The sequence below is a fragment of the Streptomyces sp. NPDC002698 genome (assembly GCF_042888945.1).
GTDB lineage: Bacteria > Actinomycetota > Actinomycetes > Streptomycetales > Streptomycetaceae > Streptomyces.
Genome location: NZ_JBIAQM010000010.1, coordinates 1 through 115343, shown reverse-complemented (window position 1 = coordinate 115343; position 115343 = coordinate 1). Strand labels below are relative to the sequence as shown.

Annotated in this window: 94 protein-coding genes, 1 other RNA gene, 2 pseudogenes and 1 riboswitch (1 of these 98 running past the window's edge); of the genes and pseudogenes, 55 read left to right on the top strand and 42 right to left on the bottom strand. The window is 72.8% G+C overall.

All coding sequences use genetic code 11. From position 1 onward, the window contains the following. Positions 1-2070 carry the 3' portion of an NAD(+) synthase gene (locus ACFYW9_RS16840; RefSeq protein WP_389150347.1) on the top strand. Its footprint begins 57 nt before the window's first position, so 2070 of the gene's 2127 nt are visible here — the last part of the coding sequence; its start codon lies off the left edge, out of view; its stop codon occupies positions 2068-2070. Between the two features lie 111 nt (positions 2071-2181). Here the strand turns inward: ACFYW9_RS16840 and ACFYW9_RS16835 are convergent, their stop codons facing one another. The 4 genes from ACFYW9_RS16835 to ACFYW9_RS16820 all read right to left on the bottom strand — a co-directional run bounded on the left by ACFYW9_RS16835 (position 2182) and on the right by ACFYW9_RS16820 (position 7194). Further along, positions 2182-3402: an MFS transporter gene (locus ACFYW9_RS16835; RefSeq protein WP_389150344.1), complete on the bottom strand. Its 1221-nt coding sequence runs from the start codon at positions 3400-3402 to the stop codon at positions 2182-2184. Between the two features lie 205 nt (positions 3403-3607). Beyond that, on the bottom strand, positions 3608-4645 hold the full coding sequence (locus tag ACFYW9_RS16830; protein WP_389150341.1) for an endonuclease/exonuclease/phosphatase family protein: 1038 nt from the start codon (positions 4643-4645) through the stop codon (positions 3608-3610). A 199-nt stretch (positions 4646-4844) separates the two neighbouring features. Next, on the bottom strand, positions 4845-5465 hold the full coding sequence (locus ACFYW9_RS16825; RefSeq protein ID WP_389150338.1) for a TetR/AcrR family transcriptional regulator: 621 nt from the start codon (positions 5463-5465) through the stop codon (positions 4845-4847). 127 nt (positions 5466-5592) lie between these two features. Further along, positions 5593-7194 carry an MFS transporter gene (locus ACFYW9_RS16820; RefSeq protein WP_389150335.1) on the bottom strand — a complete coding sequence of 534 codons (1602 nt, stop codon included), beginning with the start codon at positions 7192-7194 and terminating at the stop codon, positions 5593-5595. Positions 7195-7444: 250 nt separating this feature from the next. Here ACFYW9_RS16820 and panB point away from each other — a divergent pair, with 250 nt between their 5' ends. The 3 genes from panB to ACFYW9_RS16805 all read left to right on the top strand — a co-directional run bounded on the left by panB (position 7445) and on the right by ACFYW9_RS16805 (position 10514). Next, the gene (gene panB / locus ACFYW9_RS16815) at positions 7445-8332 is read left to right on the top strand and encodes a 3-methyl-2-oxobutanoate hydroxymethyltransferase (protein WP_329299320.1); all 888 of its coding nucleotides are present in this window, start codon (positions 7445-7447) and stop codon (positions 8330-8332) included. A gap of 326 nt (positions 8333-8658) precedes the next feature. Continuing rightward, complete coding sequence (locus tag ACFYW9_RS16810) at positions 8659-9693, top strand: ATP-binding cassette domain-containing protein (RefSeq protein ID WP_389150330.1); 1035 nt, start codon at positions 8659-8661, stop codon at positions 9691-9693. Beyond that, on the top strand, positions 9690-10514 hold the full coding sequence (locus ACFYW9_RS16805) for an ABC transporter permease (RefSeq protein ID WP_389150327.1): 825 nt from the start codon (positions 9690-9692) through the stop codon (positions 10512-10514). The genes ACFYW9_RS16810 and ACFYW9_RS16805 overlap by 4 nt, the downstream gene beginning before the upstream one ends. A gap of 63 nt (positions 10515-10577) precedes the next feature. Here the strand turns inward: ACFYW9_RS16805 and ACFYW9_RS16800 are convergent, their stop codons facing one another. Together ACFYW9_RS16800 and ACFYW9_RS16795 are read right to left on the bottom strand one after the other, a co-directional pair. Then, positions 10578-13910: a BTAD domain-containing putative transcriptional regulator gene (locus tag ACFYW9_RS16800; RefSeq protein ID WP_389150324.1), complete on the bottom strand. Its 3333-nt coding sequence runs from the start codon at positions 13908-13910 to the stop codon at positions 10578-10580. 14 nt (positions 13911-13924) lie between these two features. After that, positions 13925-14587: a DUF6578 domain-containing protein gene (locus ACFYW9_RS16795; protein WP_389150321.1), complete on the bottom strand. Its 663-nt coding sequence runs from the start codon at positions 14585-14587 to the stop codon at positions 13925-13927. 114 nt (positions 14588-14701) lie between these two features. Between ACFYW9_RS16795 and ACFYW9_RS16790 the strand changes: the two genes are divergently transcribed. Continuing rightward, positions 14702-15502 (top strand): site-2 protease family protein, encoded by an 801-nt coding sequence (locus tag ACFYW9_RS16790; RefSeq protein ID WP_389150318.1) that lies wholly within the window; start codon positions 14702-14704, stop codon positions 15500-15502. A gap of 52 nt (positions 15503-15554) precedes the next feature. Here the strand turns inward: ACFYW9_RS16790 and ACFYW9_RS16785 are convergent, their stop codons facing one another. The 3 genes from ACFYW9_RS16785 to ACFYW9_RS16775 form a co-directional block, all read right to left on the bottom strand. After that, on the bottom strand, positions 15555-15716 hold the full coding sequence (locus ACFYW9_RS16785; RefSeq protein ID WP_167455616.1) for a hypothetical protein: 162 nt from the start codon (positions 15714-15716) through the stop codon (positions 15555-15557). Between the two features lie 104 nt (positions 15717-15820). Then, complete coding sequence (gene npdG, locus ACFYW9_RS16780) at positions 15821-16525, bottom strand: NADPH-dependent F420 reductase (protein ID WP_328668737.1); 705 nt, start codon at positions 16523-16525, stop codon at positions 15821-15823. A gap of 68 nt (positions 16526-16593) precedes the next feature. Further along, positions 16594-17769, bottom strand: coding sequence for an exo-alpha-sialidase (locus tag ACFYW9_RS16775; RefSeq protein WP_389150314.1), 1176 nt, complete (start codon positions 17767-17769; stop codon positions 16594-16596). A gap of 116 nt (positions 17770-17885) precedes the next feature. Between ACFYW9_RS16775 and ACFYW9_RS16770 the strand changes: the two genes are divergently transcribed. Both ACFYW9_RS16770 and ACFYW9_RS16765 read left to right on the top strand, forming a co-directional pair. After that, positions 17886-18488, top strand: coding sequence for a hypothetical protein (locus tag ACFYW9_RS16770; RefSeq protein WP_351864970.1), 603 nt, complete (start codon positions 17886-17888; stop codon positions 18486-18488). A 198-nt stretch (positions 18489-18686) separates the two neighbouring features. Next, positions 18687-20003, top strand: a complete 1317-nt coding sequence (locus ACFYW9_RS16765; protein WP_389150312.1) for an MFS transporter — start codon at positions 18687-18689, stop codon at positions 20001-20003. Positions 20004-20104: 101 nt separating this feature from the next. Here ACFYW9_RS16765 and ACFYW9_RS16760 read toward each other — a convergent pair whose 3' ends face one another. Beyond that, positions 20105-20341: a hypothetical protein gene (locus ACFYW9_RS16760; RefSeq protein ID WP_351864964.1), complete on the bottom strand. Its 237-nt coding sequence runs from the start codon at positions 20339-20341 to the stop codon at positions 20105-20107. Between the two features lie 58 nt (positions 20342-20399). Between ACFYW9_RS16760 and map the strand changes: the two genes are divergently transcribed. Together map and ACFYW9_RS16750 are read left to right on the top strand one after the other, a co-directional pair. After that, the gene (gene map / locus ACFYW9_RS16755) at positions 20400-21257 is read left to right on the top strand and encodes a type I methionyl aminopeptidase (RefSeq protein ID WP_351864961.1); all 858 of its coding nucleotides are present in this window, start codon (positions 20400-20402) and stop codon (positions 21255-21257) included. A 196-nt stretch (positions 21258-21453) separates the two neighbouring features. Then, entirely contained in the window at positions 21454-22158 is a 705-nt protein-coding gene (locus ACFYW9_RS16750) for a heme oxygenase (biliverdin-producing) (RefSeq protein ID WP_389150308.1), read from the top strand. Positions 22159-22200: 42 nt separating this feature from the next. Here the strand turns inward: ACFYW9_RS16750 and ACFYW9_RS16745 are convergent, their stop codons facing one another. From ACFYW9_RS16745 to ACFYW9_RS16735, 3 genes are all read right to left on the bottom strand, one after another. After that, a complete protein-coding gene (locus ACFYW9_RS16745) occupies positions 22201-22845 on the bottom strand; it encodes a PhzF family phenazine biosynthesis protein (protein WP_351864955.1) in 645 nt (214 codons plus the stop codon). 152 nt (positions 22846-22997) lie between these two features. Next, entirely contained in the window at positions 22998-24503 is a 1506-nt protein-coding gene (locus tag ACFYW9_RS16740; protein ID WP_389150303.1) for an HtaA domain-containing protein, read from the bottom strand. Between the two features lie 152 nt (positions 24504-24655). Then, on the bottom strand, positions 24656-26068 hold the full coding sequence (locus ACFYW9_RS16735) for an HtaA domain-containing protein (RefSeq protein WP_389150300.1): 1413 nt from the start codon (positions 26066-26068) through the stop codon (positions 24656-24658). Positions 26069-26186: 118 nt separating this feature from the next. Here ACFYW9_RS16735 and ACFYW9_RS16730 point away from each other — a divergent pair, with 118 nt between their 5' ends. From ACFYW9_RS16730 to ACFYW9_RS16700, 7 genes are all read left to right on the top strand, one after another. Beyond that, positions 26187-27185 (top strand): hemin ABC transporter substrate-binding protein, encoded by a 999-nt coding sequence (locus tag ACFYW9_RS16730; protein WP_389150297.1) that lies wholly within the window; start codon positions 26187-26189, stop codon positions 27183-27185. Then, complete coding sequence (locus ACFYW9_RS16725) at positions 27182-28294, top strand: FecCD family ABC transporter permease (RefSeq protein ID WP_389150294.1); 1113 nt, start codon at positions 27182-27184, stop codon at positions 28292-28294. The genes ACFYW9_RS16730 and ACFYW9_RS16725 overlap by 4 nt, the downstream gene beginning before the upstream one ends. 110 nt (positions 28295-28404) lie before the next feature. Further along, positions 28405-29247 (top strand): heme ABC transporter ATP-binding protein, encoded by an 843-nt coding sequence (locus tag ACFYW9_RS16720; RefSeq protein ID WP_389150629.1) that lies wholly within the window; start codon positions 28405-28407, stop codon positions 29245-29247. Between the two features lie 178 nt (positions 29248-29425). After that, positions 29426-30574, top strand: a complete 1149-nt coding sequence (gene efeO / locus ACFYW9_RS16715; RefSeq protein WP_389150291.1) for an iron uptake system protein EfeO — start codon at positions 29426-29428, stop codon at positions 30572-30574. Positions 30575-30584: 10 nt separating this feature from the next. Further along, positions 30585-31913, top strand: a complete 1329-nt coding sequence (gene efeB / locus ACFYW9_RS16710) for an iron uptake transporter deferrochelatase/peroxidase subunit (RefSeq protein WP_389150288.1) — start codon at positions 30585-30587, stop codon at positions 31911-31913. Between the two features lie 2 nt (positions 31914-31915). After that, positions 31916-32791 (top strand): iron uptake transporter permease EfeU, encoded by an 876-nt coding sequence (efeU, locus tag ACFYW9_RS16705; protein ID WP_351865192.1) that lies wholly within the window; start codon positions 31916-31918, stop codon positions 32789-32791. Then, positions 32748-33770, top strand: a complete 1023-nt coding sequence (locus ACFYW9_RS16700) for a hypothetical protein (protein WP_389150285.1) — start codon at positions 32748-32750, stop codon at positions 33768-33770. The genes efeU and ACFYW9_RS16700 overlap by 44 nt, the downstream gene beginning before the upstream one ends. A 29-nt stretch (positions 33771-33799) precedes the next feature. On the opposite strand, the gene ACFYW9_RS16695 is transcribed toward ACFYW9_RS16700, so the two are convergent. Then, a complete protein-coding gene (locus ACFYW9_RS16695; RefSeq protein WP_389150282.1) occupies positions 33800-34534 on the bottom strand; it encodes a bifunctional DNA primase/polymerase in 735 nt (244 codons plus the stop codon). Positions 34535-34927: 393 nt separating this feature from the next. On the opposite strand from ACFYW9_RS16695, the gene ddaH reads away from it, so the two are divergent. Then, the gene (gene ddaH, locus ACFYW9_RS16690; RefSeq protein WP_389150277.1) at positions 34928-35749 is read left to right on the top strand and encodes a dimethylargininase; all 822 of its coding nucleotides are present in this window, start codon (positions 34928-34930) and stop codon (positions 35747-35749) included. A gap of 1 nt (position 35750) precedes the next feature. Here the strand turns inward: ddaH and ACFYW9_RS16685 are convergent, their stop codons facing one another. The 3 genes from ACFYW9_RS16685 to ACFYW9_RS16675 form a co-directional block, all read right to left on the bottom strand. Beyond that, positions 35751-36746, bottom strand: coding sequence for a small ribosomal subunit Rsm22 family protein (locus ACFYW9_RS16685; protein ID WP_389150274.1), 996 nt, complete (start codon positions 36744-36746; stop codon positions 35751-35753). A gap of 87 nt (positions 36747-36833) precedes the next feature. After that, the gene (locus ACFYW9_RS16680) at positions 36834-38015 is read right to left on the bottom strand and encodes a serine hydrolase domain-containing protein (RefSeq protein WP_389150271.1); all 1182 of its coding nucleotides are present in this window, start codon (positions 38013-38015) and stop codon (positions 36834-36836) included. Next, the gene (locus tag ACFYW9_RS16675; protein WP_389150268.1) at positions 37961-39349 is read right to left on the bottom strand and encodes a multidrug effflux MFS transporter; all 1389 of its coding nucleotides are present in this window, start codon (positions 39347-39349) and stop codon (positions 37961-37963) included. Before ACFYW9_RS16675 ends, ACFYW9_RS16680 begins: the two co-directional genes overlap by 55 nt. 80 nt (positions 39350-39429) lie before the next feature. On the opposite strand from ACFYW9_RS16675, the gene ACFYW9_RS16670 reads away from it, so the two are divergent. Then, the gene (locus ACFYW9_RS16670) at positions 39430-40440 is read left to right on the top strand and encodes a Gfo/Idh/MocA family protein (RefSeq protein ID WP_389150265.1); all 1011 of its coding nucleotides are present in this window, start codon (positions 39430-39432) and stop codon (positions 40438-40440) included. Positions 40441-40729: 289 nt separating this feature from the next. Here the strand turns inward: ACFYW9_RS16670 and ACFYW9_RS16665 are convergent, their stop codons facing one another. After that, the gene (locus tag ACFYW9_RS16665) at positions 40730-41911 is read right to left on the bottom strand and encodes a D-alanyl-D-alanine carboxypeptidase family protein (protein WP_389150262.1); all 1182 of its coding nucleotides are present in this window, start codon (positions 41909-41911) and stop codon (positions 40730-40732) included. A gap of 357 nt (positions 41912-42268) precedes the next feature. On the opposite strand from ACFYW9_RS16665, the gene ACFYW9_RS16660 reads away from it, so the two are divergent. Together ACFYW9_RS16660 and ACFYW9_RS16655 are read left to right on the top strand one after the other, a co-directional pair. Next, positions 42269-43726 (top strand): ABC transporter permease, encoded by a 1458-nt coding sequence (locus ACFYW9_RS16660; RefSeq protein WP_389150259.1) that lies wholly within the window; start codon positions 42269-42271, stop codon positions 43724-43726. 92 nt (positions 43727-43818) lie between these two features. Beyond that, a pseudogene (locus ACFYW9_RS16655) lies at positions 43819-44505 on the top strand (ABC transporter ATP-binding protein); the annotation flags it as partial. A 380-nt stretch (positions 44506-44885) separates the two neighbouring features. On the opposite strand, the gene ACFYW9_RS16650 reads toward ACFYW9_RS16655, so the two are convergent. Continuing rightward, positions 44886-45212 carry a nuclear transport factor 2 family protein gene (locus tag ACFYW9_RS16650; RefSeq protein WP_328453077.1) on the bottom strand — a complete coding sequence of 109 codons (327 nt, stop codon included), beginning with the start codon at positions 45210-45212 and terminating at the stop codon, positions 44886-44888. Positions 45213-45344: 132 nt separating this feature from the next. On the opposite strand from ACFYW9_RS16650, the gene ACFYW9_RS16645 reads away from it, so the two are divergent. The 12 genes from ACFYW9_RS16645 to ACFYW9_RS16590 all read left to right on the top strand — a co-directional run bounded on the left by ACFYW9_RS16645 (position 45345) and on the right by ACFYW9_RS16590 (position 64630). Beyond that, on the top strand, positions 45345-45890 hold the full coding sequence (locus tag ACFYW9_RS16645) for a DoxX family protein (protein ID WP_389150255.1): 546 nt from the start codon (positions 45345-45347) through the stop codon (positions 45888-45890). Positions 45891-45975: 85 nt separating this feature from the next. Continuing rightward, positions 45976-46404: a MazG-like family protein gene (locus ACFYW9_RS16640; RefSeq protein WP_389150625.1), complete on the top strand. Its 429-nt coding sequence runs from the start codon at positions 45976-45978 to the stop codon at positions 46402-46404. A 367-nt stretch (positions 46405-46771) separates the two neighbouring features. After that, positions 46772-47845 carry a hypothetical protein gene (locus tag ACFYW9_RS16635; protein WP_389150252.1) on the top strand — a complete coding sequence of 358 codons (1074 nt, stop codon included), beginning with the start codon at positions 46772-46774 and terminating at the stop codon, positions 47843-47845. A 1-nt stretch (position 47846) separates the two neighbouring features. Then, entirely contained in the window at positions 47847-49889 is a 2043-nt protein-coding gene (locus tag ACFYW9_RS16630) for a caspase family protein (RefSeq protein WP_389150249.1), read from the top strand. Positions 49890-49923: 34 nt separating this feature from the next. Further along, positions 49924-51036, top strand: coding sequence for an AAA family ATPase (locus tag ACFYW9_RS16625; protein ID WP_389150246.1), 1113 nt, complete (start codon positions 49924-49926; stop codon positions 51034-51036). 4 nt (positions 51037-51040) lie between these two features. After that, a complete protein-coding gene (locus ACFYW9_RS16620; RefSeq protein WP_389150243.1) occupies positions 51041-53836 on the top strand; it encodes an SAV_2336 N-terminal domain-related protein in 2796 nt (931 codons plus the stop codon). Position 53837: 1 nt separating this feature from the next. Continuing rightward, positions 53838-54770 carry a hypothetical protein gene (locus tag ACFYW9_RS16615; RefSeq protein ID WP_389150240.1) on the top strand — a complete coding sequence of 311 codons (933 nt, stop codon included), beginning with the start codon at positions 53838-53840 and terminating at the stop codon, positions 54768-54770. A 3-nt stretch (positions 54771-54773) separates the two neighbouring features. Further along, positions 54774-56792: a PQQ-binding-like beta-propeller repeat protein gene (locus ACFYW9_RS16610; RefSeq protein WP_389150237.1), complete on the top strand. Its 2019-nt coding sequence runs from the start codon at positions 54774-54776 to the stop codon at positions 56790-56792. A gap of 240 nt (positions 56793-57032) precedes the next feature. Continuing rightward, complete coding sequence (locus tag ACFYW9_RS16605; RefSeq protein ID WP_389150234.1) at positions 57033-59117, top strand: hypothetical protein; 2085 nt, start codon at positions 57033-57035, stop codon at positions 59115-59117. Continuing rightward, a complete protein-coding gene (locus ACFYW9_RS16600; RefSeq protein ID WP_389150231.1) occupies positions 59110-60228 on the top strand; it encodes a hypothetical protein in 1119 nt (372 codons plus the stop codon). Before ACFYW9_RS16605 ends, ACFYW9_RS16600 begins: the two co-directional genes overlap by 8 nt. Next, entirely contained in the window at positions 60225-63104 is a 2880-nt protein-coding gene (locus tag ACFYW9_RS16595; protein WP_389150228.1) for a hypothetical protein, read from the top strand. The genes ACFYW9_RS16600 and ACFYW9_RS16595 overlap by 4 nt, the downstream gene beginning before the upstream one ends. Continuing rightward, positions 63101-64630, top strand: a complete 1530-nt coding sequence (locus ACFYW9_RS16590; protein WP_389150225.1) for a VWA domain-containing protein — start codon at positions 63101-63103, stop codon at positions 64628-64630. Before ACFYW9_RS16595 ends, ACFYW9_RS16590 begins: the two co-directional genes overlap by 4 nt. A gap of 104 nt (positions 64631-64734) precedes the next feature. Here the strand turns inward: ACFYW9_RS16590 and rnpB are convergent. The 4 genes and pseudogenes from rnpB to ACFYW9_RS16570 all read right to left on the bottom strand — a co-directional run bounded on the left by rnpB (position 64735) and on the right by ACFYW9_RS16570 (position 68570). Beyond that, an RNA gene (gene rnpB / locus ACFYW9_RS16585) (RNase P RNA component class A) lies at positions 64735-65148 on the bottom strand. Between the two features lie 70 nt (positions 65149-65218). Beyond that, positions 65219-65983 (bottom strand): annotated as a pseudogene (locus ACFYW9_RS16580) (DMT family transporter); the annotation flags it as partial. Between the two features lie 135 nt (positions 65984-66118). Beyond that, positions 66119-67033 carry an AraC family ligand binding domain-containing protein gene (locus ACFYW9_RS16575; protein WP_389150222.1) on the bottom strand — a complete coding sequence of 305 codons (915 nt, stop codon included), beginning with the start codon at positions 67031-67033 and terminating at the stop codon, positions 66119-66121. Between the two features lie 103 nt (positions 67034-67136). Continuing rightward, positions 67137-68570: an RNB domain-containing ribonuclease gene (locus ACFYW9_RS16570; RefSeq protein ID WP_389150219.1), complete on the bottom strand. Its 1434-nt coding sequence runs from the start codon at positions 68568-68570 to the stop codon at positions 67137-67139. Between the two features lie 341 nt (positions 68571-68911). On the opposite strand from ACFYW9_RS16570, the gene yaaA reads away from it, so the two are divergent. Together yaaA and eda are read left to right on the top strand one after the other, a co-directional pair. Next, complete coding sequence (gene yaaA / locus ACFYW9_RS16565; protein WP_351864884.1) at positions 68912-69712, top strand: peroxide stress protein YaaA; 801 nt, start codon at positions 68912-68914, stop codon at positions 69710-69712. Positions 69713-69827: 115 nt separating this feature from the next. Beyond that, the gene (eda, locus tag ACFYW9_RS16560) at positions 69828-70472 is read left to right on the top strand and encodes a bifunctional 4-hydroxy-2-oxoglutarate aldolase/2-dehydro-3-deoxy-phosphogluconate aldolase (protein ID WP_389150215.1); all 645 of its coding nucleotides are present in this window, start codon (positions 69828-69830) and stop codon (positions 70470-70472) included. 146 nt (positions 70473-70618) lie between these two features. Here the strand turns inward: eda and ACFYW9_RS16555 are convergent, their stop codons facing one another. Continuing rightward, the gene (locus ACFYW9_RS16555) at positions 70619-71635 is read right to left on the bottom strand and encodes an NAD(P)-dependent alcohol dehydrogenase (protein ID WP_389150212.1); all 1017 of its coding nucleotides are present in this window, start codon (positions 71633-71635) and stop codon (positions 70619-70621) included. Positions 71636-71765: 130 nt separating this feature from the next. Between ACFYW9_RS16555 and ACFYW9_RS16550 the strand changes: the two genes are divergently transcribed. Beyond that, positions 71766-72566 (top strand): helix-turn-helix domain-containing protein, encoded by an 801-nt coding sequence (locus ACFYW9_RS16550; protein ID WP_389150209.1) that lies wholly within the window; start codon positions 71766-71768, stop codon positions 72564-72566. A gap of 62 nt (positions 72567-72628) precedes the next feature. On the opposite strand, the gene ACFYW9_RS16545 is transcribed toward ACFYW9_RS16550, so the two are convergent. Genes ACFYW9_RS16545 through ACFYW9_RS16535 form a run of 3 tightly spaced genes read right to left on the bottom strand, consistent with a single transcriptional unit; the run spans position 72629 to position 75912 of the window. Further along, positions 72629-74308, bottom strand: a complete 1680-nt coding sequence (locus ACFYW9_RS16545) for a bifunctional RNase H/acid phosphatase (RefSeq protein WP_389150206.1) — start codon at positions 74306-74308, stop codon at positions 72629-72631. A 12-nt stretch (positions 74309-74320) separates the two neighbouring features. Beyond that, complete coding sequence (locus ACFYW9_RS16540) at positions 74321-75064, bottom strand: C4-type zinc ribbon domain-containing protein (protein ID WP_351865183.1); 744 nt, start codon at positions 75062-75064, stop codon at positions 74321-74323. After that, a complete protein-coding gene (locus tag ACFYW9_RS16535; RefSeq protein ID WP_351864868.1) occupies positions 75061-75912 on the bottom strand; it encodes a Nif3-like dinuclear metal center hexameric protein in 852 nt (283 codons plus the stop codon). The genes ACFYW9_RS16540 and ACFYW9_RS16535 overlap by 4 nt, the downstream gene beginning before the upstream one ends. A gap of 277 nt (positions 75913-76189) precedes the next feature. On the opposite strand from ACFYW9_RS16535, the gene ACFYW9_RS16530 reads away from it, so the two are divergent. Both ACFYW9_RS16530 and ACFYW9_RS16525 read left to right on the top strand, forming a co-directional pair. Further along, positions 76190-78652: a hypothetical protein gene (locus ACFYW9_RS16530; RefSeq protein ID WP_389150203.1), complete on the top strand. Its 2463-nt coding sequence runs from the start codon at positions 76190-76192 to the stop codon at positions 78650-78652. Between the two features lie 48 nt (positions 78653-78700). After that, positions 78701-78871 (top strand): hypothetical protein, encoded by a 171-nt coding sequence (locus ACFYW9_RS16525; protein WP_389150200.1) that lies wholly within the window; start codon positions 78701-78703, stop codon positions 78869-78871. A 104-nt stretch (positions 78872-78975) separates the two neighbouring features. Here ACFYW9_RS16525 and ACFYW9_RS16520 read toward each other — a convergent pair whose 3' ends face one another. The 3 genes from ACFYW9_RS16520 to ACFYW9_RS16510 are packed head-to-tail and all read right to left on the bottom strand — an operon-like array spanning position 78976 to position 81944. Further along, entirely contained in the window at positions 78976-79926 is a 951-nt protein-coding gene (locus ACFYW9_RS16520; protein ID WP_351864861.1) for a 3-oxoacyl-ACP reductase, read from the bottom strand. A 49-nt stretch (positions 79927-79975) separates the two neighbouring features. Continuing rightward, positions 79976-81052 carry a Zn-dependent alcohol dehydrogenase gene (locus ACFYW9_RS16515; RefSeq protein WP_351864859.1) on the bottom strand — a complete coding sequence of 359 codons (1077 nt, stop codon included), beginning with the start codon at positions 81050-81052 and terminating at the stop codon, positions 79976-79978. A gap of 34 nt (positions 81053-81086) precedes the next feature. Beyond that, on the bottom strand, positions 81087-81944 hold the full coding sequence (locus tag ACFYW9_RS16510) for a MaoC/PaaZ C-terminal domain-containing protein (RefSeq protein WP_389150196.1): 858 nt from the start codon (positions 81942-81944) through the stop codon (positions 81087-81089). Between the two features lie 374 nt (positions 81945-82318). Here ACFYW9_RS16510 and ACFYW9_RS16505 point away from each other — a divergent pair, with 374 nt between their 5' ends. From ACFYW9_RS16505 to ACFYW9_RS16490, 4 genes are all read left to right on the top strand, one after another. Next, complete coding sequence (locus ACFYW9_RS16505) at positions 82319-83200, top strand: ATP-binding cassette domain-containing protein (RefSeq protein WP_389150622.1); 882 nt, start codon at positions 82319-82321, stop codon at positions 83198-83200. Continuing rightward, the gene (locus tag ACFYW9_RS16500; protein WP_389150193.1) at positions 83200-83919 is read left to right on the top strand and encodes an ABC transporter permease; all 720 of its coding nucleotides are present in this window, start codon (positions 83200-83202) and stop codon (positions 83917-83919) included. The genes ACFYW9_RS16505 and ACFYW9_RS16500 overlap by 1 nt, the downstream gene beginning before the upstream one ends. A 14-nt stretch (positions 83920-83933) precedes the next feature. After that, a complete protein-coding gene (locus ACFYW9_RS16495) occupies positions 83934-85184 on the top strand; it encodes a sensor histidine kinase (RefSeq protein ID WP_389150190.1) in 1251 nt (416 codons plus the stop codon). A 242-nt stretch (positions 85185-85426) separates the two neighbouring features. Further along, complete coding sequence (locus ACFYW9_RS16490; RefSeq protein ID WP_328674454.1) at positions 85427-86059, top strand: response regulator transcription factor; 633 nt, start codon at positions 85427-85429, stop codon at positions 86057-86059. A gap of 110 nt (positions 86060-86169) precedes the next feature. On the opposite strand, the gene ACFYW9_RS16485 is transcribed toward ACFYW9_RS16490, so the two are convergent. The 5 genes from ACFYW9_RS16485 to ACFYW9_RS16465 all read right to left on the bottom strand — a co-directional run bounded on the left by ACFYW9_RS16485 (position 86170) and on the right by ACFYW9_RS16465 (position 92718). After that, positions 86170-87048, bottom strand: a complete 879-nt coding sequence (locus tag ACFYW9_RS16485) for a hypothetical protein (protein WP_389150187.1) — start codon at positions 87046-87048, stop codon at positions 86170-86172. Continuing rightward, positions 87045-87587 (bottom strand): SigE family RNA polymerase sigma factor, encoded by a 543-nt coding sequence (locus ACFYW9_RS16480; RefSeq protein ID WP_389150184.1) that lies wholly within the window; start codon positions 87585-87587, stop codon positions 87045-87047. The genes ACFYW9_RS16485 and ACFYW9_RS16480 overlap by 4 nt, the downstream gene beginning before the upstream one ends. 50 nt (positions 87588-87637) lie before the next feature. Then, on the bottom strand, positions 87638-89065 hold the full coding sequence (locus ACFYW9_RS16475) for an MFS transporter (RefSeq protein ID WP_389150181.1): 1428 nt from the start codon (positions 89063-89065) through the stop codon (positions 87638-87640). A gap of 113 nt (positions 89066-89178) precedes the next feature. Beyond that, positions 89179-90369, bottom strand: a complete 1191-nt coding sequence (locus tag ACFYW9_RS16470) for a lipid-transfer protein (RefSeq protein WP_351864840.1) — start codon at positions 90367-90369, stop codon at positions 89179-89181. Between the two features lie 9 nt (positions 90370-90378). After that, on the bottom strand, positions 90379-92718 hold the full coding sequence (locus ACFYW9_RS16465; protein ID WP_389150177.1) for an acyl-CoA dehydrogenase: 2340 nt from the start codon (positions 92716-92718) through the stop codon (positions 90379-90381). A 289-nt stretch (positions 92719-93007) separates the two neighbouring features. Between ACFYW9_RS16465 and ACFYW9_RS16460 the strand changes: the two genes are divergently transcribed. From ACFYW9_RS16460 to ACFYW9_RS16435, 6 genes are all read left to right on the top strand, one after another. Then, positions 93008-94753 carry an MFS transporter gene (locus tag ACFYW9_RS16460; RefSeq protein ID WP_389150174.1) on the top strand — a complete coding sequence of 582 codons (1746 nt, stop codon included), beginning with the start codon at positions 93008-93010 and terminating at the stop codon, positions 94751-94753. A 142-nt stretch (positions 94754-94895) separates the two neighbouring features. Next, positions 94896-95546, top strand: coding sequence for a class I SAM-dependent methyltransferase (locus ACFYW9_RS16455; protein WP_387306810.1), 651 nt, complete (start codon positions 94896-94898; stop codon positions 95544-95546). A 22-nt stretch (positions 95547-95568) separates the two neighbouring features. Continuing rightward, complete coding sequence (locus ACFYW9_RS16450; RefSeq protein WP_389150169.1) at positions 95569-96549, top strand: N-acetylmuramoyl-L-alanine amidase; 981 nt, start codon at positions 95569-95571, stop codon at positions 96547-96549. A 205-nt stretch (positions 96550-96754) separates the two neighbouring features. Further along, on the top strand, positions 96755-97522 hold the full coding sequence (locus ACFYW9_RS16445) for a hypothetical protein (RefSeq protein ID WP_389150166.1): 768 nt from the start codon (positions 96755-96757) through the stop codon (positions 97520-97522). Positions 97523-97636: 114 nt separating this feature from the next. Further along, complete coding sequence (locus ACFYW9_RS16440; RefSeq protein WP_389150163.1) at positions 97637-98647, top strand: LLM class F420-dependent oxidoreductase; 1011 nt, start codon at positions 97637-97639, stop codon at positions 98645-98647. 92 nt (positions 98648-98739) lie between these two features. Then, positions 98740-99033, top strand: a complete 294-nt coding sequence (locus ACFYW9_RS16435; protein WP_326788091.1) for a hypothetical protein — start codon at positions 98740-98742, stop codon at positions 99031-99033. A 69-nt stretch (positions 99034-99102) separates the two neighbouring features. Here the strand turns inward: ACFYW9_RS16435 and ACFYW9_RS16430 are convergent, their stop codons facing one another. The 3 genes from ACFYW9_RS16430 to ACFYW9_RS16420 are packed head-to-tail and all read right to left on the bottom strand — an operon-like array spanning position 99103 to position 102385. Then, complete coding sequence (locus ACFYW9_RS16430) at positions 99103-100185, bottom strand: prenyltransferase/squalene oxidase repeat-containing protein (RefSeq protein WP_351864820.1); 1083 nt, start codon at positions 100183-100185, stop codon at positions 99103-99105. Further along, entirely contained in the window at positions 100182-100949 is a 768-nt protein-coding gene (locus ACFYW9_RS16425) for a class I SAM-dependent methyltransferase (RefSeq protein ID WP_351864817.1), read from the bottom strand. Before ACFYW9_RS16425 ends, ACFYW9_RS16430 begins: the two co-directional genes overlap by 4 nt. Beyond that, a complete protein-coding gene (locus ACFYW9_RS16420; protein ID WP_389150158.1) occupies positions 100943-102385 on the bottom strand; it encodes a glycosyltransferase family 4 protein in 1443 nt (480 codons plus the stop codon). Before ACFYW9_RS16420 ends, ACFYW9_RS16425 begins: the two co-directional genes overlap by 7 nt. A 340-nt stretch (positions 102386-102725) precedes the next feature. On the opposite strand from ACFYW9_RS16420, the gene ACFYW9_RS16415 reads away from it, so the two are divergent. Next, positions 102726-103325 carry a TetR family transcriptional regulator gene (locus ACFYW9_RS16415; RefSeq protein WP_389150618.1) on the top strand — a complete coding sequence of 200 codons (600 nt, stop codon included), beginning with the start codon at positions 102726-102728 and terminating at the stop codon, positions 103323-103325. A gap of 104 nt (positions 103326-103429) precedes the next feature. On the opposite strand, the gene ACFYW9_RS16410 is transcribed toward ACFYW9_RS16415, so the two are convergent. From ACFYW9_RS16410 to ACFYW9_RS16400, 3 genes are all read right to left on the bottom strand, one after another. Beyond that, entirely contained in the window at positions 103430-104293 is an 864-nt protein-coding gene (locus tag ACFYW9_RS16410) for a tetratricopeptide repeat protein (RefSeq protein WP_389150155.1), read from the bottom strand. Positions 104294-104371: 78 nt separating this feature from the next. Then, positions 104372-104605, bottom strand: coding sequence for a ferredoxin (locus ACFYW9_RS16405; RefSeq protein ID WP_326788086.1), 234 nt, complete (start codon positions 104603-104605; stop codon positions 104372-104374). Positions 104606-104607: 2 nt separating this feature from the next. Next, complete coding sequence (locus ACFYW9_RS16400) at positions 104608-106065, bottom strand: aldehyde dehydrogenase (protein ID WP_389150151.1); 1458 nt, start codon at positions 106063-106065, stop codon at positions 104608-104610. A gap of 193 nt (positions 106066-106258) precedes the next feature. Between ACFYW9_RS16400 and ACFYW9_RS16395 the strand changes: the two genes are divergently transcribed. Beyond that, positions 106259-107317: an MBL fold metallo-hydrolase gene (locus ACFYW9_RS16395; protein ID WP_389150148.1), complete on the top strand. Its 1059-nt coding sequence runs from the start codon at positions 106259-106261 to the stop codon at positions 107315-107317. Between the two features lie 120 nt (positions 107318-107437). On the opposite strand, the gene ACFYW9_RS16390 is transcribed toward ACFYW9_RS16395, so the two are convergent. Next, positions 107438-108100: a phosphotransferase gene (locus tag ACFYW9_RS16390; protein ID WP_389150145.1), complete on the bottom strand. Its 663-nt coding sequence runs from the start codon at positions 108098-108100 to the stop codon at positions 107438-107440. A 113-nt stretch (positions 108101-108213) separates the two neighbouring features. After that, positions 108214-108277: riboswitch (cobalamin riboswitch) on the top strand. Positions 108278-108411: 134 nt separating this feature from the next. On the opposite strand from ACFYW9_RS16390, the gene ACFYW9_RS16385 reads away from it, so the two are divergent. The 6 genes from ACFYW9_RS16385 to ACFYW9_RS16360 all read left to right on the top strand — a co-directional run bounded on the left by ACFYW9_RS16385 (position 108412) and on the right by ACFYW9_RS16360 (position 115048). After that, positions 108412-109650, top strand: a complete 1239-nt coding sequence (locus tag ACFYW9_RS16385; RefSeq protein WP_389150142.1) for a prenyltransferase/squalene oxidase repeat-containing protein — start codon at positions 108412-108414, stop codon at positions 109648-109650. Beyond that, complete coding sequence (locus tag ACFYW9_RS16380) at positions 109647-110309, top strand: SCO2322 family protein (RefSeq protein WP_351864795.1); 663 nt, start codon at positions 109647-109649, stop codon at positions 110307-110309. The genes ACFYW9_RS16385 and ACFYW9_RS16380 overlap by 4 nt, the downstream gene beginning before the upstream one ends. A 9-nt stretch (positions 110310-110318) precedes the next feature. Further along, the gene (locus tag ACFYW9_RS16375; RefSeq protein WP_389150139.1) at positions 110319-111689 is read left to right on the top strand and encodes an energy-coupling factor transporter transmembrane component T; all 1371 of its coding nucleotides are present in this window, start codon (positions 110319-110321) and stop codon (positions 111687-111689) included. Further along, positions 111686-113410: an ABC transporter ATP-binding protein gene (locus ACFYW9_RS16370; protein ID WP_389150136.1), complete on the top strand. Its 1725-nt coding sequence runs from the start codon at positions 111686-111688 to the stop codon at positions 113408-113410. The genes ACFYW9_RS16375 and ACFYW9_RS16370 overlap by 4 nt, the downstream gene beginning before the upstream one ends. Further along, entirely contained in the window at positions 113407-114249 is an 843-nt protein-coding gene (locus ACFYW9_RS16365; RefSeq protein ID WP_389150133.1) for an ECF transporter S component, read from the top strand. Before ACFYW9_RS16370 ends, ACFYW9_RS16365 begins: the two co-directional genes overlap by 4 nt. 379 nt (positions 114250-114628) lie before the next feature. Further along, positions 114629-115048, top strand: a complete 420-nt coding sequence (locus tag ACFYW9_RS16360) for a transglycosylase SLT domain-containing protein (RefSeq protein WP_326788077.1) — start codon at positions 114629-114631, stop codon at positions 115046-115048. Positions 115049-115343: the final 295 nt, after the last annotated feature.

Sequence of the window (115343 nt, the reverse complement as noted above, 5' to 3'; positions counted from 1 at the left end):
CACGGCTTCGCGCGCGTCGCCGCCTGCACGGGCCACACCGTCATCGCGGACCCGCACGCCAACGCCGAGGCCGTGCTGCGGCAGGCGCGCAGGTGCGACGGGGAGGGCGTCGCCGTCGCCGTCTTCCCGGAGATGGGGCTGTGCGGCTACTCGATCGAGGACCTGCTGCTCCAGGACGCGCTGCTCGACCAGGTGGAGACGGCGCTCCAGGAGGTGGTGACCGGGTCGGCGGAGCTCCTGCCGGTCCTGGTCGTGGGCGCCCCGCTGCGGCACCGCAACCGGGTCTACAACTGCGCGGTGGTGGTGCACCGCGGCCGGGTCCTCGGGGTCGTGCCCAAGTCGTACCCGCCGAACTACCGGGAGTTCTACGAGCGCCGGCAGATCGCCTCCGGCGACGACGAGCGCGGTGGCGCGATCCGGGTCGGCGGGGAGTCCGTGCCGTTCGGCGTGGACCTGCTGTTCGCCGCCGAGGACGTACCGGGCCTGGTGCTGCACGCGGAGATCTGCGAGGACATGTGGGTGCCGGTGCCGCCGAGCGCCGAGGCGGCCCTGGCGGGCGCCACCGTCCTCGCCAACCTCTCCGGCAGCCCGATCACCGTGGGCCGGGCCGAGGACCGCAAGCTGATGTGCCGTTCGGCGTCCTCACGCTGCATCGCCGCGTACGTCTACGCGGCGGCCGGACTGGGCGAGTCGACCACCGACCTGTCCTGGGACGGCCAGACCATGATCTACGAGAACGGGGCGCTGCTGGCCGAGTCCGACCGCTTCCCGCTCGACGACCAGTCCGCCGTGGCGGACGTCGACCTCGACCTGCTGCGGCAGGAGCGGAGCCGGACGGGCAGCTTCGACGACAACCGGCGTACCCACACCACCCGCACCGCCGATTTCCGGACGGTGTCGTTCCTGCTCGACCCACCGGCCGGCGACCTGGGACTGCGGCGCCGTATCGAGCGCTTCCCGTTCGTGCCCGCGGACCCCGACCGGCTCGCCCAGGACTGCTACGAGGCGTACAACATCCAGGTCGCGGGACTCCAGCAGCGGCTCGCGGCGATCGGTGGCCCGAAGGTGGTCATCGGGGTGTCCGGCGGTCTCGACTCCACCCACGCGCTGATCGTCGCGGCCCGCGCGATGGACCGGGCCGGCCGCCCGCGCAGCGACATCCTCGCCTTCACCCTGCCGGGCTTCGCCACCAGCGACCACACCAAGGGCAACGCGCACGAGCTGATGCGCTCCCTCGGCGTCACCGCGGCCGAGCTGGACATCACGCCGACCGCCCGGCTGATGCTGAAGGAGATGGACCACCCCTTCGCGTCCGGCGAGCCGGTGTACGACGTCACCTTCGAGAACGTGCAGGCGGGTCTGCGCACCGACTACCTCTTCCGGCTCGCCAACCAGCGCGGCGGCATCGTGCTCGGCACCGGTGACCTGTCGGAGCTGGCGCTCGGATGGTCCACGTACGGCGTGGGCGACCAGATGAGCCACTACAACGTCAACTCGGGTGTGCCGAAGACGCTGATCCAGCATCTGATCCGCTGGGTCATCGGCAGCCACCAGTTCGGCGAGGACACCGACCGTACGCTCGCCGCGATCCTCGACACGGAGATCAGCCCGGAGCTGGTGCCGGGCGAGGAGATGCAGTCCACCGAGTCGAAGATCGGCCCGTACGCGCTGCACGACTTCACCCTCTTCCACGTACTGCGCTACGGCTTCCGGCCGTCGAAGATCGCCTTCCTGGCCTGGCACGCGTGGCACGACCCGGACGGCGGTGCCTGGCCGCCCGGCTTCCCCGAGGCCGAGCGGATCGCGTACGACCTGCCGGAGATCCGGCGCTGGCTCGAGGTGTTCTGCCGCCGCTTCTTCGGGTTCGCGCAGTTCAAGCGCTCGGCCATGCCCAACGGGCCGAAGGTCTCGGCCGGCGGTTCGCTCTCGCCGCGCGGCGACTGGCGGGCGCCGTCCGACAGTTCGGCCCGCACCTGGCTGCGCGACCTGGCCCGCTTCGACCTCCCGGAGACGACCGGGCGGACGGACGGGCGGACGGAAGGGGCCACGGACACGCGGGCTGACGGCTGACGGCTGGCGGCAGACGGCTGGCGGCAGACAACTGGCGCCCGGCAATAGACAACTGACGGCCGGCAGCAGACAACTGGCGGCAGGCGGACAAGCAACAGACGGACAGGCGGCTCAGCCGTGCAGGGCGCCCGGCCGGTCGGGGACGTGGGTAACGACCACCCGCTCGTGCCCGGCCACCGGGACCGCGCGGCGGCGGTCCACCGCGAGGCCCGCGGCGGCCACCGCGAGGCCCAGCACCGCGAGTCCCGCTCCGGCGAGGGCCGGAGAGGTCGCGCCGAAGCCCGCCGCCAAGGCGAGCCCGCCGATCCAGGCGCCACCCGCGTTGGCCAGGTTGAACGCGGCCTGGTTGGCGGAGGACGCGAGGGACGGCGCGGCGGCGGCCTTCTCCATGACCATCAGATGGAGGGGCGAGCCGGTGACGAAGGCGGCCGTGCCGAGCAGCACCACCGCCACCGCCGCGCTCCACTCGGTACGCATCAGCACCGGGAAGACGGCCAGCACGGCCACCAGCGAGGCCAGGCCGCCGAACAGGGTGCGGCGCATCGCGTGGTCCGCGAGCCGCCCGCCGAGCAGGTTTCCGGCCGTGGCGCCGACCCCGAACAGCGCCAGCAGCAGCGTGACACTGCCGTCGGCGTATCCGGCGGCGTCGGTGAGCATGGGCGTGATGTAGCTGTACGCGGAGAACAGGGCCGCGAAGCCGGTGACCGTCGTGCCGAGGGCGAGCCAGACGGGCAGCGGGCGCAGGGCGGCGAGTTCGCCGCGCAGGCCGCCGCCGGGGGTGTGGCCGGGAGTCCGCGGGATCAGCAGGTACAGCGAGGCGATGGCGGCCACGCCGATCGCGCTCACCCCGAGGAAGGTGGCCCGCCAGCCCAGGTGCTGCCCCACGAGGGTGGCGACCGGAACGCCGGCGATGTTCGCGACGGTCAGGCCGAGGAACATCAGCGACACGGAGCGGGCCTTGCGCTCGGGCGCGACCAGGCCGGTGGCCACGACGGCGCCGACGCCGAAGAACGCGCCGTGCGGCAGGCCGCTGAGGAAGCGGGCGGCGAGCAGCCAGTTCTCGCCGGGGGCGAGGGCGGAGAGCGCGTTGCCCGCGACGAAGAGGCCCATCAGGGCGATGAGGACCGTGCGGCGGGACATCCGGGAGGTGGCCGCGGCGAGCAGCGGGGCGCCGATGACGACGCCGAGCGCGTAGGCGGAGACCAGATGTCCGGCGGCCGGGATGGATATGCCCAGGTCGCCCGCTACGTCGGGCAGCAGACCCATCATGGCGAACTCGGTGGTGCCGATGCCAAAAGCGCCCACGGCGAGGGCGAGCAGGGCCAGAGGCATGAGAGGCCTTTCGGAGGAACTGGGGCGAGCGGGACTCCGTACGGGCCGCGCGGCGGTCTGCGGGAGGCCGCGCGGGTACGGTCGCGTCCGCGCACGGCGATGTGCGCGGGACGCGGTCGGCGGAACACCGGCTATTAAGTTTAGCTGGTGAACAAAGTCTGCCGAGCCCAGTGTTCCAGGAGGTTGAAAGGCGGTTCCGGGCGGGTTAAGAGGCCGTGGCGTCCATCTTCACGCGGGCCGCGACCGGGAGGTGGTCGCTGCCGGTCGACGGCAGGGTCCAGGAGGTCACCGGCTCGACGCCCTTGACCATGATCTGGTCGATCCGGGCCATCGGGAACGAGGCCGGCCAGCTGAACCCGAAGCCGCTGCCCGCCGCGCCCTGCGTGGACCGCATCTGAGCGGTGACCGCGTTCAACGCCCGGTCGTTCATCGTGCCGTTGAGGTCGCCGAGCAGGACGACCCGCCGCAGGGGATCGTCGGCGATGGCCTCGCCCAGCGCGTTCGCGCTCTTGTCGCGCTGGTGGGCGGTGAACCCGGCCTTCATCTTCACCCGCACCGAGGGCAGATGGGCCACGTACACCGCGACCGGGCCGGCCGGCGCCGTCACGGTCGCCCGCATGGCGCGCGTCCAGCCCAGCTTGATGTCCACCGGCCGGACGTCACCGAGCGGGTACTTGCTCCACAGTCCGACGGTGCCCTGCACCGAGTGGTACTTGTACGTCGGCGCGAGCGCCTTCTCGTACACCGGCACCGCCGAGGCCGTCAGCTCCTCCAGGGCGAGCACGTCGGCGCCGGAGGCGGCCACGTCCTGGGCCGTGCCGGACGGGTCCGGGTTGTCGGCGTTGACGTTGTGGGTGGCGACGGTCAGATCGCCGCCCGCGCCGGTCTTGTCGGTGAGCAGTCCGCCGAAGAGGTTCAACCAGACCGCGCCGGTCAGCAGCACGGCGATCAGGGCACTGGCGGACCTGCGCACGAAGGCGAGGACCAGCAGGACCGGGATGAACACCCCGAGCCACGGCAGGAACGTCTCGGTGAGACTGCCGAGGTTGCCGATCCGGTTCGGGATCCGCGCGTGCGTCAGCATCACCAGGGCGAGCAGCAGCGCGAGGGCGGCGAGGATCAGTCCGCGCCGCCAGATGCCGCGGTCGCCGCGCCAGCCGTCGAGCAGGCGCCGGAGCCGGGAATCTCTGCGCTCCGGCCCCCGGCCGTCGCTGCCCGTCTCCGTCATATACGCCTGCGCCATACCGTCGCCTCACAAATGCCGTGCGCACCGTCTGCCCCTCGACTACGACCCTAGGGGATGTCCGGTGTGGTTCTCGCCGTCCAGGACGGCCGTACAGGCAAGGGGACGTACAACTTCGCGCTCGGAGTTCCGCATCCTGGCACAAGGTGCGGCCTCTGTGACGAAACACGCACATTCGCCCCGTCAGAAACAGCTCGTGTCACGGGCGGGCGGGGCGCAGGCCCTCCAGCAGCGTGTCGACGATCTGTTCGGCGAGGCCCTCCGGAAGTTCGGTGTCCGGTCGCATGACGGAGCGGACGAGCATGGGGCCGACGAACATGTCGTTGAGCAGCTCGACGTCGACGTCGTCGCGGAGTTCGCCGTTCTCCTGTCCGCGGCGCAGCACCTCGTAGCCCAGCCGGCGTCGCGGCGCTATGACCGTGGCGTCGTACGCGGCCCACAGTTTGGGGCTGCTCTTCATCTGCGCGTACACGTTGTGCAGGATCGCCGAGGAGCGGCTGACGAGACCGCGCCGGCGCAGCGATTCCAGCAGGACGACGAGGTCGTCGCGCATGGAGACGCCGGGGAGTTCGGGGTCGGCGGGCTCGGCGCCGCGCAGGACGTCGACGAAGAGTTCTTCCCTGCCGCTCCAGCGGCGGTAGATCGTCGCCTTGCCGACGCCGGCGGTGCGCGCCAGCCGCTCGATGGAGATGTCGGCGAGCGGGACACCGTCCTCCAGGAGCTTCATCACGCCCTCGACGATGGCCCGTTCCACCGCCTCGCTGCGGGGCCGTCCCCGGCCGGGGCACACCTGCCTGTCTCGGCTGTCCGCGAGGCTCACGTCGAACTCCGTTCCCATCGTCGACCAGGTGTCATTCTCCCCCGTTCACAGCGGTGACGGCACACCGCGCGACGCGCCCCGCCGTGGGCACCCCGGTCGGGGGTGCCCACGGTCGCGTACGCGCGTGTCAGTCCTGTCCGAGGCCGGCCGTCACCAGCTCGGCCTCCTCCTCGCCCTCCCGCTCGGCCGCCGGACGGCCGGGCAGGAACAGCGCGACGACCACCGCGCCGATGACCGCGACACCCGCGCCGCACAGGGCGGTGACGTGCATCGCGTGCAGGAAGGCGTCGTTCGCCGGGGTGACGAGGGCCTTGCCCTGGGGGCCGAGCCTGGCGGCGACACCGAGGGTGGCCTCGATGGACTCGCCCGCGGTGTGCCGCAGGGGGGCCGGGACGAGGGAGAGCTTGTCCTCGATGCCGTTGCGGTAGGCGGTGGAGAGCACGGAGCCGAGGACCGCGATGCCGAGGGCGCCGCCGACCTGGCGGAAGGTGTTGCTCAGCGCGGACGCGGAGCCGGCCTTCTCACGCGGCAGCGCCTGCATGATGACGACGCTGGTCGGGGTCATGATGTGCGCCATGCCGGTGCCCATGAGGAAGAAGATGACCTCGAGGAGCCAGATCGGGGTGTCCGCCTCCAGGGTGGCGAACGCGGCCAGCATCGCGGCGATCAGCACCAGGCCCGCCGTGCAGGTGGCGCGGTTGCCGAAGCGGTCGACGACCAGCCGGGCGCGCGGCGCGAAGACGAGCTGGGCCACGGCCAGCGGCAGCATCAGCAGGCCGGTCTGCAGCGGCGAGTAGCCCCGCACGCTCTGGGTGTAGAAGACCGAGAAGAAGGTCACGCCCATCAGCGCGAAGAAGACCAGCGCGATGGCCGACATCGCCGCCGAGAAGACCTTGTTCCGGAAGTACGTGACGTCGATGGACGGGTGGTCGCTGCGCTTCTCGAACAGCACGAAGCCGATGAGGACGGCGAGTCCGGCGCCGATCGTCGCGAGGACCTGCGGGTCGGTGAAGTCGGCGAGCTGGCCGCCCTTGATGATGCCGTAGACGAGCAGGACGAGGCCGATGATCGAGAGGACCACGCCGACCGGGTCCAGGCGGCCCGGGTTCGGGTCGCGGGAGTCGGGGACCAGCCAGATCATCAGGCCGATCGCGAGCACCACGATGGGCACGTTGATCAGGAAGACCGAGCCCCACCAGAAGTGGTCGAGGAGCACGCCGCCGGTGATCGGGCCGATCGCGATGGCGAGGCCGACGCCGCCGGCCCAGATGCCGATGGCCTTGGGCTGCTCGTCGCGCTCGAAGACGTTCATGAGGATGGCGAGGGTCGCGGGCATCACGAAGGCGGCGCCGAGGCCCATGAGCGCGCGGAACGCGATGAGCTGGACGGGCGAGCCGGACTCGGCGGCCAGCGCGGAACCGATGCCGAAGACGGCGAGACCGGCGAGCAGCACCTTCTTGCGGCCGAGCCGGTCGCCGAGGAGGCCCGCGGTGAACAGGAGACCGGCGAAGACGAGCGTGTAGGCGTTGATGGCCCACTCCAGCTCGCCCTGGGTGGCTCCGAGCCCGGTGGGCGCGGGGGTCGAGATCGTCTTGATCGCGACGTTCAGGATGGAGTTGTCGAGCACCACGATCAGCAGGCTCAGCATGAGCGCGCCGAGGATCGCCCAGCGGCGCCGGTGCACCGCCTCGGGAACTCGTCGTTCGAGCGGAGGAGCGGAAGTTGTCATGACGACCACCCTAGAGGCATTTCGATACGGCACCGTCTCGTATCGGAAATGCTTTACGCAGAACTTACGAAGAGACCTAGGGCTCCGGACGGAGGCGGAGGGGAAGGCGGAGCGGGCGCGGCGGCGCGTGGCGTGAACGACATCGGGCCGGGCGGGCCCGGTCTAGCCTCGCGTAGCACGAAGTGCCACCATGGGGGGTGATCCGGGGACGCCGTCAGGGTGCCTCGAGATGACATAAGGAGCCGTTGCGATGACGCAGGTTTCGGCTGCCCAGAAGCAGCCTGCGGAGGGTGTCCTCAAGGCCGCCGGCAGCAGCAAGGCGCTGTACGGGGGCAAGAGCACCCGCCGTATCACGGTGCGCGACATCACCGCCGCCAAGGAGCGCGGCGAGAAGTGGCCCATGCTCACCGCCTACGACGCGATGACCGCGTCCGTCTTCGACGAGGCCGGCATCCCGGTCATGCTCGTCGGCGACTCGGCCGGCAACTGCCACCTGGGGTACGAGACGACCGTCCCCGTCACCATGGACGAGATGACCATGCTGTCCGCCGCGGTCGTCCGGGGCACCAGCCGCGCCCTGATCGTGGGCGACCTGCCCTTCGGGTCCTACCAGGAGGGTCCGGTGCAGGCGCTGCGCTCGGCGACCCGCCTGGTCAAGGAGGCCGGGGTGGGCGCGGTGAAGCTGGAGGGCGGCGAGCGCTCGCACCGCCAGATCGAGCTGCTGGTGGAGTCCGGCATCCCGGTGATGGCGCACATCGGCCTGACCCCGCAGTCCGTGAACTCCATGGGTTACCGCGTCCAGGGCCGGGGCGAGGAGGCCGCGCAGCAGCTGCTGCGGGACGCCAAGGCGGTCCAGGACGCGGGCGCCTTCGCCGTGGTCCTCGAACTGGTCCCGGCGGAACTCGCCGCCGAGGTCACGCGCACCCTGCACATCCCGACCGTCGGCATCGGCGCCGGCGCCGAGACCGACGCGCAGGTCCTGGTGTGGACCGACATGCTCGGCCTGACCGGCGGCAAGATGCCGAAGTTCGTCAAGCAGTACGCCGACCTGCGCGGCATCATGGGCGACGCGGCGAAGGCGTTCGCCGAGGACGTCGTCGGCGGGACGTTCCCGCTGGAGGAGCACTCCGTCCACTGACGCACCCCGGCCGCCGGGACCCGGACCCTCGCGACCGACGGGCCGCCGGGACCCGGGCCCTCGCGGCCGACGGGACACCGAGTCCCCTGAACCTCCAAGACCCCCAGGACACCCGGGGGTCCCGAGGCACCGAGCCACTGCGGCACCATGGACAACCCGCCGATCTTCCCCCGTCGGCGGGTTGTCGCCGTTCTCGCGTCCTGTCGGCGGGTTGTCGCCGCACAGGTGCGTCCTGTCGGCCGACTGTCGGCGACCTATCGGTAACGGTCGGGTTCTGTAGGCGGCCTGTCGGTCGTTTGTCGGTGGCGCCTGGCACCTTGATGGACATGACGCGAATCGACAACACGCCCCGGCAGGCTGCGACCGGCCGCAGCGCCGTCACCGTACGGGGGCTGGTCAAGCACTACGGCGAGACCAAGGCGCTGGACGGGGTCGACCTGGATGTGCGCGAGGGCACCGTCCTCGGGGTCCTGGGCCCCAACGGCGCCGGCAAGACCACCCTCGTCCGCTGCCTGTCCACCCTCATCACCCCCGACGCCGGAACGGCCACGGTCGCCGGCTTCGACGTGCTGAAGCAGCCCCGGCAGCTCCGCCGGGTGATAGGCCTCACCGGCCAGTACGCCTCGGTCGACGAGAAGCTCCCCGGCTGGGAGAACCTCTACATGATCGGGCGGCTGCTCGACCTGCCCCGCAAGGAGGCCCGCCGCCGCGCCGACGAGCTCCTGGAGCGCTTCTCCCTCACCGAGGCCGCCAAGCGCCCGGCGTCGACGTACTCCGGCGGTATGCGCCGCCGGCTCGACCTCGCCGCCTCGATGATCGGCAGCCCGGCCGTGCTGTACCTGGACGAGCCGACGACCGGCCTCGACCCGCGCACCCGCAACGAGGTGTGGCAGGAGGTCAAGCGCATGGTCGCCGACGGCGTCACCGTGCTGCTCACCACCCAGTACATGGAGGAGGCCGAGCAGCTCGCCTCCGAGCTGACGGTCATCGACCGCGGCAAGGTCATCGCCAACGGCCGGATCGACGAGCTGAAGGCCCGCGTCGGCGGCCGGACGCTGCGCATCCGCCCGGTGGACCCGCTGCAACTGCGCCCGCTGGCCGCCATGTTCGACGAGATGGGGCTCACCGGCCTCGCCACGACGATCGTGGACGGCGAGACCGGCAGCGTGCTGGTCCCGATCCTCAGCGACGAGCAGCTCACCGCCGTCGTCGGCGCGGTCACCGCCCGCGGCATCACGATCGCCTCCATCTCCACCGAACTGCCCAGTCTGGACGAGGTGTTCCTCTCCCTCACCGGCCACAAGGCCAGTGCCCCGCAGGACGAGACCCCCGCCCGCGCCTACGAGGAGGTCTCCGCATGAGTACCGCCACTGTCGAAGCCCCCCTCACGGTCGAGGGCGACCCCCGCATCTCGCCCCGTGCGCACCTGAGGCACACCGGCGCGCTGATCCGCCGCAACCTGCTGTGGATCCGCCAGGACCCGGAGTCGATGTTCGACGCGATCCTGTTCCCGGTCATCTTCACGCTGCTGTTCGTCTACGTCTTCGGCGGCTCCATCGGCCAGTCGCTCGGCGGCGGACAGGAGGCGTACGTCCAGTACGTCGTGCCCGGCCTGATGGCCATGATGGGCATGAACATGGCCCAGGGAGTGGGCACCGGCTTCAACACCGACTTCAACTCCGGTGTGATGGACCGGTTCCGGTCCCTGCCGATCGGGCGCGGCTCGGTGCTGTTCGCCAAGATCGCGGTGGAGGTGATGCGGATGCTGATCGCGACCGCGGTCCTCATGGTCGTCGGTGTCCTGGTCGGCTTCCACATCACCAACTGGCCCGGTCTGTTCGCCTCCGTGGGCCTGTCGGCGGTCTTCGGCTCGGCCCTGATGTGGGTGTTCCTCACCCTCGGCGTGATCATGAAGAGCGCGCAGTCCGTGCAGGCGATGGGCTTCCTGGTGCTGATGCCGCTCCAGTTCGGCTCGTCGATCTTCGCGCCGACCAAGTCGATGCCGGGCTGGCTGCAGAACTTCACCGAGTACAACCCGCTGTCCTCCCTCGCGGACGCGGCACGCGGGCTGATGGTGGGCGGTCCGGTCGCGCACGGCCTGTGGGTGACGCTCGGCTGGTCGGCGGCCCTGACCCTGGTGATGGCGCCCGTCGCCATCCACAAGTTCCGCACCAAGAGCTGACGTCCGACGCACGGACCCGGCCCCGCCGACCGGGGCCGGGGAGCGCCGGTTCGCGTCCGCGCCTCAGATGAGGGCGGTGGCCTCCTCCAGGGAGAGGCCACCGCCCTCCGCGCATGCCTCCTCGTACGCCGCGTCGCCGAGCACGGCCCGCGCGCCCGTCTCGGCCCGCTCGCGCACCTCGACCTCCATGGGACCGGCGAAGTGGCCCGGTGGCAGCAGGGCGTCCGCGGCGCCCAGCAACCGGGCCGCGTCCCGGGCGCGACGGCCGCCGTCCAGATCGACGAGGGCGATGGCCGCCGTCGTCAGATGGGCGGAGGGCATGTGCGGCGCGATCATCCGCGACAGCCGGTCGCCGGACCGTTCCAGAGCCACGCGCACCTTGTCCAGGGCGCTCTCGCTCTGCCCGTCGATCGCGTCCAGCCAGGCTTCGATGCCGAGCATGAACCCGTCGAACAGGACGAAGGAGCCGGCCCCGAAGTCCTGGCGGAGCAGCCGTATCTGCTCACGCGCCTCATCGATCCGGCCACTGCGGCCGAGCCAGGTCGCGAGGAAGAGGTGGGCCGCCGGCATGGCCTCGTTGTGGGCGCCGTGTCCGTTCGCCAGGACGTCGCGGATCATCCGCTCGCCGCGCTCGGCCTCCCCCAGCTCCATGTACATGCAGCCGAGCCGGACGTCGAGCACGGCCGTCTGGGCGCGCGCGCCCAGCCGCTCGGCGTACTTCCCCGCCTCCGCGTAGTCCGCGGCGGCGGCCCGGAAGTCGCCCTTGCGCTCATGGGCCTCTCCGCGCGCGGAGAGGGATTCGGCGGCGCCCCAGGCGTCACCGATGCGTCCGAAGAGCTCCAGTGCCTCGTCGGCGTCCACGGTGGCGTCGCCCGCCATGTCGGCGCGGTTGGCGAGGATGTTGGCGCGCATCTGGAGGGCGGTGGCCAGTTCCCAGTCGTAGCCGAGTTCGCGGCAGGTGCTGACCGTCTTGTTGATCACCTCGGTGAACCGCTCCATCGTGCCGGTGAGCAGCACGGCGTAGAACCAGAGGTAGCCGGGGGTGCGGCAGGTCTGCGGCATGCCGGGCTCGTAGGTCGCGCTGATGGTACGGAGCTTCTCCTGGGCCTCCGGGGTCTGCCAGGCCCCCATGTCCATGTCCATATAGGCGAGATGGACGAGGTGCACGCCGCGCCGGGCCTCTTCGAGAACCTCCTCGCGCATCGGGGGCGGCGCGTCCGTGCAGCGCTCGTACAGCGGGACGGCCGGGCGCGCGGGCGGCTCGAAGGGATCGGGGCCGAGGCCCATCACCTCCATGGACCAGGCACGGGCGTCGACGCGCTGGTCGCGGATCTGCCAGTACCAGGTCAGCGAGAGGACCATGCACAGCGCCTCCTGCTCGTCGCGTTCGGCGACGGCGTGCCGCAGGGCGGTGCGCAGGTTCTCGTACTCGCGCTCGATGTGGTCGATCGCGGCACGCTGTCCGGGGCCGCGCAGCAAGGGGTCGGTGGTGCGGGCGAGTTCGCGGTAGTACGTGAGATGGGCGCGCTCGGTGGCCTCGCGGGCGCCGGACTCGTCGAGGCGTTCGCGCGCGTACTCGGCGACGGTCTCCAGCAGCCGGTAGCGCATCTCCAGGTCCGCTTCGCCCGAAGGGGCGGCGACGACGAGGGACTTGTCGACGAGCGAGCCGAGGACGTCCAGCGCGGCCGGACCGCAGACGGCCTCGGCGGCGGCGAGGTCGCAGCCGCCCGCGAACACCGACAGCCACCCGAGGGTGTCCCGTTCGGTCTCGTCGAGCAGGTCCCAGGACCAGTCGACGACGGCGCGCAGGGTCTGCTGCCGGGGCAGCACGGTACGGCTGCCCGAGGTCAGCAGCCGGAACCGGTCGTCGAGCCGGTCGGCGATCTGGCGCGGGGTGAGCATCCGCAGCCGGGCGGCGGCGAGTTCGATGGCGAGCGGGAGGCCGTCGAGGCGCCGGCAGATCTCGGCGGCCGCCTCGGGGTCGTCCTCGACGCGGAAGCCGGGCCGGGCCGCGGCACCCCGGTCGGCGAGCAGCCGCAGTGCGACGGGCTCCGGCAGTGGGTCCACCGGACGCAGCAACTCCCCCGGCACACCGAGGGGTTCACGGCTGGTGGCGAGCACGGTCACACCGGGACAGCGTTCCAGCAGGGCCTCGGCGAGGTGTGCGGCGGCGTCGACGACATGTTCGCAGTTGTCGAGGACGATCAGCATCCGGCGCTTGGCGCAGTGTTCGGCGAGCCGGGTGAGCGGGTCGTCGTGCCGGTCGGCCACGGCGCGCATCTCCTCGGCCCCGGCTCCGCGCAGCACGGTCTCGCGGGCGCCGACGGCGGTCAGCACGGCCTCGGGGACGGCCTTCGGGTCGTCCACCGGGGCCAGTTCGGCCAGCCACACCCCGTCCCGCAGGGTGGGGGCCAGGGCCTCGGCCGTCTCCTGCGACAGCCGTGTCTTGCCCGCGCCGCCGGGCCCGAGCAGGGTCACGAGCCGGGCGGTCGCGAGATCGCCCCGGATGGCATCGATGTCCTTCTCGCGTCCCACGAAGGAGGTGAGCCGGGCACGGAGGTTGCCGGGGGGCGGTGACACGGGGCGGGCACGCCGCTCGACGAGGTGGTGATCGACCCCCGTGGAGCGGGCCTCCGCGCCTTGCGGGCGCGCCCCGCCGCCGGCCCCGGCCGGGCGGAGCAGCTCCCCGTACAGGGACTGCAGCTCCGAGCCGGGGTCGGATCCCAGGCGATCGGCCAGCACTTGTCGTACGTCCTCGTACGCGGCCAGGGCCTCCGCCGTGCGGCCCGCTTCGCGCAGAGCGCGGAGACGCAGGACCTGGAGGGGCTCGTCCAGGGGGTGGGCGTCGCACAGGGCGGTCAGTTCGGGAAGGGCGGATTCGGCGTGTCCGAGGGCCAGCGCCGCGGTGAGGCGGGCGTGCCGGGCGTGCAGGTGACGGGTTTCCCAGTGGGCCGCTTCGGCGGTGCGGTCGGGCAGGTCCGCGAGGGCGGGGCCGCGCCACAGGGCCAGGGCGTCGTCGAGGATGACGGCGGCCTTGGCCGGGTCCCCGTCGGCGACGGCCCGGCCGCCTTCACCGGCGAGTCGCTCGAAGCGGTGCAGGTCGACGTCGTCGGGCGCGGCTTCGAGCCGGTAACCGCCGTCGGCCGAGGCGACGGAGTCCGCGCCGATGGCCCGACGCAACCGCCCGACCAGTGCCTGCAGCGCGCCGGGCGCGTCCGCGGGCGGGTCGCCGTCCCACACCTCGTCGACCAGGACGGCGGCGGGAACCGTCCGTCCGGGCCGCAGCGCGAGGACGGTCAGCAGGGCACGCAGCCGCGCCCCGCCGACCGGGACGGGCGTGCCGTCGGGGCGGAGTGCCTGGGTGGTGCCGAGGATGCGATAGCGCACGGGGTCCATTGTCTCCGGTGGCGTCAGGTGCGGGGGCCGGGTACGTACAGTTCGGCCAGGACTCCGGCCCGGCCCTCGCCGAACCACCTGGGGCTGCGGTCCACGGCCTCCAACGAGCGCGACGCGGGCACCGGCTCCCGGGTGCGCGAGCCGGGCGCGGTCTCCGCGAAGTCCTGGTGCACCAGGTGGATCGTACGGACCGTGCCGGTCGTCCCGGGCCACCGGGCACCGTGCCGCTCGACGGTGAGCAGACCGCTCCTCGCGGCCCGTCGGCCGGGACCCTGCCCCGATCCGTCACCGCCCGAGCTGGTATCGGTACCGGTACGGGCGCCGGTGCCCCTGGTCCTGGTCCGACTCCGGCTCCGGCTCCGGCTCCGGCTCCGGCTCCGGCCACCGTCCGCGTCCGTGTCCGCGTCCGTGTCCGCATCCGCGGCATCGCCGTCGGGATCACCGCGCAGGGCGACGACCAGGCCGTCGTCCGCGCGCAGCACCCGGATCTCGGCTCCGTCGTCGCGCACGTACTCCGGCGTCGCCGTGATCGCGCTGAGCGCCCCGGACCAGCCGCCGCCGAGCGTCTCGCCCCCTTCGTCCAGCAGGAGCGGCCAGGTCACCTCGTCCCCGACCGAGAAGGGGGTGCCGCAGCACTCCATCTGCCAGTCCGCGTAGAACACCCGCCACAGCCCCATTCCCCCAGCCTCTCCGGAACCGATGCCCCATGGCGAGACGTTTTCCGCATGAGCCCGGTACGGTCGGGCAGTCTCCAGCACACGATCGTCGGCCGAGCCAGTCCAGGGAGCCCCATGACCACCGTCGCGACCCGCCGCAGTGACCGGAGGATCAGCCCCGTCTTCGTCGGCATCGTGGCCGTCATGGGGGTGACCGGCTGGGCGGCGTGGACGGGCTTCGCCGAGCAGCCCGGCGTGGCCGTGTTCCTCTTCGTGACGGCGGCCTGGGTCGTCTCCCTCTGCCTGCACGAGTACGCGCACGCCCGCACCGCGCTGCACAGCGGCGACATCTCGATCGGCGCCAAGGGCTATCTGACCCTGAACCCTCTGAAGTACACGCACGCGCTGCTGAGCATCGTCCTGCCGCTGCTCTTCGTGATCATGGGCGGCATCGGTCTGCCGGGCGGCGCGGTCTTCATCGAGCGGGGCCGTATCCAGGGACGCTGGAAGCACAGCCTGATCTCGGCGGCGGGCCCGCTGACGAACGTGCTGTTCGCCGTCGTGTGCACGGCCCCGTTCTGGCTGCACGCCCTGGACGGCGTCCCCCCTGCCTTCCGCTACGCGCTGGCCTTCCTCGCGCTGCTCCAGGTCACGGCCGCGATCCTGAACTCCCTGCCGGTCCCGGGCCTGGACGGCTACGGCGTGATCGAGCCCTGGCTGTCGTACGGCGTCCGCCGTCAGGTCGAGCCCTTCGCGCCGTTCGGGCTGCTCGCGGTGTTCGGGCTGCTGTGGATCCCGTCGGTGAACCAGGAGTTCTTCCACCTGATCGACGCCGTCCTGGGCGGCCTGGGCATCGACGGCCGGGACACCGACTGCGGACAGTGGCTCTACCGCTTCTGGGAGTCGAACAGCGACGTCTGCCTGCGGTCCTCCTGACCGGGCCGGGGGCGGGAACCAACGTCCGTAGTCGCCGGGCCCCGCCCGGCGGCTACGCCCTGCCCCGCCGTGCGTAGTACCAGGTCATGTTCGACGACAGGCCCGCCAGCAGCACCCACACGATGCCCAGCCAGCTGCCCTGGACGAACGAGACGACGGCCGCGGCCACGGACAGCACACAGACGGCGAGGGCGTAAAGAGCGAGGCGGGGCATGGGATCGGCTCCTGTCGGGGGACACTGCTTCGGCACCAGTGTCCCCCACGGGAGCCGGAGGGTGGCGCACCCCCCGGGCCCCGCCGCCGGCCGGGACGGCGGCTCTAGACGTCCGTCACCCGCAGGCCCGCGTGCGCCTTGTAGCGCCGGTTCACCGAGATCAGGTTGGCGACCAGGGCCTCGACCTGATGGGCGTTGCGCAGCCGGCCGGAGAAGACGCCCCGCATACCGGGGATGCGGCCGGCGAGGGCCTGGACGATCTCGACATCGGCGCGCACCTCGCCCAGGACCATCACATCGGTGTCGATCTCCTCGATCTCCGGGTCCGCGAGCAGCACGGCGGAGAGGTGGTGGAAGGCCGCGGTGACCCGGGAGCCGGGCAGCAGGGCGGCGGCCTGTTCGGCGGCGCTGCCCTCCTCCGGCTTCAGCGCGTACGCGCCCTGCTTGTCGAAGCCGAGCGGGTTGACGCAGTCGACGACCAGCTTTCCGGCCAGTTCCTCGCGCAGCGATTCGAGGGTCTTGCCGTGGCCCTCCCACGGCACGGCGACGATCACGATGTCGCTGCGCCGCGCGGTCTCCGCGTTGTCGGCTCCCTCCACACCGTTGCCGAGCTCCTCGGCCGCGGCCCGCGCGCGGTCGGCGGCGCGCGAGCCGATGATCACCTTCTGTCCCGCCTTGGCGAGACGGTAGGCGAGGCCCTTGCCCTGCGGACCGGTGCCGCCGAGCACGCCGACAACGAGCCCGGACACGTCGGGCAGGTCCCAGGGGTCCTTGGCGGGGGCCTTCTGTGCACTGTCAGTAGAGGTCATGGGCCGACTTTACGTGCGCGGGCCGCGCCAGGACGTCCGGGTCGGCCGAGCGCCCGGGGTGAGGACGGTCACCCGAGCGCGGTCACCGGGACACGCCGGAAGGTGATCGTCTCGTACGCGCCGAAGTCGCCCGTCTCGTAGAGCAGTCCGACCGTGTCGGTGTCGACGCGGACCAGGTCGGAGTACGCGGCGGGCAGTCCGTCCACGGTGTGCGCGGACCGCCAGGTGGTGCCGCCGTCGGCCGAGGCGCGGACCGTCATCAGGGCGCGGAGATCCGGGTCCGCGGGCCCGGAGTACAGGAGCAGGTCCGGGTCGCGGAGCTGGAGCAGGCTGCCCTGGACGATGGGGGTGACCAGGCCGGCCTGCGGGCGGAAGGGCTTGACCAGGGTTCTGCCCCCGTCGAGGGAGTGGGCGTCGGCGCGGTTGCCGGGGGACGGGGAGTCGTTGCGGGTGTTGAAGTAGACGCGGCCGTCGGGGAGTTCGGCGGCGGTGGTCTCGTTGACGTTGACGTATCCGTTGGTGTTCTCGTCGAGGTAGCCGAGGTACCAGGTCGCCCCGCGGTCGTCGCTGAGCAGACAGTGCCCGCTGTTGTACTTCGCCTCGGTGCCGTTGTCCGTGCCGGTGGGCGGCAGGGTGTGGTTGCCGGGGACCACGACCCGGCCGGAGCCGAGCTGGAGCGCGTGCCCCGGTGTCGTGGCGTACCAGCGCCAGCCCGCCTTCTTCACCTGTGCGGTGATCTCCTTGGGAGCCGACCAGGTGCGTCCTTCGTCGTCGCTGTGCTGGACCCACACGCGCCGCCCGTCGGCTGCCTTCACCTTGCCGCGCAGCAGGGCGTCCTCGGTGGCCGAGGCGGCGCTGCGGACGTGGACGAGCAGGACACGGCCGGTGTCGAGGGTGACGGGGGCGGGGTTGCCGGCGAGGTTGGTCCCGTTGTTCGCGACGATCTGGAGCGGGCCCCAGGTCCGGCCGCCGTCCGCGGACCGCTTGAGCACGATGTCGATGTGTCCGTGGTCCTTGGCGGAGCCGACCCGGCCCTCGCAGAAGGCCAGCAGTGTGCCGGTCCGGGTGGCGACGACGGCGGGGATCCGGAAGCTGGCGTAGCCCTCGCGCCCGGCGCGGAAGGGGACGCTCACCGCGGTATCGGCGCCCGTCGCCGCGCCCGTACCGGGTCCGGTCGTCCCGTCCCCGCCGGGGCCCGTCGTCCCGTCCGTACCGGTGCCGGTCTCTGCGCTCGACTGTGTCATGGCCGGGCTCCCTGCTGCGGTCACTCATGGGGTCGGTGTTGCGGACTTCTGCCCAACTTGGGCGAATTCGTGGTGAACTCCGGGTCACGAGTGGCCCGTTGCGGCAGGATGCGGCCATGGATGCCGTACGGGTCGCGTTGCTGCGTGAAGTGCTTGCCGGGACCGAATGGCTGGATGCGACACGGCGGTTCGGGGGAACGCTGCGGGGGTCCGTGGTGTCGCACGGCGGCGGTCTGCTGCTGGTCGGTTCCGAGGCGTACGAGCCCTGGCACCTCGCGGCACACCTCGTGGACGAGGCGGCCTGGTCGGGGACGCCGGAGCTGTCGCCGACCCTGGTGCGGCACGGGGCGCGGCAGTCGGATCCGGCTCACCTCGCGGTGGGCCTGGGACGGATCGAGGCGGCCCGGCGCGGCGAGACCCTGCTCGTGGTGGCGCCGGAGGTTCCCGGGGACGCGCTGCTGGAGCGGGTGCACGGCGCCCGGCGGGCCGGGGCGACGGTACTGGCCCTGTCCCACGGGGAGGGCGAGCTGCCGGCGCTGGCCCACGAGTCGCTCGCGGTGCCGCCGGACCCCGAGCTCGACCTCGACACCGTGCAGCATCTGGTCAGCGCGGCGGCCGGGGAGAACGCGCTGCCCTCGCCCCGGGGCCGCCACCGCTTCCGCGACCGCCTGTCCCGCCTCGCGGACCAGCTGACGGCCCCACCGTCGCACCGGTGGTAGCGGCCCTCCCCCTCCACCTTCCGCTTCCCCTCCCCTTCCTCTTCCGCTTCCCCTTCCCGGCGAGGCTGACGGGTCGGCCGCGACCGACAGGGCCGACAGGGCCGCCCCGGCGCCGCCAAAAGCGTCGCGGCCGACGCGGGGCCGTCGGCCCCGTAAACCGGTTGCCTCGTGCCCTCGGGCCGCCGAGCATGGCCCCTCGTGAGTGACGAGCCTCCCCCTTCCCGTCCGCGCGCCCTGCTGCCCGATCTCGCGCCCTGGCGGACCTCCGCAGACTTCCGGCGGCTGTGGGTGGCCGGGCTCGTCACCAACTTCGGGAGCTTTCTGACGTTCGTCGCGCTGCCGGTGCAGATGAAAGAGCTCACCGGGTCCGCGGCGGCGGTCGGCGCGATCGGCGCCGTGGAACTGATCCCGCTGGTGGTCTTCGGGCTGTACGGCGGGGCCCTCGCCGACGCCCTGGACAAGCGGAAGCTGATCGTCTGGACAGAGGCCGGCCAGGGCCTGCTGTGCGCCGCCCTGCTCGTCGACGCGACGGTGCCGCATCCTGCCGTGTGGCCCCTGTACGTGGTCGCGGCGCTCTCCGCCGCGCTCGGCTCGGTGCAGCGCCCCGCGATGGACTCGCTCACCCCCCGGATCGTGGCGCACGAGCATCTGACGGCGGCGGGCGCGCTCAACTCGCTGCGCTGGACGGTGGGCGGTGTCGCCGGCCCGGCCCTGGCGGGTGTCGTCGTGGCGTACGCCGGGCTCGGCTGGGCCTACGCGGTCGATCTGGTGACCTTCGCCGCCTCGGTGGCCCTGATGGCGGGGATCGCCCCCTCGCCCGCCTCGCACGAGGCGGCGAAACCGTCCCTGCGGTCGATCGCCGAGGGCGGGCGCTACGCGTGGAGCCGCAAGGAGCTCCTGGGTACGTACGCGGTCGACCTGGCGGCGATGTTCTTCGCGATGCCGCTCGCGGTGCTTCCGTTCCTCGCGGAGGAGCTGCGCGCCGACTGGTCGCTGGGGCTGATGTACGCGGCCCTCCCGGCCGGCTCGCTGCTCGTCAGCCTCACCAGCGGATGGACCTCGCGCGTGCACCGGCACGGGCGGACGGTGGTGTTCTCGGCGGCCTGCTGGGGCCTCGCGGTGGCCGGCGCCGGCCTGGTGCGCGACGTCTGGCTCGTCCTGCTTCTCCTCGTCCTCGCCGGCGCCTGCGACATGGTCAGCGGGATCTTCCGCGCCGCCATCTGGAACCGGACGATCCCGGACGAGCTGCGCGGACGGCTCGCCGGGATCGAGCTGCTGTCGTACTCCGTCGGGCCCCAGCTCGGCCAGGTACGGTCCGGCGGCATGGCCGCGCTGACGAGCGTGCGGACGTCGGTCTGGGCCGGCGGCGCGCTCTGTGTCGCGGCGGTGGGGCTGCTCGCCGCCGGCCTCCCGAAGCTGATGTCGTACGACGACCGGACGAACGAGCACGCGCTGCGGATGCGCTCCGCGCGGGCGGAGGAGATCCCGCCCGCACCCCCGGTGACCGCGTCCTGACGAGCGCGCACGAGGTTCCGCCCCGGCGCCCCCGGCCCGCCTCGGCGGTCAGCCGTCGGCCGCCCCGGAACCCGGTGCCGCGGTCGGCCGGGGCGCCCGCCTCAGTCGTCCCCGGCGTCCGGCGCCTTGCCCGAGGCGTCGTGCCACTTCGGGTCGGTCTCCCATTCGAGGTTCCGCTCCCGCGCGAGGTCCATCGCGTGTTCGGCCTCCCCGCGGGTGGCGTACGGGCCGAAGCGGTCCTTGGCGGGGCACTCGGGCCCCTCCTCGACCTTCTTGTGCTCCAGGCAGTAGTACCACTCGCCGGGCTTGCCGACCGTCCGCTTCTTGAACAGGGCCATCACCAGCTCCTTTCGCCAGGGACATGTTCCCCCATGCCCGCTGGTTAGACTCGCTGCCATGTCTGGCCAGTCGCTGCTCGTACCAGGGGAGCTTTCTCCCACCCGTCCCGTGCCGGGAAACATCAGGCGCCCCGAGTACGTGGGAAAGCCCGCCCCCACGCCGTACACCGGACCGGAGGTGCAGACGCCCGAGACGATCGAGGCGATGCGTGTCGCCGGGCGGATCGCCGCGCGGGCGATGGCCGAGGCCGCCAAGCTCATCGCGCCGGGTGTGACGACGGACGAGCTGGACCGGGTGGCGCACGCGTACATGTGCGACCACGGCGCCTACCCCTCGACCCTCGGCTACCGCGGCTTCCCCAAGTCGCTGTGCACCTCGGTCAACGAGGTCATCTGCCACGGCATCCCCGACTCCACGGTGCTGCGCGACGGTGACATCGTGAACCTCGACGTGACGGCGTACATCGGCGGTGTGCACGGCGACAACAACGCGACCTACCTGGTCGGAGACGTCGACGACGAGTCGAGGCTCCTCGTGGAGCGGACCCGGGAGTCGCTGGAGCGCGCGATCAAGGCGGTCAGGCCGGGACGGCAGATCAACATCATCGGGCGCGTCATCGAGTCGTACGCGAAGCGCTTCGGGTACGGGGTCGTCCGTGACTTCACCGGGCACGGGATCAACTCCTCGTTCCACTCCGGGCTGATCGTCCCGCACTACGACAACCCGCAGGCGACCACCGTCATGCAGCCCGGGATGACCTTCACCATCGAGCCCATGCTCACGCTCGGCACGCACGACTACGACATGTGGGACGACGGATGGACCGTCGTGACGAAGGACCGCAAGCGCACGGCCCAGTTCGAGCACACCCTCGTCGTCACGGCGAGCGGCGCGGAGATCCTGACCCTGCCGTAGCCGCCCGGAGTTCCCGGAACCACCGAACCCGCCCTGTCCACAGGGCGGGTTTTCCCATGTGGGTACGGCCCTCGATCGGGGTACGGTTTTACCGACAGCACGTCGGGAAGAGTATTGACTTAGGTAAGCCTAACCATAGAAGATTCGACTGATCCCGCAACGGGCTCTCGCCCTTCCCATCGGCTCCGGAGGCCCCATGAACGCGTCGGACACGTCGGACACGCTGAGCACGCCGGACCCCACGAACCCGGCGGGCACACCCTTCTCGACGCTCATCCGCACCGCGTCGCACGAACAGCACACCGAGGCGGAGACCTCGACGTTCATGAGCGACCTCCTCGGCGGCCGGCTCGGCGTCGAGGCGTACGCGCGCTACACGGAACAACTGTGGTTCGTGTACGAGGCGCTGGAGGCGGCCACCGAGCGGCTGGCCGCCGACCCGGTGGCCGGGCCGTTCCTGCGGCCCGAGCTGCTGCGCCGCACCGCCCTGGAGCGCGACCTCGCCCATCTGCGGGGCCCGGACTGGCGGGACACGCTCACCGCGCTGCCCGCCACCCGCGCGTACGCGGACCGGGTCACCGAGTGCGCCCTCGCGTGGCCGGGCGGCTATGTGGCCCACCACTACACGCGCTACCTGGGCGACCTCTCCGGCGGCCAGATCATCCGCGGCAGGGCGGAGCGGACCTGGGGATTCAGCCGCAAGGGCGACGGCGTCCGCTTCTACGTCTTCGAGGACATCTCCAACCCGGCCGCGTTCAAGCGGGAGTACCGCGAACTGCTGGACGGGGTCCGGGCGGACGACCTGGAGAAGCAGCGGATCGTGGCGGAGTGCAAGCGGGCGTTCGCCCTGAACACCGGGGTGTTCAGGGCTCTCGGCGAGGAGTTCCCGCTGACCGCCTGAAGGGCGGCGGAACCCGGGCGTGCCGGGCGGGGTGGTGCGGTCTCAGCGTTCGAGGCGGACCCGGCCGCCCATCTCGACCCAGTCGCCCGGCTGCGGTGCGGTGAGGATCTGCGAACCGACGCCCTGGGTGATGTTGAGGGCCCGGCCGAGCTGCTGGGTCAGCAGCAGCGCCGCCGCTCCGGTGGCCTCGTCCTCCTCGATGCCGTCGTTGCGGCCGGGGAAGGCACGGGCCCGCACCCGGCCGGCGGCCTCGTCCTCCCAGGCCCAGGCGTAGATCCACTCGCCCGACGGCGGCACGGCCAGCGCTTCGACCTCGGCCGCGGTCCCGTGCCGCCGCAGCGTCCTCGGCGGCGCCCACTCGGCCCGCGCCTCGATCCAGCTGAACTCGCCGTCCAGCCGGACTCCCACCACACCGGCGGGTGTGACCAGTTCGGGCACGTCGAGCAGCCATCCCACCCCGACGCACGGGTGTCCGGCGAACGGCAGCCGCAGCGAAGGGGTGTAGATGTCGATGATCCCGCGCTCGGGGTCGTCGACGAACACGGTCTCGCTGAAGCCGAGCTTCGCGGCGAACTCCTGCCGTTCGGCGCGGTCCGGCATCACCGAGCCCTCGCGCACGACACCGAGCTCATTGCCATACCCGCCGCCTGGTCCGCAGAAGACCCGCAGCACGTCGTAGTCAGTCACTCCGGCATTCAAACATCCATCCGCCCGGTCGGTGACCCACAAGACCGGACCGCCCGCCTCCGAAAGCTCCCTGATCATCGGGAACGCCGTCGGAGGCGGGCGGTCCGTTCCGCCGGTCCGGACGGGAACGCGTCCGGACCGGTTCCGACGGATCAGGCGTTCTGCCGCCGTCGCATGGCGACCACCACGCCGGCGCCCGCCGCGAGGGTCACCGCGGCCGCGGCTCCCAGCGCGCCGGCCGGTACCTCCGACCCGGTCGAGGCCAGGGCACCGCTCATCACGCCGCCCGTCGTGGACCCGGTCGTCCCCGCGCCGCCCGTGGTGCCCGACGACGTACCGGAGCCGTCCGAACCCGAGCCGGAACCCGAGCCGGAACCGGAGCCCGACCCGCCGTTCCCGTCCGGCAGTTCGGCGTCGTCGCTCAGCGCCACCGAGAGACCGACCGGGTCCAGCTCGGCTCCCTCGGCGTAGAAGCCCCCGAAGGCCTCCGCGCCGGCCTTGGTGAGCTTGGCGGTCACTCCGTCGAGAGTGATCACGTCGTCCTGCGCCGTCAGGTCCTCGGTGTCCGTGCTCAGGTCCGCGAGGACGACGTCGGCGGAGGTCTTGCCGAGGCTGTCGACGTCGGCGGTCAGCTCGCCGGAGCCGCCGTCGAGTTCCACTCCGAGGTCGCTGAGGGTGAGATCGAGGCCGTAACTGCCGTTCGCCTCATGGCCCTTGAAGTTGACCGCGCCCTCGAAGGAGGCCGAGAGCGTGTCGGCGTCGGTGTCGTAGGTGCCGGTGGCGTCCGTGAAGGTGAAGACTCCGTTGCCGGTGGCCTGCGTGGCACCGCCGGACACGGTGATCTTCCCCTGGGCGGCACCGTCCACGACGTAGGTACGGAAGGACTGCTTCACACCCCAGCCGAGCGTGCCGTCCGCCATCTCGCCCCGCGCGGGGGCACCGGTCCCGGAGGCCGTGGCGCTCGGGCTCGCACTCTCCGAGGCCGGGTCCGAGGACGACGGGGACGCCGAGGAGGAGGACGAGGGTGACGCGGAGGCCGAGGCGGACGTGGACGAGGTCGGCTCCGGGGACGCGGAGCCCGTCGCGGTCCCGGTCTGCGTCGCGGCCGGCTTCTGCGTCACGGTGAGCGGATCGCCCGCGGCGCCCTCGTAGCCCGCGCTGCCGAGGACGGTCGCCGCCTCCTTCGTCAGCCTGGTCTCCATGTCCGTCATCGTGCGGGTCACGGTGACATCGGCGAGCGGGACGTCCTCCCGGGTCGTGCCGCCGCTCGTGACGTCGGCGGTGATCTCCGCCGCCGCGCTGTCGAACCTCACGTCCGACAGGGTGAGTTCGAAGCCGTGCAGCTTGGAGGCGATCTTCAGACTGCCCGCGAAGCCGAGCCGTACGGCATGGGTGGCGGAGTCGTACGTCCCGCTGCCGTCGGTGAAGGTGAACGCGCCGTTGCCGTCCGCCTGCGTCGCCCCGCCGGACGGGGTGAAGGTCCCGGCCGCCATGCCGGTCACGTACGAGCGGTAGGACTGCTTGATGCCCCAGGTCAACTCGTAGTCCTTGAGCGGCGCTTCGGCGGCGGACGCGCTGGTCACGGCGAAGGCGCCGGCTCCCAGGGCGACCGCGACGGCGGCGGCGAGTGCGAGAGGGCGGTGGCGATGGGCGGCCATGGTCGTGGGTCTCCTCGGGGATGAACGTCCCGCGCCGGGCGCGGGGATCGGTTGAGTACGGGGAACGAAGCGGGGTGGACGGGGAGTGGTTCGGGGGGCGCGTCGGCGTCGGGGGTCGGTCGGGGATGACTCGGGGGTGAGGGTGGGTCGGGTCAGTCGGTGGGCGTGCGACGCCTGCGGACGACACCGAAGGCGACCGCGGCCGTGAGCAGCGCTCCGAGGGAGAGGGCGACCGGCAGGACCGGTCCGCCGACGGGGCCGCCGCTCGCGGTGTTCTCGGCGCGGGGCGCGGCGGCGGCCTTCGCCTCGGGCGTCCGCGACGCGCGCGGCGTGGGCGAGGGGGACGCGGACTCGCCGAGGTCGGGCAGGGCGGGGAGCCGCGCGTCGTCCGTGAGGGCGATCGAGAGGGTCACCGGGTCCATGCGCGTGCCGGCTCGGTAGACCCCGCCGAACGCCTTGGCGCCACGGGCCGTCAACGTGCTCGGCACCTCGGCGAGTTGGAGCAGTCCGCCCTTCGGCTTCATGCCCTTGGCGGAGAAGGTCACGAGCGGGACCTTCTTCCCGGTGAGGTCCGCGCTCGCCACATCGGCGTAGAGCGTGCCTTCGCCGTCCTCGACGGTGACCCGCACTCCGCCGAGCCCGAGGTCGAGCCCCTGCCGGCCGGTGAAGCGCAGGGCCCCGTCGAAGGCCGCCCTCAGGACGTGCTTCTTCCCGTCGTACGTGCCCTCGCCCGCGGGGAACCGGAAGAGCGCGCCGCCGTCCTGGGCCCCGGAGGTCAGCGTCCACTTCCCGTCGGCGACGGGCCCGGTGACGTACTCGCGGAACGTGCGGCGCACTCCCCAGTCGACGGCTCCGTCCTCGATCGCGTCCGCCTTCGCCCTCCCGGCCTTCTTCGCCGGGGACGTGGACGGCTTCGCGGTGGGCGTGGCCGACGGCCCGGCCGGGGCCAGGACGTCCGCCTCCAGGCTCACGGGATCGAGTGCCGTACCCGCCGCGTAGTAGCCGGCGAAGGACCGCGCGCCCTGTGAAGTGAGCGTGGCCGGAAGGTTGTCGAGCCGGACGGCGGTGCCGCCGCCCCTCATGTCGATGCCGCCGAGGGAGAGGGTGGCGAAGGGCACCTGTGTGGACGTCGTGACCGTCCCGGTGCCCTTCGCCTTGCTGGTGATGTCGACGTAGAGCGTGCCGCCACCGCCGGAGAGGCGGACGGTGGGACGGCTGATCGTCATGTCGAGCTCGTAGGCGCCGCCGCTCTGACGGTGTCCGACGAAGCGGACTCCGCCGGAGTAGGCGGCGGTGAAGGCGCCCGTGCCGCCGTCGTAGGAGCCGGTGGCGGAGTGGAAGCGGAACTGGCTCGCGCCGACCGTGGCCGCGCCCCCGGTGAGGGAGTAACTCCCCTTCGCGACGGGCCCGGTGACATAGCTCTGGAAGGACGACTTGATGCCCCAGTCGAGCCGTCCGCCCCGCACGGTGCGGCTCGCCGCGTGCGCGGCCGTGGCGGTGAGCAGGGCCCCCAGCACGGCCACGCAGACCACGGCGGCCCCCAGGGCTCTCGAACGCGCGGTCATGGGTGTCCTCCGGATTCCGGGGTCCGGAGAACCCCTGGCGACTTAGGTAAGGCTAACCTAAACTATCGATCGGATGTGCTGGAAGAGGACCGAGAGGAACAACGGGACAGTGCAACGCTTGCGCACACGACTGGCGGGGGCGCTGCTGTCCGCGCTCGCCCTCACCCTGACCGGATGCGGGGGCTCCGCCGGCCCCGCGCCGACAGCGGCCGCCGGGACGAACGGATCGGACGGCACCGACCGGGTCGAACCCCTGGCGTCCCCAGGGAAGCCCCGACTCCCGGTCACGGTGCGGTCGTTCGGCGGACCGCGGACGACCGTCGAGAAGGCCGACCGGATCGTTCCCCTGTCCGGCAGCCTCAGCGAGATCGTCTTCACGCTCGGGCTCGGCGACCGGGTCGTCGCCCGCGACATCACCGCCACCTTCGACCAGGCCAGGGAACTGCCGGTCGTCACCCGCAACCACGACGTCTCCGCCGAGAGCGTGCTCTCCCTCCACCCCGACCTCGTCCTCGCCGAGTCGACGACCGGACCGGACGAGGCGATGGAGCAGATCCGCGACGCCGGTGTCCCCGTCCTGGTCGTCGCCCCCGCGCGCGGCCTCGCCGACGTGGGCCCGCGCATCCGGACGGTCGCCGACGCCCTCGGCGTACCGGCGGCGGGGAAGCGGCTGGCACAGCGGTCGCAGGACCGGATCGCCGCCGCGCGCAAGGCGATTCCGCCGCACGCGGACCACCCGCGCGTCGCCTTCCTCTATCTGCGCGGCTCCGCCTCCGTCTATCTCATCGGCGGCCGCGGCTCGGGTGCGACCTCGCTGCTGGAGGCGGCGGGGGCGGTCGACGCGGGCGCCGAGTCGGGCCTGGACAAGGACTTCACCGCCATCACCACCGAGGCGCTCGTCCGGGCCGCGCCCGACGCGATCCTCGTGATGTCCAAGGGCCTCGCGTCCGTCGGCGGAACCGACGGGCTCGTCAAGATCCCGGGGGTGGCGCAGACCCCGGCCGGCACGAAGCGCCGGGTGGTGTCCGTCGAGGACGGGGTGCTCCTCAACTACGGGCCGCGCACGGACCAGGTACTGCGCTCGCTGGTACGGCAGTTGTACGGAAACACCCGATGACCGCCCTCGACCGCCCGGCGTCCGGGGCGCCCTCCGAACCGGTCACCGGCGAGACCGCCACCGCTCGCGTGCGGGGGCGGGCACACGGCGCCCCCTGGCTCCTGACCGCAGGGCTGCTCGCCGCCCTGCTCGTCCTGGTCCCCGTGGCCGCCGGGCTCGGCGCGTACCCGATCCCCACCGGGGACGTGCTGGCCTCCGTCGCCCACCGCGCCGGCCTCGGGGGCGCCGCGCTGGACCGGGTCCCGGAGTCGGTCCTGTGGGACGTGCGCTTCCCGCGGATCGTGCTCGCGCTGCTCATCGGCGCCTCGCTGGGCTGCGCGGGCGCCCTGATGCAGGGCGTGTTCGGCAATCCGCTGGCCGAACCCGGCGTCATCGGCGTCTCGTCGGGCGCGGCGGTCGGCGCGGTCGCCGCCATCGCGCTCGGCCTGGACTTCCTCGGCACCTTCACCGTCCCGGCCGTCGCCTTCGGCACGGGACTGGCCGCGGTCCTGGTCGTCTACGCGATGTCCCGCTCGGGCGGCCGCACCGAGGTCGTCACGCTGATCCTCACCGGGATCGCCCTGAACGCCTTCACCGGCGCCCTGATCGGACTGTTCCTGTTCTTCGCGGACTCCGCCGCCGTCAGCCAGATCACCTTCTGGCAGCTGGGATCGCTGGCCCAGGCGACCTGGCCGAAGGTTCTCGCGGTCCTGCCCTGCGCCGCGACCGGCCTGGCCCTGGCACCGCTGTACGCCCGCCGGCTCGATCTGCTGTCCCTCGGCGAACGGCCGGCCCGGCACCTGGGCGTCGACGTCGAACGGCTGCGGCTCGTCCTCGTGCTGGTCATCGCGCTGCTCACCGCGGCGGCCGTCAGCGTCTCCGGGATCATCGGCTTCATCGGCCTGGTCGTACCGCATCTGCTGCGCATGGCGGCCGGACCCGGACACCGCTTCCTGATCCCGGGCAGCGCGCTCGGCGGCGCGGCCGTGCTGCTGGCGGCCGACCTCGCCGCCCGGACGATCGCACAACCCGCCGAGCTCCCCCTCGGCGTCCTGACCGCCCTGCTGGGCAGCCCGTTCTTCCTGTGGCTGCTGCGCAGGACCCGTCGCAAGCAAGGAGGCTGGGCGTGAGATCCGCCGGAAGCGACACCGGGCGCACGCTCCCGGGACTCCCGCGCACGACCGCCGGGACTCGGCTCGCGCGTACCGCCGGGACTCGGCTCGCGCGTACCGCCGGGCGGCTGCGGCTCACGCGTACGGCACGGCTCCTGCCGCCGTCCGCGCCCGCCCCCGGCGACGTGCTGGCCGAGACCGAGGGCCTCCGGGTGCGGCTCGGCGACCGGGAGGTGCTGCGCGGGGTCGACGTCACCGCCCGCGCGGGCGAGGTCCTCGCGCTGGTCGGGCCCAACGGGGCGGGAAAATCGACCCTCCTGGCCGCGCTGGCGGCCGATCTGCGCGCCGCGGAAGGGGTCGTACGTCTGCACGGGCGTCCCGCGCAGGACTGGTCCGCCGCCGAACTCGCCCTGCGCCGGGCCGTGCTTCCCCAGTCGGCGACGCTCTCCTTCCCGTTCACCGTGGAGGAGGTCGTCCGCATGGGGCGGGCTCCCTGGGCCCACAGCCCGCGGGACGACGACGCGGCGGTCGGCGCGGCCATGGCCGCCGCCGAGGTCACCGACTTCGCGGCCCGTTCGTTCGCCGCGCTGAGCGGCGGGGAGCGCGCCCGGGTGGCGCTCGCCCGGGTGCTCGCGCAGCGCGCGCCCCTGCTGCTGCTCGACGAGCCGACCGCCGCACTCGACCTGCGGCACCAGGAGTTGGTGCTGCGGGTGTGCCGGGAAAGGGCGCGCGCCGGGGACGCGGTGGTCGTGGTGTTGCACGACCTCGGGCTCGCCGCCGCGTACGCGCACCGGGTCGCGATCCTGTGCGCCGGTCGCGTCGCGGCCCACGGCCGGCCGGCGGAGGTCTTCACCGACGAACTGCTGACCGAGGTCTACCGGCAGCCGGTCGAGGTGTTCCCGCACCCCAGGACCGGCGCCGCGCTCATCACCCCGAAACGCGACGAACCATTCCACTTGGCCATCCCTTGACCATTCCATGGGGTCTGTTTTGAGTCACCGTGATCAAGCCGTTCCTGTACGCCGTCTGTGAGAGGTGAATCACCGCACGGGCGGGTATCAGTGAGGAAAGCCTCAGATAAGTTAGGCCAGCCTCACCATGCCGAACGGGCCCCGCCGTGCGGCTTGTCCGACTTCTCTTGGAGCCCGCATGCGAGCCGTTCGACTGTCCGTTGTCACCGCTGCCGCCACCGCGGCGGCCCTGGCCGCCGTCACGGGTTGCACCCAGAAGAGCGACGCGAAGAACGGCGACGCGATCCAGGTGACGGCCAGCGACACCGCGTGCAAGGTCTCCGCGAAGGAGTTCCCCGCCGGGCACGTCCAGCTCGACATCGAGAACAAGGGCTCCAAGGTCACCGAGGTCTACCTGCTGTTCCCGGACGACCGGATCGTCAGCGAGCGGGAGAACATCGGTCCCGGCACCAAGCAGCGGGTCACCGCCGAGGTGAAGGCCGGCGAGTACGTCATCGCCTGCAAGCCCGGGATGAAGGGCAAGGGCATCCGCCAGACCGTCAAGGTCACCGGCGGCAAGGTCGCCAAGCGCGACCCGCGTCTGGACAAGGCGGTCGCCGCGTACCGCGAGTACGCGCAGGAGCAGGCCGACGCCACGCTGCCCAAGGCCGAGGCGTTCGCCAAGGCCGTCAAGGCCGGTGACATCGAGGCCGCGAAGAAGGAGTTCGCCTCCTCGCGTCTGGGCTGGGAGCGCACCGAGCCGGTCGCCGAGTCCTTCGGTGACATCGACCCGAAGGTCGACGTCCGCGAGGACGGCCTGGAGGAGGGCCAGGACCCGGCCACGGACTGGACCGGCTGGCACCGCCTGGAGAAGTCCCTGTGGCAGGACAAGAAGATCGGCGACCGTGAGAAGGAGCTCGCCGGTCTGCTGGTCACGGACCTGACCGACTGGCAGAAGCGGGTCGGCAAGGCCGAGATCACCCCGACCTCCATGGCCAACGGCGCCAAGGAGCTGCTGGACGAGGTCGCCAGCGGCAAGGTCACCGGCGAGGAGGACCGCTACTCGCACACCGACCTGAGCGACTTCAAGGGCAACGTCGAGGGAGCGCAGAAGGCGTACGAGCTGCTCAAGCCGGTCGCCTCGGAGAACGACGCGGCGCTGACCACGGAGCTCGACAAGCAGTTCGCCGCGCTGAACACGCTGCTCGACAAGTACCGCACGGACAAGACCTCGTACGACTTCACCTCGTACGACAAGGTCGGCGAGGCCGACCGCAAGGAGCTCTCGGACGCCGTCAACGCGCTCGCCGAGCCCCTGTCCAAGCTCGCCGCCGCCGTCGTGAAGTAGGAGCAGCGCCATGACGGACACCCCGGACAGCACGGACAGCACGAACGCCACGGACGGCACGGACGGCGCCTGCCCCGTCGGGCCCGCCCGCGCCGGCTCCGCGCCCAGTCGGCGTTCCCTGATCGGCTGGGGCGGTGCCGGGCTCGCGCTCGGTGCCGCCGCGGCCGGCGGTGCCGTCGCGATGACCCGCGTCGGCAACGACGTCGACCCGGCCGGCGCCGACGCCGGTGCCGGCATCCCCTTCCACGGCCCGCATCAGGCCGGCATCGCGACAGCGGTGCAGGACCGGCTGCACTTCGCCGCGTTCGACGTGAAGACGGACGACCGCGCCGAGTTCGTCCAGCTCCTCAAGGACTGGACGCGGGCCGCCGCCCGGATGACCGCCGGACAGGCGGTCGGCGAGGGCGCCTACGGCGGTCTGGCCGAGGCGCCGCCGGACGACACCGGTGAGGCGCTGGGGCTCAAGCCGTCCCGGCTGACGCTGACCATCGGCTTCGGTCCGTCGCTGTTCGGGAAGTTCGATCTGGCGGACCGGCGGCCGGAGGCTCTCGTCGATCTGCCGGCCTTCTCGGGCGACAACCTGGACAAGGCGCGCAGCGACGGCGACCTGTGCATCCAGGCCTGCGCGGACGACCCGCAGGTGGCGGTGCACGCCATCCGCAACCTGGCCCGCATCGGCTTCGGCAAGGTCGCCATCCGCTGGTCGCAGCTCGGCTTCGGCAAGACGTCGTCCACGACCCCGGAAGCGCAGACCCCGCGCAACCTGATGGGCTTCAAGGACGGCACCCGCAACATCGCGGGCACCGAGACCGCGCGGCTGCGGAAGTTCGTGTGGGCCGACGAGAAGGACAACGGCCCGGACTCCGCCTGGATGACCGGTGGTTCCTACCTCGTCGCCCGGCGCATCCGGATGAACATCGAGACCTGGGACCGCACCTCGCTCCAGGAGCAGGAGGACATCTTCGGCCGCGACAAGGGCGAGGGCGCCCCCGTCGGCAAGGCCAAGGAGCACGACAAGCCGTTCCTGAAGGCGATGAAGCCCGACGCGCACGTCCGGCTCGCCCACCCCGACTCCAACGACGGGGTGACGATCCTGCGCCGCGGCTACTCCTTCACGGACGGCACGGACGGTCTCGGCCGCCTCGAAGCGGGCCTGTTCTTCCTCGCCTACCAGCGGGACGTACGCAAGGGGTTCATCCCCCTCCAGCGCAACCTGTCGCGCTCCGACGCGCTCAACGAGTACATCCAGCACGTGAGTTCGGCGGTCTTCGCCGTTCCGCCCGGCGTCCGGGACAAGGACGACTGGTGGGGCCGGGCGCTGTTCTCCAAGGAGGCGTGACCGTGTTCAGCAACTACCTCATCGGACTCCGCGAGGGCCTGGAGGCCAGCCTCGTCGTCTGCATCCTCATCGCCTACCTGGTGAAGACGGAACGCAGGGACGCCCTGAAGCCGATCTGGATCGGCATCGGTGTCGCGATCACCGTGGCGCTCGGTTTCGGCTGCGCCCTGGAGTTCGGCTCCCAGGAGATGACGTTCAAGGCCCAGGAGGCGCTCGGCGGTTCGCTGTCGATCCTCGCCGTGTGCCTGGTGACGTGGATGGTCTTCTGGATGCGGCGCACCGCCCGGCATCTGAAGTCCGAACTGCACGGCAAACTGGACGCGGCGCTCGCCATGGGTACGGGCGCGCTGGTGGCGACCGCGTTCCTGGCGGTCGGCCGGGAGGGCCTGGAGACGGCCCTGTTCGTGTGGGCGTCGGTGCACGCGGCCAGTGACGGCACGCCCCGCCCGCTGATCGGCGTGGCGCTGGGCCTGGCCACCGCGGTCCTGCTCGGCTGGCTGTTCTACCGCGGCGCGCTGAGGATCAACCTCGCCAAGTTCTTCACCTGGACCGGCGGCATGCTGGTCGTCGTCGCCGCGGGCGTGCTCGCGTACGGCGTCCACGACCTCCAGGAGGCCGACTTCGTCCCGGGTCTGACGAACCTGGCCTTCGACATCAGCGGCACGATCGACCCGTCGAGCTGGTACGGCACCCTGCTGAAGGGCGTCTTCAACTTCCAGCCGGACCCGACCGTTCTTCAGGTCACGGTGTGGGCGCTGTACTTGGTGCCGACGCTCACGATCTTCTTCGCCCCGGTAGGGTTCGCCTCCGGGAAGAAGAAGGTGAAGGCACCTGATGAGCAGGGATCGCACGGGTCGCAGCCCTCGAAGGCCTCTTAGTCTCCGTCGTTCCGTCCGTCTCGCCCTGGCGGCGACGACGGTGACCGCGCTGTGGGCGACGGCGAGCGGCTGCGTGGTGGTGCACGGCGAACGAGAGGTCGTGCCGGCCACGACCCGCGCCGAGGCCGCCCGCGCGCTGGAGGACTTCACCGCCGCCTACAACAAGGCGGACGCGACGTACGACCGTTCGAAGGACGCGGACCGGGTGACCGGTCCGCTCGCGGACATCGACGGCGCCAAGCTGAAGGCCGGACGCATCGGCAGACCGGGCGGGAATCCCACGCACTCGCCGCTGAAGTTCGACGACGCCGAGTTCTCGATCCCCGCGAAGGCGGGCTGGCCCCGCTGGTTCGTGGCGAACGCGACCGCCAACAAGGGCGTACCGGGCAGTCGCTGGCTGCTCGTCTTCACCCGGGACGACGCCCGCGAGCTGTGGCAGGCCTCGTACCTGACGGTCCTCGGGGCCGGTGACGTACCGGAGTTCGCGAAGGACGAGGACGGCTGGGCGCAGCCCGTCGCCGCCGACGACGCGGCGCTCGCGGTCGAGCCGCGCAAGCTCGGGCAGTCGTACGCCACCTATCTCAGGACCGGCGGCGACACCTTCGCCACCGGCGTCCACACCTCGCAGTGGCGGGCCCAGCGCGAGAAGTTCGCCAGCCGGCCCGGACTCGCCCGGCAGTACATCGACCAGCCGCTGACCTCGGGCGACTACGCGCCGGTGGGGCTGCGCACCGCGGACGGCGGGGCGCTGGTGTTCTTCGCCACGCACCGCTTCGAGAAGGAGACCGCCGCCGCGGGCACCGAGATCCCCGTCCCCGGCGCGGAGGTGCAGGCCCTGACCAAGGGCGAGATCAACCAGTCCCTGACCCTGGAGTTCGTCTCCAACCAGGTCGTCATCGACCCGTTGAAGGGCTCGGGCCGAGGGCAGGTGTCCGTCCTCGGACGGGTCGAGGGGCTGACGGGCGCCAAGGGCGAGTAGTCCGGGGCCGCTCCCCGCCCGACGGGGGCTCAGCCCCGGTGGGGCCAGGCGGCGAGCTGGTCCGCGCCGTTCGCCCCGGCGTAGCGGGCGCATTCGTCGGTCAGGATCTCCAGGAGCGTGAGCGGGTCCGGCAGCGGATGCTCGGGGCCGCGCACCCAGTCGACGCTCAGACCGCCGGGGAGCTGGGCCGGCGGCACGAGGACGTACGAGCCGCGGCAGTGCCAGCGGAAGCCGGGGTGTTCGTCCATCGTCTCGGGGTGGCAGTCCAGCTCGCAGGGCCACCACTCGTCCTCGTCCTCGGGCGTACCGCGGGTGAGGGTGAAGAAGAGCATGCGGCCGTCGCCGGTCTCCGCGACGGGTCCGACCTCGATGTCGGAGGCGAGCAGGCGCTCCAGCGCCTCGCGCCCGGCGTCCAGCGGCACGTCCAGGACGTCGTGCACCATGCCGGTCGCGGTGATGAAGTTCGCCTTCGGCTGGTGCCGGGCCCAGCGCTCGATCTGCGCGCGGTCGGTGGTCGACTGCGTCTGCCAGGCGAAGGAGACGGGGTGGCGCGCGGGGGTGGGGCAGCCGACGCGGTCACAGGAACAGCGGTAGCCGGAGGGATACGCGGCCTGCGCGAGCGGCAGCCCCGCGGCGGCGGCGGCGAGCAGCAGGGCCTCACGGCCGTCGGCGGACGTCTGCGCCGGGGCTTTGGACCGGCGTCCGCGCAGCCACTTCGAGATCCTGCTCCGCGTACCGGAGCGGTGACCGAACTCTGCGCTCATCTATCCCCTCGCCTCGCCGTAGTGCGACTCGTCCTTGCCCCATCGTCCCACCATCCTGCGCTCCGGGTGGCCGGAGCAGACAACCGGGGTAGGTGGGGCGATGCGTCCACCAGGCCCTGATCAGGTGCTATTACATGATTAGTCGTGATTTCACGGGCGCCGGGCAGGGGGCCGGCCCGTGCGGGGTGTAGTCGACCGGCGCGCCCGTGTAGTCGTACGAGACCGACGCCACTCGGGCGGGGCGGGGCGGCGTGGCCCGGTGACGCGGGCGGCGGCGGTCCGGGCGCGGTGGGGCGGATCGGGGGAACCCCGCCCGCACGCCTCCCGCTCCCGGGGCCGGGCGCACCGCACCATGAGCATCAACTGCCCCTGCGGTTGCGTAAGGAGCCTTCCTTGCACCCTCTTCGCCGCGCCACGCCCCGGCGCTACCTCATGTGCCCACCGGTGCACTTCGACGTCACGTACGCGATCAATCCGTGGATGGACCCCGCCAAGCCGGTCGACGTGCCGCTCGCCCTCGCCCAGTGGGAGGACCTCCGGGACCGCTACCGCCTTCTCGGCCACTCGGTCGAGGAACTCGCCCCCCGCCCGGGTCTGCCGGACATGGTCTTCGCGGCGAACGGCGCGACGGTCGTGGACGGGCGGGTGCTGGGTGCCCGGTTCGCGTACCCGCAGCGCGAGGCGGAGGCGGCGGCGCACCTGGAGTGGTTCCGCGCCCGCGGGTACGGGCGGATCCGCGAACCGGAGCACGTCAACGAGGGAGAGGGCGACTTCGTCGTCACGGGGTCGTACCTGCTCGCGGGCCGGGGCTTTCGCGCGAGCCCGCTCTCGCACGGGGAGGCACAGGAGTTCCTCGGCCGCCCGGTGATCGGCCTGGACCTGGTCGACCCCCGCCACTACCACCTGGACACGGCCCTCGCCGTCCTCGACGACGGCACCGACGAGATCATGTACTACCCGCCGGCCTTCTCCCCCGGCAGCCGCGAGGTCCTGCGCCGGCTGTTCCCGGAGGCGCTGACCGCCACGCCGGAGGACGCCGCCGCGATGGGCCTCAACGCGGTCTCGGACGGACTGCACGTGCTGCTGCCGCAGGAGGCGGCGGGCCTCTTCGACCCGCTCCGGGAACGCGGATTCGTTCCCGTCGGCGTCGATCTCGGCGAGCTCCTCAAGGGCGGCGGAAGCGTGAAGTGCTGCACCCAGGAACTGCGGCCCTGATTCAGGAGGCGTCCCCGGGCGGCGGCCAGGCGTCGCCCCACTCGGCGTCGCGGGCCGCCTTGTACAGCGGTCCGTGGCGCTTGGTGACCGTCTCCCGGCGCAGTGCCTCGTCCGGCTCGCACAGGTCGAGCAGGACCTGCCCCTTGCGGATCTGCGGCTTGCGCACGACCCGCGAGGGCGCCGGGGCGGGCTCGAAGCGGGTCGCGGCGACGTAGCTGAACTTCTCGTCCTCGTACGGCAGGGAGCCGCCCTTGACCTGGCGGTGCAGGGAGGAACGGGCGACCCTCGCGGAGAAGTGGCACCAGTCCTGGCCGGGGACGATGGGGCAGGCCGCGCTGTGCGGGCAGGGGGCGGCGACGTGGAAGCCGGCGCCGATCAGGCGTTCGCGCGCGGCGAGGACCCGGGTGTAGCCGTCGGGGGTGCCGGGCTCGATGATCACCACCGCCCGGGCGGCGCTCGCGGCCGCGTCCACGACCGAGGCGCGGTCGTCCCCGGTGAGCTCGCCGAGGACGTACGAGACCGTGACGAGATCAGTGCTCTCGATGGTGAGCGCCGCTCCGATACGGGAGCGCTGCCACGCGGCGCCTTCCAGTTCCGGGTTGGCGGCGGCGATCTCCCGGCCGAGCGCGAGGGCCGGCTCGGCCCAGTCGAGCACGGTCACCGGGCGGACGCCGTCCCAGGTCGCGTTCACCGCCCAGGTGGCCGCGCCGGTGCCGCCGCCGACGTCCACATGGCTCCCGGGCACCCAGCCGGGCACCGCGTCCGCGAACGCCTCCAGCGCCGCGCACACCGCCTCGAACGTCGCGGGCATCCGGTACGCGGCGTACGCGGCCACGTCCGAGCGGTCCCGCAGGACCGGTGTGTGGGTCGGGGTGGTCCCCCGGTAGTTCGCGATCAGCCGCTCGACCGCCTGCGCGGCGGCCTTGGGCGGCAGACCGTCGAGCAGTCCGGCGAGGGCGCTGCGCAGGGTGTCGGCGGGGGGTACGGGGGCGTTCACGGCCCGATTCTCTCAGGTGCCGCGCATCCCCCCGTACCGGCCAGCGGTCTCTCGCAGGCGGCGCCCCCGTACCGGCCGGGCGCCCTCTCAGGTCCCGCGCACCGCCCGCCGCAGCCGGGTGGCCGCCGCCGCGCGGGGCGCGTTGTCCGCCGGGCGGCGCCGGGGGTGGACCGTGTTGGCGAGCAGGACCAGGAACGTGTCCGTCGCCGGGTCCAGGACCAGGGAGGTGCCGGTGAACCCGGTGTGGCCGGCCGCGCCGTGGCCCGCGAGGGTGCCCATGAACCAGGGCTGGTCGATGGCGAATCCGAGGCCGGGCGGGGTGAGGAGGAGTTCGACGAAGTCGGGGCCGAGGATGCGGGCGGGGCCGTACGAACCGCCCGCGAGCAGGGTGCGGCAGAAGACCGCCAGGTCCCGCGCGGTGGAGAAGAGGCCGGCGTGCCCGGCCACCCCGCCGAGCGCCCAGGCGTTCTCGTCGTGCACCACACCCCGCAGCATGCCCCGGTCCGCCTTGGCCCACGGCCGCCGCTGGTCCTCCGTGGCCGCCGCGCCGGGGCAGGGTCCGAAGGCGGTGGCGTTCATCCCGAGCGGGCGCGTGATGCCGTCCCGGACGAGGACGTCGAGCCCCCGGCCGGTGACGCGTTCCAGGACGAACTGGAGGAGCAGCAGGTTGATGTCGGAGTACCGGTACTCGCCCGGCTTCGACGAGGGGGCCTCGGCCCGCAGCAGCGCCAGCCGGGCCGTGTCGTCCGGGCAGTCGTACAGCGGGAGTTCGGGGCGCAGCCCGGAGGTGTGGGTGAGCAGCTGCCGTACGGTGACGCCGTGCTCGCGGGCCGCGCGGAACTCCGGCAGGTACGCGCCGACGCGCGCCTCGATGCCCAGCGTGCCGCGCTCCAGCTGCTGCACCGCGGCGACCGCCGTGAACAGCTTGGTGAGGGAGGCCAGGTCGAAGGGCGTGTGCACGGTCATCGGCACACGCGCGTGCGGCGGCAGCTCGACCCCGGTGTCCTTGTCCTCGTCGTGGGCCGTGCAGCGGACCGCCCAGCCCGCCGCCTCCTCGACGGCGATGACAGGGCCGCGCCCCGCGACCACCACGACGCCCGCCGCCCACGGGTCGTCCCCGCGGGTGAGGGCACGGACCTCGTGGACGAGCCCGCGCAGTTCACCGGCGTCGAGTCCGGCGCGTTCCGGCGTGCCGTTCCGCAGTCGTGGTGCGCTCAGTTCTCCGCCCCTTTTCCGTTCGCAGTGTGTCCCGTCCGCCGGGGACGGCACAGTCCCACGAAGCAGCCGACCGCCACCAGCGCGGCCACCAGCTGGACAACGGCCATCGGGACGGCGGTGTGCTCCCCCGCCACGCCGACGAGCGGTGAGGCGACCGCGCCGACGAGGAAGGAGGAGGTGCCGAGCAGCGCGGAGGCGGAACCGGCCGTGTGCCGTACGCGCATGAGGGCGAGCGTCTGGGTGTTGGGCAGGGCGAGGCCCATGGCGGACATCAGCACGAACAGCGCGGCGGCGACCGGGGCGAGCCCGACCCGTCCGAAGGCGCCGGTGGACATGAGCAGCAGCGCGGTCGCGGCGAGGACGACGAGGGCGAGGCCGGTGGCGAGGACCTTCTCCAGGGCGACCCGGCCGACCAGCAGTTTGCCGTTGATCTGCCCGGCGATCACGAGGCCGACGGAGTTCACGCCGAAGAGCAGGCTGAAGGTCTGCGGGGAGGCGCCGTACAGGTCCTGGATCACGAACGGGGAGGCCGAGATGTAGGCGAAGAGGGCCGCGAAGGTGAAGCCGCCCGCGAGCATGTACCCGGTGAAGACGCGGTCGGCGAGCAGCCGTCGCATGGCGCGCAGGGCCTCGCCGACGCCGCCGCCGTGCCGGTCGGCGGGTGCGAGGGTCTCGGGCAGTCTCGCCCAGACGAGGGCCGTCAGCGCGATGCCGACGGCGGTGAGGACCACGAACACGCCCCGCCAGTCGGTGAAGCGCAGGATCTGTCCGCCGATGAGGGGCGCGACGACCGGGGCGACGCCGGAGATCAGCATGAGGGTGGAGAAGAAGCGGGCCATCGCCACGCCGTCGTACAGGTCGCGGACGATCGCGCGGGCGATCACTATCCCGGCCGCGCCGGCGAGCCCCTGGACGAGGCGGAAGGCGACGAGGAGGCCGATGCCGGGCGCGAGGGCGCACAGGGCGGTGGCGAGGACGTAGACGGCGAGGCCCCCGAGCAGCGGGCGCCGGCGGCCCCACCTGTCGCTCATGGGCCCGACGACGAGCTGCCCGAGCGCCATGCCCGCGAGGCACGCGGTGAGCGTGAGCTGCACGGTGGCGGCCGGGGCGTGCAGGGAGCCGGTGACCTCCGGCAGCGAGGGGAGGTACATGTCCATCGCGAGCGGGGGTGTGGCGGTGAGCCCGCCGAGGACGAGGGTGACGAGGAGTCCGGTGCGGCGCGGACCGCGGGGTTCCGCGTGCGGTCGCGCCGAGGCGCCGGACTCGGCTCCGGCGGCCGGCGGTGACGCCTCGGCGGCCGTCGGCGCGGTGCCCGCGGTCCCTGCCTCCGGTATATGCCCTCGCGGGCTCCCCTGGTCCCGCGCGGTGCGGCCACGCTCGGGCATGTGCCCCCCTCTCGGAAAGATGCGGCCCCTATGCTCTCAGTTCGAGCAGCGAGTTCGGAGTCACGGATCAAGGGGCGGGCATGACGGGCGAGCGTGAACGCGTGCGGTGGGGGATTCTGGCGACCGGCGGGATCGCCGCGGCGTTCACGGCGGATCTGGTGGACATGCCGGACGCCGAGGTGGTGGCCGTCGCCTCACGGTCCGAGGCCCCGGCGAAGGCGTTCGCGGAGCGGTTCGGGATCCCGCGGGCGTACGGGGACTGGGCCTCGCTCGCCGCGGACGAGGACGTCGACGTCGTGTACGTCGCCACGCCGCACTCGGCGCACCGGGTGGCCGCGGGGATGTGCCTGGAGGCGGGCCGCCACGTCCTGTGCGAGAAGGCGTTCACGCTGAACGCGCGGGAGGCCGAGGAACTGGTCGCGCTCGCCCGGGGCAACGGCCGCTTCCTGATGGAGGCCATGTGGATGTACTGCAATCCGCTGGTCCGGCGACTGAAGGCGCTGGTCGACGACGGGGTGATCGGTGACGTGCGCACGGTGCAGGCCGACTTCGGTCTGGCCGGGCCGTTCCCGCCCTCGCACCGGCTGCGGGATCCCGCGCAGGGCGGCGGCGCGCTGCTCGATCTCGGCGTCTATCCGGTGTCGTTCGCGCAGCTGCTGCTCGGGGAGCCCTCGGACATCGTCGCGAGAGCAGTGCTCTCCGACGAGGGCGTCGATCTCCAGACGGGTGCACTGCTCTCCTTCGAGAGCGGCGCTCTGGCTTCGGTGCACTGCTCCATCAACGGTGGCACGCCCGTCGCCGCCTCCGTCACCGGCTCCGCAGGCCGCATCGACGTCCCGGGCGGCTTCTTCTTCCCGGAGCACTTCGTCCTGCACCGCGACGGCCGCGAGCCGGAGACCTTCCGCGCCGACCCCGTCTCCGGGCCCCGCAACAGCCTCAAGCACGAGGCCGCCGAGGTGATGCGGGCCCTGCGCGCCGGCGAGACCGAGTCCCCGCTCGTCCCGCTCGACGGCACGCTCGCCGTGATGCGGACGCTCGACACGATCCGCGAGCGCGTCGGTGTCCGCTACCCCGGCGAGGCGCGGGCGTAGGGAACGGGACCGCCGTGTCTCACGTACGGCGGGCCCCGGTGGTTCACCGAGAAACGGTCAACGGCTCAACCCTCACATACGGAAGCCGCATCTCCGGACCATATAAGCCGTTGGTGCGCTTATGCTCATCATCTCCCCCATCAGGGCTTCACAGTTGGAGCACACGGCTTCGGTACGACCACGGTCCACTCCGAGGGGGAGGTGGCAGTCGCTCCGCGGCCCGGGCGGGGGCCTGCCTCGCGCGGGACCGCGAGGCGAGCACCGGACCGCGGAGCGGCTGCCCCCGTCATCAGCCCTGACTGCCGCCTTCCGCCTCGGCCGGTTCCCCGGCGGACCGGCGCCTGCGGTTGCGCAGCGCGAACGCGCCGCCCGCGAGGAGTGCCAGCGCCGCCCCGGCCCCGCCGACCAGTCCCCACGGCGCGCCGTCCTCCTGCCCGGCGGCGGCCGGAGCCGGAGCGCCCGGCGCGGCCTTCGCCGCCTTGCGCGTGGGCTTCGCGCTCGCGCCGCCCGCGCTGAGCGGACCGACCAGCGTGCCGACCGGCTCGGCGTCCGCACCCTTCCCGAAACCCCAGTCGAGGAGCTGGGCCGTCTCCTCGTAGACCCCGTTGCCGCCGCTCTTGGGGTGCATCACCGTGACGATCAGGGTCCGCCCGTCACGGGTCGCCGCGCCGGTGAAGGTGTTGCCGGCGTGGCTCGTGTAGCCGTTCTTCACGCCTATCAGGCCCTCGTACGGCTTCATGCCCCACGCGCCCGTCAGCAGGCGGTCGGTGTTCTGGATCTGGAAGGTCTTCTTGCCGCCGGCCGGGAAGTCCGCGGTCCTGGTCGAGCAGTAGCCGCGGAAAACGGCGTCCGCGAGACCGTGCCGGGCGAAGAGCGTCAGGTCGTACGCGGACGACAGCTGGCCCTTGTGGTCGAAGCCGTCGGGGCTGACCACATGGGTGTCCAGGGCCTGAAGGTCCTTCGCGAGCGCCTGCATCTCGGCGACCGTGGCCTCGATGCCGCCGTTCATGTGGCTGAGCACGTGCACCGCGTCGTTGCCGGAGCGCAGGAACACGCCCTGCCACAACTGATCGACGGTGTACGTGATGCCGGGCTTGACGCCGACGAGGCTGGACCCGGCGGGGACGTCGGCGAGGTCGGCGTCGACCACCTTGTATGTCCGCGTGCGCTCGAACTTCTTCAGCACGGCGTCCGCGAACAGCATCTTCAGGGTGGAGGCGGGCGCGAGACGCCGGTGCGCGTTGTACGAGGCGAGCACCTCGCCGCTGGTGTGGTCGGCGACCAGCCAGGAGCGGGCGGTGAGGTGCTTGGGCAGCCCCGACGCGCCGCTCACCTGGATCCCGGCGCGGGCCAGCCTCTCGCCGCCGATCGTCGTCGTGGCGTACGCGGTCGTGGCCGTCGCGGCGGTGAGGGGGACGGCGGCGGCGAGGCCCAGAGCGGCACGGCGGGAGAGCCCGGAAGAATCACGCATCCCGGGACCGTACAAAGTCCGTCCGAGCGGCGTGGCAGCGGGGTCGCCAAGAGAGGGGACGCCGATTCCGGAGCGAGCGCGAAACGTGCGCGCGGAAGCGGGACCGACCGTCCGGAACCGGCCACCGGCCCATCGGGAACGCGCCGTGGCGGGCCCGCCCGTCCGCACGCGGAGCCACTCAACAGGGGTTTCCTGGCAATGAGCCCTTGAAAGGCCGAGAACGGGCTGTCTGACCCAATATTGATTCCGGGGTCCGGATTCTCAGCCCTCACACATCTCCTACTCAGCCCGGCTCAAAGGTTCCTCCATAGCTTTTGGCCGCGCCCACCGGGGCGCCAAGAACCTTTGAGGAACGGGATGTTTGGCATCTATCTCAAGCGTGAGCTGAGCCGGCGCAAGAAGGCGGCGCTGGTGATCGCCATGGGTCTGGCGCTCGGTATCGCGCTGGTCATCACCGTCAACTCGGTGTCGGCCGGCATGCAGCAGGCCCAGGACAAGGTCCTGAAGTCGCTGTACGGGCTCGGCACGGACATGACGGTCACCAAGGCCCAGGCGGCACCGTCGGGCAACTCGTCGGGCCGCCCGAAGTTCGACTTCGACGCCAAGTCGGACAGCGGCAAGACACAGAGCTCGGACCGGGTGATGACCCAGGGAGGACAGTCCCTGAAGTCCTCGCTCGTCACCGAGGTCGCCGCGCAGAAGGGCGTGGCGAGCGCGGTGGGCGCGCTGAGCCTGAACGTCACCAAGGTCGACGGCTCCTTCACCCAGGGCAAGGCGAAGTCCACCACCTCGGGCTCCGGCCAGCAGGGCGGACCCGGCGGCCAGAGCGGCGGCACCGGCGCGCCGCAGGTGCAGGGCGGCGGCGCCTCCTTCGACGTGAACTCCTACTCCGTCGCGGGCGTCGACGTGACCCAGCAGGACCTCGGCCCGCTGGCCACCTCGAAGATCACCACGGGCAGCACGTTCACGGCCGCGCAGACCTCCGCGAAGGTCGCGGTGCTCAGCAAGTCGTACGCCAAGGAGAACAAGTACAAGGTCGGCTCGACCTTCAAGATCTCCGGCACCAAGTACAAGGTCATCGGCATCGCGACGCCCGACAGCAGCGAGTCGACCACCGACGTCTACCTGCCGCTGAAGCAGGCCCAGACGCTCGGTGACGCCAAGAACAAGGTCACCACGATCTACGTCAAGGCGACCGACTCGAAGCAGATCTCCACGGTCAAGACGACCATCCAGAAGAACATCTCCGGGACGACCGTCACCACCTCCGCCGACCTCGCGGACACCGTCTCCGGCTCGCTGTCGACCGCCTCGAACCTCGCCACGAGCGTCGGCAAGTGGCTGTCCATCGCGGTCCTGGTCGCCGCGTTCCTGGTCGCGGCGCTGCTCACCTCCTCCGCCGTCTCCCGCCGGGTGCGCGAGTTCGGCACCCTGAAGGCGCTCGGCTGGCCCTCCCGCAAGGTCACCCGCCAGGTCGTCGGCGAGTCCGTCGTGAACGGCCTGCTCGGCGGCGTCCTCGGTATCGCCCTCGGGCTCGGCGCGGCCTACACGGTCACCGCGATCAGCCCGAAGCTGACGGCGGAGCTCGGCTCCACCGGCGGCGGAATGGGCGGCCCCGGCGGCGGCGGTCCCGGCGGGCCGGCGTCCTCCGCGGCCAAGAACACCGTCGACATCGCCCTGTCCGCGCCGGTCTCACTCACCACCATCGCGCTCGCCGTGGGCCTGGCCGTCACCGGCGGTCTGATCGCCGGCGCGATGGGCGGCTGGCGCGCCTCCCGGATGCGCCCGGCGGACGCGCTCCGCAGCGTCTCGTAACCCGCCCCCGGGCCACACCCCTTGAGCCGGGGCGCCGCCGCCACTCCCCCCGGGCCGCGGCGCCCCCACCCCTTCATCCTCGGAGAAACCTCATGTACAAGCTCACCGGCGTCACCAAGCGCTACACGCGGGGCAAGGAGACGGTCGACGCCCTGCGTGGCGTCGACCTCACCATCGAGGACGGCGACCAGCTCGTCATCCAGGGCCCCACGGGCGGCGGCAAGTCGACGCTGCTCCAGATGATCGGCGGGCTCGACCGGCCGACCTCCGGCAGCGTCGAGCTGGACGGCGTGGACCTCGCCGGCATCAGCGAGGCCAAGCTGACCCGGCTGCGGGCCGAGAAGATCGGCATCATCTTCCAGTCGTTCAACCTCATCCCGACGCTGACCGCGCAGGAGAACGTCGAGACCGCCCTCGTCCCCCTCGGGGTCAAGCCCGCCGAGCGGCGCGAGCGGGCCGCCGAGGCACTCCGCTCGGTCGGCCTCGGGGAACGGCTCACGCACGTCCCGACCGAGCTGTCCGGCGGTCAGCAGCAGCGCGTGGCCATCGCCCGGGCCCTGGTCAAGAAGCCCAAGGTGCTGCTCGCCGACGAGCCGACCGGCAACCTCGACGAGGGCACCCGCGACGACATCATGGGCCTGCTCGAAGGGCTGTGGCACGAGTACGGGCTGACCTTCGTCATGGTCACCCACGACTCGTCCATCGCCCGCCGCGCGCCGCGCCTCGCGACCATCGAGGCCGGGCAGATCAGCCTGACCGAGCAGGCCGGGGCCCGCCGGGCCGTCCCCGGACAGGCCGACCACCTCCAGCTCTCCGGGCAGGGGCGGTACGCGCAACAGCCGTACGCGCCCGGGCAGCTGACGCCGGAGCAGTACGGCGCGCCCCAGGGCCACTGAGCTCCGCGGCGGCCCCGCCGCCCGCACACGCCCCGTGTCCGCCGCCCGCGCGTTCCGGGGCACCCGGGCCGCTCACCGTCCGAGCACGCCGTCGGCCCCGGCCGGCCGCGCCGCGGTGAGCGGCCCTTCGGCGACCGCCCGGAGCCGGAGCGCACCCGGACAGGGCGCGGGGCGGGGCGGCCGGCGGGACAACGGGCGGGGCGGCGGCCAAGAGCGACGGGCGGGAACGACGGCGGGAGCCACGGGCGATGGGCGACGGGCGCTCAGGCCTGGCCGGTCTCGAAGCGGCTGATCCTGCCGCCGTCGTCGACGGTGAAGCTCCACCTGGTCTTCATCTCGCCCCAGGTGTCGTTGCGGTACCGCACGAGGAGGGAACGCCCCTCGTCGGACTCGTTGTCGACGTCCATGTGGCCGCGCGAGGAGAAGATCTCCCGGTCGGTCCAGTCCCCGAGGTCACGGTCGGAGCCGTCGTCCGACATGGTGGCGTCCGGCGCGAGGAGCGCCTCGAAGGCGTCCCGGTCATGGGCGTTCACCGCGGTGACGAAGGCCCGGACCGCCGGGTCGCTGAGGCGCGTTACCTGAATGGTCATGGGAGTCACCCTCACACCGGCTCCCCGCACCCGCCACCCGAACGGCGGCGCGTGCCCGTCGGCCCCGTTCGATCGGTGCGACGGTGGTCACCCGGGAGGAAACCGTTGCCGCCGTCTGGACTGGGAGTCACCGTGACCTGTATCGACCGGCGTGATCTGGGACTGCTGCTGCTCCGTCTGAGCACGGGCGGTGTCCTGGCCGCGCACGGAACGCAGAAGCTGTTCGGCTGGTTCGGCGGCGGCGGTATCGAGGGCACCGGACAGGCCATGGAGGCCATGGGGTACGCGCCGGGGAAGGCGAGCGCCACGGCCGCGGGCCTCGCCGAGGCCGGGGGCGGCACTCTGCTGGCGCTGGGCCTCGCCACACCCGCGGCCGGTGCGGCGGCGGCCGGCGCGATGGCGGGCGCGGCGGCCGTGCACGTGCCGAACGGGTTCTTCGCGATGAACGGCGGCTACGAGTACACGGCCTCGCTCGGCCTGGCGGCGGCCGGCCTCGCGGTGACGGGTCCGGGCCGGCTGTCCCTGGACCATCTGATGGGCCACGCTGTGAACCGCGGCTGGATGGTGCCGATCGCGCTGGGTACGACGGCCGCGGTCACCGCGGTCGTCGTGGGCGTCCGGAACAAGCGGGTGCGCGCGGCGCGGGAGGGCACCCAGGAAGCCCTGTTCGACGAGTAGGAGTCGTCCCCGGGGCCCGGGGAATGCTGGCCCCATGGCTGACCACGCTGCGGACGACGACCAGGCCGGGCGCACCGGCGCCGGCATCGCCGATCGTGCCCGGGACGCCCCGGACGGTGGTCCGTCCGGGGCTTCGGCCGAGCGGGCGGGCGACGGTGCGGACCCCTGGGAGACGATCGACCGGCTGCACGCCTGGCTGGACGCCGACCGGGCGCACGGCGGCCGCGAGGGACTGCTGCTGCGCTTCCTGAAGCTGTCGGAGGAGGTCGGCGAGGTCGCCCAGGCGGTGATCGGCGCGACGGGCCAGAATCCGCGCAAGGGCGTGAGCCACACGTGGGACGACGTCCGGTCGGAGCTGTGCGATGTCGTGATCACGGCGATGGTGGCGCTGCGCTCGCTCGCGCCGGACGCGCGTGAGGTCTTCACCGCCCGTCTGGCGTCCGTGGCCGACCGCTCGCTCGGCGGTCCGTCGACGCCCGTACAGGGAGCGGATTTTCGCCGGACCGACCGGTAACGCCCGCGGCGACCTGCGCTACGCGAGGAAAGACCCGGATTCTCCCGGTACATGGACCTGGACAGCGGAGTCGGCGTCGACTCCGTGTCCGATGCGCGCCGATTCCTGATCGGTCTCATGTCGTTCGTGTTTGCCGAATGCCTGTTCTCGTGACTTCGCGAACAGATTTACCGACCGCAGGTCAAAAGGCTCCCGCGTCACGCTACCGTTGGCCTCCGCCGCGGTGTTCTTTGCCGTGGCACGGGGGCTGGGGGGAAAGTTGACGACGATTCTGTTTGTCCACGGAACGGGCGTTCGGTCGAAGCGCGAAAAGGAAGCACTCGATCGCATCGAAGGCGGTTTTCGCGACGCCCTGCCGGACACGACGGTGGAGACGTGCTCCTGGGGTGACGTACTGGGCGTCACCTCGGTGAGCGGGCCCGCGGGGGATGACGGCGCGGACGGGTCGACGCCTTCGAACAACACGCGCCTGACCTGGTCGGACGCGGAACGAGCCGTGTGGGCCCGGCTCTACGACGACCCTCTGTTCGAGATCCGGCTGGCGGTGCCGGCGGAGCCCGGTGACGCGTCCTCCGTCTCACCGAGGGTTCTCGACCTGCTGTTGTCCCGCATCCGGAAAATACCCGACGAACCCGCGGTCCAGGAATTGGTTCCGCCCGGCGAATGCCAGGACCATCTGCGGGAGGCCGTGGCGGACGCGCTGCGGAATACGGAATTCACGGCGGCCCTCCCTTTTCTCGCGGCCAGGAAATCGCACGACCTCGTCGCCCGTTGTCTGACAGCCGTCCATGTCCGGGTCCGCGAGCGGGACGGCGGCACCGTGATCGTCTCCGCGGCCGAACGCGACCTGCTGTGGCGTGTCTTCGAGAAGTGCCTGGGCTCCGCGCCACTGGGCCTGGGCGACAGGACCCGCGCCGCGGCCTGGTCCACGGCGCAGCACATGGCGCGGCCGGTCGTCCGGCGCCATCGCGGCCGGCTTCTGACCCGGGCGACACCCGCCCTCGGCGACATCCTGCTCTACCAGGCCCGCGGCAAGCCCCTGCGGACGTTCCTGGCCGAGCGGGTCAGGGAGATCCCCGGCCCCGTGGCCCTGCTCGGGCACAGCCTCGGCGGAGTGGCGTGCTTCGAGAGCCTGGTGGCCCACGACCTGCCCAACGTACGGCTGCTGGTGACCGTCGGCAGCCAGGTGCCGTACCTCTACGGCCTGGACGCGCTGGCCACCCACCGTCTCGGGGCGCCGCTGCCGGACCACTTCCGGGCCCGGTGGGTCAACGTGGTCGACCAGGAGGATCTCCTGGCCTTCACCGCGAAGGACCACTTCGAAGGCCGGGTCACGGACGTCGAGGTCGACACCCGGGAGCCCTTCCCCCGGGCGCACGGCTCCTACTGGACCACCCCTCAGGTCTACGAGGCGGTCCGCGCGGCCGTCGAGGAGTGCTGAGGTGGCGGTACACGCTCTGGTGGTGTGTCCGGAGACGTACGAAGGCTCGTCGCTCCGGGACCTGCCCGGCTCGGCGCTCACCGGGGCCCGCTTCGCCTCCTGGTTGTCGAACCATGTCGAGGAGCCCTGTTCCGTCACCGTCCTGACCAACGCCGACCGGCTGCCCGACGAACCGACCGCCGGCACGGTGTCCCGGGGACGGGCCGAACTCGGCCCGCTGTCGGACCTGTTCCTCCGGCCGGGTTCCCTGGACGGACTCGGGGAGGAGGACGCCTTCGTCCTCTACTGGCTCGGCCACGGCGCGATCGGCCGGGAGAACGGCCGCCACCGCCTGTACGTGTCCCACAAGGGGTACGTCGAGCTCGAGGACCTCCAGGCCTATATGGCCGGTCCGGGCAGACCCAGACGGCTGCTCTTCGTGATCGACGCCTGCCGGGAGGGCGACTCGGGACCCGGCGGTGACACCGGCGGCCAGATGCTGGTCACCGCGGTGGGTGCCGTACCGCACCCGGACTGGAACGGACTCGTGCTCTACGGCGCCCGCCACGGCGAGCAGGCGCTCTTCGACGAGCAGGGCGGCGTCTTCACCGGCCGGCTCCTCGAGGCCGTACGGACTCTGCCGCGCGGCGAGCGGCTCGACCTCGCCCCGATCGAGCGGACCGCCGTCGAACTCGAGACGTGCTTCCAGAAGGCCTACGAGCAGGACGATCCCGACTACGGCCAGATACCCAGCCACTACTGGATCTCCCACCGGGGCCGGCTGCTCGTGGACAAGGATTTCCGGCCCGGCGTGGCGGTGACCCCCTTCCAGACCGAACGGCTGCGCGTGCTCCTGAGCCGGGCCGGCCTGACCGCCCAGGAGGAGGGCGAGGTGTGGGACTGGCTGCGCACCCACGGCCCCCGCATGCAGGACGACGACCTGCCCCTGCCGGAGCTGGCGGTGAAGATGACGCGGCTGCCCCACCGCGCGGACGGCAGCCACTGCATAACCGGGCTCTGTGCCGTTCTGGCCCGGGTCGAACGGCTGCGGGACGAGATCCACGACTGGTACGGCTCCTGGGCCGCCGACAAGGGGCTGGCCCCCCTGGACACCGACAAGGGGCCGGCTCCCCCGGCCCGGGAACACCCGAACCACCCGCGTCCTCGGCCGCAGGCCCACCTGGTCATCGACCTGGAGCGGCTGGACGAGATCACCCACGGCAGCGCGGCCGTGTCCGGACAGGATTCCCCGGAGCCGAGCTACCGCGCCCAGGCGTGGTTCTACACCGGGCCCAGACGCCGCCGGATCAAGGTGCCGCAACGGACCTGGCAGAAGGACGAGTTCGCCGCCCTCGTCGAGCAGGTCTACGACGAGGCCTATGCCAAGGTGCGCTCCGCGCTGCACGACGCCTGGGTGGAGTTCATCGTCGACCGGGACCTGTTCGGCCACCGTTTCGACACGATCCCGAGTTTCACCGTGCCGAGCGGCAGGGCGCCGCTGCTGGGAGACAAGGCCCCGGTGGTGCTGCGCGACCGCTGGCGGCACCGCCTGGGCCCGCAGACGCTGAACTGGGAACGCCTGGGCGGGCTCCTGGACTCCGTCCCCGCGGCGCGGCTGAAGTGGCAGGACTGCGCCGTGCCGTGCGCACCCGGTGGAGAACCGCCCGCGGGACGGTCCCACGCCACGGAGTACGTCTTCACCGCCCACGGGGCGGCCGACGCGTGTGCCGGGATCGTGCTCTCCCGCCCCTTGGAGGACCGCGCGTCCTCCGACATCGTCGGCACCGCCCTCAACAACGGTGCCGTACTGGCCATCTGGACCGACCGGTCCGCCGCCGAGGACTGTGCGCGCGGCGGTGACGGCGGTGCGCCCTGCGACAGCGCGCTGGTGCGGGAGAGCCTGCTCCGGCAGCTCAAGGGCCGTCCACTGCGCGATGTGCCCGACATCGTCTTCGGTCTGCGCCGCGAAGGGGGCGACGAGGCCGAGGTGTTCCGCGACGTGGTCGTGCTCTTCGACGATCCACGTCGTTCTCCTTTGGTCCGGACCGCGGTGGCCATGCCGTGACCGGGCGACGGCCGGCGAGCAGAAGGGAAGAGCGATGACGGAAGGCCCGAGCGCCTCCGCGAAGGCCCCCGACTGGTGGGTCTACCGCGGACACTGGGGCGCGCCCCGCGACACGGTGTCCGCGGAGCCCGACATCCCGGAGCCCCCGCCCTGGCGTTCCTTCGGCCTGTCCACGCTGGTGCCCGCCGCCGACGAGGAGCGGCTGCGGGAGCGGGACCGGGACCACATCACGCTTCCGGTGCGGCCGCCCGGAGCCGAGGGCGAGCGGTCCTGGGACGACCGGGTGGCGGTCTCCTACCGCGGCGACCGCGAGGTGCACGAGCTGGTGAACGCGGCCATCCAGCTGCGCCGCCCCCTGCTGGTCACCGGCCCGCCCGGCACCGGGAAGACCACCCTGGCCTCCTCCGTGGCCCGGGAACTCGGTCTGGGGCCGGTGCTGAGGTGGGGCATCACCAGCCGCTCGACCCTGCGCGAGGGGCTCTACGACTACGACGTGCTGGGCCGCCTGCACGACATGAACCTGCGCAACGGATCGGCCCAGAACCGCAGGGTGGTCAAGCCCAGGAGCGAGCACGAGAACATCGGGCAGTACATCAGGCTCGGCGCGCTGGGCGACGCCCTGCTGCCCAGGCGCAGGCCCCGGGTCCTGCTGATCGACGAGATCGACAAGAGCGACGTGGACCTGCCGAACGACCTGCTGCACGTCTTCGAGACGGGGGGCTACGAGATCCCCGAGCTGCGCCGGATCGCCGACTCCCCCGTCCGCGTGCTCAGCTGGGACGGGAACGACCGGGCGCCCGTGCACAACGGACGGGTGCAGTGCGCGCAGTTCCCCGTCGTCATCCTCACCAGCAACGGTGACCGGGAGTTCTCGCCGGCCTTCCGCCGCCGCTGTCTGTTCCTGGTCCTCAGACGCCCCGAGGGGGACCGCCTCCACGAGATCCTCCGGGCCCATGTGCCGGAGATGCGGGACCTGTCCCAGGTAGAGGACCTCCTCAAGCGCTACGACCGGCTGACCGCGGACGGCCGCCAGCTCTCGCCCGACCAGCTGATCAACGCCGTACGCCTGAGGCTCACGGCCCAGCTGGGACCGGAGGACCTGGAGACCATCGCGAACGCGGTGTTCCACCCGCTCTCCGGGGCGTGACGCGATGGACCCCGAGTTCGCGAGGGTGCTGCTGGACTGCGACGCCGGGATCGGCCTGGAGGAGATCCTCGACATCGCCTGGCTGGCCGCGCGGCTGCCCACGGTGGACTCGGCCCGGGGCGACCGACGCCCGGACCTGGAACGGAGTTCCGCGGTTCCGGAGGGCGACGGCGCGGACGTGCGCGAACGGCTGGACACCGAGCGTCCGCCGACCGACGAGAGCGGCTCCCTCCGGTCGCCCGCCGTCACCACGCACGACGGCATAGGGGTGTGGTCGCGGGCCGCCGAACCCGCGATCGCCGAGATGGGCGGGGTCTCCAGCCGTGTCGTGGCGCCGCTTCCCGCTCAGTGGCTGCCCCGTCGTACGGAGCTGGGCAACGCCCTGCGCCCGCTGCGGCGCACCAGCCCCTCGCCCGTACGGACCGTGGTGGACGAGGAGTCGACCGCGCAGTGGGCGGCGGCGACCGGCATGGTCGTCCCCATGGTCACGGCCGCCGAGGAGCCGCACTACGACCTCGCGCTGGTGTGCGACGCCACGCCCTCCATGGAACTGTGGGCGCCGCTGATGCGCGAGATGGGCAGGGCCGCCGCCCGGTTCGGCGCCTTCCGGTCGGTCACCGTGCGCCGGCTGGACTCCGACACCGCCCTGACCACGCCGACGTCCGCCGGTGGCGGCCGCACCGGTCTGCGCACGCTGCTGGCGCCCGGGGGCAGGCGCGTGACCGCCTTCGTCACCGACGGTGTCGGCCGGGGCTGGCACGACGGGCGACTGGCGGCGCAGGTCCATCTGCTGGCGTCGTACGGGCCGGTGGTGATCGTCCATCTCCTCCCCCGCCATCTGTGGGGACGGACGGGTGTCGCCCCGCTGCCGGTCTCCTTCCACCCGCAGGCGGAAGGGTCCGGGAACGGACGGTCCGCTCCGGACCGGCGTTTCAGCCCGGCGGGCTGGTCGCTGCGGGACCTGTGGCCGGACGGCCGTCCACCCGGCGGCGGACGGCCGCACGCCGTCCCGGTGGTACCGCTGGAGCCGGACGCCCTCAACCGATGGGCCTCGTTCGTGACCGGGTCCCGTACCCGCTCCGTGTCCGCGCCGGCCTGGGTGGTGACGTCCGGGCCCGCGGACGGGCACGGCGCCCCCGAACCCGTTCAGGACACCGTGACGGAACTCCCCGTCGACGAGGACGAGTTGCTCGACGACTTCGACGCCACCGCCACCCCGGGGGCCCGGCGACTGCTGCGCAGCCTGGCCGCGGTGCCCCTGAACCTGTCCACGATGTGGCTCACTCACATGGTCACCAGCCAGTGGCACAGGGAGCCCTACGACCCGGCACCGCTGGCCGAGGTCTTCTTCAGCGGTCTGCTGCGACCCAGGACCGTGCAGGGCGGCGGCGGGAGCGACTCGGAGCCCGTCTACGAGTTCGTCGGGGACACGCGGCAGACACTTCTGGAGGGCATGGACCGGGTCGAGGCGGTGCGGACCTTCCAGACGGTCTCCGCGTACGTGTCCACGACGATGGGCCGCGCCGCGCTGGCCTTTCCCGCGTTGCTGGCCTCGCCGCGCGACGTCAGGTTCGTCGGGCAGATCGATCCGGAGACGCGTCCGTTCGCGGAGATCGCGGCACGGATCCTGCGGGGGCTCGGGCCCGCCTACGGCGAGGCCGTGCGCCGTATCGAGGCGGCCGTCGACGGATTCGCCGAGCGCGTCGACACGTCCGACGCGCCGCCCACCCCCGACGCTTCGCCCACGGTGCCTTTCGCTCCCCCCGAACCGGCCCCCGAACCTGCCCCCGGGCCCGCTCCCACGCCTCGGGTCGTCGCCGCCCGGCCCCTGCCGCCGCCGCTCGTCACGGCGGCTCCCCTCACCGTCACCGTGAAGGACCCGGTGCCGTCCAGGGAAGCGCGGCACCGGGCGGCGCGGCAGCCGCGCCGCACGATCGCCGTCCTCGGCGCGGCGAACAGCGGCAAGACCACGTTCCTCGCCGCGGCCTCGCTCGCCGCCACGACGGCCCGGCCGCGGCTGGGCCGCTGGAACGTCGTCGCCGAGAGCGAACAGGCCGAGAACTTCCTGGTGCAGCAGACCAACGCCCTGACGGTGGTGCGCCGCTTCCCCGAGGCGACGATGGGCCCGACGGCCTTCTCGTACGTCTTCCGCGCCGAGGTGACGAACGGACGGCGCGCCGAACGGGTGGACTTCGCGCTGGACTTCTGCGATGTCGGGGGCGGTGAGTACCAGCGGGAGAACTACGGCCGCAACCATGCCCTCGACGCGCACCTGGGACGCGCCGGACATCTGGTGATCCTGCTCGACCCGCTGAACCACAGCGGTCAGGCCGGGTTGCTGATCCCCCATCTGCAGCGGCTGGCGCAGGAGTTCCACGAGAGCGGCCGGATGCTGAAGGGCCGGCTGCCCCACCATGTCGCCTTCTGCGTGACGAAGTTCGACGATCCCGCCGTCTTCCAGGACGCACGGCGCGGCAACTGGGTCGGCCAGACCTCGCAGGGGGACCCGTGCGTGCCCGCCGCCGACGCCGAGGACTACGTCGCCTGGCTGAGCCGGAGTTCCGCAGATGTGGCCGAGGCCCGGGCCCTGGTGCTGGAGTGCTTCCTGGCCCGACGGGTGTCGTGGTACGCGGTGTCGGCGATCGGTTTCCACCGCACCCGCGACGGGTTCCTCAATCCGGACGACTGCTCGAACCAGACGTACGACGAGAACGGCCTGAGGGTGCTGCGGGGCCCGGCCCGGCCACTGAACGTGCTGGAGCCCCTGATCGCGCTGGGGCGGGCGTCGGGAGACATCTGACATGAACCCTTCCCTCACCCTGTGGGCACGGTGGGCCGTGCTGTCGAAACCCCAGGCCGACAGCAGTGACTACCGCGTCCTGGTGTGCAGCGACGGCCCCTCGGCCGTGGGCTGGTTCGAACGCGTCGTCCGGGACACGCTGTTCGGAACGCCGCCGCCGTGGTCCACGGCGGGACGGCCCGGCGAGACACTGCCGTGGATCTCGTTCGGGGCGTGCGACGCCGGGGCCGCGGGTGCGGGCGGCCGGTGGGTGACGGTCTCCGTGACGGACTGGAACAGTCCCACGGAGGCGACCTGGGACTCCTCCGGCCGGCGCTCCGCCACCACCCGCTGCTTCCTGGTGCCCTACGAGGAGGTGGCCCGGCACGGCGTCGGGCTGGTCTCCCTCTGGAACGCGGTGCGGCCCGTGCGGCTGCCCCCGGAGGCGAGAAAGGACACGGCCCCGGTTCTCCTCACGGCGCAGACCGACCACCTGGAGCGGACCGCGCGGCTGGTGGACGAGCTCGGCTTCCGCTGGGTGGCCGCCACCGCGGCGGCCGCGCTGGAGACGCCGCTGGCCCTGACCGCCCGGGGCGACCGGTTCGCCCTGGGCCGGATCGGCACCATCGACGCGATCGCCTCCCTGCTGCCCTTCGGCCACCGGGCCGCGCTGACCGCGTCGACGTGGGCCCCGGACGCCACGGCGGCCAGTCCGTGGATCTGCTACACGAGGGCGTCCTCGGCGCGGCGGCTCCCGGTCCACGAGGACGTCCCGCCCACACCCGCCGCTCCCCCGGCTCGCGCCCATCTGGCCCGGCTGCAACTGCTGCACGACGAACTCGGCACCCTCGGGCTGCTGCGCGCGCTGGCCGAACGGACCGCGCCCGCGTCGTTGCCCGGCGTCGTCGGCACGCGGCCGGGGACACGGCGCTCCGACCCGTACCCCAAGGACTGATCGATGGAAGCACTGCGAAGAGGCGACCCCGGCCGGCTCGGACGGTTCGGGCTGCTCTCCCGCATCGGCGCGGGCGGCTTCGGCGAGGTGTTCCTCGGGCAGGAGGAGTCGGCCGCGGGCCGGCTCGCGGCGATCAAGCTCATCCGTGCCGACGTCGCCGAGTCGGAGCGGCTGCGGCCGCGGTTCCGCAGCGAGATCGAGGCGGTGAACCGCGCGGGCGGCGAGGGCATACCCGAGCTGCTGGACGCCGACCCGGCGGCCGACCGCCCCTGGCTGGCGACGCGGTACGTCCCGGGCCCCTCGCTGCAACGGCTGGTCGACGACGCCGGTCCGCTGCCCGAGGACACGGTGCTCGCCCTCGGCCGCCGCCTCGCGGGCACCCTGGCCGGCCTGCACAGCGCCGGGCTCTACCACCGGGACATGAAGCCCAGCAACGTCCTGGTCACCAGGAACCGGCCCTGGATCATCGACTTCAGCCTCGTACGGCTGGCCGCCGACCCCAGCCTGACCGTCACCGCGGACGCCATGGGCAGCTTCCAGTACGCCCCGCCCGAACAGGCGGGCGGACTGGGCCGCGCGCAGGGGCCCGCCGACGTGTTCGCCTTCGCCGCGACCCTGTTGTTCGCCGCCACCGGACATCCGCCCTACAGCGGCCGCAACCAGTTCGACATCCGGCTGCGGGCCCTCACCGAACCGCCGGACATCACCGGCGTGCGCGAGGGCCCCCTGCTCGAACTCATCACCGCCTGCCTGCGGTTCACGGACACGGAACGCCCCTCGATGGACCAGGTGCGGGCCACCCTGGCCGACGGGGCGGACACCGGCCACATCCCCTATCCGCCCGCCGCGCGGCGCGTGTTCGAACGGCACCGGGACGGACTGCGCGCCCTTCTCGGGCCGCGGGCCGACCGCCTGGAACGGGAGGAAGCGGACGGACGGGAGCGGCCCGGGAACCGGACCCGGCACGGCCTGCCGGGTCCGGCACCGTCGGCCACCGCGGGCGAGCGGTGGGTGTGGCACTGTCACGACTGGATCCGTGTTCCGCCCTGGCTGCGCGGGAACGTGCTCCTGACCGTCACGGCGTCCGGGATCCTCTACTGGGTGGACTACCGCGACGGGCGGCTCCTGGACCGTATGGAGCTCGGGGCGCCGGTGCGCGGCGGAATGGTCGCGGCGGGCGACGCGGTGGTCCTGGGGACCGCCGACGGAGTGGTGCACCACGTCCGGCCGGAGTCCGGCCGCCTCACGAGCGCACAGCACCCGTTCCCGGCGACCGTGCACGCGGCGGTCTGGTCAGGGGGCCGGGACGGAGCCCCGGAACGGCTCTTCGTCGCCGAGGGGACGGGCGTGCGGATGCTCGACCTCGGGTCCGGGAAGCCTCGTTGGGCCGCCACGGACCTCGGGGCGGTGACGGGACGGCCCCTGCTGACCGGCGCGGCGGTGGTGTTCTGCACCGACCGCGGCTCGGTGCGGAGCCTGCGGACGGACGACGGAAGCCCGCTCTGGGACGCCGGCCTGCGCGCCGTCTCCCCGGCCGGTCCGACGGCCCTCGGCGAGGCCGTGGTCGTCGCGACCGCGGACGGGCGGATCGAGGCCCTGCACCGCGACGTGGGCCACCCCGTCTGGAGGGCGTCGGTGGGCGGCACCGTGCACCTGCCGGCCGTCGCCCGCGCCGGGGCCGTCGTGCTGGCCACCACCGAGGGCGCGGTGACCGCCCTGAACGCCGCGGACGGCAGCGAGCGCTGGACGGTGGCCGCCGGCGACGGCCCGGGTCCACGGGCCCTGGACGTCCTCGCGGACGGCTCGGCGGTGTGCGTCGCCGGCCAGGACGGGATCAGGCTGCTGGACATCGCCGACGGCCGTGAGCGACGGCGCTGGGAGTTGTCCACGGTATCGGCGTTGCGCCCGGTCGAGGGCGGCCTGATCACGGTCGGACTCGACGGCGCGGTGCGCCGGATGACGCTGGACGGCGCGGACCTCCGGGCGGAGTCCGACGCAGTCGATCTCCGTCGAATCAACTGACATACGCATACTTAATATGGCAAATTCCGAAGAAATATGTCATTTCATCAGACGATGACCGGAGATCTCACTACGATCGCTGACGGTCCTCAGCCGCCAGTCCTTCACCGGGAGTTCGGCGCGCCGGTGCAGCCGTGGGGACGCCGGTCCGAGGGGGGAAGCCGTGCACAGCGTTGCGAGGGCGCGCAAGCGCCCGACACCCGCGTCCTGCGGGCGGGGTCAGGCCCTTGGGCGCCGCCCGTGACGAGCGTCCGCCGGGACGGGGCCGAGCTCTTCGAACCGCGGCCCCCGGACGCCGGGGACCGGGACGGCGAGGAATCCGGACGCTGTCCCGTCTGCTGGTCGAGCGGCACGTCCGGACGGTGCGGCACCTGCGGCTGGGAACCGGACGCGGCCACCGGCCCCGACGCGCGGAACGAGGAGATCGCCGCCTGCTGGTCCTGGGACATCGCCGCCGCCGTCCTCGCCTCACGGCACATGGCGGCGAGCGGCACATCGCGCGGCAGGCCGTCGGGCGGCACCGTCGACGTCCGGCTCCGGTCCCTGGTCCGCCGCGCCCCCTCCCGACGGCCGGACCGCGACGTCCGCGTCCTCGGCCCCGACGAGAACCGGGGCAGGCCGCACGGCGGTCTGTCGGGTGCCGTGTCCGTCCTCACCGCGCTCGCGGCCGGCGAGTGCGACGCCGTCTGCGTCCTCGGCATCTCCGCGACCGGTCTGGCCGTACGGGAACTGGGGCGGGACGAGAACGGGACCGGCTGGACCCACGGGCCGGTCGGCGGGGGCACGACCTGGCCGGAGGCCGCCTCCTGGCTGCCCGCCTCCGCGGTGGAACGCGCCTTCGTCCTGGCCGGAGGCATCGGCACGGCACCCCCGTACGGAGTCCGGGGCGTGCGGCGGGCCGCCGATCACGCCTGGGAGCCCGCCATCGACCGGGCCCTGGCCGCGGCGCTGGCACCCCTTCGTGCCGCACGCGCCCAGGCCCGCGCGGTGCCGCTGATCCTCGTCCGCCAGACAGCCGGCTGGCGCTGGCCGGGCCACGCGGCCGAGGCGCTGGCGACCCGGGCGCCCGCGGCGGCCCAGGTGCTGCTCGACGCCTCCGACCCCCGCACCCTGGACGAGATCGTGGCCGAGGCCTGTCATCAGGTACCGCTGCGCCGCGGCTACGCCCTGCTCACCCGGCCCGGCCCGCACGACCGGCGCGGAACCGCGGCCCGCGTCCTCTTCCCCGGCGGCACCACCCTGCCCCGGGAGGGCGAACTGCTGGCCTCCGTGGAGCTGTTGGCGGAACCGGGACAGGCCTCCGGGGTGTACGCCCTGCCGCTCGTCACCACCCGCGGGGACCGCGCCGAGGACTGGCCCGTCCTGCGGACCGGGCGCGCCCGCGTGCGCCCCGGGTCACGGAGCACCGTCACGGTCGCGCTCGACCGCAACGGCCGGCTGCGGTTCACCGAACCGAAGGTGTTCACCGAGGAACGGGGCAAGGACACGCTGCCGTTCCCGGCCGGCCCCGCACCGCACCGCTCCGGTACCGCCGATCTGTTGCTGCTGCTCGAACTCGGCGGCGAACGCGCCGAGTTCGAGACGCGTGCGGGCTTTCTGCGCGCCCTGCTCCAGCAGGTCGACGGCGCCTGGCGACAGCACCGGGACGGCGAGGTCCCCCATGGCGGGACGCCGGGAAATCTGCGGGTCGGACTCATCGGCTACGAGGACCACACCTTCCTGCCCGCGCGCGCCTCGACGGCCGTCAACGTGCTCAGACCCTGGGGTCCCGGCTCCGCGGGGGCCGCCGCCGAGGCCGTCCGCCTGTTCGCCCCGCGCCCCGTACGACACGACTACGCGGCCCCGCTGGAGGACGCCCTGCATGCCGCGGCGCACTGGCGGCACTGGCGGGACGGTGCCCGGCAGGTCCTGGTCGTGCTGGCCCGACGGCCGCCCCATCCGGTACGCCAGCAGGCCGACCTCAGTCTGCCCTGCCCCGACGGACGCGACTACGAGAAGTCCCTGGACCGTCTGCGGTCGGAGACCTGCCCCGGCCTGACCCTCGTCGGCGTGCGCCAGCCGGCCGTCGGCAGCTCCGGACACTGGCGCCCCAAGACCCTCGAACGACTGCAGAAGACGTGGCGCGGCCTCGGTCGCGACCACCTCTTCGCCCTCGGGACCCACACCCCGGAAGATGTCGCCCTCTGTGTCAGCAGCGCCCTGGGCCGCCCCGCCGAGGCGCCCGGGCTGCTGACCGATCCCGGCGGCCGACGTTCCCCCGTGCCGCACGGCTTCGGCCCTTCGCCGGCACGACTCAGCCTGAAGGACAGTGAGCACGATGACTGAAGACGAGTCGGACAAGACCCGGTTCCCACCGGCTCTCATGCCACCGAACCTCTTCGGGGAACCCGTCGAGGACGACGGAGCGGAACAGATCTGGCGGGCCGATGCCTCTCCCGACCCGACCGAGCACAGCATCCGCGACCCGGCGCCCGTCGTCCCCGAGCCCCCCGCCGCCCGGCAGCAGGACGGCACGACCCGTATCGGGGTGTGGGGTTCCCCGGCCTCGGGCAAGACCACGTTCCTGGGGGCCCTGCGGCTGGCGGCGCTCGACCCGGACGGACCGTTCGGCCGCTGGCAGGTGGTGCCGTCGGACGACGCCTCGGAGGCCTTCCTGGTGGAGACCTCCCGGCAGTTGGCCATCGATCGGGTCTTCCCCCCGGCGACCCAGCAGGTCCGGTCCTACGCCTGGCGGTTCCGCGGGGATGTCAGCGGCACCCCCTTCGGCAGACGCAGGCTCTGGCGCGCGCGGCCCTCGCACCGGATGGAGTTCGACCTGAGCGTCCTGGACGTGCCCGGCGGCGCGTACGAGGACCTCAGGGGCGGCGCCATCGCCACCCGCAGCATCGAGCACCTGGCCCAGGCCCAGGGCCTCGTCTATCTCTTCGACCCGCTGCGGGAGGCCCAGGACAGCGACTCCTTCGCCTACCTCAACGGAACGCTCACCCGGATCACCCGCATCTGCATGGAGGAGAACCGGCTGGACGGCCCCTACCTGCCGCACCACATCGCCGTCTGCCTGACGAAGTTCGACGACCCGGAGGTCTTCGACCGGGCCCGGCGCGGCGGCTGGACCGACCTGGGCCGCAACGGTGTGCCCGTGGTGTCCGACCCGGCCGGTTTCTTCGACTGGCTGGCCGGCGACCTGCACGGCAGCACCATGCGGCTGGTGGGACAGACCCTGCGCGCCAACTTCCATCCGTCGCGCATCCACTACTTCACCACCTCCGCGATCGGATTCGGCACCATGCCGGGCGGTTCGATCGACCTCAAGCGGTTCGGCAACGTCAACGTCGTCGACGGGAACTACCGCATCGTGGGTCCGCTCAGCCCGTACAACGTCATGGACCCGCTCGTGGCCCTGCTGCTCGGCATGCGGGACGGGGTACGCGTATGAACGACGTGTTCGCCGTGAAGGCACCGTGGGCCTGGTACAGCAAAAGGCCCGGCTCACTGGGCGAGTACGACGTGCTGCACTGCGCCGGGGGAGCCGAACGGCGTGGCTTCTTCGCCCACTACATCACCGACGCGGGCCTCGGCAATCCGCCCTCGTCGAGCGCCCTGCACGACCGGCTGCCGTGGGTCTCCATGAGGGGGCTGCGTTTCCCCGAGGGACAGTGGACCGGCATCTCGGTGATGGAGTCCTCGGCACTGCGGGACGGCGCGAACCGGGAGGTCACCCCGACCCGCTACTTCCTGCTGAACTCCCCCGACCTGGCTTTCCACCGAGTGGAGTACGTGACCCTGTGGGACGCCGTGGCGAACGTGCGGCTGCCCCCGGAGCACGACGACAGCATCCCGCTGCGGGTCGCCGCGCAGTCCGGCCACGGACTGCTCACCGGGCTGGACACCGTCGCCGGCCACGTGCCCGGCATCCACGCCGGGACGGAGGACGACCGGCGGCACGCGGCGGCCGCGCTGTGGGCCGCCGCCGTGTCGGCCCTCCTCCTCGGCGGCGCACGTGTCGTCATCACCGGCGGCGGCTCGCTCGACACCAGGACCCGGCTGGCCGTCTTCGACGCCGTCGCCGGTTTCCTGCCGTACGGGGTGCGCAGCGGACTGGCCGTGGGCAGCTGCATCGACGGCGGCGACCATCCGCCCACCCACCTGGCCTTCGGGCCGGGGCACACCCCGGACGCCACCGTCGTGCGGCTGGGCGCCCTCCCGCCCGTGCCCGAAGGCCGGCCCGACCAGTACCGGCGCCGCCTGGCCCATCTGATCGGGGAACAGGGTTTCCGGGCGGTCGCCGGCAGTCTGCTGTCCTACGACGATCCCGTCCCCCTGTCCGACCACGACGGCATCCTGCGCTGCCTGGACCGGTTGGACCCGTTCCAGGTGGCGGTGAACGCGGTGGAGGCCGGCCACGAGTCGGTCCACATGGTCGCCGAGGGACTCAACAGCCTGACGGGCAACGCCGGTCAGGACTCCGCCGACGTGCAGCGGCTCGTCCGGCGCGGGATCGACTACGTGGTCGAGGACACCGCCCGGGAGATGGACGACACGATGCGGCGTCTGTGGGTGGACGAGGGCAACGGGCCCCTGGTGTCCACGTGCGTGGCGGACAGCCTGCTGAGCGTCGCCCTGAGCGTCGTCACCTCCGGCACGGACAGTTCGTCCTGCCGTTCGCGGCTGACCCGCCTGTGGCAGATGGTGGAGGACTGCGGCAAGGAGGCCGAGGTCCTGCGGCTGCTCTCCCACGGCGGGGAGTCCGAAGCGGACCAGCGGCTGCCGGTCGTGGTCGACTGCCTCTGCTTCCTGGGACCGGCCAAGGTGGTCGGGGACGGTTTCGCCGTCGCGCGGGCGCTGTGGGAGGCGCCGCGGCTCGCCCTGGCGGTACTCGCCAGGGAATCGGTCTCCCCGGTCAGGCTCCGGCAATGGCTGGACGCCATGGCCGTGAGCGAGAGCGCGGCCCCGGCCTGGTTACGGGCATGGGCGGTCCTGCTGCCCGGCGCGGAGGAGTGCTCGGCTTTCGTCGAACCGCGTCCGACGCCGCTGGACGCCCTGTACGTGCTCTCCGCCACCGTCGGCGCGGGACGGCCGGACCTGACCGCCGAGACCGTCCGGGGTCTGTGGGGCCCGCTTCGCACGCTGGCCCTCGGTTCGCGCCACACGGGACCCGCCGGCGAGAACGGACGGGACGGGGGGACGTTCACACTCCCCTTCCGCAACCGCGGAGGGACGCGGAACCCGTCCCCGCCGGACGAGGCGGAGGAGAAGGGGGCGCAGGCACTCGCGGACCTGCTCACCGCGGACGTCTGGCAGGACTGCCGGGCGTGGGCCGACGTCCTGTGCTGCCTCGTAGGGCTACCGGCCGCCGGCCCGGAATGGCGCGCGGAGGCGTGCCTCGCCTACGCGCGGAGCCTGGACTTCATGCTCCGGGACAAATGGCTGCACCCCTGTCTGGACCTGCTGCTGGAGGAACTCGCCCGGCCGGTGCTCGCCGACCCCTGGGGCAAGGAGGGCGAGCCCGTCGTGCTGGCGGCCCTCCAAGCGGCGCCGGCCCCGAAAGCCGTGGCGGAGCTGCGCCGACGGGTGGTCGCGCGGGAGGACCGGATCCGGCGGGAGCGATGGGAAACCGAGGAGGCCGCCGCCCGTGCCGCCGAGGCACGGCGCAGGGAGGAACTGCAGGCGACCGCCCTGACGCAACGGCCGTTCCGGTCCGCGCCCCGGCCCGGCCCGGACCCTCTCGCCGCGGGAGCGCACATGGCCGGCGGGGGCTCCGGACACGGGCACGGGCACGTCCTCGGCCCCGGCGCGGAACCGGCCCCCGACGCCCTCGACCACAAGCGGCACGGCGAACGGCCGCGGGACCCGAACACCCCGATGGAAAAGCTCGCCCTTTCCGTGCGCCAGTCCTTCCCGGCGCGCGACATCGCGGCGATGTGGGCCCCCTACGCCCTCCAGCTGGAGACCCAGGACGGCCGCCAGGCCCTCGAACTGGCGGGGCACTGGTGGGAGAAGGCCCTGAACGAGGATCGCGAGGCGCTCTTCGAACACCTGGAGCGCATGCTCACCGAACAGCTGCACAGCGTCGGCGCCGCAGCGGACGCGCTGCACGACATCCGGCGGCTGATCGTGGCCGGCCGGGCCTCCGGCCCCGGCGGCGGCGGATGGCGAGCCAAAACGATCCTCAGACAGACGAAGAGGGACCTGAGACGGCGGCGCTCCCGCGTGCGTGAACTCCGCAGGGTACGGCTGCTGTCCTTTCTCAACCTGGCCTCGGGAAAGCCGCGCAGGCACAAGAAGCAGTGGAGAAAAGGAAGCAGCCAATGACGAACGACAACCGGCGCGGAGCACCCCGGCGCGCCCTGACAGCCCTCCTGGCCACAGGCCTCCTCGCGCTGGGGCCCTGTCCGTCCGCCCGGGCAGCCGACTCCGTCGGCCTGGAATCCTTCCTGGACACGGTCGTCAGCCCCCGGGGAGCGAGCTACGCGGTGCTCGTCGACACCTCGCAGTCCATGGCCGCCGACGGTTCCTACGACAAGGTCCGCGCGGTGCTCCCGACCTTCCTGAAGTCGCTCCGTTCCAAGGACCGTGTCTGCCTGATCCCCTTCAGCGACGGCGCCCGCGCCTGCGAGATGGTCTCCCGGGACGAGGCCCTGAACGAGGTCGACGACGTCCTGCCCGCGCGCCCGGACGGACCCGCCTCCAATTTCGGACGCGCCTTCGAACAGGCTCTGGACGGGCTGCAGCGCACGGACACCGACGTCTGCGGGGTGCTGCTGCTGTCCGACGCCGAGTTGGAGGCGCCGGACGATCCTCGCTACCGCGACTTCGGCGCGAGCGGCTGGTCGGCCCTGCGCAAACAGGCCTCCGGCCTGCCGGCGGACCGGTCCCTGACGGGCTACGGCATCTCCCTGGCGCCCGGGGCCGACGTGAAGAACGTACTGGCCAAGGTCTTCCCCAGCTACCGGATGCTGGACACGTCGGGCAGCCGGATCAGCGCGGCCATGACGGAGGCCCAGGACGACACCCGCCTGCGGCAGGCCGCCCTGTCCGTGGCCGGCGACAGGGGCAGGGGGATCAGCGTCTCCTGGCCCGGCACCCGAAAGGGCGGGCCGGTGCCCGCCGCGTCGGACATCCGGGTGAGGCTCACGGCGTCCACGAAGGCGCTGCCCGTACGACTCACCGACCTCCGGGTCTCGGGTCTGCCCGACGGGGTCGCCCTCGCCTCCGGGCTGCCCGACTCGGTCGAACTCGGGCCGGGCGAGTCCCGGGACCTCGATCTCTCGGTGCGCTCGGCCACGGCACATCGCAAGGGCTGGACGAGCGGCCTCGGGCCCGAGACGTGGAGTCTTTCCGTGACGGGCAGGGTGAGTACGCCCCTGGCCGCGGCGGCCCGGCGCTACGTCGGCGAGGACGTCCGTCTCGCCGGCCGTCCGCTCGGCGATCCCGTGACCGTCGGGGGAACGGCGCGGACCTCCGTCGATCCGCTGCGGTGGGGCGTCCTGTCGGCCGCTCTCCTGGCGGCCCTGGTCCCGTACGGCCTCTGGCTGCTGCGGCGGCACCGTCCGGTGCTGGGAACGGTCTCCGCCGATGCGGTCGACGCCCGGCAGCCCCTGCAGATCCCCCTGCAGGGACGCCGTGAGGTCACGGCCGACCTCTCCTCCCTGCTGGAGAGCACCGGGACGGTGCGCATCAAGAGCGTGCCGGGCCCGCTGGGCCAGCAGCCCCCCATCCGTCTGCGCTGCCGCACGGCCGACCGGCCGGAACGCGAGATCATCTGCCCTCCCGGCCAGACCGTTCTGCTGTGCGGAATCGAGTTCCACTACGACTCGCTGCCCGCTCAGCGCCTGTGATCCGAGGAGCGGTTCGCCGGCCCGGGCCTCTTGGGCGGCGGACACGGCAAAGGGCCTCCGACCTGTGTCGGAGGCCCTTTGCCGGGCAAAGCCGCAGTCTGCGGCAGACGAGTCGGGCTGTACGCCGGGTTCTGTCGCCCGGTCGCCTCGCGGCGGCCGGGGAGACGGCCATCCATCTAGGGCCGGCGTTGCCGCCGGCCTCGTGCGGTCTACCCGCGAACTCGGGCGAGCAGCCCTCGAACGTTCGCGCAGAGCCGCCTTCTCCTGCGAGAGAGCGGCTCCTCTTGACCTTGCTCCGGGTGGGGTTTACCTAGCCGCCTGAGTCGCCTCAGGCGCTGGTGGTCTCTTACACCACCGTTTCACCCTTACCGGGAACCGGAGTTCTCGGCGGTCTACTTTCTGTGGCACTGTCCCGCGGGTCACCCCGGGTGGCCGTTAGCCACCACCCTGCCCTGTGGAGCCCGGACGTTCCTCGGGAAGGTCCACAAGGACCTCCACGCGGCCGTCCGCCCGGCTCGTCTGCCGTGCCGACCATGGTACCGGGCGGGCGGGACGCCGGGGACCGGCGGTCGCCGTGGCCAGGACGGAGCCCGCCAGGATGAGGGCGAAGGCGGCGAGGATCCCGGGAGTCAGGCGTTCGTCCAGGAAGAGGGCGCCCGCGGCGACCGCCACCGCCGGGTTGACGTACGTGATCACCGTCGCCCGGGTCGGGCCCGCCTCCTTGATCAGTTCCAGGAAGGCCACGAAGGCGACGGCCGTGCAGATGACGCCGAGGCCCGCGAGGGAGGCCAGGACCTGTCCGGAAGGTATCGCCTCCGGCCGGGTGAAGGCCGCCGCGGGGGCGTAGACGAGCGCCGCCAACGCCAGGCAGGGGGCCGTCAGATGGAGCGAGGGGACGTCCTTGAGGCGGCGGGCGACGATGAGCGGCGCGGTGGCGTAGCCGACGACCGTCAGCAGCACCTCGACCAGCGACCGGGCGTCGCCGCCGGTCAGATGCGGTGCCGTGAGGACCGCGACTCCGGCCAGGCCGAGGGCGAGGCCCGTGACGCGCCGGGCGCCGAGCCGTTCCGTGTCGCCGAGGAAGCGGGCCGCGGCGACGCCGACGATCGGCACACCGGCGATCAGCAGGCCCGCGGTGGAGCTGGACAGACGGCGCTCGGCGTCCGTGAGGGTCCACCAGGGGACCATGATCTCGATGACCGCGAAGGCCAGCATCGGGCGCCAGTGGGCCCGTACGGTCCCGGCCAGGCCGCCCTGGCGGATCGCGAAGGGGAGCAGCAGCGCGGCGCCGACCGCGCAGCGTGTGAACACCACCACCGACGGGGACACCTCGTCCACCGCCACTTTGATCATCAGATAGGGGATGCCCCAGATCACTCCCATCAGGGAGAACAGAAACCAGCCGCGTGCAGTCATGCGGGCAGTCTCGGACACCTCCCCGCGGTGCGTCTTGAACGCTGTTGCGCTCCGGCGACCGGGCCGGGGCCCCTACCGCAACGGGTCCAGGGACGGGGACGAGAACGGAGGCGAGGACGGGAGCACGCTCGCGCGGTACGCGGCCGGCGTCACGCCGAGCACGCGGCGGAACCAGCGGGTCAGATGCGCCTGGTCGGCGAAGCCCACGAGTCCGGCGACCTCGGCGGGGCGCAGTCCGGACTCCAGGAGCCGGCGGGCCCGGTTCACCCGGTGCTGGGCCAGCCAGGCGTACGGCGGTATCCCCGTCGTCGTACGGAAGGCGCGCAGGAGCTGGTAGCGGGACAGTCCGAGGTCCGTGGCGAGGGAGGCGAGGGAGGGCGGCGCCTGGAGCTCGCCGGCCAGGCGGTCCCGTACGGCGTCGGCTATGCGCGCGGCGCCGGGGACCTCGTCGCGGTCCGGACGGGCCGTGGAGTGGCGCCGGGTCAGCGCGGCGAGCAGCCACGGGAGGCGGGACTCGGCCTCCAGCGGGTCCGGGCAGACGCTCAGTTCCGTGTGCGCGGCGCGCAGCGCGGCGGCGAGTCCGGGGTCGTCGAGCAGCGGTTCCCGGAAGTGCGGGATGCCGCCGACGGCCCCCTCGGAGAGCAGGGACGGCTCCGCGTACAGGGCCCGGTAGGCGTAGCCGTCGCAGGCGGCGGGACCGCCGGTGTGCATCTCGCCGGGGGCCAGTACGACGATGGAGCCCGGGCCGGTGCGGATGTGGCCGCCGCGGTAGCCGATGAGCTCCGAGCCGCCGACGCTGACGCCGATGGTGAACTCGTCGTGGGTGTGCGGGGCGTAGCGGTGCCGGTCGAAGCGCGCGGTCAGCAGGTCCAGGGGCCGGCCGTCCCGGCCGAGGACGGTCCGGGTCCAGCGGGCCTCCTCCTTCGCGGAGTGCCGCGAGGGCCGGCGCCGTACGGTCCCGGCCGTCGCCTCTCCCCCTCCGGTCATGACCGTCCCTCCCCCTCGCCACCGTGGCCGGACGCGCTCGCCGTGCCCGCTCTACGGGGCAACACCCGCGGCCCCCCTTTTCATGCCGGAGGCCGTCGCCCGATCAGACGGGTTCGAACTGCGCCTTCGCGGTTCCCGGGTCCGCCCGGGTGAGCCGGACCCGCAGGTGTTCGCCCAGGGGCAGCCCGGTCGTCCCGCCCGAGATCCGGGCGAAGACCGCCGGGGACTCCAGTTGCACGGTCCCGACCGTGGGGTCGTGTTCCTGTACGTCCACCACGCAGGCCTCGAAGATCTCACCGACGCGGTCCTTGAGGAGTGCGGCCTCCACGATGTCGACACACTCGCGCTCGACGGTGCCGGCCCGCCTGCTGCCCTCGGCCATCTCCTTGGGCAGGGCGTCGAGGGCCGCGAGGACCCACTCGGGGGTCGGCAGACCGGCGGCGGCCGCGAGGCAGATCTCCGAGGCGTAGCGGTCGGCGAGCCGGCGCAGCGGGGCCGTGCAGTGGGCGTAGGGCGCGGCGACGGCGGCGTGCGCGGTGACCTCGGGCAGCGCCCCGTCCCGGAAGACGGTGTATCCGGCGCCGCGCAGCAGGGTCGTGCACTCCTGGAGGAAGGCTGCGTGGTGCGGCCGGTGCGGGTCGAGGGAGCGGACGAGCCGGGCGTACGAGACGTGGTGCGGCCAGTCGATGCGCAGGGCCAGAGCGGTACGGCGCAGCCGTCCGACCGCCCCGTCCGGCGCCGCGGGCAGTGTCCGCAGCACTCCCGTGCCGTGGTCGAGCATCAGCTCGGCCGCCGCCATACCGGTGAGCAGGGAGATCTGCGCGTTCCAGCCGTCGGCGGGCAGCGGGGCCCGGTAGGCGAGTTCGTACGTCCCGTCCTTCTCGACGATCTCCTGCTCGGGCACGTTGAGCGAGATGCCGCCGCGCTCGGCCTCCAGGGCCTCGCGCAGGGTGCCGACCTCCTTGAGCAGAGCGAGCGGTTCCTCCGCCGTTCCCGTGTCGATCCGGTGTTGCACGGTCGCGTAGTCCAGTCTTGCGCGGCTGCGGACCAGGGCACGGCGGACGTCGACGATGTCCGTACGGCCGTCCGGGCCGAGGTCGATCGTCCACAGGACGGCCGGGCAGGTCTGGCCCGGGAGGAGGCTCGCGACGCCTTCGGAGAGCGCGGGCGGGTGGAGGGGGATCTTCCCGTCGGGGAAGTAGAGCGTCATCACGCGCCGGTGCGCCTCGGCGTCCAGGGCTCCGCCGGGCGCCACGAAGGCGGCGACGTCGGCGATGGCGTACTGGACGCGGTAGCCGCCCCGTTCGCGGCGTGACAGGTGCATCGCCTGGTCGAGGTCCTCGGACGTCGGCGGGTCGATGGTGAAGAGGGGGATGTCCGTCGCGTCGTACGCGGGCAGGCGGGCCGGCCGCCCGGCCTCGGCGAGGACGTCGGCCGGGAAACTCCCGGGGACGCCGAGCTCGGTCCGCAGCGCGCGCAGAGCGGCTCGCAGCGGGGCCTGCGGGGCACCGGTGACGCGGACGTGACGGCGAGGCATGGGTCGAGCGTAGGCCGGGGCCAACCGTTGAGCACGCGGAGCGGGGCGCCCTCCGGGCGAGGGGACCGGGTCGCGCCTGCCGCGCCGGGCCGGTTCCGCGTGGCGGGCGCGTGGCGTGGGTCCGGCAGGCCCGGGAGGGTCCGGGGACCGGCAGGCCGGGCACGCCCGTCCCGGGGGGAACGGTGGGCCGGGCCCGCCCGGCGGAGTCCGGCGGAGTTCGGTGGGCCCGCGGAGTTCGGTGGGCCGCGCAGGCCCTACGGGCGCGGGGCCGGGCGGGAAGGTGGTCCGTGCGTACGCCGTAGGCTTGCGGCGGTCCGCATCCACCGTGAGGAGATCCAACCGTGCTCGTGCTGCTGCCGCCCTCCGAGGGCAAGGCACCCTCCGGCCGGGGAACCGCGCTCAAGCCGGAGTCGTTGTCCCTGCCCGGTCTCGCGGAGGCCCGTCAGGCGGTCCTCGACGAGCTGGTCGAGCTGTGCGTGGCCGACGAGGAGAAGGCCCGCGAGGTGCTCGGGCTGAGCGAGGGCCTGCGGGGCGAGATCGCGAAGAACACGGAACTGAGGACCGCGGGCACGCGCCCGGCCGGGGAGATCTATACCGGGGTCCTGTACGACGCCCTGGACCTGGCCTCGCTGGACACCGCGGCCAAGCGGCGCGCGGGCCGTTCGCTGCTCGTCTTCTCCGGGCTGTGGGGCGCGGTGCGGGTGACCGACCGGATCCCCTCGTACCGCTGCTCTATGGGCGTGAAGCTGCCGGGCCTCGGAGCCCTGGGCGCGCACTGGCGTACGCCGATGGCCGCCGCGCTCCCCGAAGCGGCCGGCGACGGGCTCGTGCTGGACCTGCGGTCCTCGGCGTACACCGCGGCGTGGAAGCCCCAGGGCGAGGTGGCGGGGCGGACGGCGACCGTACGGGTGCTGCACGCACAGCTGGTGGACGGGGTCGAGAGGCGTTCCGTCGTCAGCCACTTCAACAAGGCGACCAAGGGCCGGATCGTCCGCGGCCTGCTCACCGCGAACGCCGCGCCGAAGAACCCGGCGGAGCTGGTGGAGGCGCTGCGGGATCTCGGGTACACGGTGGAGGCGGAGGCCCCGGGCCGGGCGGGCAGGCCGTGGGCGCTCGACGTGGTGGTGAGGGAGATCCACTGATCGGGCTCCGCCGATCGGCCTCCGCCGAGGCGTGCCCTCGAGGGGCCTCCGCACCGGCGTTGCAGCATATGCAATGACCTTTGCGCATGTTGCGCACCCCGGGCAGGATGAGGGCATGACTTCGTCGTCGCCCTCGCCTTCGCACGCCTCCGTCCTGGATCTCGCGCCCGTCGTCCCCGTCGTCGTGGTCGCGGACGTCTCCGACGCGGTGCCGCTGGCGCGGGCCCTCGTCGCCGGCGGACTGCCCGCGATCGAGGTGACGCTGCGGACCCCGGCGGCACTCGACGCGATCCGGGCCATCGCGACCGAGGTTCCGGACGCGGTGGTGGGCGCGGGCACGGTCCTGACGCCGGAGCACGTGGCCGGGTCGGTGGCGGCGGGCGCCCGTTTCCTGGTCAGCCCCGGCTGGACGGACGGGCTGCTGGACGCGATGAAGGCCTCCGGGGTGCCGTTCCTGCCGGGGGTGTCCACGACCTCCGAGGTGGTGGCGCTGCTGGAACGGGGGGTGCGCGAGATGAAGTTCTTCCCCGCGCAGGCGGCGGGCGGCACGGCCTACCTGAAGTCGCTGGCGGGGCCGCTCCCGCAGGCGCGCTTCTGCCCGACGGGGGGCATCGGCCCCGAGTGCGCGCCCGACTACCTCTCGCTCCCCAACGTGGGCTGTGTGGGCGGCAGTTGGATGATCCCGGCCGACGCGGTCGCCGCGCGGGACTGGCGCCGGGTGGAGGACCTGGCACGGGCGGCGTCGGCACTGCGGCGGTAGCCGCGGCCCGTCCCGTCCCAGCTCGGCTCGGCTCGGCTCGGCTCGGCTCGGACGGCCCGCCCCGCTCGGCTCGGCTCGGACGGCCCCGCCCCGCCCCGCTCAGCTCAGCTCAGCTCAGCTCAGCCCACAATGCCTCGCCCCGGTGCTCAGCTCACGCGGATGACCACCTTCCCGAAGGCCGCGCCGCTCTCGTAGTACCGGAACGCCTCCCGCACCTCGTCGAAGCCGAGGACGCGGTCCACGACCGGGCGGGTGCCGTGCAGTTCGAGCGCCCTGTTCATGGACTCGAAGTGCGCGCGGCTGCCCACGAAGACCCGGCGGACCGTGGCCAGACTCGCCGCGTACGCCGCGTTGGAGATCTCGATCCCGGACCCGCGCCCGTTGCCGGTGATCAGGAGCACGATCTGGCCGTGGAGCGCGGCGGCGCGCACCGACTGCTCGATGGTGTCGGGCCCGTTGGTCTCCACGACGAGGTCGGCGCCGCGACCGCCGGTCAACTCCCTGACAGCGCGCCCCCATTCGGGGTTCTCGACATAGTCGACGACGTGGTCCGCGCCGAGAGCCTTGAGGCGGTCCGCCTTGGCCTCGCTCGATGTCGTCGCGATCACCTCGGCACCCAGCGTCTTGGCGAACTGCACGGCGAAGAGGGACAGCGCCCCGGTGCCGAGGGTGAGCACGGTCTGGCCCGGGGTGAGCGGCTCGCCGCCCGTCAGACAGTGCCAGGCGGTCACCCCTGCGCAGGGCAGGCAGGCCGCCTCCTCCCAGGTCAGATGGCCAGGAACGCGCACGGCGGCCTCCTGGCCCAGGCAGGCGTACTCGGTCAGCATGCCGTCGAGGGTGGCGCCCGGCTGGTCGAAGCGGTCCGGGGTGATCCGGCCGTCCAGCCAGTTCGGGAAGTACGTGCCGGCCACCCGGTCGCCCACCGCGAACCGGGTCACCTCCGGCCCCACCGCGACGACCTCCCCCGCTCCGTCGCTCAGCGGGATCACGTCCGGCACGGCCTTCAGGGGATAGGTCCCCCTCAGGATCAGCAGGTCCCGCTTGTTGAGGGAGGCCGCACGGACGCGGACGAGGATCTCGCGGGGCCCCGGCTCCGGGCGGGCCGACTCACGCGGCACGATCCCGTCGACGGTGCCGGGCGTCTCGAGGTGGTAGGCACGCATGTCCGCTCCCCGGGTGGGCTCCTGAGTGGTCGCGTCCATGCTGGCGGGAGCGGATGTCCCGCTCAATTCCCGGCGGGGTATGACGAGTGCCGCCGTGCCGCCGCCGCACCCGTGACGTACAACTGACCGCATGACGACCGGTATCCCCGCAGAACCTCCTCCCTTCGCCCGGGAGCTGCTGCGCTGGCGGCGCACCCGCCGGGTGAGCCAGCTGGAGCTCGCCTCCCGTGCGGGAACGACCCAGCGGTACGTCAGTTTCATCGAGCGCGGGCGTTCGGTCCCCGGCAGAGAGATCGTGATCAGGCTCGCCGAGTCGCTGGACCTGACCCTGCGGGAGCGCAACTCGCTGCTCCTGGCGGCCGGTTACGCTCCCGCGTTCACCGAGTCGGCGCTCGACACGGCCGCGCTGAAGCCCGTACGCGAGGCGCTGGACAGCATCCTCGAAGGGCATCTGCCGTATCCGGCGGTGGTGGCGGGGCCGCGCGGTGAACTCGTCGCCGCCAACGCGGCGTTCGACGTCCTGACCGAGGGAGCCGCTCCCGAGCTGCTGGCACCGCCGGTGAACGTCCTGCGGCTGGCCCTGCATCCGCGCGGGACGGCGTCACGGGTGGTGAACCTGGACACCTGGGGCCGGCACATCGTGGAGAACCTGCGCTCTCGCTCCCTGCGCAGCCCCGACCCCCGTCTCGACGCACTGGTGGCGGAGTTGGCGGCCTACGTACCGGCGAGCGAGCCCGGCGCGGACCACCTCGGCTTCGCCGTGCCGCTGCGACTGCGGTGCCCGGAGGGCGAGTTGAGGCTGCTCACCACGCTGACGTCGTTCGCGACCGCGGTGGACGTCACGCTCGCCGAACTCCGTCTGGAGGCGTTCCTCCCGGCGGACCCGGAGAGCGCCGGAATCCTCCGCGACCGCGCCGCCCGGCGGGGGTGAGGCCGATGCCGCCGGGATCGACGCGGTCGGGGTCAGCGCATTCGGGGTCAGCACATTCGAGGTCAGCGCAGATGTGAGGTGTCGTTGAACAGCCGGACGCTCGCGTTGCCGTCCCCGTAGTACGCGACCGCCGACAGCGACGCCGCCGACAGTTCCATCCGGAACAGGGACTCCGGAGGGGCCCCGAGGGCCAGTCGTACGAGGGTCTTGATCGGGGTGACGTGCGTGACGAGCAGGACCGTTCGTCCGGCGTAAGCGGCGATCAGCTTGTCGCGGGTGGCCGCCATGCGGTCCGCCGTCGCGGCGAAGCTCTCGCCGCCGCCGGTCGGTTCGGCCTCCGGTGAGGCGAGCCAGGCGTTCAGGTCCTCCGGGTGGCGTTCGCGCACCTCGCCGAAGGTCAGTCCCTCCCAGGCGCCGAAGTCCGTCTCGCGCAGACCGTCCTCGACGGCGACGTCGAGGCCGAGGCGGGCGGCGACGGCACCCGCGGTCTCCCTGGTCCTGGCCAGCGGGGAGGCCACGATCGCCTGGACCGTGCCGCGCGCCGCCAGCGCCGCGGCCACGCGCTCGGCCTGTTCCCTTCCCACGTCGGACAGCGACGGATCGCTGCCGCCGCTGCCCGAGAACCGCTTCTGCGGGGTCAGCGGTGTCTCGCCGTGCCGCAGCAGGACGAAGGTGGCGGGGGCGCCCATGTCCGGGGGTGCGCTCCAGCCTGCGGCGGGCGTGGTGGCCGGGGTGGCGGCCACGTTTCTCGCGGCCCGCTGATCGTCGCCCGCCTTTCCGGCTCGGCCGGCGTCACCGGGCTTTCCGGCTCGGCCGGTGTCTCCCGGCCCTGCGGGCGGCCTGCCGGCTTCGCCGCCGGGGGACGGGGTGCCACCCGTGGCCGTCGGCCGACTGCCGCCCGCCGCGGGCTGGTCGCGCAGTTCCCCGCGCCCCTCACGGGACACGTCCGTGCCACCCGTCGCCGTCGGCCGACTGCCGCCCGCCGCGGGCTGGTCGCGCAGTTCCCCGCGCCCCTCACGGGGCACGTCCGTGCCACCCGTCGCCGTCGGCCGACTGCCGGCCGCCGCCGGCTGGTCGCGCAGTTCCCCGCGCCCCTTGCGGGGCACGTCCGTGGCGCCCGTCGCCGTCGGCGGAGTGCCGGCCGTCGTGGGCTGGGCGCGCAGTTCCTCGCGGCCCTTGTGGAGCACTTCGCCGCGGGTTTCCTTCAGGGCCGCTCGGGCCTTTGCCGCGCCCGCCGTCGCGTCACCGGGCGGGCCCGTCGGCTCTGGTGTCGCGGACCGGGCCGCCCGCGCGTTCAGTTCGGCCGTCGACGCCGACGGCGACCAGGCCTCGCCGCGCTTGCCGGCGTCCATCGCCTCGTTGGCCAGCCGGTCCGCGTGCTTGTTGCGCTCGCGCGGGATCCACTCGTACGTGACCTGGGAGGCCGGAAGGACCCGGGCCGCCCGCGCCGCCAGGGGCTTCATGTCCGGGTGCTTGATCTTCCAGCGTCCGGACATCTGCTCCACGACGAGCTTGGAGTCCATCCGGACCCTGACCCGGGCGCTCGCGTCGAGCTCACGGGCCGCCTCCAGACCGGCGATCAGGCCCCGGTACTCGGCGACGTTGTTGGTGGCGACGCCGATGTACTCGGCGCGCTCCGCCAGGGTCTCCCCGGTGGCCGCGTCGATGACCACGGAGCCGTAGCCCGCGGGCCCCGGGTTGCCCCGGGAACCCCCGTCCGCCTCGACGATGAACTCCCGCACGAACCGGACTCCCTACAGGCCGGACTCGGACGTACGCACGAGGATGCGGTGGCAGTTCTCGCAGCGCAGCACGGTGTCGGGGGAGGCCGCCTTCACGTCGTTCACCTCGGTGATGTTGAGCTCCAGGCGGCAGCCCTCGCAGCGGCGCTGGTAGAGCCGGGCGGCGCCGACGCCACCCTGCTGGTCACGCAGCTTGGTGTACAGCTTGAGAAGATCGGCGGGCACCGAGGCCGAGATGACCTCGCGCTCCTTGGTCACCGAGGCCGTCTCGCCGTCGAACTGCTCGAAGGCGGCGTCCCGGCGCGCGGTCGCGTCGTCGATCTTCGCCTGGACGGAGGAGACCCGCTCGGTCAGCTCGGCGACCCGCTCCTGGGCGGACTCGCGGCGCTCCATGACCTCGAGGACGACGTCCTCCAGGTCGCCCTGGCGCTTGGCGAGGGAGACGATCTCGCGCTGGAGGTTCTCCAGGTCCTTGGGGGAGGTGACGGCACCCGAGTCGAGGCGCTGCTGGTCGCGGACGGCGCGCTGACGCACCTGGTCGACGTCCTGCTCGGCCTTGGTCTGCTCGCGGGCGCAGTCGCTCTCCTCGGTCTGCGCGGCGACGAGCAGGTCGCGCAGCTGGGTGAGGTCCTTGTTCAGCGACTCGATCTCGGCGTGCTCGGGCAGCGACCTCCGCTTGTGCGCGAGCTGCTGAAGGCGGGCGTCGAGTGCCTGGACGTCGAGAAGTCGGATCTGGTCGGCGGGCGCGGCGTTCAGTTGGGGGCTCCTGATGTGTCGGTGTGTGAGGCCGCGTGGGCGGTCCAGGGGTCGGTGACCGTCCGGGAGACGTGGACGCGCAGTCCCCATCCCTTCCGGTCGGAGATCTCGTCGAGCTGGGCGGCGGCCAGCTCGCACCAGGGCCACTCGGTGGCCCAGTGCGCCGCGTCGAGCAGCGCGAGAGGACTGTGGGCGCGGGCCTCCGACACCGGGTGGTGCCGCAGGTCCGCGGTGAGGAACGCGTCCACGCCGGCGGCGCGGACGTCGTCGAAGAGGCTGTCCCCGGAGCCGCCGCTGACCGCGACGGTCCGCACCAGCGCGTCGGGGTCGCCCGCGACGCGGATGCCCTGCGCGGTGGCGGGCAGCCGCTCGGCGGCCCGGGCGGCGAGTTCGCGCACGGTCAGCGGATGGTCCAGCTCGCAGACGCGGCCGAGGCCACGGCGTCCCTCGGGGTCGGTCGCGTCGGGCACGAGGGGCCGTACGACCCGCAGGTCCAGGGCCCCGGCCAGCGCGTCGCTGACTCCCGGGTCGGCACGGTCGGCGTTGGTGTGGGCGACGTGCAGCGCGATGTCGTTCTTGATCAGCGTGTGCACGACGCGGCCCTTGAAGGTGCCGGCCGCCACCGTCGTCGTACCGCGCAGATAGAGCGGGTGGTGGGTGACGAGCAGGTCGGCTTCCAGTTTCACCGCCTCGTCGACGATGTCCTGGACCGGGTCGACGGCGAACAGGACGCGCGTGACGTCCTGGTCGGGGTCGCCGCAGACGGTACCGACCGCGTCCCACCCCTCGGCCCGCTCCGGAGGCCAGAGAGCGTCGAGCGCGGCGATGACTTCAGACAGACGGGGCACGGGGAAAAGGCTACCTGTCTTACGTCCCTGTCCGACCGGTCGCGGCCCGCGGGCCCGTGCCGGGACGGCCGGCGGACGTGCGGGGCCCGTGCCGGGGCGGCCGCCTGGACGCGGATCCCGCCCGTCCCGGCGCGCGTCTTCCCGCCATGGTTCAGCACATCCGCCCCGTTCCCTCAGGCGAATCCCGACAGGGCCACCCTTATGTGTGAAGCAACAGCCCGTCGCTCCCCCGCCTGTGCGTACGAAAACTACCTTCGTCGCCGGAGGTGACCGAAAGATGACGGCCGGTGCGAGAGAACCCCTGCTGCGGAGCGAGCGCGCGGACGGCGGCGAGTACGGTGACAGCGCGAGCCGGTGGGCCGCTCCTCCCGTCTGTGTGATCACCGCCGACGGCACCTACGGAGCACGGCTCGCCCGCGACGGCGAGTCCTGGTACCCGGAGCGCTGGACCCTGGACGGCCCCGAGCCGTACGCCGTACCGCTGCCCGGTCCGCAGCCGGAGGAGCCGGGCACCGAGGTGCTGCCGCTGACCGACGGCAGGGTGCTGATCCATCGGGTGGACGACGGGCGCCACGCCTTCTCCCTCCTGTATCCGACCGGTCCGGGCACCGGCGAGCTCCCGCTGGGAGCGGTGGAATGCCCCGACGCGGGTACCGTGCTGCGGCTGCTGCCGCCCGCGCCGGACGGGGAGCGCGCCTACGCCCTCGCGGTGGGCCGGGGGTCGACGGCGGTGTGGCTGGTGGCGGGCGGCGCGTTCGGCCCGGAGCACCTGGCCGAGGTGCCGGGCCACTGCTCGGGAGGGGTGTGGCTGGACGGCACGGGGCGCCTGCTCGCGCTCGACCGCTTCCAGAACGGCCGCACGAAGACCGTGGTCGTCGATCTGGAGCGCGGCGGAGAGGTGTCGCCGCTCCTCCAGATCGCCGAGCACAGCAACGACCGGCTGCTCCTCGCGGACGCGGACAGCGGGCTTCTGCTCATCCGGTCCGACGCGCCGTCCCCCGGCCGGGACCGTCTCGGCTGGGGCGTGCTCGGCAGCACCCTGCCCGTCCGCTTCCCGGACTGTCTGTCCGCGACGGGCTGTTCGGTCAGCCCGTTCGCGATCCAGCCGGGCCAGGTGCTGACCCCGGAGTCCTGCGCGGTCGCCCTGCGCGTGGACGGGCCCGGCGGCACCTGGGTGGGTGTGTGGCGCCCGGCCGAGCGCCGGATCCACCACCGCCCGGCGCCGGAGGGCTGGTTCCCCGGCACCGGGCTGTGGACCGCCGAGGGGGTGCTCCGCCTGCCGTACGCCACGGGCGTCGTCCCGTGCGGTGTCGCCCGGCTGGAAGCGCCCGAGGGTGCGGGGAAGCCGGACACGGGGGATCCGGCTTCCCCGGGTCTCCCCGCACCGCGGCCGGTCCCGCTCCAGCAGGCACACCTGCGGACGGGCCGGCCGACCGGCCGGCCGCACCCGGCCCCGGGAACCGAGCCGCCCCGGGCGCTCCCGGGCCACCTGGCCCTGGGCAGCGGCACCGCCCGCGCCCCGGAGGACGAAGCAGTCCGCGCCCTCGACGGACACCGGGTGCCGTCCGCCGGTACGGGCCTCGTGCCCGGGGCCGGGGAGCCGCTGTCGACGGTGACGAGCCTCACCCCCCGGACGTCCCCCGCCTCCCCGGCCGAAGCGCGGCGGGCGGACACCGGCCCCGGCCACGAGCCCGGCGGGACGCTCCCGCCGGTCGCGCGGCCCGCCGACGAGAAGCCCGGACCGCCCCGGCCGGTCGTGCGCCGCGCCCCCGAATCCGGCGAACCGGCCGCCCGGCCCCAGCCGAGCCGCTGGACCAGGGTTCCCCTGACGCCCGCGCCCCCCTCCGCGCCCGCGCCGGAGCGCCGGGCCGAGCCCGCGGGAACACCCACGACCGAGGCGAACCTCTGGACCAAGGTCGCCGAAACGCCCCCACCCGGCATGGGCCTCAGGACCAGGGCCGACGGGACGCTCCCGGGCGGCATGACCGTCGTCGTCGAAACGGCACAGCCGCTTCCCCCGGTCACGAGAATCGCCGCCGGTCCCGACACCGACTCCGGCACCGAGGCCACGCCCGCCACCGGGGCCGACGCCTGTCCGGATCGGAGGGCCGACACCTCTGCCTCTGCCACTGCCACTGCCACTGCCACTGCCGTCACGCATACCGGCAACGGTGCCGGTGTCACCGCGCGTACCCGTGCCGACGACGGGTTCCCGTCCGTCGAAGGGCCTCTCCCGGCGGGACCGCTCCCGCCCGTCGCGGGGCACCGCGCCCGGACCGCCGAACCGCTCCCTGCCGTCGCGAGCCCCTCCGCCGAACCCGCCGAGCCGTTCCCTCCGAACCCGTGGGCGGGCGTCACCCGCGCCGCCGGGGCCTCCACCACCGAGCCCGGCCTCTGGACCAAGGTCGCCGAAACTCCCCCGGCCGGCATGAGCCTCGGCACCCGGGCCGGTACGACACCCGCGGGCGGCACCGTTCCCGGGGACGGGGCCGCCGACGCGCTGCCGGCCGTCGGCGAGTTCAGGGGCCAGGTGGCCCTGAGGCCCGCGGTCGGCCGTCCGGGGTCCGACACCCGATCGGCCTCGGCACTCACCACCGTGGCGGGGACACTCGCCGCCCTGCCGCGTACGCCCGCGGAATCCGGGGGTCCGTGTGTACCCGCCCACACGGACGAGGAGAAAAGGGGCAGTACGGGCGAAGAAACGTCACCCTCCGACTCCCGCGCGATGACCGCACGTTAGACTCCCCCGGCTGTAAAGAAGGATCTTGCATACGGGGTGAACACTTCAATGAACGACTCGAGCACCATGGAAGCACCGGGCACGGACGTCCACGAGACGTCGGCGGCCCGGTCCGAAGGCCACGGCAGACACCGCGGCCCGGTCTCCGGCCACGACGGCGAGGCGCCCCCTCAGGGCCGCCACCGCAAGCCGTCCGGCCAGCCGGCCACGACGGCCTGACGGACCTCACGGCAAGCCGAAACCGGATACGGCCCCGCTCGCACCATGGCGAGCGGGGCCGTATCCGTACGGGCCGCACGGGTCCCTCACCGGCGGACGTCCGCTCAGCGAGGAGAGCCCTCCCGCTTGAGCCCCAGCACCTCCGTCGCCGCGAACGTCTCGCCGCCCGGGCGCTGCGCGTAGTACGGGGTGAGCAGCGCGTCGAGTTCGTCGTGGCTGAACGTGTCCTGCTTGCTGTCGAACTTCGCGGCCACCCGCGGGCGTTCGACGACCGCGACCATCCCTCCGTGCACGACGAGGAGCTGCCCGTTGACGTGCCCGGCGGCGGGCGAGGCCAAGTAGCCGACGAGCGGGGCGACATGCTCGGGGGCGAGCGGGTCCAGGCCCTCGTCGGGCCGTCCGAGTCCGGCGAAGACGTCCTCCGTCATACGGGTGCGGGCGCGCGGGCAGATGACGTTGGCCGTGACGCCGTACTTGGCGAGCGCCAGCGCCGTCGAGGTGGTCAGGCCGACGATCCCGCCTTTCGCCGCCGCGTAGTTGGGCTGTCCGGCGGAACCCGCGAGGAAGGCTTCCGAGGAGGTGTTCACGATCCGTCCGTAGACGGGCCCGCCGGCCGCCTTGGCGCGGGCCCGCCAGTGCGCGGAGGCGAAGTGGGTGGTGTTGAAATGGCCTTTGAGGTGGACCCTGATGACCGAGTCCCACTCGTCCTCGGTCATCGAGAAGACCATCCGGTCGCGCAGGATGCCCGCGTTGTTGACGAGGATGTCCAGTTTCCCGAACTCCGCGACGGCCGACTCGACCAGTTCGCGGGCCTGTTCGTGATCGGCGACGTCCCCGGTGTGGGCTGTGGCCCGGCCGCCGGCCGCACGGATCCCGGCGGCGACCTCCTCGGCCGGGGTGGCCGAGGCCTCGCCCGACCCGTCCCGTCCCGGCTGTCCGTAGTCGTTGACGACGACGGCCGCGCCCAGCCGGCCGAGTTCCAGTGCCTCGGCCCGGCCGAGCCCGCGGCCCGCGCCGGTGACGATCGCGGTGAGCCCTTCGAGTGGCAGTGACATCAGGGTCCTTAGCGGTTGTGGTGGAGGTCCGCGCCGGCGGCCGCCCGGGTCAGATCTCGATGCACGTCCGGAGCGCGGTGCCCGAACGCATCTGGTCGAGCGCCTCGTTGATCCCGGCCAGCGGAACCCGGTGGGTGATCAGGCCTTCGAGGTCGATGCGGCCCGCGCGCCACAGGGCGATCGTGCGCTCGTACGACCGCAGGACGTCCCCGCCGCCGTACATGGAGGGCAGGATGCGCTTCTCGTCGAAGAACAGCTCGAACATGTTGAGCTGGAGGAAGTCGTCCATGGCGCCGGCGCCGACGACCACGAGGGTGCCGCCGCGGCGGGTGTGGTCGTAGGCGGTGCGCGCGGTGGCGGACTTGCCGACGACCTCGAAGACGTAGTCGAAGCCCTCGCCCGCGGTGACCGACTGTTTGGCGTCGGCGAGTTCGTCGGGCGAGACGGCCTTGGTGGCTCCGAAGCCGAGGGCGGCCTCCCGGCGTGAGGCGACCGGGTCGACGGCGACGATCTCCGCGGCCCCCATGAGCCGGGCGCCCTGGATCGCGGAGACGCCGACGCCTCCGCAGCCGATGACGGCGACCGACGAACCGGCCTCCACGTCCGCGGTGTTGAGGGCCGCGCCGAGTCCGGTGGTGACGCCGCAGCCGATCAGGGCGGCTATGTCGAAGGGCACGTCGTCGGGGATGGGGACCGCGCAGCCGGCCGCGACGACGACCTCCTCGGCGAAGGTGCCGGTGCCGGCGAAACCGAAGACGTCGCCGCCGGGGCGCTTGAAGTTGGGGGTGCCCGCGTTCATGAATCCGGCCAGACACAGTTCGGTCTGGCCGCGCTTGCAGGAGGGACAGGCGCCGCAGGCGGGAAGCCAGCAGATGACGACACGGTCGCCGGGCTTCACATGGGTGACGCCCTCGCCGACCTCGGTGATCTCGCCGGCGCCCTCGTGCCCGGGCACGAACGGCGCGGGCTGCGGCAGGACGCCGTTCATCGCGGACAGGTCCGAGTGGCACAGTCCCGTGGCCCGCACCCGGACCCGCACCTTGCCGGGCCCGAAGCCCACCGCCTCGACGTCGTCGAGGACCTCGAGTTTGTCCTGGCCTGTCTCGTGCAGTACGGCTGCGCGCATGGTGCGGCTCCCCTCGGGACGGTTCGTACGGGTGTCAGAGGTGTTCGACGACGGTGTCGGCGAGGACCGGCGCGTCGTCCCGCTCGACCGCGCTCACCGCCACCCGGACCCCGCCGTCGCTCCGCCACATCCGGATGCGCAGGGTCTCGCCGGGGAAGACGACTCCGGCGAAACGGGTGGTGTACGAGCGGACGCGGGTCACATCGCCGCCGAGCAGGGTGTCGACGACGGCCTTGAGCGTCATGCCGTACGTGCACAGCCCGTGCAGGATGGGCCGGTCGAACCCGGCGAGCTTGGCGAACTCGGGGTCGGCGTGCAGCGGGTTCCAGTCCCCGGACAGCCGGTAGAGCAGGGCCTGGTCCTCGCGGATCGGGCGTTCGACGGTCCGCTCCGGCGGGCCGGAGGGGGCTTCGAGGCGGGCGCTGGGTCCACGGTCGCCGCCCCAGCCGCCTTCGCCGCGTACGAAGATCTGGGCGTCGTTGGTCCACAACGGGCCCTCGGAGTCGGTCACTTCGGTGCGCATGACGAGGACGGCGGCGGTGCCCTTGTCGTAGACCGCGGCGATGCGCCCGGTGGCGGTGGCCGTGCCCTCGGCGGGGATCGGGCGGTGCAGCCGGACGCTCTGGCCGCCGTGCAGGACGCGGGCGAGGTCGACGTCGACGCCGGTCATCGAGAGTCCGCTGATCACTCCCGGTGAGCCGGCGCCCGCGACGGTGGCGAAGCTCGGCAGGACGTGCAGCCGGGATTCGAGGGTGTACCGCAGCTCGTCGGGGTCGGTCGCGGGGACGCCCGCCCCGAGGCCGAGGTGGTAGAGCTGGACGTCCTTGTGGCTCCAGGCGATCTCGCCGGTCCGCGGCTGGGCTGCGACGGCCTTGGCGGCGTCAATGGGCATGGGGCTCCTGACTCGACTGCGCGAAAGACCTCGGTGCGGCCGTCCGCACCGTCGGCCGCACCGAGGTCGACACTGGGCCGTGGAACCCGCTCGTTCTAGAACGCGTTCCAGTACGGCGAACCCTTGTATAGCCGAGCGCCCAGCACTTGTGAAGACTACTGACGCCATGTCAGATCGAGTGGCCGTACCGGTCCTTCAGGGGAACGCGTCGCGGCGGCGGCCGTGACATTTGTCCCGGCCGATCGCCGACAAGTGCATCTGCCGGGGCACCGCCCCGGACCCCTAGCGTCGTTCTCATGACACGGACAACGGGGACGACGGCGCGCGAGCCGCGGGGAACGTCCGCACCGCCGCCGGCGGGGACGGCACCGGCGGTGCGCTTCAGGGACGCGGTCAAGACGTTCGGCGACGTGCGCGCCGTGGACGGTCTCGACCTCGACGTGGCGAGCGGCGAGACGGTGGCGCTGCTGGGCCGCAACGGCGCGGGCAAGTCGACGGCGATCTCCCTGCTGCTCGGGCTGAACGAGCCGGACGAGGGCTCGGTGGAGCTCTTCGGCGGCAGCCCGCGGGAGGCGGTGCGCGCCGGACGGGTCGGCGCGATGCTCCAGGACGCCCGGCCGGTGCCGCGGGTCACCGTCCGGGAGCTGGTCTCCTTCGTGGCGGGTCGCTATCCGGCGCCCCTGCCGGTGGCCGAGGCGCTGCGGCTCGCGGGTGTCACGGAACTGGCCGGGCGGCGCGTCGACCGGCTCTCGGGAGGGCAGGCGCAACGGGTGCGGTTCGCGGTGGCGCTCGCCGGCGACCCCGCGCTGATCGTGCTCGACGAACCCACCGCCGCGCTCGACGTGGAGGCACGGCTCGCGTTCTGGGAGTCGATGCGGGCCTACGCCCGGCGCGGCCACACCGTGCTGTTCTCCACGCACTACCTGGAGGAGGCCGACGCGCACGCCGACCGGATCGTCGTCGTCGACCGGGGGCGGATCGTCGCGAACGGGACCGGGAAGGAGCTCAGGCGGTCGGCGGGCGGCAATCTGGTCTCCTTCGACCTGGCGGGGCTCGGCACGGAGGATCTGGCGCTGCTGCCCGGCGTGGTGGCCGTGGAGGTGCGCGGGCGGCGGGCCCGGCTGCGCACGGACGATTCGGACGCGACGGTGATCGCGCTGGCCGGGCGGGGGGCGATACGCGGCCTGGAGGTCGTCCCCGCGTCCCTGGACGACGCGTTCATGGCCCTCACCTCGCACGATCGGGAGACGGTGTGATGTTCGACTATCTGCGGCTCGAAGTGCGCCGGACGCTGCGCGACACCGGCTTCGTGATCGGCGGCGTCGCCATGCCGGTGATGATGTATCTGCTGTTCACCAACCTCGGCGGTGGTGACGACGGCGCGTGGAGGACCGCGTCGATGGTCGGCATGGCCGCGTACGGGGCGGTCGGCTCGGCGCTGAACACGGGCGGCGGGGTCGCCGAGGACAAGGTGACCGGCTGGCTGCGGCAGCTCCGGGTGACCCCGATGACGCCGCGCGAGGTGGTGCTCGGGCGGGCGCTGACCGGTTCGGTGACCGTGCTGCCCGCGATCGTCGCGGTGCTCGCGGCCGGCGGCCTGGTCAACGGCGTACGGCTGGACGCCTGGCAGTGGGCCGCGACGGCCCTGCTGCTGTGGCTCGGCTCGGTCCCCTTCACCCTGCTGGGCCTCGGCAACGGGTACCGGATGACCGCGCAGACGACGGGTGTCGCGAACATGGTGTGCAATCTGGGGCTGGCGGTGGTCGGCGGCCTGTGGTTCCCGCTCGCCCTCTTCCCCGGCTGGCTGCGCTCGGTCTCGGCGTACACGCCCACGAACCGCTTCGCGCAGCTCGGCGTGTCGGTCACCGAGGGCCGGGCGCCGGACCTCACGGCCGTGGCGGTGCTGATCGCCTGGCTGCTGGCGTTCGGTTCGTACGCTGTGGTCTCGTACCGTCGATCCGCACGAACCGTCTGAACGGGGATCGGGACATGTCCTGGACGAGAGACATCGGCTGCCAGGTCCGCGCGTTGCGGGCCGAACGGAGCCGCTGGAAGGCCGACAGGGAACGGTTCAAGGCCGAGCGGCGGGCCGCGTGCGGGAGCGACGGCGAGATGCCCGAGTACCCGGGCCCGCCGCCGACCGGCTTCGCGCTGCTGCCGTGGCTGCTGCTGGGGATGGGTGCCTTCTCCAACCTCTTCCAGGGCAGGACACCGCAGCCCTGGGTCGGCGCACTGGGCCTGTTCGTCTTCAACTCGCTGTACATCTACGTGACGTTCCGCGCGTTCGTGAAGTCGAAGCGGGAGGCCCGCTCCACCCGGGTCGCGCTCGTCCTGATGGGGGTGATCACCTTCGCACTGGCCCTCGGGTACGGCGGCAGCTGGCTGTTCTTCTTCCCGCTGCTCGGGCTGGCCACCGGGGCGGTGGTGCGCGGCCCCTGGCTCGGGAGGATCGGCCTCGGTCTGACGGCGGTCGCCGCGGCGGTCGCCGTCGTCCGGGCGGGCTGGGACGCGGTGAACGTCGCCTACGGCACCTTCCTGTCCACGATGGTGACGGCCGCGATCCTCTCCCTCTCCGAGGCGGTACGCGAACTGCGTTCGGCCCGCGAGGAGTTGGCACGCCGGGCGGTGGAGAAGGAGCGGATGCGCTTCTCCCGCGACCTGCACGACCTGCTCGGGCACACGCTCTCCGTGATCGTGGTGAAGTCGGAGGCGGCCCGCCGCCTCGCTCCCCGCGATCTGGACGCGGCACTCGTCCAGGTCACGGACATCGAGTCGGTCGGCCGGCAGGCGCTGACGGAGATCCGCGAGGCGGTCACCGGCTATCGCGAGGGAAGCCTCGCCACGGAGCTGGACGGCGCCCGCTCGGCACTGTCCGCCGCGCGGGTGGAGCCGGTCGTCCGGCAGTCGGGGCCGCCCCTGGTCCCGCAGACCGAGGCACTGCTCGGCTGGGTGCTGCGCGAGGCCGTCACCAACGTCGTACGCCACAGCGACGCGACGCGCTGCGAGATCACCGTGGACGGCACCGCGGACCTCGTCCGTCTGACCGTCTCGGACAACGGCACCGACGCCTCCCCGGCGGATCCCGAGCCGGGCATCGGCGGCACCGGCCTCAAGGGTCTCACCGAACGCCTCGCGGCGGCCGGCGGCTCCCTGCGGGCGGGACGGACTCCGCGCGGCGGTTTCGAGGTGCGGGCCGAGCTCCCCGTGGAGGCGGTGGATCTGACGGAGGCGTCGGTGTGAGCGGCGGCGGGCCGGCCCGCGAGGGTGCCCGCCGCCGCACGGCCGCGCTGCTACGGAGCCCAGGGGCCGTGACGGCCCGGTTCACGTCGTCCGTCCACGAGGTGGCGCTGTCGAAGGCGTTCGAGCCGCCGTCGCTCGCCGCGTGGACGGCGGCCGCGCCGAAGCCCTGGGCCCCGGACGGGGACGATTCCTGGGAGGTGGCCGGGGACCCCTCTCGCCTTACGCTTGGCCACGTGAACGAGATGCCCCGGGACCACCGGCCCGCCAAGTCCGTCCGTGTCCTGCTCGCCGAGGACCAGCAGATGATGCGCGGGGCGCTCGCCCTGCTGCTCGGGATGGAGCCGGACATCGAGGTGGTCGCGCAGGTGTCCGCGGGGGACGAGATCGTGGACACGGTGCTGACCAGCCGGCCCGATGTGGCCCTGCTGGACATCGAGTTGCCCGGGATGAGCGGGCTGGACGCCGCCGCCGAACTGCGTGAGCAGGCGCCCGACTGCCGGGTGCTGATCCTCACCACGTTCGGCCGCCCCGGCTATCTGCGGCGGGCCATGGAGGCGGGTGCCGCCGGGTTCCTGGTCAAGGACGGGCCCGTGGAGGAACTGGCCGAGGCGATCCGCCGGGTGCTGACCGGGGAGACCGTCATCGATCCGGCGCTCGCCGCCGCCGCGCTGAGCGCCGGGCCCAATCCGCTCACGGCCCGCGAGTGCGACGTGCTGAAGGCCTCGGTGGACGGCGCCACCGTCGCCGACATCGCCGGCAAGCTGCACCTCTCCGAGTCCACCGTCCGCAACTACCTGTCCTCGGCCATCGGCAAGACGGGCACCCGCAACCGCATGGAGGCGATGCGAGAGGCCCGTCAGCAGGGATGGCTGTAGGGCCTGTGCGTGCCGACGCGACTGCGCGACCGCCCGCCGACCCGCCTCCGGCCCGAACGGTCCCGACGGGCCGGACCGGACCGGCGGCAGGCCCGGCCCCGGGAGATCCCTCAGGGCTTCGTCACCACCGCTTCCGCCGTCCCGCGGCCCTTGCCCTCCGGTGCCACGCACACGAACCAGTCGGGCTGGGACCCGTCCACCCGCCAGATCAGGTTCCAGACGCCCGCGGGATGCATGGTGCCCCGGTGGGCGACCCTCCGGGACCTGACCGTCGTGCCCTCGTCCCAGGTGCAGGTGACCTCCTCGGCGGTCCGGGCGACCTTGCCGATCACGAGCCCCTGAGAAGGCACCTTCGCCCCCTTGGGCGCCTTGCCGTTCAGCGGCAGGGAGAACGCCTCGACGTCCTTGCCCGAGAACGATTCGTCCTTCGGGACCGCTCCGTCGATCACCGTCCTCGGAGGCCCTCCCTCCGGGATCAGTTTGACGAAGACCCACCGCTTGCCCGCGAGGTCCGAAGCGTTCCTGACGCCCGTCGGCGTGACGCCGTACTGCCGCATCAGCGTGCGCTGCTGCCGCGCCTCCGCCTCGTCCTTCGACGCCGGCCACGTCTCCACGAGGACGCTCCAGGTCCTGTCGTGGTCGGTCCATTGCGTCACGAACGTCCCCCGTGGCCCGAGCGTCCGCCAGCCCTCGGGCAGCCCGCGGTCGGGCGGCGTGACCCGCCTGGTGTGCTCGCCGGCCGGCGCGACCCCCCTGGCTTCGTCACCCGTCCCGCCCGTCAGCGCCAGGGCCCCCGTGGACCCGGCGACGACCAGGGCGACCGCCGCCGCCGTCGCCCAGCGGCGCGCCCTGCGGAGCCGGCCACCGCGCAGCACCGCCTGGTAGGGGGCCGTACCGATCTCGACCCCGTCCGCCGCCTCGGCCAACAGGAAGGAGATGTCCGCGTCCGTCGCCGCCATGTCGTGATTCGTCTCCCGGTTCGCGCTCATCGGATCCGCCCTCCCTGCGCCATCGTGTTCGCCAGTCCCGGTACGGCACGGAGTTTCGCGATCCCCTTGGCCGCGTTGCTCTTCACCGCGCCCACCGAGCAGCCCATCGCCTCGGCCGCCTGGCTCTCGCTCAGGTCCTCCCAGTAGCGCAGGACCACCGCCTCGCGCTGGCGCGGGGGCAGCCCGGACAGCGCGGCGATCAGGGTGCCGCGGTCGTCGGCGCGCGCGATCGGGTCGGCGCTGTCGGGGACCTCGCGTCCGATCCCCGAGTCGTCCCTCGGCGCGAGGAACTCCTTGAGTCTTCTGCGGTGTCTTCGAGCGTGCGCGTTGATCATCATGCGCCGCACGTACGCGTCCGGTTCGTCGGCCGAGCCGACCCGGCGCCATGCCACGTACACCTGCTCCAGTGTCGTCTGGACCAGGTCCTCGGCGGCGTGCTGCTCCCCCGTCAGGAGAAACGCCGTACGCATCAGCCGCGGCCAGCGACCGACCACGAAGCCCTGGAACTCCTCGTCCCGGGCCTGCTTCCGAACCCCCATGGGCACCTCCTAGTGACTCAAGGAGTCCACAGGCACCTGAATTCGTTGCCTCACCGCCGTGACGTCGTCCGGGGCAGCCACAAGAACATCAGGACGGCCCCGGCGAGCAGCATCACGCCGCTGACGCGGAACGCCAGCGCGTACCCGGCGGTCAGCGCCTCCCCCGCGACGCTTCCCCCGGTACGGGCCGCCGCGATCGTGGACATGACCGCGAGTCCCAGTGAACCGCCCATCACCCGCGAGGTGTTGACCAGGCCCGAGACCACCCCCGCGTCCTCCGGCACCGCGCCCGAGGTCGCGATCGCGGCCAGCGGTGTCGCGGCCAGACCGGCGCCCGCCATCATCAGGACGCCGGGGAGCATGATGGCCGTGAGGTACGGGCCGTCCGCGGTCATGGCCGACTGCCAGCCGAACCCGGCCGCGGCCAGGAGCGTGCCGAGGACCGCCACGTTGCGCGCGCCGACGACCGGCATGAGGCGGGGCGCCGACTTCGAGCCGACGACCACGGCGAGCGAGCTCGGCACCAGGGCGAGGCCCGCGCCGAGCGGCGAGTAGCCGAGCACGTTCTGGGCGTACAGCGTCATGAAGAACCACATGCAGAACATCGCCGAGCCGGAGACGAACACGGCGGCGTTCGCCGACGACACCGACCGCAGCCGCAGCAGCTTCAGCGGCATCAGCGGCGCCTTCGTCCGCGCCTCGACCGCCAGGAAGAGCCCGATGAGAGCCGCTCCCGCGCCGAGCGGTACGAGTGTCTCCGCCGCGGTCCAGCCCTCGGCCTCCGTCTGCACGATCCCGTACGCCAGGGTCGCGAGTCCCGCCGTCACCAGGAGCGCGCCCGGCAGGTCGAGCCGCCGCCCGTCCCCGGCCCGGCTCTCCGTCAGCCAGCGCGCCGCGCCTGCCAGCACCATCGCGCCGACGGGCACGTTGATGAGGAGCACCCAGCGCCACGACAGCCCGTCGACCAGCAGTCCGCCGACGAGCCCGCCCGCCGCGCCGCCACCGGCTCCCACGGCGGTCCAGGTCGCGATGGCCCGCGCGCGTGCGGGGCCCTCGGGAACGGCCGACGTCAGGATCGTGAGTGTCGAGGGCGCGAGCACCGCGGCCCCCAGTCCCTGCGCGGCGCGCGCCAGGAGCAGTTGGGTGCCCTCCTGGGCGAGGCCGCCGGCGACCGAGGCGAGCGTGAAGAGCGCGAGGCCCACCAGGAACATCCGCTTGCGCCCGTACAGGTCACCGGCCCGCCCGCCGAGGAGCATGAATCCGGCGAAGGCGATGGAGTAGGCGTTCACCACCCACTGGAGTCCGGGGGCGCTCAGCCCCAGGTCGGTGCGCATGGAGGGCAGGGCCACGTTGACCACGGACACGTCCAGGACGACCAGGAACTGTCCGGCACACGCGAGCGCGATCACCACCCAGGTGGGCGGGGCGGCAGGGGCGGACGTCCGGATGTCTTCGGCGGCTCGGAGCATGGCTGTCATGCTCTCAACCCCCTGACGCTCCTTGCATCGGTATTTCGGCGCAGCCGGACGTACTGCACCGGACCTAGGGCCCCTCCCGTGAGGCCGAGCCTGCCCAGCGACGCCCGGTGCCCCTAGAGCCTGCGCAGCAGCGTGACCACCGCCGCGCCGCCCAGCCCGATGTTGTGCGCGAGTCCGACCCGCGCCCCCTGGACCTGGCGCGCCTCGGCCTGTCCCCTCAACTGCCAGACCAGCTCGGCCACCTGGGCGATTCCGGTCGCTCCCAGCGGATGCCCCTTGGAGATCAGCCCGCCGGAGGGATTGACCACCCAGCGCCCGCCGTACGTCGTCGCCCCCGACTCGACGAGTGCGCCCGACTCCCCCTCCGCGCACATGCCGAGCGCCTCGTAGGTCAGCAGTTCGTTGACGGAGAAGCAGTCGTGGAGCTCCACGACGTCCACGTCCTCGATGCCGAGTCCGGAGCGCTCGTAGACCTGGCGCGCGGCCTCCCGCGACATCGGCTGCCCGACGACGTCGACGCAGGAGCCCGAGGCGAAGGACTCCTCGGTGTCGGTGGTCATCGCCTGTGCGACGATCTCGACCGCCCTGTCCTCCAGCGCGTGCCGCTCGGCGAACCGTTCGGACACGACGACGGCGGCGGCGGCCCCGTCGGAGGTGGGTGAGCACTGGAGCCGGGTCAGCGGCCGGTGGACGGCCTTCGCGGCGAGGATCTCCTCGACGGAGTACACGTCCTGGAACTGGGCGTACGGGTTGTTCGCGGAGTGGCGGTGGTTCTTGGCGCCGACGGCGGCGAGCTGGGCCTCGGTCGTGCCGTACCGCTCCATGTGCTCGCGGGCCGCGTCGCCGAAGATCTGCGCGGTGGGCGGGGACATCTCGAAGCCGTGCCGGGCGGCCATGACTCCGTAGTGGCGGGCGACGGGTGACGTGGCGAAGTCCCCGCCGTCGGCGCCCGATCCGAGCGAGCCCCGCTTCATCTTCTCGAAGCCCAGCGCGAGGACGCAGTCGCTGACGCCGCCCTCGACGAACTGCCGGGCCAGCATCAACGCGCTCGCCCCGGTGGCGCAGTTGTTGTTGACGTTGTAGACGGGCACGCCGGTCAGGCCGAGTTCGTAGGCGGCGCGCTGGCCGGCGGTGGACGCCTGGAAGCAGTAGCCGACGGGGACCTGTTCCACGTCCGTGTACGGGATCCCCGCGTCGGCCAGGGCGCCGGAGCCGGCCTCCCGGACCATGTCCCAGTACTGCCAGTCCCGGGTCTCGGGCTTCTCGAACCTGGTCATTCCGACACCGACGACGTACGTCCTCATGACGCGCTCCTAGTCCCGCGGCAGGCCGAGTATGCGCTCGGCGACGAGGTTGAGCTGGACCTGGGTGGTGCCGCCCGCGATGGTCAGGCACCGGGAGAGCAGGAAGCCGTGCACGGCCCGTTTGCCGGGGCCCTCGCACAACGCGCCTTCGGGGCCGAGGAGTTCGAGTGCGAGCTCGGCGACCTTCTGCTGATGTGCCGTCTGTACGAGTTTGCGGACGGAGGCGCCCGCGCCCGGTTCGACGCCGGAGACCTGGCGGAGGGTGGTGCGCAGGGTGATGCAGGCCAGGGCGTGCGCCTCGGCCAGCAGCGCTCCCAGCCGGGGGCCGTCGACGTCGGCCGGTATCAGCGCCTCCAGGCCGGTGTCGAAGGTCAGCTGGTCGGCCATGTGGACGCGTTCGTTGCCGAGCGTGTTGCGGGCGACCCGCCAGCCGTCGTCGACCTCGCCGACGACGGCGTCCGCGGGCAGCAGCACGTCGTCGAACCAGACCTCGTTGAAGAGGGAGTCCCCGGTGATCTCCTTCAGCGGGCGGATGTCGATTCCGTCCGTGTTCTTCATGTCGACGACGAAGTAGGTGAGCCCCTTGTGCTTGGGCGCGGCCGGGTTCGTCCGGGCGAGGAGGATCCCGTGGTCGGCCCACTGCGCCGCGCTCGTCCACACCTTCTGTCCGTTGATCCGCCACCGCCCGTCGGCGGTGCGCTCGGCGCGGGTGCGCAGCGAGGCGAGGTCGGATCCGGCGCCGGGCTCCGAGAAGAGCTGGCACCACAGGAGGTCGCCGCGCAGGGTGGGCAGCAGATAGCGCTCCTGCTGCCGGCGGGTCCCGTGCGCGATGAGGGACGGCACGACCCAGGTCGCGATCCCGAGATCGCTTGTCCGCACTCCGGCTTCGGTCAACTCCTGCTGTACGGCGAGCTGTTGTACGGGCCCGGCGCCGAGGCCGTACGGCGGCGGCAGATGCGGGGCGGCGTACCCGGTGGGTGCCAGGGACCGGCGGGCGTCCGCCGGGGCGAGTCCGCGCACCCGGTCGATCACCTCACGGGCGCCGGCCCGGTACGCGGACGCCTCCGGCGGCAGTTCCAGGCGCAGTTCCCGCCGTACGCCGTCGCGCGCGAGCCGTACCGCCCGCCGCAGGTGTCCGCTCCCCGCCCCGAGCAACTGCCGTGCCACCAGGGCCCGGCGCAGATACAGGTGGGCGTCGTGCTCCCAGGTGAACCCGATGCCGCCGAGGATCTGGACGCAGTCCTTGGCGCAGGAGCAGGCGGCGTCGAGGGCGGTGCCGGCCGCGAGTGCGGCCGCCAACTCCCTTACGCCGTGCGGCTCCTGTCCGGCGCGTGCCGCGTCCCAGGTGAGCGCCCTCGCCTGTTCCAGCCGCAGCAGCATGTCGGCGCACAGGTGCTTGACGCCCTGGAAGTGTCCGATGGGGCGGCCGAACTGCTCGCGGACCCTGGCGTGCCCGGCGGCCGTGTCCAGCGACCAGGCCGCGGTGCCGCAGGCGTCGGCGGCGAGGACGACGGCGGCCAGGTCCCGGACCAGTGAGGGGCCGACCGCGAGGACACGGCCGACGGGGACCCGCATGCCCCGGGCCCGGACCTCGGCGGTCCCCCGGGTCGGATCGGCGCTGTCGTGCGGCCGGACGACCAGGTCCGCGGCGTCCACCACCAGCCAGATCACGCCGTCGGCCACGGCGCCCGTCTCGGCGGCGGCGCCGGTGCCGGTGCCGGTGCCGGTGCCGGAGATGCGCTCAGGCCCGGCGAGCGTCGCCGCCAGCACGAGCACGTCCGCGTCGGCGCCGGACAGCACGGGCGGCGCCGTCCCGTCCAGCACGTATCCGCCGTCCACCGCCAGAGCCGTCAGGGAACCGGCGCCGAACGCGACGGCACCGATGCGCTCCCCGCGCCCCAGGGCCCGTACGAGTTCGGCGCGACCCGGATCCCGTACGAGACCGGCCGGCCCCTCCCGTACGAGGTCCTCGTGCCCTGGCGCCCCCACCGGAGAACCGAACCCGGGCCCGCGCACGGAATCACCCGCTTCGCCCGCCTCCCCCAGAGGCTCCGCCGCCAGCACCGCCGACGCCAGGACGTTCGCCACGAAGGGCCCCGGCAGCGCCGCCCGCGCGGCCTCCTCCACGACGACGGCGAGGTCGGCCAGGTCACCGCCGCCGCCCCCGTACGCCTCGGACAGGTGCACGGCGAGCAGTCCCTGCGCGGCGAGCGCGTCCCAGAACGGAGGTCTGCCGCCACCCGGCGCGTCCAGGAGCTTGCGGACCTCTTCGGGCGGCACGGCGCGGGCGATCCAGCCGCGCACGGCCTCGGCGAGCTCCCGTTGCTCCGGCGTGACCGCGATACCCATGCGTGCCTCCCCAAAGGCCCAAGGTGCGTGGATCCGCGCCAGACTAGAACACGTTTCATTCTGACGGTAGGTCAGATACCCATGACCCGGTCAAGAATTCGTTAGTGTGCCGAAGCATCGGAATAGTTGCCCGGGCGGACCGGTTCCTTCTGCACGTACCCGCGTGGATCACCCGACCGGCGTCCCCTGCCCAGGGGTCACCCGGCCGACCGTCCCCGCATCCACAGGGACCACCCCTCCCCCTCGCTCTCCCGAGAGCCCCTTCACTCACGGCCTGGAGGCCCCCGCAATGACGCACACGACGACCGGCAGGACCGCGCGCGGGCCGGGCGGCGCGACCGTGCCGGTGCTCGCCTTCGCGGGCATCGTTGTCGCGGTGATGCAGACCCTGCTCGTCCCGGTCATCAAGGATCTGCCGACGCTCCTGGACACCGCGCCCAGCAACGCCACCTGGGTCCTGACCTCGACCCTGCTCGCGGGCGCGGTCGCCACCCCGATCATGGGCCGCCTCGGCGACCTCTTCGGCAAGCGGCGCATGCTGCTGACCAGCCTGTCGATCATGGTGGTCGGCGCCCTCGTCAGCGCGCTGACCAGCACACTGCTGCCGATGATCGTGGGCCGTTCGCTCCAGGGCTTCGCGATGGGTGCGATCCCGCTGGGCATCGGCCTGATGCGCGACCTGCTGCCCCGCGAGAAGCTCGGCTCCTCGATGGCCCTGATGAGCTCCTCGATCGGCGTCGGCGGCGGACTCGCGCTGCCCGCCGCGGCCCTCGTCGCGCAGCACGCGGACTGGCACGCCCTCTTCTACGGCGCCGCCGGACTCGGCGTCCTCTCGATCGTCCTCACCCTCGTCTTCGTGCCGGAGTCCCCGATGCGCGCGGAGGGCACCTTCGACGTGCTGGGCGCGATCGGCCTGTCCGCCGGGCTCGTGCTCTTCTTGCTGCCGATCACCAAGGGCAGCGACTGGGGCTGGACCGCGCCCACCACGCTCGGCCTGTTCGGCGCGTCCGTCGCCGTACTGCTGCTGTGGGGCGTGATGGAGCTGCGCCTGAAGGCCCCGCTGGTCGACCTGCGCACCACGGCCCGCCCGGCGGTCCTCTTCACCAACCTCGCCTCGATCATGGTCGGTGTCTCCTTCTACGTCGTCTCGCTGGTCCTGCCGCAGCTCCTCCAGCTCCCGACGTCCACCGGGTACGGCCTCGGCCAGTCGATGGTGAACGCGGGCCTGCTCGTGGCACCGCTCGGCCTGACGATGATGCTCACCGCCCCCGTGTACGCCCGTCTGTCGGCGAAGTACGGCCCGAAGATCACGCTGATCATCGGCATGGTGATCATCGGGATCGGCTACGGCGCCGGTCTCGGCCTGATGAACGCCGCCTGGCAGTCGCTGGTCATCGCGGTGATCCTGGGCGCGGGCATCGGCCTCGCCTACTCCTCGCTGCCCGCCCTGATCATCGGCTCCGTCCCGGCCTCGGAGACGGGCGCGGCCAACGGTCTGAACACCCTGATGCGCTCCATCGGCACGTCGGTGTCGAGCGCCGTCATCGGCATGGTGCTCGCCAACACGGCGCACCACGTCGGCGGGGCCGCCGTCCCGACCATGCACGGCTTCCGCGTGTCCTTCCTGATCGCCACGGGCGCGGTCGCCGTCGGCGTGCTCATGGCACTGTTCCTGCCCGGCCGCCGCCCGGCCACCAAGCCCTCGCTGGTGGCGAGCAGCGAGGAGGACGCGGCGCTGGAGCGGGCGCACGAGGTGCTCGGCGGTTTCCGCGGCCGGGTCCTGGACGCCGAGGGCGGCCCGGTCGCCCGCGCCAAGGTCACCCTGATCGACCGGCGCGGCCGCCAGGCGGGTGCCACCTTCTCCGCCGAGGACGGCAGCTACGCGCTCGCCGTACCGGCCGAGGGCGCCTACGTGCTCGCCGCCCGTGCCGCCGGCCACGGCCCGCTCGCCTCCTCGGCGACGCACCGGGGCGACGACAGCCCGGTCGCCCTCGACCTCTCGCTCCCGGGCGAGAACGCCGAGGTCACCGCCTGACGCCCCGGCCCGCCCCGGCGTGATCATCGACACTCCCGCCGTCCACGTGGCGGAAGTGTGGTGCACGATGGGGCGGCCGGGGATCCGTAGACCCGGGCAGTGCTCTGCGCACCCCTTGCTGTTCGCACCGATGGAGGACCCCATGCCCGCGGCACCCAAGCCCGAGATCCTCGCCGCCTTCGAGGCCGCGAAGGGGTTCATGCCGCGGGGTGAGGGACTCGCGCTGTACGAGGCCGCCGTCGAGGCCGGACGGCTCGGGCTGCCGCTCCTGGAGGTCGGCACCTACTGCGGACGTTCCACGATCCTGCTCGCCGACGCGGCCCGCGAGGCCGGGGTGACCGCGATCACGGTCGACCACCACCGGGGCAGCGAGGAGCAGCAGCCGGGCTGGGAGTACCACGACCCGTCCACGGTCGACCCGGAGATCGGCCTGATGGACACACTCCCCACCTTCCGCCGCACCCTTCACCGGGCGGGCCTGGAGGACCACGTGGTCGCGCTGGTCGGCCGCTCGCCGCAGATCGCCGCCTTCTGGGGCACGCCCCTCGGCCTGGTCTTCGTCGACGGCGGCCACACCGACGAGCACGCGAGCGGCGACTACGAGGGCTGGGCACCGCATGTCGCCGAGGGCGGGCTCCTCGTCATCCACGACGTGTTCCCGGACCCCGTCGACGAGTTCACCGGCCAGGCCCCCTACCGCGTCTACCTCCGGGCCCTGGAGTCGGGCGCGTTCACCGAGATCGCGGTGACCGGCTCCCTGCGCGTCCTGCGGCGAACCGGAGCGGGGATCTGAGCGCCCGGTTAGAGTCGCTGACGTGTCGTACGTAGGCCCTGACTTCGAACCGCCCCAGCCGCGCCGTTCCCGGCGCGGACCGCTCACCGTCGCGCTCGCCGCGCTCGTACCCGGCGCACTGGCCGGGTACCTCGTGTGGCAGGCCGTGGGAGACGATTCGGGGGGCGGCTCCGACCGGGCCGTTCCCGCTTCGTCGTCCTCCGCGACCGGCTCCGTCTCCCCCTCCTCTCGGGCGTCCGCCTCCACCACGGACGACACCAAGCCGAGTACGTCGTCGACCCCGGCGCCCTCGTCCTCCTCCTCGTCCTCCTCGAAGCCCGCCGCCTCCGGCTCCCTCAAGGGCAAGGTCATCGTCATCGACCCGGGGCACAACCCAGCCAACTTCCGGCACACGTCCGAGATCAACCGCAAGGTGAACATCGGAACGAACTGGAAGGAGTGCGACACGACCGGCACGTCGACCAACGCGGGTTACACGGAGGCCCGGTTCACCCTCGACGTCGCGCACCGGATGCGGACCATCCTCGAAAAGCGGGGCGCCACGGTGAAGTTGACCCAGGACGGCGACCGGTCCTTCGGCCCCTGCGTCGACGAGCGGGCCCGTATCGGCAACACGGCGCACGCGGACGCGGTCGTCTCCCTCCACGCCGACGGGTCGGCGGCCGGCAACCGCGGCTTCCACGTGATCCTCCCGGCGTCGGTGCACGAGGGCGCCGCCGACACCCGTCCGATCGTCGCCTCCTCCCGCGACCTCGGCGAGCGCATCGCGGGCCTGTTCGTCCGCGAGACGGGCAGCGCGCCCTCCAACTACGTCGGTGACGGAACCGGACTGGTGGTCCGTAAGGATCTCGGCGGTCTCAATCTGTCAACGGTTCCCAAGGTGTTCATCGAGTGCGGCAACATGCGCGATACGAAGGACGCGGCGCTGCTCACCAGTGGCGCGTGGCGAGAGAACGCGGCACGGGGGATCTCTGAAGGAATCGTTGGTTTCCTGCACGGGTAGTGATCTACGGACTCAACCCGGCGGACACCCTGATCGTCCGGGCGATAAGGTCGTCCGTACGATAAAGGGCCACCCCCGCGCTTCACACCGAGTCCTGACAACGGCACTATGTCGGCGACACGGTGCACAGCGATGCCTCACCGATGACGAGACGACTGACGAAGGACCTGAAGTGAATATCCGCTCCCTCACTCGAGGCGACGGCGTGGTGATCGGAGCAGCGGTGTTGCTGTTCATCGCGTCGTTCCTCAATCTCTACTCCTTTTCCGGGTACAGCGTTGACTCGAACGCCTGGGACAGCCTCGGCGAAGGCCTCGGCATCTACATGGGCGGGGTCATCGGCGCGGCCCTGATCGTCGTCAACCGCTGCCTGCCGCAGCCGCGCAAGGTCCTCGGGCTCGACCTGGGCACGGTCGGCGCGGCCTTCACGGTGCTGGTGGCCTGGACCCTGTTCTGGTCGATCGTGGACGTCCCGGACAGCGCCAGCGCCTCCGCGGGTCTCATCCTCGGCTTCATCGCGGCCCTCGTCCTGGCCGGCGCGGCCGTCGCGACCCCGCTCGTTCCGGCCCTCCAGGCCGCGCTCGTCGGCGCCCCGACCCCGATCGCCCCGGGGCCCTACGGCGGTCAGCCGCAGGGTGGTTACGGCTACCCGGGAGCCTCGCAGCCCGGCCAGCCCGGCCAGCAGCCCTACGGCGCCCAGCCCTCGCAGCCCACGCAGCCGTTCGGCGGGCAGCCGAGCCAGCCGTCGGCGCCGCAGACGCAGTCGCCGGCCCAGGACTTCTCGCCGTTCTGGTTCGCCGTCCCGGTCGCGCGGCCGCTGTTCGGTGAGGACGGCTCGCCGTCGCCGATCGCCGAACTGGCGCCGGGCACCTGGTACCTGGCCGTCGAGCAGCGTGGTGCGACCCTGGTGGCGCAGACGCAGGACGGCCGTCGCGGTGTGCTTCAGGACACCTCGGGGATCCAGCGCGGCTGATCCGCCCATCGCTCTCGCGACGGCCCCTCGCCCTTTCCGGCGGGGGGCCGTTGTCGTACAGTCGCAGCACGCCACGAACTGACGGATCGTCAGAACTCTGTTTCTGGAGGCGCCATGCGGCTCGGTCTCGCGCTCGGCTACTGGGGGCGCGGCCCCTCTGCGGACCATGTGCCGCTCGCCGTCGAGGCGGAGCGGCTCGGCTACGACTCGGTGTGGACCGCGGAGTCCTGGGGCTCGGACGCGTTCACCCCGCTCACCTGGATCGCCGCGAGGACCACGCGCATCCGGCTCGGCACGGCGATCGCGCAGATGGCCGCCCGCTCCCCCACCACCACCGCGATGCACGCGCTCACCCTCGACCATCTCTCCGGCGGGCGCATGATGCTGGGGCTCGGCCTGTCGGGACCCCAGGTCGTCGAGGGCTGGTACGGGCGGCCGTTCCCGAAGTCGCCGCTGACCGCGACCCGGGAGTACGTCGACGTCGTACGCCAGGTCCTGCGGCGCGAGGGGCCGGTCGAGCTGGACGGCCGCTTCCACTCCCACCCCTACCGAGGCGCGGACGGCACGGGACTCGGCAAGGCGCTCAAGCCGATCACGCACCCGCTGCGGGCCGAACTGCCCGTCCTGCTCGGCGCCGAGGGCCCGAAGAACATCGCGCAGACGACCCGGATCGCGGACGGCTGGCTGCCGCTGTACTGGTCGCCGACGCGTCCCCAGGCGTACGAGGCCTCGCTCACCGACCTGCCCGAGGGCTTCCTCGTGGCGCCGATGGCCCGCGCGCACGTCTGTGACGACGTCGCCGAAGGGCTGCTGCCGGTCAAGGCGATGCTCGGCTTCTACATCGGCGGGATGGGGCACGCGGCCCGCAACTTCCACGCCGATCTGATGGCCCGGATGGGCTTCGCGGAGGAAGCCCGCAACATCCAGCGGCTGTTCCTGGAAGGGCGCCGGGAAGAGGCCGTCCTGGCCGTACCCGACGCCTTCGCGGACGAGATCTCGCTCGTCGGGCCGCGTGAACGCATCGCCGAGCGGCTGGAGTCGTGGTGCAAGGGCCCGGTGACCGACCTGCTGGTCCTGTCCCCGGACCCCCACACCCTGCGTGTGCTGGCCGAGCTGAACTCCTAGGACCTGTCTGACAATTCCCGTCGCCCGGCGGCCGTTCCGGTCGGCGTGGCCCGTTCGGGTTTCATCCGGGGCCGACGGGCAATCCGCTCGACATGTCCCCTAGATATCGCAACGGTTCGAATCAGGCGGGGACGGTCATCGCGATCATCGCGGACGTCATGGCCGTCATCCTGGGCCTCTGGATCCTGATGTATCTGCTCGACGCCAATCGTGGCAACGACCTCGTGCAGTTCATCCACAGCACCGCGGCCTGGCTGGCCGGCTGGTCGCGCGACCTGTTCACCTTCGACAAGGAGTGGGCGCGTGTCGTCGCCGGCTACGGCCTCGCCGCCGTCGTCTACCTGTTCATCGGCCACGCCGTCGCCAACCGAATACACCGGCACTGACCGGCGCCGGCAGCGCACCGAGGAACCCGAGCGTCCGGACGGTCCGGGAAGCCAGGACCGTCCGGACCTTCAGCGGGCGGACGTGCAGCAGTCGGGGTCCAGGCCGACCGGCAGTCGCTCGCCGCCGAAGACCGCGCAGGTGGCCTCGTCGCCGCCCAGCGCGGCGACCGCCAGGAGCAGGGAGCCCGCCGTCCAGGTGGTGAGCTCCTCGGGCCAGACGGCCCGGTCCTCGAAGACATAGCCCGTCCAGTACAGACCGGACCGCGGATCACGCAGGTGCTGGATGGACTGGAGGATCTCCAGAGCGCGGTCCGACTCGCCCACCGCCCAGAGCGCCAGGGCGAGTTCGGCCGACTCGCCGCCGGTCACCCACGGGTTGGGAACCACGCAGCGCACCCCGAGACCGGGCACCACGAAGCGGTCCCAGCCCTCCTCTATGCGGGACTTGGCCTCGGCGCCCGTCAACGCGCCGCCGAGCACCGGGTAGTACCAGTCCATGGAGTAGCGGCCCTTGTCGAGGAACCGCTCCGGGTGGAGCCGGATCGCGTGCCGCAGCGCGCCGACGGCCAGCTCCCAGTCGGGCTGCGCCTCCTCGCGCTGCTCGGCGATGGCGAGGGCACAGCGCAGCGCGTGGTGGACCGACGAACTCCCGGTCAGCAGCGCGTCGTCGACCGCCGTTCCGTCGTCCTCGCGCTTCCAGCCGATCTGCCCGCCGCTCTGCTGGAGCCGCAGCACGAACTCCATGGCCGCGTAGACCGTGGGCCACATGCGGTCCAGGAAGACGTCGTCGCCGGTCGCCAGGTAGTGGTGCCAGACGCCCACCGCGATGTACGCGACGAAGTTGGTCTCGCGGCCGCGGTCGGTGACGTCCTCGAAGTCCCCGTCCGCGTAGGCCGCGTACCAGGACCCGTCCTCGTTCTGATGCCGTGCCAGCCACTCGTAGGCCCGCTCGGCGGCCTCGTGCTCGCCGGCCGCGTCGAGCGCCATGGCGGCCTCGGTGTGGTCCCACGGGTCGAGGTGGTGGCCGCGGAACCACGGGATGGCTCCGTCGGGGCGCTGCACCGCGAGGATCCCGCGCACCGTGGCGGCGGCCTCCTCTGCGGTGAGGACCCCGGGCAGGACGAGGTGTTCTGTCCGCCGGGGAGTGGTCACGTGGCGTCCGCCTCGGAAGCGGACTTCGCGGACGTCCCGGCGAGCTTCGGCAGGTGCGGCTTGGTCGCGTACGCCACGAAGCTCTTGCCGATCAGCGGGTTCAGCGTCTGCTCGACGACCCGGGTGGCCAGCGGCTTCTTCATGATGTCCCAGACGAGCAGCTTGTGGTACGCCCGCACGGGCAGCGCCTTGTCGTTGTCGACGCCGAACGCGCACTTCAGCCACCAGTACGGCGAGTGCAGCGCGTGCGCGTGGTGGGAGCCGTAGGGCCGCAGGCCGGCCTCGCGGATCTTCGCGAGCAGTTCGTCCGCCTTGTAGATGCGGATGTGGCCGCCCTCGACCTCGTGGTAGGCGTCGGACAGCGCCCAGCAGACCTTCTCCGGGCCGTAGCGCGGCACGGTGATGGCGATGCGCCCGCCCGGCTTGAGCACCCGGACCATCTCGGCGAGGACGCCCTTGTCGTCCGGGATGTGCTCCATGACCTCGGAGATGATCACGACGTCGAAGGACTCGTCGGGGAAGGGCAGCGCGAGCGCGTCGCCCTCCATGGCCGTCGCGGTGGCACCCGCGGGCGCCTCCCCGGCCTCCTTCATCGCCGCGAACCACTTGGCGACCTCGCGGATCTCCTCGGCGTTCTGGTCCAGCGCCACGACCTGCGCGCCGCGCCGGTAGCACTCGAAGGCGTGCCGGCCGGCACCGCATCCGAGGTCCAGGACGCGGTCGCCGGGGGCGAGCGGGAACCGGGAGAAGTCGACGGTCAGCACGTGGCCCTGCTTTCGCGATTGGCTGCAACTAGTTCTTCGGCCGCGGGAGTGGCCTCCGCGGCCTCGGCGCGGTCGGGTCCCGGGGCCGCCGGGGAGCCGGCGTCCGGCGCGCCGCCGCGCGGGCGGAGCCGGGACGCGGAAAGGGCCATCGCCGCACGGTAGTGGGCCACCGTGCCCTCGGCCGCCCTGGCCCAGGTGAAGCGCGCGAGGACGCGCTCGCGCCCGGCGGAACCGAGCCGTGCCCGGAGCGCGGGGTCACCGAGGAGCCGGCCGAGGGCGGCGGCCAGCGCTCCCGGGTCGCCCGGGGGAACCGCGAGGCAGGTCTCGCCGTCGGGTCCCGCGACCTCCGGGATCGCTCCGCCGGTGGTGGCCACGAGCGGGGTACCGGTGGCCATCGCCTCGGCGGCGGGCAGCGAGAAGCCCTCGTACAGGGAGGGCACGCAGGCGACCTCGGCCGAGCGGACGAGGTCGACGAGCTCGGCGTCGGAGATGCCCTTGACGAACTCGACGGCGCCCTCCAGGCCGTACCGCTCGATCGCCTGGGCGACCGGCCCGTCCTCGGCGCGCTTGCCGACGACGACGAGGTGCGCGCCAGGGTGTTCGGTACGCACCTTCGCGAGCGCCTCGACGAGGAACACCAGACCCTTGAGCGGCACGTCGGCACTGGACGTGGTGACGATGCGGCCCGGCACCTGGGGCACGGAGGGGTCCGGCGAGAAGAGGTCGGTGTCCGCGCCGATGTGGACGACGTGGATGCGGTCCTGCTCCACCCGCAGGTGGTCGACGATCTCCTGCCGCGAGGTGCCGGAGACGGTGAGGACGGACGGCAGGCGGCGCGCGACGCGCTTCTGCATGCGGGTGAAGGCGTACCAGCGGCGGACCGAGGCCCGGCGCTGCCAGCCCTCGGCGGCGTCCAGTTCCAGTTGCCGGTCGACGGTGATGGGGTGGTGGATGGTGGTCACCAGCGGGGCGCCGACGTCCCCCAGCAGTCCGTAGCCGAGCGTCTGGTTGTCATGGATGACGTCGAACTCGCCGCGCCGGGCCCGCAGGTGCCGGCGGGCGCGCAGCGAGAAGGTCAGCGGCTCGGGGAAGCCGCCGGTCCACATGGTGCCGACCTCCAGGGCGTCGACCCAGTCGCGGTACTCGTCGCGCGCGGGGGTGCGGAAGGGGTCGGGCTGGCGGTACAGGTCCAGGCTGGGCAGCTCGGTGAGGCTCAGCCCGGGAAGGCCCTCGTCGAGCACGGGGTAGGGCTGGGAGCCGATGACCTCGACGCGGTGGCCGAGGCGGGCGAGTTCGCGGGAGAGATGCCGTACGTAGACACCCTGGCCGCCGCAGAACGGGTTTCCCTTGTACGTGAGAAGCGCGATGCGCAGGGGCGGTTCCCCGTCGGCTGCCGCGCCCTTCCCGGGGTCCGCCTCCATGGCCTCAGCGGTCACTTCCGGTCCCCTTCTCCCTGCACTTTCCCGCGAGATTACGCCGGGACGCTAATCTAGAACAAGTTTCAGACTTGATCGTTCACGGAGCATTGAATCTACCGGCAGGTAGCGCCGCTGTGAGCGGTGGATCAGGTGATTCACGCCACGACGGGGCGGCTGGATCAGCTGGTCCACTCGGTGGTGTGACGCCCTGCGGTCGGCTCGTCGCTCCCTCTCGCCGATGTCACGGAACGGACCCATGCCTGCGGAAGCCAAGGCGGACTCGAAGAACGCGCGACCCGCGCCGGGGGGCGGCACGTCCGCCGCGCCTTCCGGTGCCGCGCACACCCGGCCGCACTCCATGTCGCATCCCGCCTCCGCGCCGCTCACCGAGCGGCAGGAGGCGCGCCGCCGCCGGATCCTGCACGCGAGCGCGCAGCTCGCCAGCCGGGGCGGCTTCGACGCCGTGCAGATGCGCGAGGTCGCGGAGTCGTCCCAGGTCGCTCTCGGCACCCTGTACCGCTACTTCCCCTCGAAGGTGCATCTGCTGGTCGCCACGATGCAGGACCAGCTGGAGCACATGCACGGCACGCTGCGCAAGAAGCCGCCGGCCGGGGACACCGCCGCGGAGCGGGTGGCGGAGACCCTGATGCGGGCGTTCCGCGCGCTCCAGCGCGAGCCGCACCTGGCCGACGCGATGGTCCGCGCGCTCACGTTCGCGGACCGCAGTGTCAGCCCCGAGGTCGACCAGGTCTCGCGGCAGACCACGGTGATCATCCTGGACGCGATGGGCCTCGACGACCCGACGCCGGCCCAGCTCTCCGCCGTCCGCGTCATCGAGCACACCTGGCACTCGGCCCTGATCACCTGGCTCTCCGGCCGTGCCTCGATCGCCCAGGTCAAGATAGACATCGAGACGGTCTGCCGCCTGATCGACCTGACCGACCCGAACGGCCGGTAGCCCCTCCGGGCCGGCCAGGGCGACCGGGACGCCCTGGCCGGCCGGGAGGACCGGAAGACCCGGGCCCACAGCGGCAGCGGCAGCGGCAGCCTCGGTGGCAGCGGCTAGCCCACGGGCTCCAGGCCGCTCCAGCTGCGGCCGATCGCCGTCTCTCCCGCCCAGCGCTCCAGCAGCCGTCGCGCCTCCGGCTCCGGGGCCGCCAGCGACACGGCCTGGGCGCCCGCCCGGACATCGCGTTCCTGCTGATGGGTGCCCTCGCTGCAACAGGCGCAGAGGACGCGTACGGAACTGGCCGGCTCGGCGCCGAAGCCGTGCTCGGTGAACAGCTCGAGCAGAGCCTCCAGGTCCCCCGCCTCGCCGGCCGCGACCGTCACCTCCAGGGTCGGCAGCGGCGAGGGCTCGAAGAGCGTGAGCTCGTCGAACACGGGGTACGTCGTGCCGCCGTAGACCCGTTCGCCCTTGGGTTCGCCGTCGTGCACGACGATCTCGCCGTACCGCCGCCCGCCCGTGACGGGCACGTTCACCACGCGCCCCCGGGTCGGGCACAACCGCTCGATCCACACGACCTCCCGCTCCCCGTCGGTGTCCAGCCGTACGCAGGCGGCGCCGAAACGGCCCGCGATCTCACCCTCCCCGTCGGGGATCTCGATGCCGAAGCCCTCCCAGGCGTCGCGGGCCGTCGCCCAGTCCCGCAGGATCGTGGCGGCGATGCCGAGGTTCCAGTACGCGGGATCGCCCTCGCCGCGCGGGGACCGGGCCGCCGCCTCCCGCCCGAGGTCGAGGGCCTTGTCCCAGTTCCGCAGGAACTTGTGGGCGAGCGCGGCGTCGTACCACCACACCGCGCTCGGCTCCTCGTCGGGGAAATGCGCGAGCACCCGCTCGTAGAGGTCGGCGGAACGCTGCCACTCCTCGGCGTCCCACGCCGCTCCCGCTTCCTCGATCAGCTTCCTGGCCTCGGACTTCTGCACGCTTCCCGCCCCGGTCGATCCGTCGAAGGCTGGAGGATATCCGGGGAGGCGGGCCGTTCCCGTGCCCGGCCCGGCGGTCTATTCCTCCGGCGGGAACACGGGCTCGCCGCCGGCCAGCAGCGAGATCATGACGGCCTCGACCGGGCAGCCCTCGGCCGCTTCCAGGATCTTCTCGTTGGCGTCGGTCTCCGGTTCGACGGGATGGGACTGCATGCCGGCGTCGAGGCGGAAGGCGTCCGGGGCGAGGTGGACGCACTGGGCCGAGCCGATGCAGACGGAACGGTCGACCTCGACCTGCCAGCGGTCGCCCATCCTCAGGCCTCCCAGCCGGCCGGCAGGTGGATCATCTTGTGCTCCAGGAACTCGCCGTACCCCTCGGGCCCGAACTCCCGCCCCAGGCCCGAGTTCTTGTAGCCGCCGAAGGGGCCCAGCATGTCGAGGCTGAAGGTGTTCACCGAGTAGGTGCCGGTACGGACCTGGCGGGCGATGTCGATGCCGTGGGCGACGTCCGCCGTCCAGACGCTGCCGCTCAGCCCGTAGTCGGAGTCGTTGGCGATCTTCACGGCCTCGGCCTCGTCGCCGTAGGGGAGCAGACAGATCACCGGGCCGAAGATCTCCTCCCGGGCGATGCGCATGGTGTTGTCGACGTCCCCGAACAGGGTCGGCTCGACGTACCAGCCGCGGTCCAGCCCCTGCGGGCGTCCGCCGCCGGCCAGGATCTTGGCGCCCTCCTCCTGGCCGATGCGGATGTAGTCGAGGCTGCGCCGCCGCTGCCGTTCGGCGACCAGCGGTCCGACCTGGGTGGCCGGGTCGAGCGGATCGCCGACGACCAGCGCGTTCGCCGCCGTGGCGAAGGCGTCCGCGAACTCGTCGTAGCGCGAGCGGGGCACGAGGATGCGGGTCTGGGCCACGCAGGCCTGGCCGTTGTTCATCCAGGCCGCCGAGACGATCCCGGGGACCGAGGTGTCGAGGTCCGCGTCGGGCAGCACCACGGCCGCCGACTTGCCGCCCAACTCCAGTGTCACGCGGGTGAGATGACGGGAGGCGACCTCCATCACCCGCTTGCCCGCCGCGACCGAGCCGGTGAAGGAGACCTTGTCGACGCCCGGGTGTCCGACCAGGTACTCGCTGACCTCGCGGTCGGCCGGAAGGATCGACAGCACCCCTTCGGGCAGCCCGGCCTCCTTCGCGATCTCCCCGAGCAGATAGGCGTCCAGGGGCGATTCGGGCGACGGCTTCAGTACGACCGTGCAGCCGGTCAGCAGCGCGGGCGCGAGCTTGGCCGCCGCCACGAACTGCGGGACGTTCCACGGGACCACGGCAGCCACCACGCCCACCGGCTCACGGCGGACGAGGATCCTGCCGAGGACTCCGTCGCGGGTCTCCTCGTACGTGTAGCCGCGCGCGACCGTGATCGCCGTGTCCCACACCATCATCGCGCCGAGGGCCTGCGCGAGGACGCTCCAGGAGTAGGGGGAGCCGTTCTCCGAGGAGATGACGCGGGCGATCTCCTCGTGCCGTACGGCGATGGCGTCCTTGATCCGGGTCACGACCGCGATCCGCTCGTCGAGGCTCATGCGCGGCCAGGGCCCCTCGTCGAACGCCCGGCGCGCCGCGGCGACGGCGCGGTCGACGTCCGCGGCGGAGGCGTGCGGCACCCGGCCGATGACCTCCTCGGTGTGCGGTGAGATCACCTCGATGACGTCCTTGCCGAGCGGGTCGGTCAACTCCCCGCCGATGAACAGCTGTCCGTGTTCCACGAGCTCGGTCATGGCCGACTGCCTCCCAAGGGTGCTCTCCGGCACCATGTCTGACGGTTCATCAGATATGAGAACTGATACCAGTTCCCGCCACATGAGTCCACGGCACGGACACCGCCGTCCGCCCGGACGGAACAGTCGACCCGGGCTCCCATTGGAACCCGTTCTAGTTATAGTGGCGGGAATCGGCGATGGGTGGAAGCGCATGACGCAGGTGACCGATCACGGCGGGGGCGTACGGTCCATCAGCGTCCCCATCCCGGACAACCCCCTCGGCCACACGCTGGTGTACCTGGTCGACACCGACGCGGGGCCCGTGCTCGTCGACACCGGCTGGGACGACCCGGCTTCCTGGGACACGCTCGCCGAGGGGATCACCGGCTGCGGAACCTCGGTCGCGGAGATCCACGGCGTGGTCATCACCCACCACCACCCCGACCACCACGGCCTGTCGGGCCGGGTCCGGGAGGCGTCCGGTGCCTGGATCGCGATGCACGCCGCCGACGCGGCGATCGTCCGGCGCACCCGGGAGACCCGGCCCGAGGGCTGGTTCGCCTACATGGCCGCCAAACTGGAGGCCTCCGGAGCCCCGGAGGAGCATGTCGCCCCGCTCCGCGAGGCACCCCGCTCGCTCCGCCGCCCCAGCACCCTGCCCGGCTTCTCCCCCGCGTTGCCCGACCGCGAGATCGTCCCCGGCGAACTCCTGCCCCTGCCCGGCCGCCGGCTGCGCGCCGTCTGGACCCCCGGTCACACACCCGGGCACGTCTGCCTCCACCTGGAGGAGGCCCACCCGGACCGGCTGCCCGGCAACGGACGCCTGTTCTCCGGCGACCATCTGCTGCCGAGGATCACCCCGCACATCGGTCTCTACGAGGACCCGGACACCCACGGGATCGAGGGCCTCGGGGAGATCGCCGACCCGCTCGGCGACTACCTCGACTCCCTGGAGCGCGTCGGCCGCCTCGCCCCCGCCGAAGTGCTCCCGGCCCACCAGCACGTGTTCACCGACGCCCCGTCCCGGGTCGCCGAGTTGCTCGCGCACCACGAGGAGCGGCTCACCGGCCTGCTCACGCTGCTCTCCGTACCGCTCACGCCCTGGCAACTCGCCGAACGCATGGAGTGGAACCGCCCCTGGGCCGACATCCCCTACGGATCACGGAACATCGCGGTCTCCGAGGCAGAGGCCCACATCCGCCGACTGGTGAAACTGGGCCGGGCGGAAGCGGTGACGGGCAGCGACCCGGTGACCTACACGGCGGTGTGACACAGCCCCACCCACCGAGCCCCCGGCCCGACCGAGCCCACGCACTCCGATCACCCGGCCAGGCGCCACCCGCACCCGGCCGATCGCCCGGCCCGGCGGCTCCCGTGCCCAGCCGACCGCTCAGCCCAGCAGCTCCCGTACCAACGCGTCCGCCTCACCCAGGAGTCCGACCTCACGCGTGCCCATCGTCGGGTCGGCCGCCCTGCGCGATCCCGCCTCCTCGAGCCCCTCCTCGGTCACCTGGTCCTCGTTCCCGTCGAGCAGTGCCTCCAGCGTCTCCTCGGCCACGCCTCCGATCGCCTCGCCGCCGACGGCGACCTGGGCGAGGATCACGGCGGACATGGCCCAGTCGAGACCGGGTGCCCCCTCCTCGGCGTCGGACCAGTCGATGACCTTCGGCCCGTCCGGGGTGAGCATCACGTTGTCGGGGTGCAGATCCAGGTGCAGCACACGGACGGCGGGATCGGCGGAGAGCCGCGCGGGCACGACGTGCAGCTTGCGCAGCAGCCTGGCCAGGGTGAGGCCCGCCTCCTGGGCGGAGAGCAGGCCCTGGCCGAAGGCCTCCAGCATGGTCGGCCCGGACAGCCGCTCCATCACCAGGTCCCCGCCGGTCGCGGCCCGCACCCCCGGCACCGGATAACCGTGCGAGTGCACGTGCTGCATCACCGCCGCCTCGGCCGTCGCGTCGCCCCAGCCCTCGCGGTCCCGCCGCAGCACCCACGCCTCGTCGATCTCGTAGACGTCCGCCGAACGCCCCGAACCGAGCAGTCTCCCCGTTCGCATGACCCGAACCTAGCGGATGTCGCCCAGGTCACTCCGGGCCCGTGCCCCAGGCAACACCCGGCGGAATCCGGGCGGCCGGTAGAGTGTGCGCGTCGTCATCACACCCTTACGAGGAGAAGCCGGTGCGAATCCGGCGCTGACCCGCAACCGTGAGCCACTTCGGTGGTGAGCCGGATCGCCTCGCACGGGACGTGACCGGCTCGTGCCCTCGGCAGCCCGCCGACGGCCGGCATCGTCGAGGGATACGGAGCCGGAGCCGCCCGGATACCTCAGCGTGCCCGGTGCTGCCCGGCTCCCCGCAGGGGAGAGTCATGTTTGTTCGCCGCACCGCAGCGGTACTGGCCGCCACCGCCGTCATCGGGGCGGTCGCCGCACCGGCCGCCTCCGCCGACTCCTCCCCTTCGCCGTCGCCCTCGGTGGCGCTGCCCTCGGGCCTGTTCGGCTCCGCCGACCCGACCTACGACGGCGTGTGGCGCCAGTCGCTCGCGCTGCTCGCCCAGCACACCGTCGGTGTGCGGCCCGCCGAGAAGGCCGTGGACTGGCTGACCGGCCAGCAGTGCGCGAACGGCGCCTTCGCCGCGTACCGCGCCGACGCGGCCGCCGCGTGCGACGCGAAGACGCAGGTCGACACCAACAGCACCGCGGCCGCCGTCCAGGCCCTCGCCGCGCTCGGCGGACACGACGACGCCACCGGCAAGGCCGTCACCTGGCTGGAGTCCGCGCAGAACAAGGACGGCGGCTGGGGCTACATGGCCGGCGGACCTAGCGACACCAACTCGACGTCCGTCGTCATCGGCGCGCTGAAGGCGGTCGGCAAGAAGCCCGCGAGCGTCTCCAAGGACGGCAAGTCACCCTTCGACGCCCTGCTGAAGCTGTCGACGGCCTGCGACGCGGAGGGCGACGGCGCCTTCGCCTACCAGCCCGACAAGAAGGGCAAGCTGGCGGCGAACGCGGACGCGACCGCGGCGGGCGTGACGGCCGGCATGGGCCAGGGCTTCGTGGCGGCGACCGGCTACGCGTTCGACCTCACGGGTTGCGTCATCGCCGACGCCCCCGACATGGCGACCGCGGCGGGGAACGGCGCCAACTATCTCGCCAAGGCGCTGGCGAAGACCTCGTACCTGAAGTCCGCGCTCCCGGGTGCCAAGGACCAGCCCGACTACGGCAACACCGCGGACGCGGTCGTGGCCCTGTCCGCCATCGGTGCGACGAAGGCCGCGCAGAAGCCGCTCACCTGGCTGGAGAAGAACTCCGCCGACTGGGCGGCCCAGTCCGGCCCCGCCGCGTACGCGCAGTTGATCTTCGCCGCGCACACCTCCGGCACCGACCCGCGCGACTTCGGCGGCAAGGACCTCGTCGCCCAGCTCAACGCCACGGGCCCGGCGCCGGCCGCGGCGGGTGCCTCGGCGAGCCCGAGCGAGAAGAAGAACGACGAGAAGAAGGACGACGGCAACGGGCTCGGCGTCTGGTGGATCGTCGGCGTCGGCCTGGTCGCGGGCATCGGCATCGGCTTCCTGATCAGCGGCCGCAACAAGAAGCGCCAGCTGTGACCACCCGTCGGACGACCGCACCCCTTCTGGCCCTGGCCCTGGCGCTGGCCCTCCTGCTCCTCGTCCTCGGCGGCGCGGGGCAGGCCGGAGCCGTCGGCTACCGCTACTGGTCCTTCTGGGACCTGACCGGCGGGAAGTGGACCTACGCCACCCAGGGCCCGTCGACCGCGCGGCCGTCCGACGGCGACGTCCAGGGCTTCCGCTTCGCGGTGAGCGAGGACTCCCAGCACGCCGTACAGCCGCGCGGGGAGCGGGAGTTCGCCGCGATATGCGCCAAGACGCCCGCCCTGCACGGCAAGAAGCGGGTGGCCCTGGTCATCGACCCGGGTACGGCCGCCGACGCGCCGTCCGGCGAGCGGCCGCCGTCCGCGCGCACCGCCTGTGCCCAGGTCGCCCCCGACGCGAGCACCGCGGAGGCCCTGGCCGCGGTCGCGGGCCCCCTGCGCTACGACACCAACGCCCTGCTGTGCGCCATCACGGGCTATCCGCGGACGGGCTGCGGCGACCCGGTCGCGGCGGGCGGACCCACCGCGTCCGCCCGCCCGCACACCTCCGCACCGGCCCGGCAGGGCCCTTCGGTGGGCCTGCTGGCGGGAGCGGCCGCGGTGGCCGTGCTGGGTGCGGCGGCCGTCTGGCAGGCCCGTCGGCGCAGGGGCTAGGCGCAGATCATGACCAAGTCCGACCGCCCGACCATCTCCACGGGCGACCGTCCCACGGCGCGATGGGACTCCGCCCCGCCCGAACGGGACCGGGAACCCCGGATGTCGGGCCCCCGGCGCCCGGACGCGGACGAGACGACGGTCCCGCCGAGCACCGACCCGGCGGGACCGTCGCCGGCCTCCCGCCTCCGCCCCCGCGCTCTCCCCCTCTCCCTCCCCCACAGCCGCAGCCGCAGCCGCACGAGCGGCACGAGCGGCACGCGTACCGTCTCCGTGGCGAACCGGGCCCACGCCCTGCACCCCGGGGCCTGGTGGATCTGGGCGCTGGGACTCGGAACGGCGGCCTCCCGCACCACGAATCCGCTTCTGCTCGCGCTGCTCATGGCGGTGGCGGGGTTTGTGGTGGCCACTCACCGCACCGACGCCCCCTGGGCCCGCTCCTACACCGCGTTCGTGAAACTGGCGGCGGCCGTCCTCGTCATCCGCCTGGCCTTCGCCGTCTTCCTCGGCTCCCCGATCCCCGGCACGCACGTGATCGTCACCCTCCCCGAGATCCCCCTCCCGCACTGGGCACAGGGGGTGCGCATCGGTGGCCGGGTCACCGCCGAAGGCCTGCTCTTCGCGCTCTACGACGGCCTGAAGCTGGCCGCCCTCCTCGTCTGCGTCGGCGCGGCCAACGCCCTCGCCAACCCGGCACGGCTGCTCAAGTCGCTGCCGGGCGCGCTGTACGAGGCGGGCGTCGCGGTGGTCGTCGCGCTCACCTTCGCGCCGCACCTGATCGCCGACGTCCAGCGACTGCGCGCCGCGCGCCGGCTCCGCGGCCGTCCCGACCGGGGGCTGCGCGGCCTCCTGCACGTCGGACTCCCCGTCCTGGAGGGCGCGCTGGAGCGTTCGGTCGCGCTGGCCGCGGCGATGGACGCGCGCGGGTACGGGCGCACGGCGCAGGTCCCGGCCGCCGTCCGCCGGACCACCGGAGCCCTCACCCTGGGCGGCCTGCTCGGCGTCTGCGCCGGCACCTACGGACTGCTGACCGCGGCGGGCGACAGCTACGGCCTGCCGGTCCTGCTGGCCGGACTCGGCGCGGCGCTCGGCGGCCTGTGGCTGGGCGGCCGCCGCACACCGCGGACCCGCTACCGGCCGGACCTCTGGGGCGTCCGGGCCTGGCTGGTCGCCGGGTCGGGCGTGGCCGTAGCGGCCCTGATGATCGTGGCCGCGTCGAGCGACCCCGCCGCCCTGCGCCCCGGCGTCGTCCCCCTGGTCGCCCCCACCCTCCCGCTCCGGCCGGCGGCGGCGATCCTCCTCGGCCTGCTCCCCGCCTTCGCGGCCCCGGCCCCGGCCGCCCGGCGAACCCCCGCACCCGCCCCTGAGGAGTCACCGTGATCCGCTTCGAGGATGTCTCCGTGACGTACGCCGGTGCGGCCGAACCCTCCGTCCGGGGCGTGGACTTCGAGGTGCCGGAGGGCGAACTGGTGCTGCTCGTCGGCCCGTCCGGGGTCGGCAAGTCGACGGTGCTGGGCGCGGTGAGCGGACTGGTCCCGCACTTCACGGGCGGAACGCTGCGCGGCCGGGTCACCGTCGCGGGGCGGGACACCCGTACCCACAAGCCGCGCGAACTCGCGGACGTGGTCGGCACCGTGGGCCAGGACCCGCTGTCCCACTTCGTGACGGACACGGTGGAGGACGAACTCGCCTACGGCATGGAGTCGTTGGGCCTGGCACCGGCCGTGATGCGCCGCCGCGTCGAGGAGACCCTCGACCTCCTCTCGCTGGCCGACCTGCGCGACCGCCCGATCGCCACCCTGTCCGGCGGCCAGCAACAGCGGGTCGCGATCGGTTCCGTGCTCACCCCGCACCCGCGCGTCCTGGTCCTCGACGAACCCACCTCGGCCCTGGACCCCGGCGCCGCCGAGGAGGTCCTCGCCGTCCTCCAGCGCCTGGTCCACGACCTCGGCACCACGGTCCTGATGGCCGAGCACCGCCTGGAACGCGTCGTCCAGTACGCCGACCGCCTCGCCCTCCTGCCCGCGCCGGGTGCGCCCGTCGCCGTCGGCACCCCGTCCGAGATCATGGCCGTTTCCCCGGTGTACCCGCCGGTGGTGGACCTCGGCCGCCTGGCCGGCTGGTCCCCGCTCCCCCTGACCGTGCGCGACGCGAGACGCCGGGCGGGAGCACTGCGCGAGCGCCTCACCATCACCACTCCGGCACCGGCCGGACCCGCCGCTCCCCTCGGCCCGTCCCTCCCTCTTCCTCTTCCCGAGGCGCCGGAACCTCCCGCCGCCTCCCCTTCCCCGCTCTCCCGTCTCCTCCGCGGTCGCGGCCGTGGGCGCGGTCCCGCCGCCCCGTCGTCGCCGGAGGTGGCCGTCGTGGCGTCGCTGGCCGTCCGGCGCGGGCGCGTCGAGGCTCTGCGCCGGGTCGATCTGACGGCGGGGCCGGGCGAGACGATCGCGCTGATGGGCCGCAACGGCGCCGGGAAGTCGACGCTGCTCGGAGCGCTGGTCGGGCTCGTCGAGCCGACCGCCGGTTCCGTACGGGTCGGCGGGGCGGCACCACATCGCCTGGCGCCGCGTGACCTCGTACGGCGGGTGGGACTCGTACCGCAGGAGCCGCGGGATCTGCTGTACGCGGACACGGTGGCCGCCGAGTGCGCCGCGGCCGACGAGGACGCCGGGGCCGCCGCCGGAACCTGCCGGTCGCTGGTGTCCGAACTACTGCCGGACATCGCGGACGGCACGCATCCCCGCGACCTGTCCGAGGGGCAGCGGCTGGCGCTGGCGCTGGCCGTCGTCCTCACCGCCCGCCCTCCGCTCCTGCTCCTCGACGAGCCGACCCGCGGTCTCGACTACGCGGCCAAGGCCCGGCTGGTCACCGTGCTGCGCGGGCTCGCCGCCGAGGGGCACGCCATCGTGCTGGCGACCCACGACGTGGAACTCGCCGCCGAGCTCGCCGACCGTGTGGTGATCCTCGCGGACGGCGAGGTCGTCGCCGACGGTCCCACCGCCGAGGTGGTCGTCGCGTCCCCGTCCTTCGCCCCGCAGGTCGCCAAGATCCTGGCCCCCGCGCCATGGCTCACCGTCGCCCAGGTCAGAAGGGCCCTCGCATGACCGCCTCCGACGCGTCCGCCGCCCGCCCGCAGCCCCAGGCCCGGGCCGTCCGCCTCGGCCCGCGTTCCGTCGCCGCCCTGGCCCTGGTCAGCGCGACCGGGACCGCCGGGTTCGCCTGGCCGCTCTTCGCGGGTCCCGGCTCGCAGGTCAGCGCGCACGCCCAGGACGCGCCGTGGCTGTTCGCCGGGCTCCTCGTCCTGCTGGTCGCGGTGGTCGCGGCGACGATCTCCGAGTCGGGCCTCGGCCCGAAGGCGGTCGCCATGCTCGGCGTGCTGGCCGCGACCGGCGCCGCGCTGCGCCCGATCGGGGCCGGGACCGCCGGCATCGAGCCGATGTTCTTCCTGATGGTCCTGAGCGGGCGGGTGCTCGGGCCGGGCTTCGGCTACGTGCTCGGGTCCGTGACCATGTTCGCGTCGGCGCTGCTGACCGGCGGGGTGGGACCCTGGATGCCCTTCCAGATGCTGGCCATGGGCTGGTTCACGATGGGGGCCGGCCTCCTGCCGGGCCCGGACCGGCTGCGCGGCCGCGCGGAACTGCTCATGCTCGCCGGATACGGCTTCCTGGCCGCCTTCGCGTACGGCACCGTCATGAATCTGGCCGGCTGGCCCTTCATGGACGCGCTGGCCTCGAACATCGCCTTCGACCCGCACGCCGCCGTCCCCGCCAACCTCGCCCGCTTCGTCGCCTACTGCCTGGCCACCTCCCTCGGCTGGGACCTGGGGCGGGCGGTCGTCACCGTCGTCCTGACCCTGACGATCGGCACGACCCTCCTGAAGGCGCTGCGCCGGGCCACGCGGCGGGCTGCCTTCGAGAGCCCGGTCACGTTCGAACCCCGCTGATCCGCGACCCACGTCACACCACCCCGCGGCGCCGCGTGACCCGCCCCGTACCGTCCGTCAGCCACGGGGTGAAGCGGCCCACAGGGCCCACGTCACATACGAAGCGGCTTCGTAGATCAACGAGCGTGGCATGGACGCGTCGTCATGCCCTCTGACCTGGGGATCGAGAGCCACGTCACACAGTGGACTTTCACCTCGGATGCGACCACAACTAGTAAAAAGGGTCATTGCGGACGAGCTCGGATCCTGTTTGTCTTGTGGACGTCGCCAGGCACCACGAGCCCCCACGGGCCGCGGCGCCGACGTACGCCGCTCCTTCCACACACCACGTGGTCACGACGTACGAGCGACCCCATGTCCCCTAGGAAACAGGTTCTCCGTGTCCGTCTCCGTCATCCGCCGCATCGTTTCTTCCCCGAAGAAGGCTCTCGCCGGTACCGCCGTGGCCGCCGCCACCGCCGGCATGGTCCTGGCAGCGGCGCCCGCCCAGGCCGCCACGCCGACCAGCGCCTCCGCCGCGAAGTCGATCGCCCACTCGATGATTCCGGACGCCGGGCAGTTCAACGCCTTCAGCAAGATCGTCGAGCACGAGAGTGGCTGGAACGTCAACGCCACGAACTCCTCGTCCGGTGCGTACGGCCTGGTCCAGGCCCTGCCCGGTTCGAAGATGGCCTCCGCCGGCTCCGACTGGAAGACCAACCCCAAGACCCAGATCAAGTGGGGCCTGGACTACATGAACTCCCGCTACGGCAGCCCGGCCGGCGCCTGGAGCTTCTGGCAGGCCAACGGCTGGTACTGATCAGCCCAGCAAACACAAGGCGGCACCCCGTTTCCCGGGGCTGCCGCCTTCGTCGTACCCGGGATCTCCCGGCCCCACCGGCCACAACCTTCTTTCGCCCCCTCCGCCCCTACCCGACCCACCCTGGGGCTCCGCCCCAGCCCCCGCTCCTCAAACACCGGAGGGGCTGGACCCTGCACCCGCAGCCGGGATCCGGCGTGAGGGGACGTGCCGGTACATCAATGCCCGTCGCCACCGACGCCCACCCCTCACCCAACGGCGACGGGCTGATGCACCGGCACGGCCCCGACCCACC

Excerpts from the sequence above, each read along its gene's own strand:
- ACFYW9_RS16460 (WP_389150174.1), top strand. The coding sequence starts at position 93,008 with ATGACGCACACGACGACCGGCAGGACCGCGCGCGGGCCGGGCGGCGCG.
- ACFYW9_RS16400 (WP_389150151.1), bottom strand. The coding sequence starts at position 106,065 with ATGACCGAGCTCGTGGAACACGGACAGCTGTTCATCGGCGGGGAGTTG.
- ACFYW9_RS16675 (WP_389150268.1), bottom strand. The coding sequence starts at position 39,349 with ATGCCCGAGCGTGGCCGCACCGCGCGGGACCAGGGGAGCCCGCGAGGG.
- ACFYW9_RS16625 (WP_389150246.1), top strand. The coding sequence starts at position 49,924 with ATGACGGAAGGCCCGAGCGCCTCCGCGAAGGCCCCCGACTGGTGGGTC.
- ACFYW9_RS16665 (WP_389150262.1), bottom strand. The coding sequence starts at position 41,911 with ATGCGTGATTCTTCCGGGCTCTCCCGCCGTGCCGCTCTGGGCCTCGCC.
- ACFYW9_RS16550 (WP_389150209.1), top strand. The coding sequence starts at position 71,766 with ATGACGACCGGTATCCCCGCAGAACCTCCTCCCTTCGCCCGGGAGCTG.
- ACFYW9_RS16385 (WP_389150142.1), top strand. The coding sequence starts at position 108,412 with ATGTTTGTTCGCCGCACCGCAGCGGTACTGGCCGCCACCGCCGTCATC.
- ACFYW9_RS16615 (WP_389150240.1), top strand. The coding sequence starts at position 53,838 with ATGAACCCTTCCCTCACCCTGTGGGCACGGTGGGCCGTGCTGTCGAAA.
- ACFYW9_RS16475 (WP_389150181.1), bottom strand. The coding sequence starts at position 89,065 with ATGACAGCCATGCTCCGAGCCGCCGAAGACATCCGGACGTCCGCCCCT.
- ACFYW9_RS16500 (WP_389150193.1), top strand. The coding sequence starts at position 83,200 with ATGTTCGACTATCTGCGGCTCGAAGTGCGCCGGACGCTGCGCGACACC.
- ACFYW9_RS16495 (WP_389150190.1), top strand. The coding sequence starts at position 83,934 with ATGTCCTGGACGAGAGACATCGGCTGCCAGGTCCGCGCGTTGCGGGCC.
- map (WP_351864961.1), top strand. The coding sequence starts at position 20,400 with ATGTCTGGCCAGTCGCTGCTCGTACCAGGGGAGCTTTCTCCCACCCGT.
- ACFYW9_RS16485 (WP_389150187.1), bottom strand. The coding sequence starts at position 87,048 with ATGAGCGCGAACCGGGAGACGAATCACGACATGGCGGCGACGGACGCG.
- ACFYW9_RS16415 (WP_389150618.1), top strand. The coding sequence starts at position 102,726 with ATGTCGCATCCCGCCTCCGCGCCGCTCACCGAGCGGCAGGAGGCGCGC.
- efeB (WP_389150288.1), top strand. The coding sequence starts at position 30,585 with ATGACGGACACCCCGGACAGCACGGACAGCACGAACGCCACGGACGGC.
- ACFYW9_RS16610 (WP_389150237.1), top strand. The coding sequence starts at position 54,774 with ATGGAAGCACTGCGAAGAGGCGACCCCGGCCGGCTCGGACGGTTCGGG.
- ACFYW9_RS16510 (WP_389150196.1), bottom strand. The coding sequence starts at position 81,944 with ATGCCCATTGACGCCGCCAAGGCCGTCGCAGCCCAGCCGCGGACCGGC.
- ACFYW9_RS16395 (WP_389150148.1), top strand. The coding sequence starts at position 106,259 with ATGACGCAGGTGACCGATCACGGCGGGGGCGTACGGTCCATCAGCGTC.
- ACFYW9_RS16575 (WP_389150222.1), bottom strand. The coding sequence starts at position 67,033 with ATGACCGGAGGGGGAGAGGCGACGGCCGGGACCGTACGGCGCCGGCCC.
- ACFYW9_RS16700 (WP_389150285.1), top strand. The coding sequence starts at position 32,748 with ATGAGCAGGGATCGCACGGGTCGCAGCCCTCGAAGGCCTCTTAGTCTC.
- ACFYW9_RS16785 (WP_167455616.1), bottom strand. The coding sequence starts at position 15,716 with ATGCCCCGCCTCGCTCTTTACGCCCTCGCCGTCTGTGTGCTGTCCGTG.
- npdG (WP_328668737.1), bottom strand. The coding sequence starts at position 16,525 with ATGACCTCTACTGACAGTGCACAGAAGGCCCCCGCCAAGGACCCCTGG.
- ACFYW9_RS16600 (WP_389150231.1), top strand. The coding sequence starts at position 59,110 with ATGACTGAAGACGAGTCGGACAAGACCCGGTTCCCACCGGCTCTCATG.
- ACFYW9_RS16805 (WP_389150327.1), top strand. The coding sequence starts at position 9,690 with ATGAGTACCGCCACTGTCGAAGCCCCCCTCACGGTCGAGGGCGACCCC.
- ACFYW9_RS16620 (WP_389150243.1), top strand. The coding sequence starts at position 51,041 with ATGGACCCCGAGTTCGCGAGGGTGCTGCTGGACTGCGACGCCGGGATC.
- ACFYW9_RS16530 (WP_389150203.1), top strand. The coding sequence starts at position 76,190 with ATGACGGCCGGTGCGAGAGAACCCCTGCTGCGGAGCGAGCGCGCGGAC.
- ACFYW9_RS16390 (WP_389150145.1), bottom strand. The coding sequence starts at position 108,100 with ATGCGAACGGGGAGACTGCTCGGTTCGGGGCGTTCGGCGGACGTCTAC.
- ACFYW9_RS16820 (WP_389150335.1), bottom strand. The coding sequence starts at position 7,194 with ATGACAACTTCCGCTCCTCCGCTCGAACGACGAGTTCCCGAGGCGGTG.
- ACFYW9_RS16775 (WP_389150314.1), bottom strand. The coding sequence starts at position 17,769 with ATGACACAGTCGAGCGCAGAGACCGGCACCGGTACGGACGGGACGACG.
- ACFYW9_RS16465 (WP_389150177.1), bottom strand. The coding sequence starts at position 92,718 with ATGGGTATCGCGGTCACGCCGGAGCAACGGGAGCTCGCCGAGGCCGTG.
- ACFYW9_RS16830 (WP_389150341.1), bottom strand. The coding sequence starts at position 4,645 with ATGGCGCAGGCGTATATGACGGAGACGGGCAGCGACGGCCGGGGGCCG.
- ACFYW9_RS16525 (WP_389150200.1), top strand. The coding sequence starts at position 78,701 with ATGAACGACTCGAGCACCATGGAAGCACCGGGCACGGACGTCCACGAG.
- ACFYW9_RS16750 (WP_389150308.1), top strand. The coding sequence starts at position 21,454 with ATGAACGCGTCGGACACGTCGGACACGCTGAGCACGCCGGACCCCACG.
- ACFYW9_RS16835 (WP_389150344.1), bottom strand. The coding sequence starts at position 3,402 with ATGCCTCTGGCCCTGCTCGCCCTCGCCGTGGGCGCTTTTGGCATCGGC.
- ACFYW9_RS16790 (WP_389150318.1), top strand. The coding sequence starts at position 14,702 with ATGACCACCGTCGCGACCCGCCGCAGTGACCGGAGGATCAGCCCCGTC.
- ACFYW9_RS16520 (WP_351864861.1), bottom strand. The coding sequence starts at position 79,926 with ATGTCACTGCCACTCGAAGGGCTCACCGCGATCGTCACCGGCGCGGGC.
- ACFYW9_RS16810 (WP_389150330.1), top strand. The coding sequence starts at position 8,659 with ATGACGCGAATCGACAACACGCCCCGGCAGGCTGCGACCGGCCGCAGC.
- ACFYW9_RS16570 (WP_389150219.1), bottom strand. The coding sequence starts at position 68,570 with ATGCCTCGCCGTCACGTCCGCGTCACCGGTGCCCCGCAGGCCCCGCTG.
- panB (WP_329299320.1), top strand. The coding sequence starts at position 7,445 with ATGACGCAGGTTTCGGCTGCCCAGAAGCAGCCTGCGGAGGGTGTCCTC.
- eda (WP_389150215.1), top strand. The coding sequence starts at position 69,828 with ATGACTTCGTCGTCGCCCTCGCCTTCGCACGCCTCCGTCCTGGATCTC.
- ACFYW9_RS16760 (WP_351864964.1), bottom strand. The coding sequence starts at position 20,341 with ATGGCCCTGTTCAAGAAGCGGACGGTCGGCAAGCCCGGCGAGTGGTAC.
- efeO (WP_389150291.1), top strand. The coding sequence starts at position 29,426 with ATGCGAGCCGTTCGACTGTCCGTTGTCACCGCTGCCGCCACCGCGGCG.
- ACFYW9_RS16470 (WP_351864840.1), bottom strand. The coding sequence starts at position 90,369 with ATGAGGACGTACGTCGTCGGTGTCGGAATGACCAGGTTCGAGAAGCCC.
- ACFYW9_RS16555 (WP_389150212.1), bottom strand. The coding sequence starts at position 71,635 with ATGCGTGCCTACCACCTCGAGACGCCCGGCACCGTCGACGGGATCGTG.
- ACFYW9_RS16455 (WP_387306810.1), top strand. The coding sequence starts at position 94,896 with ATGCCCGCGGCACCCAAGCCCGAGATCCTCGCCGCCTTCGAGGCCGCG.
- ACFYW9_RS16650 (WP_328453077.1), bottom strand. The coding sequence starts at position 45,212 with ATGACCATTCAGGTAACGCGCCTCAGCGACCCGGCGGTCCGGGCCTTC.
- ACFYW9_RS16735 (WP_389150300.1), bottom strand. The coding sequence starts at position 26,068 with ATGACCGCGCGTTCGAGAGCCCTGGGGGCCGCCGTGGTCTGCGTGGCC.
- ACFYW9_RS16365 (WP_389150133.1), top strand. The coding sequence starts at position 113,407 with ATGACCGCCTCCGACGCGTCCGCCGCCCGCCCGCAGCCCCAGGCCCGG.
- ACFYW9_RS16770 (WP_351864970.1), top strand. The coding sequence starts at position 17,886 with ATGGATGCCGTACGGGTCGCGTTGCTGCGTGAAGTGCTTGCCGGGACC.
- ACFYW9_RS16595 (WP_389150228.1), top strand. The coding sequence starts at position 60,225 with ATGAACGACGTGTTCGCCGTGAAGGCACCGTGGGCCTGGTACAGCAAA.
- ACFYW9_RS16740 (WP_389150303.1), bottom strand. The coding sequence starts at position 24,503 with ATGGCCGCCCATCGCCACCGCCCTCTCGCACTCGCCGCCGCCGTCGCG.
- ACFYW9_RS16480 (WP_389150184.1), bottom strand. The coding sequence starts at position 87,587 with ATGGGGGTTCGGAAGCAGGCCCGGGACGAGGAGTTCCAGGGCTTCGTG.
- ACFYW9_RS16795 (WP_389150321.1), bottom strand. The coding sequence starts at position 14,587 with ATGGGGCTGTGGCGGGTGTTCTACGCGGACTGGCAGATGGAGTGCTGC.
- ACFYW9_RS16435 (WP_326788091.1), top strand. The coding sequence starts at position 98,740 with ATGTCCCCTAGATATCGCAACGGTTCGAATCAGGCGGGGACGGTCATC.
- ACFYW9_RS16515 (WP_351864859.1), bottom strand. The coding sequence starts at position 81,052 with ATGCGCGCAGCCGTACTGCACGAGACAGGCCAGGACAAACTCGAGGTC.
- ACFYW9_RS16660 (WP_389150259.1), top strand. The coding sequence starts at position 42,269 with ATGTTTGGCATCTATCTCAAGCGTGAGCTGAGCCGGCGCAAGAAGGCG.
- ACFYW9_RS16405 (WP_326788086.1), bottom strand. The coding sequence starts at position 104,605 with ATGGGCGACCGCTGGCAGGTCGAGGTCGACCGTTCCGTCTGCATCGGC.
- ACFYW9_RS16440 (WP_389150163.1), top strand. The coding sequence starts at position 97,637 with ATGCGGCTCGGTCTCGCGCTCGGCTACTGGGGGCGCGGCCCCTCTGCG.
- ACFYW9_RS16695 (WP_389150282.1), bottom strand. The coding sequence starts at position 34,534 with ATGAGCGCAGAGTTCGGTCACCGCTCCGGTACGCGGAGCAGGATCTCG.
- ACFYW9_RS16725 (WP_389150294.1), top strand. The coding sequence starts at position 27,182 with ATGACCGCCCTCGACCGCCCGGCGTCCGGGGCGCCCTCCGAACCGGTC.
- ACFYW9_RS16800 (WP_389150324.1), bottom strand. The coding sequence starts at position 13,910 with ATGGACCCCGTGCGCTATCGCATCCTCGGCACCACCCAGGCACTCCGC.
- ACFYW9_RS16490 (WP_328674454.1), top strand. The coding sequence starts at position 85,427 with ATGCCCCGGGACCACCGGCCCGCCAAGTCCGTCCGTGTCCTGCTCGCC.
- ACFYW9_RS16375 (WP_389150139.1), top strand. The coding sequence starts at position 110,319 with ATGACCAAGTCCGACCGCCCGACCATCTCCACGGGCGACCGTCCCACG.
- ACFYW9_RS16670 (WP_389150265.1), top strand. The coding sequence starts at position 39,430 with ATGACGGGCGAGCGTGAACGCGTGCGGTGGGGGATTCTGGCGACCGGC.
- ACFYW9_RS16590 (WP_389150225.1), top strand. The coding sequence starts at position 63,101 with ATGACGAACGACAACCGGCGCGGAGCACCCCGGCGCGCCCTGACAGCC.